This window comes from Robinsoniella sp. KNHs210 (assembly GCF_000686105.1).
Lineage (GTDB): Bacteria > Bacillota > Clostridia > Lachnospirales > Lachnospiraceae > Robinsoniella > Robinsoniella peoriensis.
In genome coordinates this window covers 3,344,387-3,459,729 of sequence record NZ_JMLZ01000002.1, presented here as the reverse complement: position 1 = coordinate 3,459,729, position 115,343 = coordinate 3,344,387, and the positions used below count along the sequence as shown (strand labels likewise).

General features: G+C 40.4%; 73 protein-coding genes (1 of these 73 cut by a window edge). 26 read left to right on the top strand and 47 right to left on the bottom strand.

Features of this window, described 5'->3' with window-relative positions:
- On the top strand, window positions 1-1,278 hold the 3' portion of the coding sequence (locus tag CD03_RS0121815; protein ID WP_027295454.1) for a bifunctional diguanylate cyclase/phosphodiesterase. The gene continues 975 nt to the left of window position 1, outside the view; 1,278 of the gene's 2,253 nt are visible here — the last part of the coding sequence; the start codon falls outside the window, past its left edge; it ends in the stop codon at window positions 1,276-1,278.
- A gap of 66 nt (window positions 1,279-1,344) precedes the next feature.
- Here CD03_RS0121815 and CD03_RS0121810 read toward each other — a convergent pair whose 3' ends face one another.
- A complete protein-coding gene (locus tag CD03_RS0121810; protein WP_027295453.1) occupies window positions 1,345-2,850 on the bottom strand; it encodes an L-fucose/L-arabinose isomerase family protein in 1,506 nt (501 codons plus the stop codon).
- A 179-nt stretch (window positions 2,851-3,029) separates the two neighbouring features.
- Between CD03_RS0121810 and CD03_RS0121805 the strand changes: the two genes are divergently transcribed.
- Complete coding sequence (locus CD03_RS0121805; protein ID WP_044289589.1) at window positions 3,030-3,914, top strand: AraC family transcriptional regulator; 885 nt, start codon at window positions 3,030-3,032, stop codon at window positions 3,912-3,914.
- Window positions 3,915-3,929: 15 nt separating this feature from the next.
- Here CD03_RS0121805 and CD03_RS0121800 read toward each other — a convergent pair whose 3' ends face one another.
- From CD03_RS0121800 to CD03_RS0121750, 11 genes are all read right to left on the bottom strand, one after another.
- Window positions 3,930-5,504, bottom strand: coding sequence for an ABC transporter substrate-binding protein (locus CD03_RS0121800; protein ID WP_027295451.1), 1,575 nt, complete (start codon window positions 5,502-5,504; stop codon window positions 3,930-3,932).
- Between the two features lie 29 nt (window positions 5,505-5,533).
- Entirely contained in the window at window positions 5,534-6,427 is an 894-nt protein-coding gene (locus tag CD03_RS0121795; RefSeq protein WP_242849136.1) for a carbohydrate ABC transporter permease, read from the bottom strand.
- A gap of 11 nt (window positions 6,428-6,438) precedes the next feature.
- A complete protein-coding gene (locus CD03_RS0121790) occupies window positions 6,439-7,377 on the bottom strand; it encodes an ABC transporter permease (RefSeq protein WP_377143172.1) in 939 nt (312 codons plus the stop codon).
- Window positions 7,378-7,474: 97 nt separating this feature from the next.
- Window positions 7,475-9,238 (bottom strand): cache domain-containing sensor histidine kinase, encoded by a 1,764-nt coding sequence (locus CD03_RS36355; RefSeq protein ID WP_052377913.1) that lies wholly within the window; start codon window positions 9,236-9,238, stop codon window positions 7,475-7,477.
- A 91-nt stretch (window positions 9,239-9,329) separates the two neighbouring features.
- On the bottom strand, window positions 9,330-10,958 hold the full coding sequence (locus tag CD03_RS36350; protein ID WP_027295448.1) for a response regulator: 1,629 nt from the start codon (window positions 10,956-10,958) through the stop codon (window positions 9,330-9,332).
- A 20-nt stretch (window positions 10,959-10,978) separates the two neighbouring features.
- Window positions 10,979-13,033, bottom strand: coding sequence for a beta-galactosidase (locus tag CD03_RS0121775; protein ID WP_027295447.1), 2,055 nt, complete (start codon window positions 13,031-13,033; stop codon window positions 10,979-10,981).
- 25 nt (window positions 13,034-13,058) lie between these two features.
- Window positions 13,059-15,659: a hypothetical protein gene (locus CD03_RS0121770; protein WP_044289588.1), complete on the bottom strand. Its 2,601-nt coding sequence runs from the start codon at window positions 15,657-15,659 to the stop codon at window positions 13,059-13,061.
- 26 nt (window positions 15,660-15,685) lie between these two features.
- On the bottom strand, window positions 15,686-18,301 hold the full coding sequence (locus tag CD03_RS34350; protein ID WP_052377912.1) for a family 78 glycoside hydrolase catalytic domain: 2,616 nt from the start codon (window positions 18,299-18,301) through the stop codon (window positions 15,686-15,688).
- Between the two features lie 156 nt (window positions 18,302-18,457).
- On the bottom strand, window positions 18,458-20,107 hold the full coding sequence (locus CD03_RS0121760) for an extracellular solute-binding protein (RefSeq protein WP_027295445.1): 1,650 nt from the start codon (window positions 20,105-20,107) through the stop codon (window positions 18,458-18,460).
- A gap of 44 nt (window positions 20,108-20,151) precedes the next feature.
- Window positions 20,152-21,039 (bottom strand): carbohydrate ABC transporter permease, encoded by an 888-nt coding sequence (locus tag CD03_RS0121755; protein ID WP_027295444.1) that lies wholly within the window; start codon window positions 21,037-21,039, stop codon window positions 20,152-20,154.
- Between the two features lie 63 nt (window positions 21,040-21,102).
- On the bottom strand, window positions 21,103-22,059 hold the full coding sequence (locus CD03_RS0121750; protein WP_242849135.1) for an ABC transporter permease: 957 nt from the start codon (window positions 22,057-22,059) through the stop codon (window positions 21,103-21,105).
- Window positions 22,060-22,410: 351 nt separating this feature from the next.
- Between CD03_RS0121750 and CD03_RS0121740 the strand changes: the two genes are divergently transcribed.
- From CD03_RS0121740 to CD03_RS34345, 5 genes are read left to right on the top strand one after another with little or no spacing between them, the layout of a single operon-like run.
- On the top strand, window positions 22,411-24,228 hold the full coding sequence (locus CD03_RS0121740) for a sensor histidine kinase (protein ID WP_027295442.1): 1,818 nt from the start codon (window positions 22,411-22,413) through the stop codon (window positions 24,226-24,228).
- A 5-nt stretch (window positions 24,229-24,233) separates the two neighbouring features.
- On the top strand, window positions 24,234-24,989 hold the full coding sequence (locus tag CD03_RS0121735; protein ID WP_027295441.1) for a response regulator transcription factor: 756 nt from the start codon (window positions 24,234-24,236) through the stop codon (window positions 24,987-24,989).
- 3 nt (window positions 24,990-24,992) lie between these two features.
- Window positions 24,993-26,636 carry an extracellular solute-binding protein gene (locus CD03_RS0121730; RefSeq protein ID WP_027295440.1) on the top strand — a complete coding sequence of 548 codons (1,644 nt, stop codon included), beginning with the start codon at window positions 24,993-24,995 and terminating at the stop codon, window positions 26,634-26,636.
- A 20-nt stretch (window positions 26,637-26,656) separates the two neighbouring features.
- A complete protein-coding gene (locus CD03_RS0121725) occupies window positions 26,657-28,093 on the top strand; it encodes a sialate O-acetylesterase (protein ID WP_027295439.1) in 1,437 nt (478 codons plus the stop codon).
- Window positions 28,078-29,508: an alpha-L-fucosidase gene (locus CD03_RS34345; protein WP_044289587.1), complete on the top strand. Its 1,431-nt coding sequence runs from the start codon at window positions 28,078-28,080 to the stop codon at window positions 29,506-29,508. Before CD03_RS0121725 ends, CD03_RS34345 begins: the two co-directional genes overlap by 16 nt.
- Before the next feature lie 137 nt (window positions 29,509-29,645).
- On the opposite strand, the gene CD03_RS40060 is transcribed toward CD03_RS34345, so the two are convergent.
- On the bottom strand, window positions 29,646-29,744 hold the full coding sequence (locus CD03_RS40060; protein WP_442969724.1) for a DUF6783 domain-containing protein: 99 nt from the start codon (window positions 29,742-29,744) through the stop codon (window positions 29,646-29,648).
- Between the two features lie 37 nt (window positions 29,745-29,781).
- On the opposite strand from CD03_RS40060, the gene CD03_RS0121715 reads away from it, so the two are divergent.
- Window positions 29,782-31,191 carry a glutamate decarboxylase gene (locus CD03_RS0121715; RefSeq protein WP_027295438.1) on the top strand — a complete coding sequence of 470 codons (1,410 nt, stop codon included), beginning with the start codon at window positions 29,782-29,784 and terminating at the stop codon, window positions 31,189-31,191.
- Between the two features lie 102 nt (window positions 31,192-31,293).
- Here the strand turns inward: CD03_RS0121715 and CD03_RS0121710 are convergent, their stop codons facing one another.
- Both CD03_RS0121710 and CD03_RS0121700 read right to left on the bottom strand, forming a co-directional pair.
- Complete coding sequence (locus tag CD03_RS0121710) at window positions 31,294-32,211, bottom strand: aldo/keto reductase (RefSeq protein WP_027295437.1); 918 nt, start codon at window positions 32,209-32,211, stop codon at window positions 31,294-31,296.
- Between the two features lie 589 nt (window positions 32,212-32,800).
- Complete coding sequence (locus CD03_RS0121700; protein ID WP_027295436.1) at window positions 32,801-33,655, bottom strand: helix-turn-helix domain-containing protein; 855 nt, start codon at window positions 33,653-33,655, stop codon at window positions 32,801-32,803.
- 250 nt (window positions 33,656-33,905) lie between these two features.
- Here CD03_RS0121700 and CD03_RS0121695 point away from each other — a divergent pair, with 250 nt between their 5' ends.
- The 4 genes from CD03_RS0121695 (at window position 33,906) to CD03_RS0121680 (ending at window position 39,081) form a co-directional block, all read left to right on the top strand.
- Entirely contained in the window at window positions 33,906-35,411 is a 1,506-nt protein-coding gene (locus CD03_RS0121695; protein WP_027295435.1) for a sugar ABC transporter ATP-binding protein, read from the top strand.
- A 3-nt stretch (window positions 35,412-35,414) separates the two neighbouring features.
- Window positions 35,415-36,419 (top strand): ABC transporter permease, encoded by a 1,005-nt coding sequence (locus CD03_RS0121690; RefSeq protein ID WP_027295434.1) that lies wholly within the window; start codon window positions 35,415-35,417, stop codon window positions 36,417-36,419.
- Complete coding sequence (locus CD03_RS0121685; RefSeq protein ID WP_027295433.1) at window positions 36,419-37,678, top strand: ABC transporter permease subunit; 1,260 nt, start codon at window positions 36,419-36,421, stop codon at window positions 37,676-37,678. The genes CD03_RS0121690 and CD03_RS0121685 overlap by 1 nt, the downstream gene beginning before the upstream one ends.
- Window positions 37,679-37,869: 191 nt before the next feature.
- On the top strand, window positions 37,870-39,081 hold the full coding sequence (locus tag CD03_RS0121680; protein WP_027295432.1) for a substrate-binding domain-containing protein: 1,212 nt from the start codon (window positions 37,870-37,872) through the stop codon (window positions 39,079-39,081).
- A 164-nt stretch (window positions 39,082-39,245) separates the two neighbouring features.
- Here the strand turns inward: CD03_RS0121680 and rhaM are convergent, their stop codons facing one another.
- The 5 genes from rhaM to CD03_RS0121655 form a co-directional block, all read right to left on the bottom strand.
- Window positions 39,246-39,557 (bottom strand): L-rhamnose mutarotase, encoded by a 312-nt coding sequence (rhaM, locus tag CD03_RS0121675; RefSeq protein ID WP_027295431.1) that lies wholly within the window; start codon window positions 39,555-39,557, stop codon window positions 39,246-39,248.
- Between the two features lie 159 nt (window positions 39,558-39,716).
- Window positions 39,717-40,895, bottom strand: coding sequence for a rhamnose ABC transporter substrate-binding protein (locus CD03_RS0121670; protein ID WP_027295430.1), 1,179 nt, complete (start codon window positions 40,893-40,895; stop codon window positions 39,717-39,719).
- Window positions 40,896-40,967: 72 nt separating this feature from the next.
- Entirely contained in the window at window positions 40,968-41,981 is a 1,014-nt protein-coding gene (locus tag CD03_RS0121665) for an ABC transporter permease (RefSeq protein ID WP_044289586.1), read from the bottom strand.
- A 2-nt stretch (window positions 41,982-41,983) separates the two neighbouring features.
- On the bottom strand, window positions 41,984-42,985 hold the full coding sequence (locus CD03_RS0121660; RefSeq protein WP_027295428.1) for an ABC transporter permease: 1,002 nt from the start codon (window positions 42,983-42,985) through the stop codon (window positions 41,984-41,986).
- Window positions 42,986-43,006: 21 nt separating this feature from the next.
- Window positions 43,007-44,539 carry a sugar ABC transporter ATP-binding protein gene (locus tag CD03_RS0121655; RefSeq protein ID WP_242849134.1) on the bottom strand — a complete coding sequence of 511 codons (1,533 nt, stop codon included), beginning with the start codon at window positions 44,537-44,539 and terminating at the stop codon, window positions 43,007-43,009.
- A 271-nt stretch (window positions 44,540-44,810) separates the two neighbouring features.
- On the opposite strand from CD03_RS0121655, the gene CD03_RS0121650 reads away from it, so the two are divergent.
- The 3 genes from CD03_RS0121650 to CD03_RS0121640 all read left to right on the top strand — a co-directional run bounded on the left by CD03_RS0121650 (window position 44,811) and on the right by CD03_RS0121640 (window position 49,715).
- A complete protein-coding gene (locus CD03_RS0121650; protein WP_027295426.1) occupies window positions 44,811-46,262 on the top strand; it encodes a response regulator in 1,452 nt (483 codons plus the stop codon).
- Between the two features lie 82 nt (window positions 46,263-46,344).
- Entirely contained in the window at window positions 46,345-47,895 is a 1,551-nt protein-coding gene (locus CD03_RS0121645; protein WP_027295425.1) for a response regulator transcription factor, read from the top strand.
- Window positions 47,892-49,715, top strand: a complete 1,824-nt coding sequence (locus CD03_RS0121640) for a sensor histidine kinase (protein WP_044289583.1) — start codon at window positions 47,892-47,894, stop codon at window positions 49,713-49,715. Before CD03_RS0121645 ends, CD03_RS0121640 begins: the two co-directional genes overlap by 4 nt.
- Before the next feature lie 245 nt (window positions 49,716-49,960).
- Here CD03_RS0121640 and CD03_RS36345 read toward each other — a convergent pair whose 3' ends face one another.
- The 7 genes from CD03_RS36345 to CD03_RS0121590 all read right to left on the bottom strand — a co-directional run bounded on the left by CD03_RS36345 (window position 49,961) and on the right by CD03_RS0121590 (window position 81,000).
- On the bottom strand, window positions 49,961-51,775 hold the full coding sequence (locus tag CD03_RS36345; RefSeq protein WP_052377910.1) for a C40 family peptidase: 1,815 nt from the start codon (window positions 51,773-51,775) through the stop codon (window positions 49,961-49,963).
- 174 nt (window positions 51,776-51,949) lie between these two features.
- The gene (locus tag CD03_RS36340; protein ID WP_052377909.1) at window positions 51,950-58,975 is read right to left on the bottom strand and encodes a family 78 glycoside hydrolase catalytic domain; all 7,026 of its coding nucleotides are present in this window, start codon (window positions 58,973-58,975) and stop codon (window positions 51,950-51,952) included.
- A gap of 131 nt (window positions 58,976-59,106) precedes the next feature.
- A complete protein-coding gene (locus CD03_RS34330; protein ID WP_044289581.1) occupies window positions 59,107-65,337 on the bottom strand; it encodes an Ig-like domain-containing protein in 6,231 nt (2,076 codons plus the stop codon).
- A gap of 97 nt (window positions 65,338-65,434) precedes the next feature.
- The gene (locus CD03_RS36335) at window positions 65,435-70,948 is read right to left on the bottom strand and encodes a family 78 glycoside hydrolase catalytic domain (protein ID WP_027295423.1); all 5,514 of its coding nucleotides are present in this window, start codon (window positions 70,946-70,948) and stop codon (window positions 65,435-65,437) included.
- 168 nt (window positions 70,949-71,116) lie between these two features.
- Complete coding sequence (locus CD03_RS0121610) at window positions 71,117-77,770, bottom strand: family 78 glycoside hydrolase catalytic domain (protein WP_027295422.1); 6,654 nt, start codon at window positions 77,768-77,770, stop codon at window positions 71,117-71,119.
- Between the two features lie 1,630 nt (window positions 77,771-79,400).
- Window positions 79,401-79,865 carry a heme-binding protein gene (locus CD03_RS0121595; RefSeq protein WP_027295421.1) on the bottom strand — a complete coding sequence of 155 codons (465 nt, stop codon included), beginning with the start codon at window positions 79,863-79,865 and terminating at the stop codon, window positions 79,401-79,403.
- A gap of 94 nt (window positions 79,866-79,959) precedes the next feature.
- Window positions 79,960-81,000, bottom strand: a complete 1,041-nt coding sequence (locus CD03_RS0121590) for a DUF4432 family protein (RefSeq protein WP_027295420.1) — start codon at window positions 80,998-81,000, stop codon at window positions 79,960-79,962.
- A 114-nt stretch (window positions 81,001-81,114) separates the two neighbouring features.
- Here CD03_RS0121590 and CD03_RS0121585 point away from each other — a divergent pair, with 114 nt between their 5' ends.
- Complete coding sequence (locus CD03_RS0121585; RefSeq protein ID WP_027295419.1) at window positions 81,115-82,287, top strand: ROK family protein; 1,173 nt, start codon at window positions 81,115-81,117, stop codon at window positions 82,285-82,287.
- Between the two features lie 118 nt (window positions 82,288-82,405).
- Here CD03_RS0121585 and CD03_RS0121580 read toward each other — a convergent pair whose 3' ends face one another.
- The 9 genes from CD03_RS0121580 to CD03_RS0121540 form a co-directional block, all read right to left on the bottom strand.
- Complete coding sequence (locus tag CD03_RS0121580) at window positions 82,406-83,500, bottom strand: Gfo/Idh/MocA family protein (RefSeq protein ID WP_052377908.1); 1,095 nt, start codon at window positions 83,498-83,500, stop codon at window positions 82,406-82,408.
- A 158-nt stretch (window positions 83,501-83,658) separates the two neighbouring features.
- Complete coding sequence (locus CD03_RS0121575) at window positions 83,659-84,711, bottom strand: sugar ABC transporter substrate-binding protein (protein WP_027295417.1); 1,053 nt, start codon at window positions 84,709-84,711, stop codon at window positions 83,659-83,661.
- A 96-nt stretch (window positions 84,712-84,807) separates the two neighbouring features.
- The gene (locus CD03_RS0121570) at window positions 84,808-86,286 is read right to left on the bottom strand and encodes a sugar ABC transporter ATP-binding protein (protein ID WP_027295416.1); all 1,479 of its coding nucleotides are present in this window, start codon (window positions 86,284-86,286) and stop codon (window positions 84,808-84,810) included.
- Window positions 86,287-86,310: 24 nt separating this feature from the next.
- On the bottom strand, window positions 86,311-87,288 hold the full coding sequence (locus CD03_RS0121565) for an ABC transporter permease (protein WP_052377907.1): 978 nt from the start codon (window positions 87,286-87,288) through the stop codon (window positions 86,311-86,313).
- 11 nt (window positions 87,289-87,299) lie between these two features.
- Window positions 87,300-88,256 carry a 6-phosphogluconolactonase gene (locus tag CD03_RS0121560; RefSeq protein WP_044289579.1) on the bottom strand — a complete coding sequence of 319 codons (957 nt, stop codon included), beginning with the start codon at window positions 88,254-88,256 and terminating at the stop codon, window positions 87,300-87,302.
- Window positions 88,257-88,316: 60 nt separating this feature from the next.
- Window positions 88,317-89,024, bottom strand: coding sequence for a PIG-L deacetylase family protein (locus tag CD03_RS0121555; RefSeq protein WP_027295413.1), 708 nt, complete (start codon window positions 89,022-89,024; stop codon window positions 88,317-88,319).
- A 405-nt stretch (window positions 89,025-89,429) separates the two neighbouring features.
- Complete coding sequence (locus CD03_RS0121550) at window positions 89,430-90,440, bottom strand: Gfo/Idh/MocA family protein (RefSeq protein ID WP_027295412.1); 1,011 nt, start codon at window positions 90,438-90,440, stop codon at window positions 89,430-89,432.
- Complete coding sequence (locus CD03_RS0121545; RefSeq protein ID WP_027295411.1) at window positions 90,433-91,452, bottom strand: Gfo/Idh/MocA family protein; 1,020 nt, start codon at window positions 91,450-91,452, stop codon at window positions 90,433-90,435. The genes CD03_RS0121550 and CD03_RS0121545 overlap by 8 nt, the downstream gene beginning before the upstream one ends.
- A gap of 3 nt (window positions 91,453-91,455) precedes the next feature.
- Window positions 91,456-92,295 (bottom strand): sugar phosphate isomerase/epimerase family protein, encoded by an 840-nt coding sequence (locus tag CD03_RS0121540; protein WP_027295410.1) that lies wholly within the window; start codon window positions 92,293-92,295, stop codon window positions 91,456-91,458.
- A 166-nt stretch (window positions 92,296-92,461) separates the two neighbouring features.
- Between CD03_RS0121540 and CD03_RS0121535 the strand changes: the two genes are divergently transcribed.
- Both CD03_RS0121535 and CD03_RS0121530 read left to right on the top strand, forming a co-directional pair.
- Window positions 92,462-93,346: an AraC family transcriptional regulator gene (locus CD03_RS0121535; RefSeq protein ID WP_027295409.1), complete on the top strand. Its 885-nt coding sequence runs from the start codon at window positions 92,462-92,464 to the stop codon at window positions 93,344-93,346.
- A 171-nt stretch (window positions 93,347-93,517) separates the two neighbouring features.
- Window positions 93,518-94,369: a sugar phosphate isomerase/epimerase family protein gene (locus CD03_RS0121530; protein ID WP_052377906.1), complete on the top strand. Its 852-nt coding sequence runs from the start codon at window positions 93,518-93,520 to the stop codon at window positions 94,367-94,369.
- Window positions 94,370-94,377: 8 nt separating this feature from the next.
- On the opposite strand, the gene CD03_RS0121525 is transcribed toward CD03_RS0121530, so the two are convergent.
- The 9 genes from CD03_RS0121525 to dnaA form a co-directional block, all read right to left on the bottom strand.
- Window positions 94,378-95,307, bottom strand: a complete 930-nt coding sequence (locus tag CD03_RS0121525) for a class II fructose-bisphosphate aldolase (RefSeq protein ID WP_027295407.1) — start codon at window positions 95,305-95,307, stop codon at window positions 94,378-94,380.
- 152 nt (window positions 95,308-95,459) lie between these two features.
- A complete protein-coding gene (locus tag CD03_RS0121520) occupies window positions 95,460-96,188 on the bottom strand; it encodes a type 1 glutamine amidotransferase (protein WP_027295406.1) in 729 nt (242 codons plus the stop codon).
- 43 nt (window positions 96,189-96,231) lie between these two features.
- Window positions 96,232-97,566 (bottom strand): MurT ligase domain-containing protein, encoded by a 1,335-nt coding sequence (locus CD03_RS0121515; protein ID WP_027295405.1) that lies wholly within the window; start codon window positions 97,564-97,566, stop codon window positions 96,232-96,234.
- Between the two features lie 35 nt (window positions 97,567-97,601).
- Window positions 97,602-100,283, bottom strand: coding sequence for a DNA gyrase subunit A (gene gyrA, locus CD03_RS34320; protein WP_044289577.1), 2,682 nt, complete (start codon window positions 100,281-100,283; stop codon window positions 97,602-97,604).
- Between the two features lie 13 nt (window positions 100,284-100,296).
- Window positions 100,297-102,222 carry a DNA topoisomerase (ATP-hydrolyzing) subunit B gene (gyrB, locus tag CD03_RS0121505; protein ID WP_027295404.1) on the bottom strand — a complete coding sequence of 642 codons (1,926 nt, stop codon included), beginning with the start codon at window positions 102,220-102,222 and terminating at the stop codon, window positions 100,297-100,299.
- 39 nt (window positions 102,223-102,261) lie between these two features.
- A complete protein-coding gene (recF, locus tag CD03_RS0121500) occupies window positions 102,262-103,341 on the bottom strand; it encodes a DNA replication/repair protein RecF (RefSeq protein WP_027295403.1) in 1,080 nt (359 codons plus the stop codon).
- Between the two features lie 11 nt (window positions 103,342-103,352).
- Window positions 103,353-103,562: an RNA-binding S4 domain-containing protein gene (locus tag CD03_RS0121495; RefSeq protein WP_027295402.1), complete on the bottom strand. Its 210-nt coding sequence runs from the start codon at window positions 103,560-103,562 to the stop codon at window positions 103,353-103,355.
- A 13-nt stretch (window positions 103,563-103,575) separates the two neighbouring features.
- Window positions 103,576-104,679 (bottom strand): DNA polymerase III subunit beta, encoded by a 1,104-nt coding sequence (dnaN, locus tag CD03_RS0121490; protein WP_027295401.1) that lies wholly within the window; start codon window positions 104,677-104,679, stop codon window positions 103,576-103,578.
- 391 nt (window positions 104,680-105,070) lie between these two features.
- A complete protein-coding gene (gene dnaA / locus CD03_RS0121485) occupies window positions 105,071-106,420 on the bottom strand; it encodes a chromosomal replication initiator protein DnaA (RefSeq protein ID WP_027295400.1) in 1,350 nt (449 codons plus the stop codon).
- A 600-nt stretch (window positions 106,421-107,020) separates the two neighbouring features.
- Here dnaA and rpmH point away from each other — a divergent pair.
- Genes rpmH through yidD form a run of 3 tightly spaced genes read left to right on the top strand, consistent with a single transcriptional unit; the run spans window position 107,021 to window position 107,771 of the window.
- A complete protein-coding gene (gene rpmH, locus CD03_RS0121480) occupies window positions 107,021-107,155 on the top strand; it encodes a 50S ribosomal protein L34 (RefSeq protein WP_027295399.1) in 135 nt (44 codons plus the stop codon).
- 53 nt (window positions 107,156-107,208) lie between these two features.
- Window positions 107,209-107,565 (top strand): ribonuclease P protein component, encoded by a 357-nt coding sequence (gene rnpA / locus CD03_RS0121475; protein ID WP_027295398.1) that lies wholly within the window; start codon window positions 107,209-107,211, stop codon window positions 107,563-107,565.
- Window positions 107,562-107,771, top strand: coding sequence for a membrane protein insertion efficiency factor YidD (gene yidD / locus CD03_RS37320; RefSeq protein WP_081820329.1), 210 nt, complete (start codon window positions 107,562-107,564; stop codon window positions 107,769-107,771). The genes rnpA and yidD overlap by 4 nt, the downstream gene beginning before the upstream one ends.
- Window positions 107,772-107,805: 34 nt before the next feature.
- Here yidD and CD03_RS39595 read toward each other — a convergent pair whose 3' ends face one another.
- Window positions 107,806-107,997, bottom strand: a complete 192-nt coding sequence (locus CD03_RS39595) for a DUF6783 domain-containing protein (RefSeq protein ID WP_334291679.1) — start codon at window positions 107,995-107,997, stop codon at window positions 107,806-107,808.
- On the opposite strand from CD03_RS39595, the gene CD03_RS0121470 reads away from it, so the two are divergent.
- From CD03_RS0121470 to rsmG, 5 genes are all read left to right on the top strand, one after another.
- A complete protein-coding gene (locus CD03_RS0121470; protein WP_044290210.1) occupies window positions 107,973-109,250 on the top strand; it encodes a YidC/Oxa1 family membrane protein insertase in 1,278 nt (425 codons plus the stop codon). The two genes, CD03_RS39595 and CD03_RS0121470, sit on opposite strands and share 25 nt — an antisense overlap.
- A 12-nt stretch (window positions 109,251-109,262) precedes the next feature.
- Window positions 109,263-110,081, top strand: a complete 819-nt coding sequence (gene jag, locus CD03_RS0121465) for an RNA-binding cell elongation regulator Jag/EloR (RefSeq protein ID WP_027295396.1) — start codon at window positions 109,263-109,265, stop codon at window positions 110,079-110,081.
- A gap of 273 nt (window positions 110,082-110,354) precedes the next feature.
- Entirely contained in the window at window positions 110,355-111,731 is a 1,377-nt protein-coding gene (mnmE, locus tag CD03_RS0121460) for a tRNA uridine-5-carboxymethylaminomethyl(34) synthesis GTPase MnmE (RefSeq protein ID WP_027295395.1), read from the top strand.
- A gap of 12 nt (window positions 111,732-111,743) precedes the next feature.
- Window positions 111,744-113,627: a tRNA uridine-5-carboxymethylaminomethyl(34) synthesis enzyme MnmG gene (gene mnmG / locus CD03_RS0121455; RefSeq protein WP_027295394.1), complete on the top strand. Its 1,884-nt coding sequence runs from the start codon at window positions 111,744-111,746 to the stop codon at window positions 113,625-113,627.
- Complete coding sequence (gene rsmG / locus CD03_RS0121450) at window positions 113,627-114,349, top strand: 16S rRNA (guanine(527)-N(7))-methyltransferase RsmG (protein ID WP_044289576.1); 723 nt, start codon at window positions 113,627-113,629, stop codon at window positions 114,347-114,349. Before mnmG ends, rsmG begins: the two co-directional genes overlap by 1 nt.
- Window positions 114,350-114,523: 174 nt before the next feature.
- Here the strand turns inward: rsmG and CD03_RS0121445 are convergent, their stop codons facing one another.
- Entirely contained in the window at window positions 114,524-115,117 is a 594-nt protein-coding gene (locus tag CD03_RS0121445; protein WP_027295392.1) for a TetR/AcrR family transcriptional regulator, read from the bottom strand.
- Between the last annotated feature and the right edge of the window lie 226 nt (window positions 115,118-115,343).

The window sequence follows — 115,343 nt, the reverse complement described above, 5'->3', positions numbered from 1 at the left end:
GGTTATTCCAGTTTTGTTAAATTTCTGCTGGATATCGGTTCTCCACATGATCATAGGCAGAATTCTAACTATGCTTTCTGGTATTGTGATATTAAAAGATTTAAATATTTTAATGATTTGTTTGGGTATGACGCAGGTGACGAAGTGTTAAAGTATTTTGCAAACCTGATATCCCGACATACTCTGAAAAATGAATTTTTCTGCCGGGTAAATGCAGATAATTTTACCGGACTTAAATACTACAATGACAAATCCGAACTTGTAGAATGGTTTCAGACTCTGAATGAGCAGATGAATCACTATATAACTTCAGAAAATCAGGAATATCACCTGGATTTAAGCATTGGTATCTACTGTGTGAATGATTTTAAAGATGACATCACTTTCAATGATATGATTAACCGGGCAAATATGGCGCAAAAAGCGATGAAACAATCCGGCAGTGACAATTATGCTTTTTATTCTCAGGACATTCGCAAACAGATTCTCATGGAAACTGAAATGGAATCCCGAATGCATCAGGCACTGGAAAATGAAGAATTTAAGATTTTTGTTCAGCCCAAAGTAGATATACAGCATGGGAACCGAATTGCCGGAGGCGAGGTGCTGGTCCGCTGGGTCAGTGGTCAGGGATCTTTGGTTGTGCCCGGTAAATTTATTCCTTTATTTGAAAAGAATGGCTTTATTATTCACCTGGACCGCTATATGTTTGAGGGTATCTGTAAATGGGCAAGAGGATATCTGGATGCAGGTAATCCTAAGATAAAGCTGGCGACAAATGTCTCCCGCCTGGGACTATTCCAGGATGATTTTCTTGATTTCTATATTAATACGAAAAATAAATATCACCTTCCGGACGGTATGCTTGAATTAGAATTTACAGAAAGTGTCGTTCTAAATAATAATGAACTGTTTAAAACTTTTGTTGAGGCTTTACAGGAAAATGGATTTGTCTGTTCATTAGATGACTTTGGATCAGGATACTCCTCTCTGAATGTGTTAAAAGAGCTTCCTATTCAGGTATTAAAGCTTGACATGATCTTCTTCCGAAAAGGGGCAAACACAGAACGAGAGCAAATTGTAATACGCAATATTATTACTATGGCGAAACAGTTGAAAATGAGGACAGTATCCGAAGGCGTGGAAATGAAAGAACAGGTTAATTTCTTAAGAGAAGTGGGCTGTGACATTGTACAGGGTTATGTTTTTGCAAAACCTATGCCGTTGCCACAATTTGAACAGCTTTTAAAAGATAAGACTGATGGATTTCAATTATAAATTTTAAAATAAAAAAAGAAACAGCGCTTTGAGATGCTGTTTCTTTTTTGCATTGCAGTTTTCTTACTATTTATCTAAGGTTACATAATTTACATCCAGAATATCTGCTATTTTTTCATACAGGGATGCATTATGTCCTACACTCATTGCAAAATGGTGGGTTGGAGCTTCTGCAAACCACTCATCCATATAACTGTCCGGATCTTTTTTGAATTTAACCGGAGTCTGGGTATTTCCTATGGTCATAATTGTTCCGTCTGTGGATTCAGCCTCAGTTAGGATGAACTTTAATCTTCCGTCTATAGTCTGGCTGCATCCCAGAGTGGTAATTGGTCCGGTTTTTACTTTTGCTTCAACGGATACCCCGGTTCCCTGTTTTCCATGATACAGGCCCATGCCGCGAAGGATTGGTTTTCCATTTGCGATTTCCAGATGAAATGGTCCGTCATGTCCCAAAAGGATGGTTCCTTCTTCATAATCCGTTACAACGATTTCGCAGAAGGATCCTCCTTTATTAACAATGTCACAGATTTTCATTGCAAGACAGGTCTTAAGATCTCCTTCTCCGGCACATGGTATCCCCTTAGCCGTCAGCAGAGAATGTCCTACGATAAAGCCTCCCTGAAGTTTTTCATACTCTCCGCCCGGTGCGCCATGATAATAATAAGTAAGGGCATCCAAATCGTATTCTTTTACTAATTTTTCCTGTGCCACTGCCACTTTAGCAGACCACTCTAATTGTTCTTCTGTAGGCTTTTTAGCCAGCGGGTCTGCTGCCGAATCTTCACTTATTCTAAAAAACTCTGCTATCTCTTCGCGTTTTTGAGCTACTTCGTCCGGTGTTACAGTCTCCATGGCACGATTTAAATCACACATTTCCAGTACTTCCAGATGTGCTCCTGTCTGCCCCTGAAACATGGTAAAATCACTGTACATATCCAGCATACCGCTGTATGTATTTCCAAGAAAGCCAAATCTTGCTCCGGAGAGTCCGCTTTTTACACTGGCAGCCAGTACCCACTCTTCGATCTTCTTCCATGCCTGAATGGCTTCCGGACGGTTGGCGGTATTTTCATCGGTCAATGAGATCTCAGGTGTATAGTCCAGTCCCAGCAGTCCATTTATCACACGGTATTTAATTCCCGCCCGGTTAAATGCATTGGAAATCTCCGGAACCGGACATGCTCCGCAGTGAGCAAGCCATTCACCTGTCGTTGTCTGTGCATAATTAATTTTAGCCGTAGGCTGAAGATTTAAAATTACAGTATGTGCCTTGCAGTCCTGATGTACCGGCAGTATAGATCCGCTGGTCACATAAGTTCCCGCATGGGCAAAGATCAGGTCTACATTATTTGCATTAAAATACTCTCCTGCTTTATGGCCTTCCTGCTCACAGTCTACCAATCCATAAAAGAAAACCTGTGCATTTCCCATTGCCGTAATTCTATCTGAGATAAACTGCCCATATTCTATCATTCTTTCGCGAAGTCCGGGAAACTGTCCCCAATAATGTTTCAACCCCATTGTATAAACACCAATACGCGCTTTTCTGGTTTCTTTTAACTTTGCCATTTTATTTCCTCCTGATTTTATTATTATATTATGTTGTTGTCCTGTTATCACTTTACAAATCCATTGTAATCATTTATCATGGAATTATCAATCAAGTTTATTGTGCAAAAATAACAGAATCTTGTCAATCATGCTAAGCAGGATTTTACCGGATTTCACCGGATTGGGAGGCTATCAATATGAAGATAAAAAATGATCAGAACTATGAAGAGCGTGCATCATACAGCTGGTCTGAGGACTCTGTCCGCTTAATTATTACAGCCAGTAATGTGGCAAAATCCATTTATTTTTACATCCAGGAAGCCGGATATTTTAAGACCAGCGATTCTTATTTTACAGAACGTAAAAATCTGAATTCTTTTTTGATCGTTTATACCATATCCGGCAAGGGATATTTAAAATATCAGGGCTGCAATTATTATCTTACTGCGGGTCAATGCTTTTATATTAACTGTACAGAGCATCATTACTATGAAACTGCCGGGAACAGCGACTGGGAATTCTTATGGATTCACTTTAATGGAAGCAGCGCCCTTGGATATTACGAGGAGTTTGTTAAAAATGGTTTTAAAACCGTCCAGGTTCAGGACACATTTTTTATGGAAAGCACCCTTCGCAGAATTCTGGCATTAAACCAGAAGCGAAATGCCTCTACCGAAGTCCTTACTTCTAACCTGATCACTAATATCCTGACGGAACTCCTTGTACAGACAATTACTTTTGATGCCCAGACTATATTCATGCCTTCCTACATAAAAAATGTATTGAAAGATATAGATCAGAACTTTAAGTCCCCTCTGTCACTGGATGAGTTGGCATCCCGCCACGGAGTCAGTAAATTTCATCTCTCGAAAGAGTTTAAAAAATATACCGGAACTACGGTAAATGAATACATCATTGCAAACAGACTTTCTTACGCAAAGGAACTGTTAAAGTATTCTAATGATTCCGTCAATGAAATTGCTTATAAAGTAGGCATGAATCATGTGAGTCATTTTATTAATCTGTTTAAAAACAGGGAAAATACAACACCCTTGGCATATCGCAAGGAATGGCAGATTTAAAGAAGACTTTATTCTCTATTTAGTCAGGTAAGCATCTACCTGTTTTAATAATTCTTCTTTCACTTTATTGATTCCTGCCGCTTCAGCCTGCTGGTTAAATTCTGCAAGCGTTTCTTCTGCATCTTCCACAAGTCCCAAATCCAGCAGAGGAACATACTTTGTTTTTACGTTATTGAGATTAGCAAGTTCATTCTTAATATTGTTATCATCCAGGATAAAACCTGCTAATAGAGTATTTTCCTGTGCTGCGGTCCACTTTTTAGTCAGATCAACCTCATCCGGAAATTTATCCTCACGGCTCTTTTCAAACTTGTTATTTTTAAATGCCCAGGAGAATGCTGATCCAAAAGGATATTCTTCCTGCTTTTCACCTGCTCTCCAAAATCCTTCTTCGCCTATCTCTTCTGTGGGATCAATCCAATGAATATCTTTTACCCCAAGCCGAACAAGGTTGTTGCATTCTTCGTCAAATTTCAAAAGGTCTATGAGCATAAACGCACGTTCCTGATTTTCAGATGACGCAAGAACGGCTGCTCCGTCACCGGTGTATGCCCCCAGTATTTTTTTGCTGTCAGGTATTAAGTCATATATTTCGGGTTTCCATTGAGGATGTTCCTTTTCAATCTGGTTTGCCACAGCCCCGCAGGTTCCAAGGTTCCAAACGAGTGACGCACTGGTTCCATTTGTAAAGGCATCTCTTGGATTGGTGTTATTTGCCACTGCATTCTTTGACCAAAAACCTTTGTCTGACCAGCTTTTCATCTTTTTTATCCACTCTTTATATTCCGGTGTGTCATAGAGCCAGAAAATATCTTTTGCATTTGTCTTTTCATTTACTTTATAGTAAAAAAACTGATCTACCCCATTTAATCCAACCATATTATAATTGTTGTTCAGCATTGCTATACGCATTTCATAATTGTTCTGGGATGCGGCATATGGAAAGATTCCCTTTTCATTTTCAATTACTTTATCATAATACTCTTCCAGGTCATCCAGTGTCTTTAATCTTTCCAGATTATATTTTTCTCTTAAATCACCTCTGATTACAACTGCATTTGTCAGAATAGTTGGGTTATTGGCGGGTACAAAGTATGTTTTTCCGCCGATCGATGCCTGTTCAAATGCCTCTTTTGGCTCTTGCTCTTTTGTTAAGGGCATATATTTCTCTAAAACATCTGTACTGACTTCAGCAAATGCCCCTTTTGTCGCTTCCTCTGCATACATTGCCCAGGTAGAGGTATAGATTAAATCAAACTTTTCTCCTGATGAAATTAAAAGAGAGTACTTCTGTGCATAGTCACTTAAAGACATGTGATTTACTGTAAGGGTTGCATTAATCTTCTCTTTTAACTTCTTATTTAATTCTTCCAGTACAACTTTCTCTCCCGCCGCTTCATCTCCAATTACATACATAACCAGATCTGCGGGCTGCGATACATCCTGTCCATTATACTCTTTTACACTCTGTGCACTTTCCGTTTCCTGTACCTTAGCTTCACTCCCGGTTGCTTCCCCACAGCCGCCAAGTATTGCTGCTCCCAGACAAATTGACACTAACAAAGCAAATCCTTTTTTCAATCCATTCATATTCTTATCCTCCATATCATATATTGCACCTACCCCTTTACTGCTCCTACCGTTAGACCTTTTACAAAATATTTCTGCACAAATGGATAAAGCAGTACTATTGGTCCGGTTACAACTACCGTAAGTGCCATTTTCATTGATTCTATCGGAACCGTCTCCATATTCATCCCTGTCTCATCCATAATTCTCCGCATTTCCTGAGCACTTCCTACCAGTTTATACAATAGGTACTGCAAGCTGTACATTTTTTCATTGTTTATGAAAAGCATACTGTTATACCAGTCATTCCAGTATGTCAGAGCCGTAAACAGACCAATTGTAGCAACTACCGGTTTCGAAAGAGGCAGTATCAGCCTCACAAAAATGGTGAAGTCACCGGCTCCGTCTATTTTACCGGATTCGGTAATTTCGTAGGGAACCCCCGCCATAAATCCTTTTACCAGCAGAATATTCCAGACGGATACGAGCGATGGGAGAAAAAGTGCAAATAAGGTATCATTCAAGTGTAAATATTTCACACATAATATGTACCACGGAACAATGCCGCCGCTGAACAACGTGGTAAAGAAAAAGTAAAATGATATTTTATTTCTCCACTGGAAGTCTTTTCTCTGCAGCACATATCCGGTCATTGTATTGATGAAAATTCCCAATGCTGTACCTGTTACGGTCACGATGGTAGTGACTCCGTATGCTCTTAAAATTTTTACCGGATTCTTAAATATTGCTGCGTAGCTTTGCAGCGTCAGATCTCCGGGTATCAGACTGTAACCATTTTGAATAATATACTGTTCACTTGAAAACGAAGATGCAATAATAATTAAAAAAGGAATCAGGCACAATGCTGCAAATAATGTTATGAGTAAGTATCCGACAGCTCTAAATATTTTTTCCTGAACGGACATGTTTTTCCAGACAATCATCGTATCCCCCCTTAAAACAGTGCATAATCTGCTTCTGCTCTTTTCACGATTTTATTCACTATGATAATCGTGACAAAGCATAAGACAGACTGATAAAGACCAACTGCTGCTGTTTTCCCTATATCCCCGGATTGAATCAGGGAACGGAATACATAAGTATCAATTACATCTGTAGCGTCAAAAAGCGCTCCGTTGTTTCCAATTAGCTGGTAAAACAAATCCAGGCTGCCTTTGAATATCTTTCCTACTGCCAGCAGCGTCATAGTAATTATAGTTGGTGTTATGCTTGGTATGGTAATGTAGCGAATTCTGTGAAATATGTTTGCTCCATCTATCTGTGCCGCCTCATGCAAAGAGGTATCCACTCCCGCTATTGAAGCCAGGTATACCACCATTCCATAACCGACTCCTTTCCAGGCCGAAAAAGCTACGATAATATATTTCCACCAGGATGGTTCAGCATAAATATTAACGGGCTGGATACCAATAGCAGAAAGAATTCCATTTAAAGTACCATTTTCAAAATTAAATAAACTATAGGCAATGGAACTGACGATAACCCAGGATATAAAATAGGGCAGAAAAATAATTGACTGAAGTGTCTTCTTTACAAACTTATTCACAATCTCACTTAAAACAATAGCAAATCCAACCTCCAGTACGGTATTGATCATGATAAATGCCAGATTATACAATACGGTATTCCTGGTAACATTCCATGCATCTCCGGATTGAAAAAAGAATTTAAAATTACTTAGTCCGACTGTATCACTTCCGAATATCCCCAGATCATACCGAAACTGTTTAAATGCCAGGATCAGACCTCCCATTGGAAGGTAGGCAAACACAAATGTCAACAGTGCTGCCGGCAGAAGCATTAGCAATAATGTACGGTTCTTTTTCACATCATAGAGAATTCCTCTTCTTTTATGGACTTTCAATACATACACCCTCTCTCTTTCTTATTATCGAAGTTTTCTTCATATATAGATTGTATCAAGAGACCGTATTTACCGAAATCGTAATATCTTTATATGGTGTAGTAAATTATTGTGTATATTTCAGATGTATCTCTACCGTTGTCCCCTCCCCCTCTTTGCTTTTATATACCAGTCCATATCCCTGACCGCAGAGTATTAATATGCGTTCATGTATATTTCTTACTCCATATCCGCTTCCTGTCTTTGACTGGATTTCCCGGGTCAGTATCTTATCTGCATTGTTTTTATCCATTCCAATTCCATCATCCTTTAGAGTTAACACCACGTGGTCTTTTAAAACACTACCCGTTAATGTTATGGTTCCCTCCGGGTCGTCCTTTTCCATAATCCCATGCAAAATGGCATTTTCAATCAATGGCTGCAGGGTTATTTTCGGAATAGGACATTTTAACAGATTCTCCGGAACGGCAAATTCTGCCTTTACCGCATTTTCAAATCTCATATTCTGAATTGCCAGATATGCCCTGGCGTGTTCTATTTCATCTTCTATTGTTACTATACTTTTCCCCTTATTCAGAGTCATCTTATAAAATTTGGCGGTCTGAGAAACAATCTCATTAATTTCTTCGGTTTTCTTTCCGTAGCTGTACCACTTAATCATATCCAGGGTATTATACAAAAAATGCGGATTAATCTGAGACTGAAGTGCCTGTAATTCTGCATTTTTAACATGTTTCCCCAGTTCGTACTTCTCGTTCATCAGATCATTTGTTTTATGGATCATAAAATCAAAATTCTGGTATAGGGCTCCAATTTCATCGCCCCCTCCCTCTCCGATCTCTACATCTGTTTCACCTTTTTGAACCTTTTTCATATGACACATTAAGCGTTCCACCCTGTCTGTTATGGACCTGCCGGTCAGATATATCATAAAGAACACAAATACGGATGAAATCAGCATAATTCCAAAGAATCTTATCTGCATACTGCTGATATCCCGCATAATTGTCTGATACGGAATTACCGTGAGCATTGTCCAGCCAGAATGATATAGATACTTTTGACACATCAGCATCTTTCTGCCATTTACCGCTATTTCTGTAAATCCATCATCTTCTTCTATAAATTTCCTTTCCGACTCTTCCGGGTCAATAATAACACGGGGTGTACTGCCATTGACAGAGCACGCGGTCTTCTCATTATCCTTATTTACAAGACAGGTCATACTGTCTTCTGTAATGTCAGCCCGTTTCAGAATGTTTTCAATATTTAATTTTCGGATATCTACCCGCATATAGCCAATAGTCTGGCGGTAATCCACAATACTTTTAATCCGGGAGGCAAAAGAAAGTACCGGATTGTCCGCAAATCCCAGAACCTGTTTCTGGCCATTCTCCATCTGTCTGATCCATGACGCTTCCTGAATATTTCCCATACCAAACATATTGATCTGGTCTTCGGCATATAAAATATTATCGTCCACATATATTCTGATCCTGGATACATCTTCCTGGTTTTCTAATTCCTGAAAGGTCTGTCTGATGCTTAGCATATTCCAATACTGCTGCTTAATATCTTTATTCACCATATCCCCTGTTATCATCTGCCTGATCTCCTCATTGTTAGACAACTGGTCTAATACGTCGGTGACTTTAGAAAATTTATAATCCAGAAAATCATATGTCTGGGAAAAACTTTGGTTAGCAGAATAAATCAGCTGTTCTTTCATACCTTCGGAGTATGTTTGAAACACAAAAAAAGACAGCATAACCAGCGGAACCAGAATTAAAAATCCATATACCCATAGCAGCTTCGTCTTTAACTTCATTTGATGAAAGAATTTTATTTTGAAAGTATTTTTCTTTTTCATATTTATCCTCCTGAATAGCGCAATCTGGCTTTCCCCCTCTGCATATCGGCTGCGACACTGCATTAATAAGAAGTGTGAAAGGGATTTTCTTTCACACTTCTGCTTCCTGTCTATGTATTCTTTTTCTGAATTCTGCCGGTGTTTCCCCTGTATACTTCTTGAAGACCTTTATAAAATAATTACAGTCAATATATCCGGTCATTAAGGCTATATCCTTGATTCTTCTGCTTTCTTCCGCCAAAAGCTTTTTTGCCCGGGTCATTCTATAATCAATAATATACGCTGTTAATGTCATATTGCATTCCTTTTTAAAAAGAATACATAAATAAGAACTGGTCAGGGAAAGCTTCTGTGCTATGGTTGAAAGAGAAAGATCCGGTTCACTGTAGTTACAAGACACAATATATTTTACTTTTTCAGATACTGCCTGCTTTCCACCGTCCTCATTTACATTGTGGTAATATAACTCCAGCTGTTCTATCATATATGCTTCCAGCTGGCTTAAAAACCGGTATTCCCAGACAGTTTCCCGGATGATGCCCCGGGGCTGCTCCATAAATTGGGCAATCTCCTTTTGACAGGCAGTATCGGACACTTGTATTAACATTCTAAAGAAAAATTCCTTTACGGAAAATATAAATTTATGAGGATGTTCCCTCAATCTCAATAGAATGGATTGTATAAATTCTACTGCCGATTCAAATGTACCGTATTTTATAATGTCTTTGAACTGCACCAGATATTCTTCCGATAATACAAATTCTTCATTTCGCCTGTCTTCATAATAAATGATTCTGCCGGTCTCATAATAAAAGCTCTGAAGCATCGCTGCTGCTGCATTATTATAGGACTCATAGATTTTATAAAGGTGCTCCACACGGCTTCCAACTGAGACAAAACTATAACATAAATCATCCAGCAGCTCTTTTATCCACATTGCTGTTCGTTCTGTCCTGCGCACCAGAAAGGATTCTGCTTCCTTCCCAAGATCTATATGCAGCAATACCAGATGCTCATCCTTGCTTCCAATTAATGCCTGCATACCTTTCTCTGTGAATTTACTTTCCAAAAATAATTTTACATTTGTCTGTATGCTCTGTTCCTCTTGTATGAAATGATTGCCGGTCTTAAAACTGCCTTCATTTTTAATTCCCACAAGATCTACAATGATTGTAATAAATGCATGATCCGGACATATCCCCGGATAAGCCATCTTTATGTCAGACGCACGCTTTCCATTCTGAAAGCTTTTCTTAGTCAGGTCCAAAACCAGCTGATTGCGAAGGGCTGCCATACTGACTTCCAGCTTTCCATCCATCTCGGCTTTCTTCTCTTCCCAGTTTTTTCTTTCCTCCTGCACATGTACAGCATCTCTGATTGCCTGAAAAAGTTCTTCCAGTTCTATTGGTTTTTCCACATAATTAATTGCGGACAGCTGTATTGCGGATTTGAGATATTCCTTATCCGAATATCCGCTCATGAAGATTATGCTGCAATGAGGCAGATGTTCCCGAATCGCAAATGCCATTTCAATTCCGTCCATTTTAGGCATTCTCACATCCGTGAGTATAATATCCGGTTCAAAGTCCAATGCTAATTCGAACCCGGCCTTTCCGTTTTTTGCCATCTCTATCTTATCTACATGAGCGGTTTTCCAATCAATCATAGACAATATGCCTTCTCTTACGTGATTTTCATCATCTACTAACAGCAGCTTCATCTTCATTCCTCCCAGAACATTTATCTCTTTTCCTGTTTTACCACATCCATGCCTAACCCTTTTAGTTTGAGTGTATCAAAAACAGGTTTCTGATACAACAGCGAAAATCCAATTCCATTATCTTCTAGCTGAATCTCCTTCTCCTCTGTCGTATAATTTAAATAAAACTCATACTGCACGCTGTCATGATACCGTATGTGCTTTTCCACACCAATTGGTAATTTTTTAAAAGTTATCCCCAATTCACACATTATTTTCCCCAGCAGCTGTTCCAGACCGGAATCTTCTACTCTTGCCCCCAGATACCATGCTTTTCCCTTCCCAAAACGATTTACGGTAATTACCGGTGTTCCCTGGTAGAAATCCCCCGTATAACATGCCAGAATCTGAGCAGTCACGGGCTTTATAATTTCACAGAAATCCCGAATTTGGCAGACTCCCTCCATACCGCTGTCTTCGGTAAAAGCGGCACCATTCCTTTCAGAAGGGTACAGGGAATCGATCTCCTCCGTATACAGCCCGAAAACATCTTTTAATGCACCTCCCGGAAAACCGCCCAGATAACAGAGCGTATTTTCATTTACATATCCGATAAGATAAGTTGCCACCAGTTGTCCGCCTTCTGTTACAAACTGACTGAACCGTTCTTCCGTCCCGGGCTTTAACAGATAAAGCATTGGTGCAAACACCACCTTATACGGGGTTAAATCTTCTTCCTGGGATATCACATCTGCCTCTATGCCATAACGGAATAGTATCTGATACAGTCTTCTGCATTCCTGCGGATAATTTTTCTGTACACTTAACCCCGCCATATCGTTGATTGCCCACCAGTTCTCCCAGTCGAAGATAATTGCTGCTGAAGCCTTTGGTACGCTGCCCTGTACTTCCTGCAGTAATTTTAAATTTTTGCCTGCTTCTTCTACTTCCCGAAATACCCTGGTATCTGACCGCCCTAAGTGGTCAATCACGGCTCCATGATGCTGCTCATATGACCCCCGGCTCTTTCTCCATTGAAAATACTGCACGGTATCGGAACCGCATGCTACCGCCTGCATACTAGACAGGTTATGAATACCTGGCCGCTTTAGCTTGTTTACAGGATGCCAGTTGACCTGGCTTGGAACACTTTCCATGAGCATAAATGGCTGATCTCTTTTAAAAGAGCGCATAATGCTGTGATCAAATGCCGTCAAAGCAGCGGTATCAATCAGTTCCCTTTTGTCTGTACTCCATTCCGGATAACTATCCCAGGAAATGATATCCAGTTCTTTGGCCATCTTATGGTAATCCAGTCCTTCGTACAATTGCATAAAATTTGTCGTAACCGGAATGTCCGGCGTCCATTTTTTAAAAACAGCAATTTCTTCTTTCATATAATCGGTCATATTCCAGGTTGTGAATCGTTTCCAGTCCAGGTTTAATCCATGGATACTGGTCTCGCCTCCCGGCATCGGCGGTTCTATCTGATGAAAGTTGTTATATCTATGGCTCCAGAACGTCGTCCACCATTCTTTATTCAATTCATCAATATTGTCATGATATCTTCGTTTCAGATATTCCTGAAATTGTTTTTTGCAAAGGCCGCAGTAACATGCACCGCCAAGTTCATTGGAAATATGCCATAGGATCAGTCCGGGATGGCTCCCATACCGTTTTGCCAGGATCGTATTGATTTCCCGGACCTTAGCCCGGTACAACGGTGAGGTCATGCAATGATTGTGCCGGACTCCATGGTGGTTTCGTACCCCCATATTATTAACCCGCATAGCCTGTGGATATGCCTGGTCCAGCCATGCCGGCCTTGCTCCGGATGGCGTTGCCAAGATGGTAAAAATGCCATTTTCCCAGAGCCTGTCCATAACTTCATCCAACCACTCAAAATGATACGCTCCTTCCGATGGTTCATAGACCGACCAGGAAAATACCCCCAGGGTGACTGTATTTACTCCTGCTTTCTTCATCAGCCGGATATCCTCTGCTAAAATGTCAGGGCGATCCAGCCATTGCTCAGGATTATAATCCCCACCGTGGAGAATTTCGTTTACCTTAGGAAATAATAGATTTCTATTCATTTTTTATTTCGCTCACTTTCTTCCGTTATCGGTATAAATGCAGTTCCGGCGGTGCTAATAATCCAGTAGGGGATAACTGCATATGGGTAGACTGTCCATCATGCAAGCTCCACACAAGGGTATTGGCTGTTTCAATTTTGAGATTGTTTTCTCCGTCTCTTAAATACGGCGTGATATCCACCTCATAGGGATTGCCAATCAGCATCCCCGCATTAAAATCATTGAGCCGCACATCTGCACAGTCTCCTACCGAGGGCAGGCATAGAATGTACCTCTCTGCCTTTCTGTCAGATACTGAAAAATCAAACTTTCCCTCATACAAAAATGTCCCAGAGAATCTTGGAAATCCATCTTTTCCATTCATATTCGGCAGCCTTTCCCCGGAAGGAATGTGCAATCTTTTTACGAAATCAGGGTAATCTCCCGTTTCCGCCAGGGAGACCTCCCAGTCAATGTCCAGTTTTATTACTTCTTCCAGAGTGGTTTTCTTTTGAACCGGTGTATCACTACTCCCCAGATATACAGCAGATTCTCCGGGCAGCAAGTGAAGTGTAAGGGCTTCCTCCCTGCTGCATCCCGGTTCTATTTTATTATTGATCCCATCGTAACGTACAATGTACTTTTGCTCTTCATTTAAAAACCTGACGGAAGTATCTACTGCATCAAAAGGACTTTCGTTAAAGAACATATAGATATTGGAATCTTTCTGCCTATAGCAGCATGCTCTGAGATCCTTATTATTTCCCGTAAAGAAAAAGGATGGTTTACCCGTTTCCCTTACTTTTTCGGCAAGTTCATCCAGGGAGACCACAATCACATGCTTTTCAAATTCCCGACTGACAGCACTTCCGTCTGTATAATAGCGGGGGCATTCTCCCACCATGAAAACAGGAATTCCATTTTCTGATGCATGGATTGCAAAATCTGCGGCAGCTTTTGGAATGCACTCACAGTAAGGAATAATAAATGATGTGTATTCTGCTGCATTGATCCTGATTCTTCCATCAGCGGCAGCCACTGCCTCTGACGTCAGCAAATCAGCCGGGACCACATCCAGGTCCAGCTGCCCTTCCAACAATTTACGGACAGGTTTTTGAAAAAGCATGGCCTGTTTTCCCGTCCACTCCGCTTCTGCATGATAGAGTACTGCCGCATCTGCTTTATGTACTCCCCCGTTCAGCAGATGACAGCATCTGTTCATGTACTTCATAAGCAGTGTAAAAAACCGGTACTGAGGATTGTTTCCCCTTGCATAAAAATGAGGAGGGCAGTCCCTGTCCGGAAAAGTCGGAGAAAATGCATGGGGCACAAAAACATTTATTCCTCTTACCAGCATATGATCTGTCAGCCACTTCATAAGGCTGATGCCCTCGCCCCATCCATAGGCACCATAGATTTCACATAAAGCCCTCCCTCTTTTTGCTGGATCCGTATGTGCAGAGGAACTGCCCAGCTTCGCCAGACCGTAGTGGAAGAATTCACCATCCCGGTCGGAGGCAATCCACTGATGATAGGTGCCCGTAAATCCCGGCATTATCTGCAGCAGAACTACATCGATTCCTGACATATCCTGCCCCTTTTGAGCACGGAAATAATGTCCGATGCTGCAGCCCAGCCGCCCATGGGCATTATCGTCCTCAATGATATGTCCAATATATTCTGCACCCCTGTCCCTGCACCAGTTTCCGATCTGTTGGCTGAAGCAGGTGCTGACCAGGGTGGAAACACAATTCATATAGCTGCTTCTGATCCCGGCAGTCTTTTGCCCCATATCATACCACAGGGCAGGCAGGTTCCCGTAGCAGTCTGCTCCCCACAGGTTCTCAAGCAAATGTTCAAGCTCACTGCTCCAGGGCAGTTTCACATCACTTTTTCCAAGCTTATCCTGAAAATCATATCCGGGTGTATTTCCTAATTCCGGCTCATCAGAAAAAAATCCGGCAAATGTTTTTCCAAAGTCATCTTTGTACCTCCGGTAATGGGGCTCATATACCGTATCCAGAAGAACTCTTACAGAAGCGCTGTCTATGAGATTCATGTAATTTTCTCTTCCGCCATTTTTTCTGGTCTTATAAATCACAAACACCCGGTAAAAACCTTCCGGCACGTCAAAATAAAGTACTCCGTCGTGCACCTGTCCGGTCAGATTCAGAATTCCATCCCCTTTAATATCCAGAGATTCCGTATCCGGTTTGGGGCAAGCCAGTACTGCCAGCAGTTCTCCCTCTTCGCCCAGAAACGGATCAATTACCACTGCACTGTCCTTCACAGGTCCTATTACATCCATATGCCGCTGTGCAAGATAGACCTTTGCCAGTCCGGGCTGCTGTTCAAATGCCCCATTTGCGTGTCCTGTAGGAAATTTATCATCGTCCAGAATCCAGATACGAAGCTCCCTTTTTCTTGCCTCTTCCATAATAAAATCTAAGTCTTCCCACCATCCGGGACCTGCAAAATCAGGATGGGGTCTGGACTCCAGGCAGATTTCCCGAATTCCGCACCCGCAGATTCTATCTATTTCTTCTTTTATAATTTCTTTTTCTTCGCCATGCATCCATAAAAATGGCAGTATATAATTACCACCCTTACCTTTTATCAAATCCTCTAAACGCTGTGGATAAGCCATATTGATTTCCTCCTGTTTTTGTTGGTTTAATCTGTTTCCTCTATGATAAATGTCTCTTTTCCATAGAAAACATAACCATCGGATGTTGGTTTTGGTTTAAAAACACCTTTTGTATTTGGCGGAACTTCAACTTCAACCCATATTTTCCCCTGATCCCTGGTCCAGCTGGAATACACCTTTCCGTAAGGATGACCAATGGATGACCTTACATTATTAATTTCAGGTGAAAAGTACGGGCTGATAACCAGTTCCTTTAAGACATTCCGGCTCCTTACTCCCGGTAAACCTGCCAGACCACAGTAAAACCATTCTTCCACACTCCCAAGCATGAGGTGGTTCTGGGATCCATGCGGCCTTTGCGGATCCGGTCCGTCCCATTCTTCCGTCAGCGTCGTTGCACCGCACCGGACCTGGTAGCCATATCCCGGCGCGTCCGTCACATTTGTCATTTTTTCTATAATATCAGACCTGCCATATGAAGTCAGTGCCGTCATAACAAAGGGATGACCGATATCTCCCGCAGTTGTGGCATAATTTCTTTTTTCGATATCCTGAATCAGATAATCCAGTATGCCTGCTTCATCTTCCGGTTCTGCAAGACCAACAGCAAGACTCATTGCCTGTGCTGTCTGGCTTCCTGTGGCATATCTGCAAGTGGCTTTATCATAAAACTGAAGGTTATACTCTTTCTTTACCTCCCTCCCAAGTAACCTGTAATACTCTGCTTCCTTTTCTTTTCCAAGCAGTGTGGAAACAGCTGCCATAATCGTAACATCATAATAATAGATCGCCGTAGCAACTACAGGAACGGGGGTATTCTGTGAATGCGGTGTATTGGGACCAATATCCAGCCAGTCTCCCAGACCATGGTGGAGCACATGATGGTGGGTCATCCGGGTTAGATGGCTGAGATAATCCTGCATTACCCGGTAAAACCTGTCTAATATGCTTCTGTCTGCATACCTTTTATAAAGATACCAGGGATTGATAATGCAGGCGCTTCCCCACTCCGGAGAATCCAGATACCCATAATGCCATTTTTCAAATCCTGTTACGTACTCCGGGCAGATATCGGGGATCAGTCCGTCTTCATGCTGGGCCTCCTCCATATCCTGTTCTATCTTTTCATAAAGGCTTCTTATATCGTAACCGCACATCATTGACGGTCCTATCAAATGTGTCTGTTCCAGCCACCCCAGTTTTTCCCGATGGGGACAGTCTGTCAGGATGGACTTCATATTGCTTCGTACAGCCTGATTTATGATCTGGTGAATTTTATTAAATAGTATATTTGAGCATTCAAAACTCCCTGTTATTTCAATATCCGGATAAATAAATTCTCCTGTTATTTCTTCAATTACGGGCTGATCAGGCTGACTTCCATCCGCGGCAAATGCTGCCGGAACAGCCCCACTCACCTGTACATACCGGAAACCATAATAGGTGAATTTGGGCCGGTAATACTGGCTTTCTTTTTCATTACAAATATATTTCCAGCAGTATCCTTCACCGGTCACATGCTGGTCGGGACTACCGTCCGAAGCAAGAATTTCAGCAGGCACCAAGGTAATGCAGGATCCCGCAATATTTCCATTTGTTCTGAGTTTCAAACTTACCCATCCCGAGAAATTCTTCCCCATATCATACATGTACACACCGTCCGAAGTTTCCCAAACCCTTACCGGTTCTAAGGACTCCATCACTTTTAGTGGATTTGTCCTTTCCGCACGCAGTTTTCCTTTTGGCGCTTCTACTACTGCTGCCTGCTGCCAGGAATCATCTTCGGTAAATTCAGGACGCGCAAATCCCTCCTGCTCCAATCTGGCATCATAATCCTCTCCGCCATAGATTCCGGAATAAGTTATGGGACTCTGAGCCATATGGAATTCTTTATCCGAAACAATTATGGTTTTACTCCCGTCCTGATATGTAACCTGAAGCTGCAGGAGGAATTTCATATTCCCATAAGTCCGTTCAAAGTAAACATATCTCTTTTTCCTTACATGAAACATGCCGTCACCCAAAAATAAACCAATACAGTTCCAGCCTTTCTGAACCTGTTTGGTTACATCGTATGTATTATACAGGCAGGACTTCTGATAATCTGTCCATCCCGGTGACAGCACACTGTCCCCTGCCTTCTTTCCATTGACCAGCAATTCATAATGCCCCAGCCCGCATATGTAAACTCTTGCCTCTTTTATGCCCTCTTTAAGATGAAATGGTTTCCGGAAAATATGGCTTACAAAATCCTTCTGCTCACCAATCCATTTCCCGCTCCATTCTCTGCCGCTTAAAAATGCCGTTTCAAAATAAGAAATACTGCTGTACGCAGAAATTTTCTCATTCTGATCCCATACCCGGACTTTCCAGTAATACCTGGTGCAGGAAAGCAGGGGGGCTCCCGCATATATAATCTGAGTCATCTCACTGCCCTTCTGCTTCCCACTGTCCCAGATATTCCCATCGTCATTCTCTAGGCTTTTTTCGTTGTCCGATACCAGTATCTGATATGCCGTCTGAAACCACTTCTTCCCATCAACCGCTGCATTAAGCTGAATATTCCATTCAAAATGCGGTTTTGTAATGTCTAGCCCAATTGGATTTTTCCGGTATTGGACCTTTTGGCATGTTATTTCCATATAATCACCTGTTCCTTTTATCTTTACAAATCAATCCAGTATCCATTTACAGTGTATAACTTGCAGGGGATTGGCTGCTTACAGCTTACCAATCCCCTGCCCACTCTTAAATAGTAAAATATTTATATTGCATAGCAAATTTTATCTGGTTTCATATTATTCTTTTACCGAATTCTCATTCAGCATCTGCAAAGTACCCTCAAAATCATCTACCGCATACTTTACGGAATCTACGTAAGAATCCCAGTCTTTTTCTAAATCCATCTTTCCAGTAATAAAATCAACGGCTTTTTCTTTTGCAACGGTCTCGCAGGCATTCATCAGCGTAGCTTTTTCGGTAGCCTGGTCGGGATCCAGATTCAGGATTGGAGCACGGTCATAAGGAGCAACTGACTCTTCCCCGCCGTATTTGGAACTTGCAAGCCAGTATTTATCCATATGGAAACCGTCCTCTTTGCTCCACCAGGGTTCTTCTTCCAGCTGTTCTATCTGGGGCTCAAATTCCTGCGGAGTAAATACTACACCTGTCCTGCATGCCGCTGAAGAAGTCACACCGTAGTTAGCAAGCTCCTGTACCGGGTTATCCGCACCGGTGATTTCTTCCGTAAATGTTTTGGAACCATCTTCATTTACCACATAAGTCTTACCTTCAATACCCCAGTTCTGCAGTTCGATCATCTCCGGTGAATACTGGTAATCTATCATTTTTACAATCCATTCCGGATACTCGGTATTTCCTGAAATGCCAACTCCAAATCCGGTACTGGCAAGGGACAGCCCTTCTTCCTTGGAGCCCCACTTCCACGGTGTTCCATATTTTTCATTTTCCGGTAAATAGGCAAGCCCAAAATTAATATCCTGATCTTCTTTGTTGCGGTTCCAGTGCGCTGCCATACCGGACCATACGGTAGGATAAATCAGTACCTTTCCGGTAGCTGCCTTCTTATTGCAGGCATCGGCATCATCCGTAGCAAATTCAGGATCAATATAACCTGCATCATAGAGGGTTTTCAGGTAGGAAAGCATGTCTTTGAAGTTATCATCAATCGGACCAAATGCCCATTTTGTCCCGTTCCAGTAAAGTGTATCGGAAGTATGGTAAATGCCCGCAAATCCTCTGTAGAATGCATAGTTCTTATCGCTGTTGGAAATCGGATAAGAATCCGGATAAAGTTCTTTTAACTTTTTGCATAAATCACTGAATTCATCTAAATTTGTCGCCGGGGTCAGATTGTTCTTCTCCAGCAGGTCAAACCGGTATGCAAATGCTGTAAATGACTGTGCACCTATGATATCGTTATTATTTACAAAACCGTCTTTAAAATAGTAAGAAGTTCCGTCTGCATTGTAAGCAAAATTCTCTCCGCCTCTTGTCTCTTCCACAAACTTGGAGTAATATGGCATGAACTGTTTGTATTTGGCAATGTCAAGCACCTGGCCATCCTGTCCATACTCGTTTATCGTGTCTCCCCAGGAATAGGTAAACACGTCCGGCATTTCACCGCTTGCCAGAATTACCTTCTCATTTTCCCGGTAATCAAGCCATGGTGTATAAGTCCATTTAATATCCAGCTTGCATCCCAGGTATTCTTCCATTCTCTTTTGCCACTCTTTTTGTACTTCCGTATTGCCCGGATCTGTGCCAAAAGTGGAAATAGATGCCGTTATGGAAAGGGTGTTGTCCGGCAGTTCCGTAGTTTCCCCTTTGGCCGTCGTTTCTGTACTTCCAACTTTTTGCCCGCATCCCGACAGTGATGCTGCAGCAAGCGCTGCTGCCAGCAATGCTGTTACCATTTTTTTCTTCATATTATAATCTCCCTTCTTTATTGGAACGTGCTTTTCAGACACGGTTATCCCTTAACTGCGCCTACCATCATTCCCTGTTCAAAATATTTCTGCAGGAACGGATAGACAATCATAATTGGTGCTATCGTTGCGATAATACATGCATATTGTATGTTTTTAGGGTTAACCAGCTGTTGATTCATCATCTCCTGAGCACCATTCATGCCGGCTGCACCGGAGGTAAATAATATCTGGCGGAGTATCATCTGAATGGGCTGCTTTGTGTCTGTTTTCAAATACAGCAGCGGCTCAAACCACATGTTCCAGTACGTAACCAGGGAAAACAAACCAAACGTTGCAAATAACGCCTTTGAAAGAGGCATATAGATGCTAAACAGGATTCTGGCTTCCCCTGCTCCGTCTACAAATGCCGCTTCCCGTATTTCCGGTGATATTCCTTTAAAAAAGGAGCGGTAAATAAATATGTTATAAGCAGAGACACACCCCGGAAGAATAACAGACCAGATACTGTCCATCAGCCCAAGATTCTGGATTAATATGTAACTTGGAACCATTCCTCCATTAAAAAACATTGTAATTGTTAAAAAAACGGTCATGGGTTTACGCAGCACGAATTCCTTTATCATCAGTGAATAGGAAATCATAGCAGTAAAGATAAGGTTTAATGCCGTTCCCAGGGTTGCATACAGAATGGTATTGCCATACGCACTCCAGATCTTGGGATCCCCGAATACCATTTTATATCCTTTCAGATTAAATCCCACCGGCAGCCAGTTTACCTTACCGGTTGTAATTGCACTGGGACTGCTTAAGGATATGGAAATGATATTGATAAACGGATACAAGATTGTCACCATCAGCAGACACATGATGACCATCAGGATGATATCCGCTGATTTACTTCCAATATGAATTTTATTTTTCTGGTTCAATTTACTTCTCCTTCCCGTTACCCGAACACAAATGAAAACATGATTTACTTAAAGTCATTTTTATTACCATAAGCTGTTTTCAGCATTAACCTTCTGGGTGATTTTATTTGTAATGATAACCAGACCAAACGCTACAACTGATAGCATCAGGTTCACTGCCGTCGTATATTCAAAGCGGGCACCTACGATACCTTCCCGGTAAACAAAGGATGAAATTACATCGATTGCACTGCGGTTGGTATCATTCTGCATTAACAATATTTTCTGGTAATCAGAATTGAGTACCGTGCCTACATTCATAATTAACATTATCGTGGTTGTTGGCAATATGGTAGGCCATGCAATATTCTTAATCTTCTGCCATCTGTTGGCACCGTCTATATTTGCCACATCATATAGGGTCGTATCAATATTCGACAAGGCAGACAGATATATAATGGAGCTCCAGCCAAAGGTCTGCCAGATTTGGGAACCTACATACATGGGCATAAAATACTTTGTTCCTTCATTCATATTCACAGCCGCCAGCCCAAACCATCCACGGATCGTATTAAAAATTCCATCTATGGACCCAAAGCTGTTCAACATTCCCACTACAACTACAATAGAAATAAAATGGGGTATATAGGAAACCGTCTGAACCGTCTTTTTAAACATTTTACCCTTTACTTCATTTAAAAGAATAGCGAATATGATCGGCGCCGGAAAAGAAAACAGCATGGTTATTACTCCAATGCGAATCGTATTCCATATAATCTGGCCTGAAGATGGATTTTTAAAAAACGTTATAAAGTTTTTATAAAAAGGATCCAGCCAGTCACTTCCCCATACCCCCTTCGATGTTTTATAATTTTTAAATGCAATGAGAATCCCATACATCGAGCCGTACTTGAAAATTATGGTTAGCATAAGTGCCGGCAAACACAGCAAAATCAGAGTTCTTTGCTTGCCCAGCATCTTAAAAATACTGACTTTCGGCACGTAAGCTGTCTGTGCCGGTTTCTTTCTCTTCTCTCTCACTTCCTGCTCCTTTCCCTCATTTCTGAGTATCGTTTTCTTACCTGTCTGATATTATCTATTCTACTGAAAAAGGAAATTTTTAAAATGTTTATAACTCTGCTCTTTATGCAATATTCTTATGATTTTGGAAATTTATTAAATCTTTTAAAGAAATTTACATATATTTCTAATATTTTTACATAAAACATTTAATAGAATAGGCTATAATTTTTATATCCTCTTCCTCTGGCAATGCCGTTAAAATGTTCCCATTTGAGTTTTTTACATAATTCCCTGACTTTTTTCCATACAAGTTATTGAAATTAAATTGTACTATCTTGGTAGACAACAACTTAAGAGGTTACTAAAAAAATGAAAATACAGTTAAAAAAATTTACACCACTGCCACTACGGCGCCAGATGATGGTTCTTTTAATGATTATGGCTGTTACCATGGCTGGAATCATGGCATTCAGTATGTTCTCCTATTATAAATTGCAGTACCAGTCTTTGAAGACGAACCAGGACGAAAAAGTAAATCAGGTGCTCCACGAGGTTGAATATAATTACACTTATTTTTCAAAACTCACAACCAGTCTTGCTTATAATGAGCTTGTACAGAGTTACCTCATTGAAAAAAATCAGGAATCAAAGTTTGATTATGTCCAGCGGGTTTCCAATCTGCTGATCAATACACAGAACCAGGAGCCTTCCATTATTGATATTGCTGTGATTGGAGACAACGGCAATTTCAGCAACGTAGCCGGGGATTCTTCGATTACCAGCCGGCTCTTAAAGGAACTTCCAAGAGACCAGCATGATGTATTTTTCTTCGACAGGCAGAACTACTTTATCCATTCTTTAAATACCGTCTGTATTGTTGCCGGGCGATTGATTTATCCGCTGGATTTAAGCAATGCCACTCCCTGCGGAGCCGTTTTCATAGCCATAGACCCTTCCAGGTTCCTGGGCGGCTCCTATTCTCTTGACAGTACAGACCAGAAGATGATTTTCCTGGATCAGAGCCAGAATCTTCTGTTAGGGGATGAGGAAATCTACCAGGCATACTTAAACAAACGGTCCGGGGATTCTGTTATTACCTATTCCAATACGGAATATACCTATGAATCCCATGGGATTCCCGATACGGGATATGAGTTAATCTCCATCATTCCAAAAGGCGCACTCTTCCAAAAGTTAATTAAAACCGTAGGCAGCCAGTATTTTATTACTCTGGTTATTTTTATTATAGTCTGTACTTTTTTAATTTACTTTATCTCCCGTTTTTTCAATACGATTGCTGAATTAACCGGAATAATGAACAAGATTACCTCAGGAAACAGACGGGCGCTGAAAGAACGTATCCATCTTGATGAGAAATCTTACGTCTGTCTGGAAGCCCAGACCATTGGAAATGCCTTTAACCAGATGCTGGATGAAGTGGATACCTTAAACCGTGACATTTTTAATACCTGCACGAAGATGTATGAAACAGAGATCTACGCCAAAAAAACAGAACTTGCTTTTTTAAGAAGCCAGATTAATCCCCACTTTTTGTATAATACCCTGGCTTTAATCTGCGGCATGTCCACAGAAGGAAGGTCTGATGATATTATTAATATTTCTCAGGCTCTGGCGCAAATTCTGCGTTACAGCATTAAAGGAAATGAATTTGTAACTTTTCGGGAAGAACTGGAAATTGTGAAGTCTTATCTGATGATTCAATCCACCCGTTTTGAGGGGCGATTTACCATAGAGTACAGTATTTCCGATGAAATAATGGATGCATGTATCCCGAAAATGATTTTGCAGCCCCTGGTGGAAAACTCCATTGTCCATGGTCTGGAGAAACTGCTGGAACCGGGGCATTTGCAGATAGGAGGAATGCATGATTCTTCCAATGATACACTAATTATCTGGGTTTATGATACCGGTGAGGGCATTTCCGTCCAAAGACTGTCCCAGATCCGTGAAAGTCTGAACCGCCCGAAGACAATGCCCTCTTCTATGGAAGAATCCCTCTTCGTAGATTCCCCCGGCGAGGAATCCGAGAGCCTTGGACTTTTAAATGTAAACAGCCGTATCCGCCTGTATTATGGGGAACCCTACCATTTAATAATCGAATCAAAAGAACATATCGAAACGAATATTCAGATTCGTATTCCATTTCAGCTGCAAAGAAAGGAGTAATCATAATGTACAGAGCAGTCATTATTGATGATGAAAAATGGGTGATTAAAAGTCTGCGGGCACTTCTGCTTAACCAGGAATACTTTGAAATTACCGGTGAAGCGTATAACGGGCTGACAGGACTTCAATTAATTCTGGATCAACGGCCGGACCTTGCATTTGTAGACATTAAAATGCCCGGACTCGGTGGGCTGGAACTGCTCCAGGCAGCAAATCTGGAAAAGGTTGATACCGTTTTTACCATCATAAGCGGACATGCAGAATTTGCCTATGTGCAAAAAGCAATGACGCAGAATGCAATCGGCTATTGCCTCAAGCCATTTTCTCCTACGGAAATCCAGGACAGTATCCTGCGGGCATATGAAAAAGTGGAATTCCTGCATTCAATGGAAAAGAAGAAGAAAGAACAAAAAGAAGAAGACCTCCCGATATTTCCGGTTAAAAACCGAATTGTCAGGTGTATGCTGTCTTATATTCATGAACACTGCAGTGAATGCATCTCGATTCAGCAGATTGCGGAACATTGCAGCGTTAATCCAAATTATGCCAGCCAGTTGTTTAACCAGGAAATGAATAAAACCTTTAGCTGCTATGTGACAGAACTCCGTATAGAACAGGCTGTAAAATTACTCCAGGACACCGATCTCCCCGTTTCCGAGATCGCACTGAAGACAGGTTACCGGGATTACTTTTATTTTGCCAAAGTATTCAAAAAGACTATGGGAATTACACCAACCGCCTACCGCAACAGGGAGGATTGAGTTATGAAAATAAAAATAATGATTTTATTAATAATGTCCGCTCTCTTTTGTTTTCTCTGGGGCTGTAAGAACGGCGGGCCCGGTGAAACTGAAAAGAAACTTCCGGAGTCCCTGCAGAATGCTGATTTGAGCCAGCATCTGGAGATCAGCATTGGATTCTGGAATATCCAGGCAATGGAAAACAGCAAGGAAAAGGATGGGGTGTGGCGTTATCTGGAAGAACTGTTTAATATAACGATAAAACCCGTTAACCTGAACTGGTCCGATTACAACGAGCGCTATCTGGTAATGGGTGTATCTGATTCCCTGCCTGATATCTTTGCCGCAACGACAATAACGGGTACCTCGGAAAATAATGCGCTTTCCCTTTCGGATATGATCTCGCGAAAAATGCTCTCGCCTCTGCCGGAAGATCTCTCAAAGTACCCGGAGGTTAAGAAAACAGTAGACTCCCTGCAGCATTCTTTAGAGCAGAAAGACGGGAAAATATATACGTTTCCCAGAAATTCCTTTGGCGATATGGATTTGTCATCTTCGGATGCTGGACTGCTCGTGCGCAAGGACTGGATGGAATCGCTGGGGATAACAGAACCTGAAAATCTGGATGCATTTATTGACATGACGGTAGCTTTTGCGGCAGAAGATCCGGACGGGAATCATATCGATGATACAATCGGATACAATGTGGGAAACCGCACGGCACTTGGCAAATGGCTGATTCTTGGTATTGCACCTGAGTGTAATGTATATACCTGGGTAAAAAAAGACGGACAGTTTCTTCCCTCTTATCTTCTGCCGGAATTTGAAGATGTGGTAAAGGCGTATCGAAAGTTGTACGTCAGCGGCGGCCTTGACCCGGAGTTTTATCTTAAGAAGACGGTAGACTCCGTCTATGATTTTGCAAGAGGAAAGCTGGGTGCCCTGGAATATAAGACTTCTCCGGCAGCCCTTTCTGAGATTAAAGCTTATTGGAACCACTACCACGATGAGTCGGAACCATTTGAAGATGCCGTAAGTATCTTAAATATTTTCCCCTGTTCGGATGGGAAACGATACAGCAACAGCAGTTCCCCTTTCTGGTCGGAATCTCTGTTTTCTTCCCATGTTGACGAAGAAAAGATGGAAAGAATTTTATATCTGTACGAATACCTGCTGTCGGAAGAAGGATGGTATCTCACTAGATTTGGCATAGAGGGGGAGGATTATGATTTCAAGGACGGGAAATACTCCTGTCTTCCGGATGCCTCCAGTGAAAATGTATCAGAGCTGCTTCTCAAAAAGTATCCCTCATTAAATTTATTTACCAGTCTTGCCTCTTGGGGCGGGTCCAATGATGATTTTGTATCCAGCGAACAGAATAATAAAAGGTATGGACGAAAGATTATGGAAATGTCCAACGGAGCCCTTCACTGGAATCAGGAAAACACCACGATGGTTGAACGGCCCTATGATTTTTTGCAAATGTCAAAAGAAGAGTCTGATATATTTTCAACTTCAACTATGATAGATGAGTTCACCAAAGTCATTATTGGCAATGAAGACCCTGTAAAGATGTGGAAAGAAGTCTTTAACCGCTGGAAGGAAGACGGTATACTGACTTACATAGATAATTTAAATAAACAGGCAGAAATGCTGAATATAAAATAAAGCTTAAAGGAGAGATTAGGATGACTGGAGTAATATTAACATCTGCCCCGGATGACTGGGCTATTATTCAAAAAGAGGGAGATTGTGGAAGTATATCCCTGAAAGGGCATTATTCTATACCGGATGCAGCCCTGAACGCGGGTGTAAAATACGCCATTCCGGTAGTGCGCATCATGCAGGAGGATAATAACTATCCGGTAGTTCCATGGACCCCTGCAGAATTTTCACTGTTAGATGAAGAACGGTTTACCGGCACATTTGAAATTACGCTTACACTGCCAAAAGGTGGATTATACCGGATTGAAACGGGAGTGGATTCAGCCAGTACTGACGGCACCTATACCTGGATGTTCCGTGGGGATGTGAGATTTCATATTGGGGTTGGAAATCTGTTTATAGTAGCCGGACAGTCAAATGCAGCCGGATTCGGACAGGATTGGGGCGGGGATGCCCCTGCTTTGGGTGTTCATGTACTGCGCAACAATAACCGCTGGGCTCTTGCCACCCACCCTTTGAACGAATCTACGGATGCCGGCGATGATAATGAAAACACTGAAATTCGTGTATCAGGCACTTCACCCTGGATATCGTTTGGGCGCCGCTTACAGCAGCTCTCCGGTTGTCCCGTAGGTCTGATTGTCTGTGCAAAAGGCGGATCCCCCATTGATCTGTGGGACAAAGACGGCACCGGGTCACTTTACCGGAATATGCTTCGCAAAATAAATATGACAAATCAGCACCCCATTGGAATCCTGTGGTATCAGGGCTGTGCTGATACCACAGATGGAAATTATGAGGTGTACGAAGAAAAATATCTGAATTTTATTTCCAATATAAGGCGTGATCTCGGGTATGAAATTCCATTTTTCACCTTCCAGCTGAACCGGGAAATCGGATCTCCTTACCAGAAAGGATGGGCAGTAATCCGGGAAGTCCAGCGAAGAGCCGCACATACTATGCAGAAGGTATATGTGCTCCCCACATTAAACTGTTCTTTGTCAGATAACGTGCATAATTCCTCCGTATCCAACACACTTCTGGGTGAAAGGATGGCGAAACTTTGCGGATATGTACTTTGCAATGCCCCTGCCTTTCTGGCGCCGGACATTTACAGTGCAGAATTAATCCAGAGGGATCAGATACTGTTACGGTTCTCCGGTGTTGTCCGGACTTTGTTTCTTTACAGCCAGAACCCTGCCGAATGCGGTTTCTTAATAGAAGACAGCCTGGGGGAAGTTCTCCCTTACTGCATTACTTTGGCACCTGGCATTTTGGACGGGCTGCTGATTACCCTGGACCGGGACCTTCAGGGAGACGCGCAGGTTTCCTTCTGCCATGAATCTGTCCCCAGTTTTGTTCCGCCTGTAGATGCCGTTACGTATCTTCCCTTGCTTTCATTTTATCAATTTCCTGTGGATGCTCGTCAGTTAGGAGGTTCATTATGTCATCAAATTTAAATTGGAAACCTTATGAACGCCAGGCTCCGGAATGGTTCCGGGACGCAAAATTCGGACTTTTTTTTCATTGGGGTCCGTACTGTGTACCGGCTTATGAAAATGAATGGTATTCCCGGAATATGTACGGCAAAGGCCTTGCCCAGAATATCCACCATGAAAAAACCTATGGTTCCCTCCATGACTTTGGGTACAAGGATTTTTACCCTATGTTCACCGGAGAAAAATTTGACCCGGAAGAATGGGCTGACCTGGTTGTGGCATCCGGAGCAAAGTACGCTGGACCTGTCACGGAACATGCAGACAATTTTTCCATGTGGGACAGTAAGGTAAATCCGGTTAACTCAGTCAATTATGGACCGAAAAGAGATATTACCGGTGAGTGTATTCAAGCATTTCGGAAAAGAGGCATCAAAATACTGAGCACATTTCATCATCAGTGGTTCTGGGGCTGGTTCATGTCCTCCGATACAGATGCCGATGTCTATGACCCTGCCAATGCGCAGTATTACTGGGATGCTTTACCTCTGGAGACGAACCGGTATCACCCATATCGGCTGCCGGACGATAAATTTAACCAAATGTGGCTGGATAAGGTAAATGAGGTAGTAGATCAATATCAGCCTGACCTGATCTATTTTGACAGCCGCTCTTTTATTATTGACGAAACGTACCGTTACAAAATGGTCAGTCATTATTATGAAACCTGCAGTGGCAAAGACATTGCCATCTCTTATAAACAAAAGGATTTTCCGGCTGGCATTGGAATCTATGATATTGAATGCGGACGTTTTTCCCATGCGAAAGACTTTCCCTGGCAGACCGATGACCGGCTGGAAGACAACATCACCTGGTGTATTGTTCAAAACCCAAAGTATAAATCTGCCTGCAGCATCATTCACCAGCTTTGTGATGTAACCGCAAAGAATGGAAATTTACTGTTAAATGTAGGACCAGATGCAGACGGTTCCTTTCATCCTGATGCCGTTGCCGTTCTGCATGAGATCGGCTCCTGGCTGAAAATAAACGGGGAGGCTATTTACAATACCCGCCCCTTTTCGGCAGCTGCAGAAGGGCCTACTGTTGTATCGGATGATAATTATAATATTGAAAAAATCAACAGCCAGGTGGAAGAAGGGCTGGCTTCGGATATTAAGAACCATACCTTTACCTGGGAAGATTTTCGTTTTACGCAGAATCAAACCGCCGTTTATGCAATCACCTTTGGATGGCCAGCAGACCGGAAGCTCTGTATTAAGACACTGAAAAAATGCAGTTCTTCCAAAACGGTTGCTCAAGTTCAACTGTTGGGAACAAACTGCTGCCTGGACTTTTATCAGTCAGCGGACTGCCTGGAAGTCACCCTTCCGGAACAACCGCCATGTGATCATGCTTACTCTCTAAAGATTATGTTTTAATGCTTGCTGCGGTTCATTAGAGCTTACCGGCTGCCCTGTAAACTTTAACTCAGATTTCCTTATTTATTCTCCAGGATTGTACTTCATTTTAAAATGTCATATAATAAACCTATCAAACCAGTAGTCAAGTTCAAGCTTTATGGACTACCAGAGCGTGTTTGGAAATTCATTACCGCTATCTGCACGCCCCACTTTGCAGGGGCTTTGCCCAGCTGTGAGAAAGCAATTTTCAACACGCTCTAATGAAATATAAACAGAACAGGAGTGAGCATAATGTTATATGACCAGTACAAGAAACGAGAAACGTTTAAAGATTCCTTTGATACCCCGCTATTCGGGACTTTAGAGGCAGATTCACCCATACCGAAAAATGTCATCGGTGAGCATCCTCTGGAACCTGCCCTTGCTTATCAGCTGATTAAAGATGAACTGATGAATGAGGGAAATGCAAGATTGAATCTGGCTACGTTCTGCCAGACTTATATGGAAGAGGAAGCAGTGAAACTTATGTCAGAAACCCTGGAGAAAAACGCCATTGACAAGACAGAGTATCCGCAGACTGCAGAAATCGAACACCGCTGCATAAATATGATCTCCCATCTGTGGAACTCTCCTGATGAAGCAGATACCATCGGTACCTCCACGGTAGGCTCCTCTGAGGCATGTATGCTGGCAGGTATGGCAATGAAATTCCGCTGGCGTAAAAGAGCTGCAGAATTTGGACTTGATCTATCGAAAAAGCCGAACCTTGTTATTTCCTCGGGTTATCAGGTGTGCTGGGAGAAGTTCTGTGTCTATTGGGATATTGAACTGCGGGAAGTGCCAATGAATGCGGACTGTATGTGCATAGACCCGGATACGGTACTTCAATATGTGGATGAATACACCATTGGCATCGTCGGTATCCTTGGAATCACTTATACAGGCAAGTTTGATGATATGCTGGCGATTGATCGCATACTGGAAACCTACAATGCATCTACCAGACATAAGGTTTATATTCATGTGGACGCAGCCTCCGGCGGACTTTTTGTTCCTTTTGTGAATCCGGATCTGCCATGGGATTTCCGTTTAAAAAATGTTATATCCATCAACTGTTCCGGTCATAAATACGGACTGGTATATCCCGGCATTGGGTGGGTTCTATGGAAACGCAAAGAATATCTTCCGGAGGAGTTAATTTTTGAAGTGGATTATCTGGGGGGCAAAATGCCCACAATAGCCCTGAACTTTTCCAGATCCGCAAGTCAGATTATTGGTCAGTACTATAATTTTATCCGTCTTGGAAAAGAAGGATATCAGCGAATCCAGCAAAAGACCCAGGACGTGGCTCATTACCTGGCTGAACAATTAGAAGAAACCGGCATTTTCCATATCTACCACGATGGAAGTGACCTTCCGGTTGTGTGCTATACGCTGAAAGAGGATGAAAAGCGGGAATGGACGCTCTATGACTTATCGGACCGTCTGCTCATGCGGGGATGGCAGGTTCCTACCTATCCATTGCCAAAGAACCTGGAAAACATTGTGATTCAAAGGATTGTGTGCCGTGCTGATTTAAATTATGACATGGCTGAATTGTTGATCCGTGATGTGAAAGAGGGCATACAGGAACTGAACCAGGCAGCTGTACTGGTTCATGGTAAAAAAGCAGAGCCGAAGGTTTATGGATTTACTCATTAATATCTTTAAGTAGAAGAACAAGGCAGCTGTTGTAATGATAAAGGACAGCTGTCCTGTTCTATATGTTTACTTTACTGTACAATATTTTTACTGCTAAAATCCTTACGGCAGCTGCCTTCCTGCTGCCATATACAACTCATACCACTCTTCCCTTGTAAGCGTAATATCCGACGCTTTGCAGATATCCGCCACCCTCTGTTTATTCGTACTTCCCACGATTGCCTGTATTCTGGCCGGATGCCGCAGTATCCATGCTATTGCAATGGCATTATTTGAAACCTGATATTTTTCAGCCAGGCGGTCAATTGTCTCATTTAGCAGCGGGAATTTTTCATTATTTAAGAAGACACCTTCAAACATTCCATATTGGAACGGTGACCACGCCTGAATGGTGATATCTTTTAATCTGCAATATTCTAATACCCCTCCGTCACGGTTTGTTCCAGCGTCATTATGAATATTTACATTAATACCGGCATCTATGATTCCACAATGAGCAATACTAAACTGCAGCTGGTTAATTAGAATTTTATTATCACAATATTTATTCAATAATTCCATTTGATATGGATTTTCATTGCTTACCCCGAAATAACGGACCTTTCCGGATTTCACCAGTTCCTGGAATGCACCGGCTACTTCCTCCGGTTCCATTAAGGTATCCGGGCGATGAAGCAGCAGGATATCCAGGTAATCCGTTTTTAATCGTTTCAGGCTGCCTTCTACCGAGTTGATTATATGTTCTTTAGAAAAATCAAAACAGCATCCCGGCCGTATCGCACACTTTGACTGAATCAGCATTCTGTTCCGAAGCCCCGCGTCTGTCACATCACCAAAAATCTCCTCGGCACTTCCTCCTGCGTAGATATCCGCATGATCAAAAAAATTAATTCCCTGATCCATAGCAGTATCAATCAATGACCTTACCGCTTCCTTTGTCTTTAATTCTGTGATTCTCATACATCCAAGTCCTATTTCCGGCACCTGGATTTTTCCATTTCCAATGTTGATATTTTTCATGTTCATTTCCTTTCTACTTTATTATTTTAACTTTATTATAGCAGATTTATAAGTTCTGTAGAAAGTTACCAGAATCAGGGAACAATTGTGGACATTTGCATACCTTACATGCAACCTCCTCAGCTTCCTGATATAGATGATATCATCACTAGATAAAATAAACTAATTATTATAATTACCATTATTTATCTTGAAATTTCTAATACTATATGCTATATTAAACACATAAAGAGCAACCGCCCACAAGGTGGGTTGACCTTAAATTAAAGGATAGAAAAACCACCCATTCGCTTGGTCAAAAGTTTCAGGGTGGTTTTTCTATGTTCATTAATGACAGATCATATAAATGAACGTCAGTAATCCTATAATAAACATTCCAAATGCCATTAAATCCTTGAAATCGAAATGTTTCATAGACATCACCTCCATTCTATGTAAAATGAAGGTCAGCATCACCCCGTAACACGATTGCTCTTACCGAGAAGTATAGCATATAGGACACTAATTGACAATATTTTTATCATTAAAATTTGCTATGTTTTTTATTTTTTAAATATGCATCTTATTATATATGATAAGATCTAATTTCTTAAAAATTCTTCCGATATTCACTTGGCGTCATATGCGTAAACCGCTCAAAACATCTGCTGTATGTCAGCGTATTCTTAAATCCCACAGACTTTGCTATTGCATTTATGGACAATTTTGAGTAAGTCAGTAGTTCTTTTGATTTATTAACCCGGTATTCGTTTACGTACTGGTGTATTGTCATTCCCATATGATCTTTAAACAGCTTGCAAAAATAATATTTTGAAAAGCTTACTTCGTTGCAGATCGTATCCACATCCAGATCATTTTTATAATTACCGGCTATATATTTCAGGGAAAGATTTACTACTGTCTCCTGTACGGGTGTTATCTTTTTGGTTTCTAAAATACTGTTGGATATTTTATACAATTCAAAAAAAATATTATGTATAATCAGGCTTGCCTGCATATCATCCAGAACTTCTTTCTTAAAGGTTATCTGGCTCATTTCTAAAAACAGGTCCAGAATGCTGCTCAGTCTGTCGGTTGGGATTATACTGGACTTATTTCTCACCAGATTGTAATATAGTTTTGCATGTGTACCCCGGATTATAATATAGAAATATTCCCAGTTTTTACTTGTACGGGTGAATGTAAGCGGCGTATTGCAGGAAGAAATTACGACATTATCCTGGTAGATATACTGGGTGCTTTGGTTTTTTGTGAACCGGACAACTCCCGAAACGGAATATAATAAAATATAATCATAATAGTTATTTGCATTTCCCAGAATAAATTTTTTTTCATTGCAGAATCCACATTCTTTTACATAGAATGGCAGGCTCTCTGTCTGGTGGGAAATTAGATTTGTTCTTTTTGTGTAATGATCCGGTAAATTTCTTTTAGGTAATATCACAATGAAGACCCTCCAATTAAAAACTGTATTGTTAACTTTTTTCGTCATGCGTTAACATTCATTTAAAAATTATATAATAAATCCTTTATTTTTTCAAAAATAATAGTAAGATAGTCCAAAATAACAATTTTTGATAGCAGAAAAACAATTTTTGATATTGAAAAACAAAAAAATCGGGGTAGTATATGCTTATCACAACGATCACAACACACAGTACCACAAAAAATTAATAAGGGAAAGGGGAATAATGATGAATGATTTTATCTTAGAGTTGAAAGACGTTGTAAAAACCTTCGGCGGAGTAACAGCATTGAATGGTGTTCACTTTCAACTTAAGAGAGGTGAAATACATGCTCTTATGGGTGAAAATGGAGCCGGTAAATCTACGTTTATTAAAGTCATAACCGGGGTTCATCAACCGGACAGCGGTATTATGCTTCTGGAGGGTGAAAAGATCACCCTGCGCTCCACTGCTGATTCCGCCAAGCTGGGAATTGCAGCTATCTACCAGCATGTAACTGCATTTCCTGATTTATCGGTGACTGAAAATATTTTTATGGGTCAGGAGCTCAAAAATAAAGTTGGTTTGTATAACTGGAAGCTAATGACCCAAAGAGCTAAAGAACTGATTCTGCCGCTCAGCGGAGAAATTGATGTCAGCAAACCTATGGGAGCTCTCAGTGTAGCCCAGCAGCAGCTGGTAGAAATAGCAAAGGCGCTGTCCAGAGATGCACGCATTCTGATTATGGATGAGCCTACGGCATCTTTAACCAGAACAGAATGCGAACAACTGTACCAGATTGCGGAACGTTTAAGAGATGAAGGCGTATCCATTATATTTATTACACATAAATTTGAAGACATGTATCGGTTGGCAAGCCGGGTTACGGTATTCCGGGATTCCAGGTACATAGGCAGCTGGGATGTGGAGAAAATCTCCAATCAGAAGCTGATAGCAGAAATGGTAGGGCGTGAACTAAGTCAGATGTACCCCACCAAAAACTCCAAAATCGAAGATGTTGTGCTGGAAGTAGAAAACCTGTCAAAAGAAGGTTACTTTAAAAATGTTTCCTTTCAGGTGCGAAAAGGGGAAATACTGGCAATTACAGGACTTGTTGGCGCTGGAAGGACAGAAGTATGTCAGAACATCTTTGGTATTATGAAACCAGATTCCGGTTCGATTAAACTGGAAGGAAAAGAAGTTAAAATCCGCACCCCCATTGATGCGTTGCAGTATGGAATTGGACTGCTTCCGGAGGACCGGCAGATACAGGGGCTTGTGAATGAACTTCCTATTTACCAAAATGTTTCCTCCGCCGTAATGAAAAAGTTTACAAAAGGCATTCTTTTACAGGAAGAGGATGAAATGAAAAATGCCATTTCTTTATGCCAGAAGATTCAGTTAAAAGCAAAAGATATCAGCGCGCCACCCTCCTCTTTATCCGGCGGTAATCAGCAAAAAGTAGTATTTGCAAAGTTACTGAGCTGTGATTTAAAGGTTCTGATCTTAGATGAGCCCACAAAGGGCATTGACGTGGGCGCTAAATATTCTATATATGAAATTATGAATGAGCTTGCAGCAAATGGATATGCCATTATCATGGTTTCTTCCGAAATGCCGGAAGTACTTGGAATGGCAGACCGTATTGTAGTTATGAAGTCCGGACGTGTCACCGGTCAGTTTGAGTCTGGCGGAACTACTCAGGAAATGATTCTGGAAGCTTCTTTAAAAAACAAAGACGGAAAGGAGGAGTAAGAGATGAAGTCGGATAAAAATACATTTATGGAAAAAATTACAGGCAACAGAAACTTTGGACTTTTGGTTGGATTTGCTGTACTGCTGGCCGCAGCTGCTTTTATCACACCTTCCATGTACTCCTTAACTTCAATACTGAACATGCTGCGAAACAATGCCGTATATGCACTTCTTGCAGTAGGGATGATGATGGTTATCATCACAGGAGGGATTGACTTATCTGTAGCATCTACATTAAGTTTAGCCGGAGTTATCTGCTCCTCTCTGATGAACAGCTATCAGAATATCCCGGGAATCGTCTGGGTTATTCTGGGTATTGCAGTCGGTATTTTATGTGGTGCTTTTAATGGATTTATCGTAGGTTATTTAAAAATGGTCCCCATGATTGCAACGCTAGGTACCATGTATATTTTCCGCGGACTGGCATTTCTCTGCAGCGGTGGCAACTGGTGGTTTCCTCACCAGTTTACAGATAATTATGTTACCTTTGCTTCCGGTCAGTTCCTTGGTATCTATAATATTTTATGGTTTGTAATCGTAATCTTTGTACTTGCCGGTATTTTTCTTGGCTATACCTCTTACGGCAGACGTATTTATGCCATTGGTACAAACCGGGAATCAGCTAAAGTTGCCGGTATCAAAGAAGCCAGGGTTACCTTTATGGCATTTACAATCTGTGGTGCACTTGCCGGACTGTCCGGAATGCTTTACACCGCAAATTACTCAATCTGCTATTATGGCATGGGTGAGGGTTATGAAATGCAGGCCATTGCCATTTGTATTCTGGGCGGTGTCAGCATCACCGGCGGAAGAGGTAAGATAGACGGTGTAATTATAGGATTTTTGATGATGAGCGTAATAACCTATTTCATCAGTTTACTCCCGGGACTTAGTGTGTGGCAAGATGCCATCCAGGGTGCAATCATAATTATTGCTGTAGCAATTAATTTATTTACACTGCGCTCCTCTGAAAAAAGAGTTTTAAAGGAAAGGGGTGCTTTGATATAATGAGCGGCGAACTTAAGATACCTGCCAGAGATCTGGCGGTGAAAGAAAAATTTAAATTATCCCGGTTTTTGGTTAAGTGGGAAATGATACTTGTCTATATTTTACTAGCAATTAATCTGGTGCTAATGGCTACCAGACCCGGACTTTACTTTTCCGCCGGTACCATTCAGTCCATTATTCAATCCGGTATGGATCTGTCCCCGCTTGTATTGGGTATGATCTTCGTACTTATGCTTGGAGACATTGATGTATCCGTTGCAGCAATCATGATTGTTGCTTCTATGGTTACCGGTTTAAGCATGGATGCCGGTATCCCAATGATCTTAAGTGTATTATTTGGAATTGCTGCCGGAGGTGTATGTGGTGCATTTAACGGATTTTTGATTGCTTACATAAAAATGCCTGCAGTTATTGTTACCATTTCTACCTCCATGCTCTTTCGCGGAATTGTAAAAATTATTCTGGATGTAAACGTTTTAAAGCATTTCCCAAAATTTTATACGGATATCGCATGGCTGAATATTGCTGGCATACCGGTTGCTCTATTACTGTTTTTACTGATGGCTGCAATTTTTGTACTGTTTCTTCACCGTTCATCCTTTGGGCGAAAGTTATACATTATCGGCAATAATGCTACGGTAGCCACCTATTCCGGTATTAGTGTAGAGCATACCAAAATGGTTATTTTTGTTTTAATGGGAGTTATGGCAGGAATTGCTTCCATATTTTTTGTGGGTCGTATGGGCGGCGGTGTAAGTTCCACCATGGGCACCGGTTATGAGTTAGATGCTATTGCAATTTGTGTACTTGGCGGTGTCTCAACGAACGGAGGAAAAGGCAAAGTATATGGACCTGTGATTGGTACGCTTATTATGGCTTTTCTCATTTATACACTGGGATTAATGGGTGTGGATGCCAACTCCCGCAAAATATTAACCGGTTTTATATTAATTATTGCCGTACTGATCCCTAACGTTAACAAACAGCTGATCGAAAACATCAAGCTGATGATACTTTATTCAAATAACAAAAATATTGAAGCAGTAAACTTAAAAGCGCTGGAAGAAGTGAAGACCATGAAAACATTAATTGCGCAGATTAAGAAGGACGAAAAATTAAGTGAACCGGAAAAAGCGGCAAAAATAAAAAAATATGAAGAAAAGATTGTAACTGTCCAGACAAAATGTAAAGAAACATCGGCATCCCTGAAATCAGAACTAAAAGAAGAAACAAAAAAGGCGAAGCAGCGCTTTTCCTGATGCAGAGAAAAAACTCTTGTGTTATAAACAATAGCAAGACCATCTGTCCTGATATTGCTTATATATAGTCAATAACCCAACACGAGGGGCAGAAGCTGACCCTCGCGGCAGTGCAGCCGCCAAATGAAACCATAAGCGCGGCCGTTTAGAGAACTGCCCGGGAAAATAAAATGAAAATGGAGGATAACAACATGAAAAAGGTAAGAAGATTTTTAGCACTTGGACTTTGCGTATCAATGGTATTAGGATCATTAGCAGGATGTAGTTCAACAAAACCAACAGCAAGCGGGTCTGAGGCAGGCGGAACAGCAGAAACACAGGCAGCAAAAGCAGATGGCAATACTTCCGGAGGCTCCTCCGATTCTCTGGAAGGTTCCCATGTATTCATGTTCAAAAGCACCGGAAACTCTTTTGGTGATCTGATGTTCGAAGGATTTGATGAGTATATGAAGGGTGAGGGACAGAATGCTGTTTATAAAAGCCCCGCCGAAACAACGGTAGCCGCACAGGTTCAGCTGCTGGATGAATTAATTACACAAAAAGTTGCTTCTATTACCATCTCCACAAATGGCGATACAGGATATGACGAAGTATTTAAAAAGGCAAAAGAAGCAGGAATTCCAATTACCTCCATTGATTCCGAAGCAAATCCGGAATACCGCGTTACCCACATTAACCAGGCTGAAGTTCAGGATATTGGATCTAACCTGGTACAGGCGGGCGTATTAATTACGCTGGGAGTCGACTATCCGGAAGACGGTGACATGAAGGCTGCAGTTACAAAAGCGCTTAGTGACTACTCCCAGGATGAAATAAAACTTGGTGTACTTTCCGCATCCATTGACACTCCGGTACAGAACAGCTGGATTGCCGCCATGGAAAAAGAATTGGCTGATCCGGTATATGCCGGAAAAGTAAGTCCGGACTTAGACAAAAAATACGGAAATGATGACCTGACTGAATCCACAACCCAGGCACAGGCATTTATTGCAGAAAATAAAGTAGACTGCATTATCTCCCCAACAACCGTAGGTATCGCAGCAGCGGGACAATCTTTAAAATCTGCAAACAGTAAAATTAAACTAACCGGTCTTGGACTTCCATCCGAAATGCAGTCTTTCATGCCTGCCAAGGCTGATGAAGATGCTTTCGCATATGTCTGCCCTTATATGATGCTCTGGGATGTAATTCATCTGGGCGCCGTAGCCGCAGCTTCTACATTGGCTTCCCTGGACAAATCTTTTGACGGAAAAGCCGGCTCTTCATTTACCATGAAGGCATTCCGCGACTATCCGGAAGAGAAATACGAAGCTTACCAAAGCGGTGACGGTACAGCCGTACTTGCCGGACAGCCTTATATCTTCTACAAAGAAAATATGGTTGAGTGGATTTCTAAATTATAATACAGCTTACAGCGCCGGAGTTTGGGTTATAGACAAGGATTGGCTGTAAATCTTTATAGGATTATTCAATTACCCAAAATTTTAGCCATGCGCCCCAGTACTTGCAGACGCATGGCTATTTAATTGACTTATTTAATTGACTTTTCCATTTGCATTGCCATCTTTTAATCTAAATGAAACACCGTCTTCAAATCAACAGATACCGGACTGTTATCCGGATTTGTCTCCATAATATCCGCCATAAAATCCCACCATTTGCGGTTGATTGCAGTATCTGCCCCTTTTGCCCAGAGTTCTTCATCCTCAATTTCAATATATCCAAATAAAGTCAGGGTCTCCTTGTCCAGGAAGATTGTATAGTTTTTGCCGCCGTACTGATGAATCATATCTATCATCTCAGGCCAGAGCTGATTGTGGCGGATTTCGTATTCTTCTTCCTTTCCTTCATACAACTTCATTTTAAATCCTTTTACCATTTGTGTTACCTCCTGTTTTTAATTTATTGTATCATACAAATTTCAGATTGAAACTATAATATTTAAAAGTCCTCCACCTGTATGGGGTACAGGCAGAAGACTTTTTTATAAGGAAAATATGATATGAAAAAGTTTATTATTGGCAGTTGTTACGTAATTTTAGTATACGGATTTCCAGTCATTGATGTTTGATGGATCAAATTTGAAAGGAGGTCCAACGATGATTTCTGTTCCGCCATCATCTGCTGCTGTGATTTCGTATTCGCCCATGTCGCCAGCTGTAAATTTCTCACCAGCTGCGCCTGTGATTTCACCGGATACTAATGCCATTGATGTATAAGCAGATAAACGTCCTACATCAATTGGATTCCATAAGTACATGTAAGGGCAGGAATGTGTATCATCATCACCGATATAATCAGCCATTTCAGAAGGAAGTCCAAGTCCTGTTAATTTAACTTTGCCTGCTACGCCCTGATCCTGAATAACTTTAGCTGCTGCCATGATACCTACAGTTGTAGGAGCGCAGATAACTTTAAGGTCTGGGTAGTTCTGTAATAATGCCTGTGTCTGGTCAACAGATTTCTGGTATTCATCATCGCCATATGCAACTTCTACTAATTCAAGTTTGGAGTATTTTTCATCTTCCATAACTTTTTTCATAGACTCAATCCAAGCGTTCTGGTTTGTAGCCTGGCTTGTTGCGGAAAGAATTGCCCACTGTCCTTCTCCACCGGAGATATCAAGTACTGCATCCATTAATGTCTGTCCGATCTGGTCAACACCAGCCTGGTTAACAAATGTTTTACGGCTGTCCGGATTTACGTTAGCATCTAAGGAAGATACCTGGATGCCTTTGTCCATAGCTGCTTTTAATGCTGGCTGAAGAGCATCAAAATCATTTCCTGCTATTGCAATAGACTGAACACCCTGAGCAACTAATTCGTTGATCATTGTGATCTGAGCTTCTGCTGTAGCACTTTCCGGATGTTTTACTACGCATTTTCCACCTACTGCATCAATTACTTCCTGGAATCCGGTAGCTTCTTTTTCATTGTAAGGATTTCCTGCTGCTTTTGTAACAATTGCATAAGTATTTCCACTTACATCAGCATTTCCTTCTGTTTTGGCAGCTTCTGTTTCTCCGCCTGCAGCTTCTGTTGTTGCTGCTTCAGATTTTGCTGCTTCTGTGTCGCCGCCTGCTTCTGTTGCAGCTTCTGTTTTCGCTGCCTCTGTTTTAGCTGCTTCTGTTGTCTTTGTTTCACTGCTTCCGCAGCCTGCCATCATTGTAGCAACCATGGACATACATAATAATGCACTAATTACTTTTTTCTTCATTCTTTATTTCCTCCCTTGGAATAAATAGTTTTATACATAACACCCTTTGGTGTAAGTACCGTTAATAGATTTTTAGTTTGCTGCTTCTTTTTTCTTTAAAAGTTTTCCAATATTTATATTTGGAATCATAACTGCTACTACCAGTAATGCTCCAATGATAACTAACATTACCTGAGATGGTACATTAATCAATCCTAATCCATATCTTAAGAAACCAATGATAAAAATCGCAATAACTGTTCCCGGAAAATTACCTTTACCGCCTGCGGTTGAGATACCTCCCAATACTACCATGGAGATCGCTTCCAGTTCATATCCCGCCGCTATATTGGAACGGGTACTTCCCATCCGGGCTGCCAGGAAAACTGCTGTTACTGCTGAAAATGTACCTGCGATCGTATATACGATCAGGCGAAGTTTCTGTACGTGGATACCTGCATATTCAGCTGCCAGACGGTTACTTCCGATTGCATAAATTCTTCTTCCGAAAGTGGTTTTATGTAATACCAGTCCAAAAGCTACTGCACAGATTACAAATACGATAAACATGTAAGGTACCGGTCCGATGGATCCCCAGTATAAATTACTGAACCATTCAACGCTAGTCAATCCTCCGGCTGCCTGGTCTCCTAAGAGAATTTCAGCAATACCTCTGAATAATATCTGAGTTCCTAATGTTACAATCATAGGTGCTAATTCTGTAAACTTCGTAAGAATCAGACCGTTTAAAAAACCACATGCAGTTCCAACCAATAAACAGATAATGATTGCAAGCCCCATTGGGACTCCTGCGTTATATGCCAGTGACATTAAAACCGCTGATAATGCTACAATAGAACCAACTGAGATGTCGATTTCACCCAGTACCAGGATATAAGCCATTGGCAAAGCAATGAATGCTTTTTCCAGGAAAGATGAGGTGGCCGTAAATAATCCTGATACACTTAAATAGTTGGGTGAAATGAAGGAGTTCATAACATTAACGGCAATAAACAAAATTATTAAAAATGTTTCCCATTTCAGAAGGGTCTGTTTCCATGATGATTTCTTTTCTGCTGATATTGTTCTTCCAGATTTTGTTGCCATGATTACATCTCCCTTCCTTTCAGATTATTCTTATCCATAACTCTCTGAGCCATAACATTCAGGATAACAGCAACTAATATAATAACACCTTTTATTGCGCTCTGCCAGAATTGGGATACTCCAATTAATGGAAGCGCTTTTCCTATAATAGCAATTGTAAGTGATCCTAAGAATACTCCGACCACGCTTCCGCGGCCTCCGGTTAAACTTACACCTCCAATTACACAGGCTGCGATAACATCCATTTCAATTCCGGTAGCCATATCTCCCTGAGCTGATGCATATACTGATACCCACATTGCACCTGCCAGACCACAAATGGCTCCCATCAGGGAATATACTAATAACTTAATGTTGTCGATTCTAATACCTGAAATCTCTGCTGCTTCCGGATTACTTCCGATTGCGTAGATCTTCCTTCCTGTTCTGGTCCATTTCATGACGATGAAGAAAATAATATAACAGATAATCATAATGGTAACCAGATTATTAACTAATCCAAATGTCAAATAATTGCTCTGAGCAAATGCCTTAAATTTCTCCGGTACCTGATATGCAGCTACCCATTGGCTGTTTGCAATCAGATATGTCAGACCTCTGTAAATATTCATAAAACCAAGTGTTGCAATAATCGGTAATACTTTTCCTTTTGAGATTACCAGACCGATTACAAGTCCGCATACCAATCCGATCAGAATTGACATTACAAAACCTAATAACGTATTTGAAAATACTCCATCTCTCATCATGAGAGCACTTCCCATACCGGATAATGCTATGGTGGATCCGATGGAAATATCAATTCCTCCGATCAGTAACACACACATCATACCAAGTGCAAGAATCATTGTTACGGAATAATTCTTTAACATTTCTACAATAACCGTACCCGTCAGGAAAGAGCTGTTTCGAAATTGTATAAAGATACAAAGTACGATAACTACCAGGAGCAAACTCATTTCACGAGAGCTGGTTAATTTTTTTAGACTGAATTTCTTTTCCATTTTGTTGTTTGCCTCTCCTTTCTAGTTTGCATCGCCGGAAGATTTGGCCATCGCATATTTTAAGATGCCCTCCTGGGTTGCTTCCTCACGGTTTAATTCTCCGGTTACTTTACCCTGACACATAACTACGATTCTATCACTCATACCCAGGATCTCAGGCATTTCAGAAGAAATCATTATTATCGCATAACCCTTCTTTGCCAGATCACCCATGATCTCATAAATTGCTGCTTTAGCTCCAACGTCAACACCCTTTGTCGGCTCATCCAGGATGATTACCTTAAGGTCTGAGGAAAGTAATTTTGCTACAACAACCTTCTGCTGATTTCCGCCGGACAGTGAACTTGCTTTATCAAATATGGTAACAGCCTTTGTATCCACTTCCTCTGCCAGCTTTTTCGCGGCTTCTCTTTCAGCTTTATCGTTGGTAATTCCATTTTTAGAATATTTGCTGAGTTCTGCAAGTGTAATATTTCTTCCGATTCCCCAGTCTAAGATCAGACCCTGATGCTGCCTGTCTTCCGGCAGAAGACCGATACCTAACTGCATGGCATCTGAAGGCTGTTTGATATGTACTTCTTTTCCTTCCAGGTAAACCTTGCCTGAATCAAACTTCTCCACTCCAAATATGGTCTGTACTACCTCGGTACGTCCGGCTCCTACCAGTCCGGTAAGTCCCAGGATTTCACCTTTTTTTACGCTAAAGGATACATTTTTGAAATATCCCTGGCGGCTTAATTTTTCTACTCTCAATACTTCCTGGCCAAGCTTAACATCCGGTTTCGGGAACAAATCATTAATTTCACGTCCAACCATGGCTTTAATCAGGTCTGCATTGGTGATTCCATCTACACCATATGTTCCGATATATTGGGAATCCCGGAATACGGTAACTTTACTTGCCAACCGATACATATCTTCAAATCTATGGGAGATGAAAATAATGGATGCTCCTTCGTCCCGAAGCTTTTCCGCTATTTTGTAAAGTTCTTCGGACTCTCTTTTGGTAAGCGCTGCCGTAGGCTCATCCATGATGATGATTCTGGCTTTCATAGACAGTGCTTTGGCAATTTCTACCATCTGCTGCTGCGCAACACTTAAGGATCCCATTTCTGCAGTTGCATCAAAATCTGCATTTAATTCTTTCAGGAGCTTATTTGCCTCTTCATTCATTTTCTTCCACTGGATCATGCCGTGTTTTACATCTTCATGACCCATGAAAATATTTTCGGTAACCGTAAGATGCGGATAGGAAGTAACATGCTGGTAAATTGCTGCGATTCCTACTTTCTGTGCATCCTTTGGACCTTTAAAATTTACAGGCTTGCCATCCAGGAACATCTCGCCCTCTTCTGCTTTATGTACACCTGTAATAACTTTTATAAACGTGGATTTTCCGGCGCCGTTTTCACCCATCAGTGCATGTATCTCGCCCTTTTTCAATTGAAAATGTACCTTGTCAAGAGCCTTTACACCTGGAAATATCTTTGTAATACCTTTTAATTCAAGAACATACTCAGACACCTTGTATTCTCCTCCCTTATCTTTTTTCATTTATCTTTGATCTATTAATATCCTATCATCTGGCTAATTTAATTTATACAGGAAAATAATTGGATTCAGGGTAAAATATTTTTGAATTTTGAATAAATTATGAACAATCTGTCCATATAATAGCTAAAAAGGTTTATTTATCCAGTATCTCTGAGTTTATGATTTGTTAACAGAAAATCTATGATATGACTGATACAATCATACATTTATCTGCTATAATGATCACAGAAAATAACATCGCACTATTATCTTATAAGGAGGATTCTCATAAATGAAAATATTAATTGCAGATGACGATAAAATGTCACGCCAGGGGCTCACCTGTATGATCCACAAAGAATATCCCGGACTTCATAGAATATTTGAAGCAAATAACATAAAGGAATTGGTAACGGTTTCAAAAGAAACGCACCCGGATCTCATATTCCTGGATATAAAAATGCCCTTAATGGACAGAATAGAAGGGTTTGAGGAAACAAAAAGACACTGTCCCAATGCCAATATTGTAATTCTCAGCGGATATTCAGACTTCCATTATGCCCAGAAAGCAATCCAACTGGGTGCAAAGGATTATCTGGTGAAGCCAATTACGTTAGAGGATATTAACAGAAGCCTGTTACAGGTCAGTAAAAAACTGGAAAAGTTAAAATGGGTCAGTTATAACAATTTTCCGCATCAGCTGATCCAGGATTACAATAGTTTCCAGTCTTATGGAGAGATTCCGGAGGACTATCCTGCCGAATACCAGGGATATGTACTGTATGCGGACTCCCCTGACTTTCATGAACAGTATTCCATGTATCAACAGATCCAGACCAGGATCCAGGATTATTTTTCAGCCAACTCATCAACTCCTGTATGCAATGGTTTTCTATATCTGGATGACGGTGCGCTTCTTATCCTATTAAAAGAAGACCCTATGCGCCGGGAGACCCTTACTTTTCTCCAGAACCTGACCAGGAAGAATCGCTCTCCGCTGAGCGTAATCTGCTTTTGCTGCAATACCTTACGGGAATGTTTTAAAACTGCTGAAAATATATCAGACCACGCAACCTTCCGGAGCCTCTGTGAATATGGCAATTTGATTCCCTATCACGATTTGGAGCAGTCTGTTGCTGAAGATGCCCTGCAAAAATTAAACAGGATGATTAATCTGATTATTTTAGGATTTTTGGAAAAAGAAGAATCTCTGCTTTATCAGGCGATAAACCCTTCTTTTCCTGTTTCCTCACTGGAAGGTGTTTTCGCCAGATGTGAAAAATACAATCTTTCGCTGTATCTGAAAGCGGTAACGGGAGATTTATTTCACACGGAATCATTTTCCTTCTTTATACAATCTGTACAGGAAAAAATACAGGATATACATGGAGCCTCCCCTGAATCTTCTGATTATGATTTGTCAGAAAAAATAAAACAGTATATCAGGGAAAATTATACCCATGACATAGAAGTACAAAACCTTGCCGAACTGTTTGGGCGTACCCCGGATTATCTCTTTCAGTTATTCCGTGAAAAGACCGGAATCCGTTATACAGAATATCTGGAAGAGATACGGATCGCAAATGCAAAACGGAAATTAAAGGAACAGCCGCAGCTTTCCATTAAAGAAATTGCTTCTTTAACAGGCTTTTGCAGCAGTCAGCAATTTACGAGAGTATTTACAAAATGCACAAATATGTCCCCTTCTGAATATCAAAGATGCATTAATAACGAGAATTTGTGAATAAACGGCGATTTCTATTGTAATCTTTTTATATTTTGTTAAAATGTAACTGTAGCTATCACAATCAGGGAGATTACAATAGATGAAATTACTAATAGTAGATGACGAACAATTAACAAGAGAGGGATTAATGTCTTCTGTGAACTGGAGATCCCTGGGTATATTTGACATTTTTCTGGCTGATGATGGAATTAATGGTCTTGAGACTGCAAAAAAGGAAAAACCGCAAATTGTACTGAGTGATGTAAGAATGCCCAGAATGGACGGTATTGCTATGGCAGAGAAGATAAAATTGATCCTGCCGGATGCATGCATTATATTCATGAGCGGATATTCAGATAAAGAGTATCTAAAGGCGGCTATCAAATTAAAGGCTATTAATTATGTAGAAAAACCTTTGGATCCTCTTGAAATTGAAGAAGCTGTACTGGAGGCAATTGAAGAGAACAAACAGTTGAACCGTACCAAACAGTCAGAGACATTACTTTCTCTGGAACGATCCTCCAGACTGGCACTGCTTTTAACCTATCCCTCCCAGGATGTGGAAGGAATAGACGATTTACTGCATGATTTTCAATATCCGCCCAGTTCCATCCTATACTTCACCACATTAATTGTGAAGTTAACCGACAACTTTAATGAAAACATGGGGAATTCCATCAATACCATACACAAACAGTTAGACTCATTCCTGCAGAAATACCATTTGCAGAGTATACACGTAAGTAAACACGAACAGCATATTGTATATCATATTTTCGGAACGGTAAAACCTTCTCCTGAAATTATACTGAAGTGTTCAGAATACCTGAAATCTCTGTATAGTGAGATAGGGACTTTTTTTATTGTCGTTGGCAATACGGTAAATGATATACATAAAGTTTACCATTCCTATAGCCAGGCTGTTATACTGCTGCAGAGCAGCTTTTTCTATGATTACAACAGCATCCTGACTGATGAGAATTCAACTACTTTATCTACTTCCGTGTTTACCGATCCTTCCTCTGCTTTTGCAGAAGCTCTGTCTGATAAAAATAAAGATGAGGCAGCCGGCATATTGAATCATATTTTTAATTATTTTAAAAATAACCGGTCTTATCTGCCGAATCAGGTACGGGATATATACTACAAACTGTTCATGATTGTTCAGAACAGCTGTAGATCCCAGCAGGTAACCGCCGGGACCGAGGCTCAAATTGAAAGTATCTTAGAATATATTGAGAAATTTCAGACTTTGGCAGAGCTGCATAAATCACTGCTCAGTAAGATAGACGATTATTTTGAGGCACTTAATAACCAGGTTTCGGAAAATTCTACCATTTTCATGATTAAAGAATTTATTCAGAAGAATTTTATGAATGATACGTTATCTGTGAAAGATATCAGCGAACATGTCTATCTCTCTACATCTTATGTCTGCACTTTGTTTAAAACAGAAACGCAGCAGACATTGAACCAGTATATTACGGATTACCGTATGGAGAAGGCAAAACAGCTCCTATCAGACCCCAGGTACAAGATTACCGATATTTCCTCTAAAGTAGGATATTCCGATGGTAATTATTTTAGCAAGAGTTTTAAAAAAATCGTTGGGCTCTCACCTTCTGAGTACAGGGAGAAGGTGCTGAAATGATAAAACCGCTACAGCCACTGAAAGATTTGTATTCTAATATGCGGCTGCAGTCCAAATTTATGATCACCCATCTGGTGCTGATCATTATTCCGACTATTGTAATTGCGTATTTTTTTTACGGTCAGATGTATGATACCATTGTATCCGAAACGATACGCCAGGAGCAGAACTTTTCCAAACACTCCTCCTCTACGATTAATGCGGCAATGGATCAGATCAATGTAGTAAGTGACTCCATTCTGGACAATGCTTATCTTACGGATATTTTAAATGAAAAAAATTCCTTTCGCTTACTACAGCTGCTCCGTTCTCCAAAAACTGAAGATTTTTATACTTTTACCAATTCCATGATTGATGGAAATCTTATTACGGATATAAAAATATATATGGATCTCCCCACGGAAGATTTTTATGATGATTATAATGGGCAGAAGTCTATATTTCTGCATTCCAGCGAGGTAAGGGGATCTTACTGGAGCGGCATATTTAACAGTACTCCCATTCCTTCCCTGTTCTGCCCGAAGTTCTACCTTTCTCCAAAAGAGGTAGAAAACTATGGATCAATGTCCTATGTACGTAAGATTAAGCAGCAGACCGCAGCTCCCGAGGATCCTTCTATTTATGTAGTGGTTTATTTTTCCCAGGAAAATATTGATCAGCTGCTTATGCAGGGAATATCAGAAAATAATACCGTCTCATATATAGTAAACGAACGAAATGCCCTTGTATCTTCTTCCGATAGTGCTTATGCAGGTACTTATCTGATGAACTACGATACGATTAAAGACTCGTTTATGCAGTCAAATAACTACATTACCAAAACTGTTCTCGGAAAAGAAGTATATGCCGGCTTTTATAATGTAACCCATACTTCCTGGTATATGGTTTCTATTTTACCTGCACAATCCCTGCAGAACAAAGGAAAACTTTTAATCGTACAGTTTGTTCTTTTTTACCTCTTCTTCCTGGGTGTGGCATTTATTATGGCTACCACCCTCTCCAGATCCATTACAAAACGTCTGGGTGCAGTTATTAACCAGATGAAGACGGTGCGGACAGGACGTCCTGTATCTATGGAAACGGCGCAGATTCATGATGAGGTAGGTGATCTGATTGATACGTATAATTATATGAGTACCGAGATGAATACACTGATGGATAATCAGGCTAAGTCAGCGGAAGATCTTAGAATTGCTGAATTTAAAGCCCTGCAGTCCCAGATAAATCCTCATTTTCTGTACAACACCCTGGATATGATTAACTGGCTCTCCCTAAGCCATCAGGAGGAAAAGGTGACGGAAGCTGTACAGGCACTGTCAAAATTCTACAAACTTACTCTGAATAAGGGAAATATAGCCATCTCCCTCAAAGAGGAGATTACCCAGGTTTCACTTTATGTAAAGCTGCAGAATATGCGTTATCAGGACAAAATAGAATTTATTATTGACGTCCCGGATGAAATGATGGATTACGAAATCCCCAAGCTGGTTCTTCAGCCTCTGGTGGAAAATGCCATTATGCATGGTATTTTTGAAAAAGAGGAAAAAATGGGAACGATCCTGATTACCGGTTGGCTGGAAGATGAAGTTTTAGTCTTAATTGTATCGGACGACGGTGTAGGAATCTCGGAAGATAAGCTAAAAATTATCCTCACCGGAGCCGGGGAAAGTATTTCAGGAAGTAATATCGGTATCTATAATACACATGAACGACTACAGCTTTTTTATAATAACACCGACTTTGGCCTTGCATACAGCAGCAATGAAGGAAACGGGACGGAAGTAGAGATCCGAATCCCCGCAAAGAAGATATCTGTTTAAAATATGCCTGGTTAAATTTATAAAGTCAAAAAATAATTATTTAATTTATTATTTACTTCCAAAAAATATCCAATACAACATTGACTAATCCTCAAAAAATGTTATCATATATTTGCGGGGATATGATGGTCTGGTATTCGTTCACTCATTTTTTGTAAATGGTGTCTGTTATCAGATCATTTTCCTTTTCTATGAAAAATGCAAAGAACCAGAGCAAATCCCTCCCTGATCTGCTCTGGTTCTTTTTAATTTGCAAGATATACATCTGCCTGCTGCCGTCCGAATACACAGGCATCCTGATGATTATTCATATAGATATCCACGTGTCCATAAGGAGTTCCCCTATCTTCCACGGTATAGACTTCACCATTAATAATCAATCTGGTTCCAAATGGGATACCTCCCATAGCAACTGTTTTGCCCTGTACCGGCATAGCTCCGCTGGCTGTTGGCCCTCCCGACCAGACACCGCAGCAGACCGGGCAGCTGCAATAAGCTGTTAAGGTAAAGTTCCCCAGATGCTGTCCATAATCCTGTTCCCGGGCAAGCTCTGTGTCACCCTGGACGCTGCTGTCATTTTCCGGTCCGTCATTGATCATAACGTCATCTTCAATAATGCGGACTGCCCATACAGCGCTGTCGTAGCTGACGCTGTTGGTGATAATACCTCTTGCACTGCTGTGCGCTTCAATATCCTGTCCGTCACCAATATACATGACTACATGATATACATATCCATTCCGTGCATAAAATATCAGATCTCCCGGTGCTGCATCAGCTGCCGGAATCTGCATGCCAAATCTCGCCTGGTCCTCGGCTACCCGCGGTATGGAATATCCAAATTCGCTGTAAATACTCTGGACAAAGCCTGAACAATCTGCTCCGTTTGTAAGGCTCGTGCCGCCCCAAACGTAGGAATTTCCTAAAAATTGCTTTGCAAAATCCACCATAGAATTGCGGAGTGCACTGGAAGCTGTAATTTCTCTTACGGTTGTCAGCGTATAATATAAGGATTTGTTTTCTTCCATAGGAATGAGTTCCCTGGCAAATTCATAATTTTCTTCCTTGTTCATTTTAACAAGTTCAACTGCCTTTTTGCCTTTGATCAGATTCTTACGCTGAACAAATCCACGCACATAACCGGATTCTACGTAAATCCATTTTTCATCCCCGTCAGCCAGCACATAGCAGAGCCCGCCTTCCGGTAAAACACCGATGACATTTGAATTTTCTTTTTTCCGTTCCTGGATACATACCCCATCCGTTTCTGCGATGGCATATACCTTTTTCACTACTGTTTTCTGTGCAGTTGTCTTTGTATAAGTCCAGGCTTTATTTTTTAACGAACTTACAAGGCAATCTGCTTTCGAAAGATTTTTTGCCTTTTTCTTTTTTACATAACTTTTCGCTTTTTTGCCCGTAAGAAGATTTTTTGTCTTAACAAATCCTCTTACATCTCCCGACTCTATATAAACCCAGCCTTTTTCATCTTCCTCTAAGATATAACACAGTCCGTTTTTTCCCAGTTCTCCCACCGGCCTGGATTTGACACTTTTTTCTTCGTAGATCTGCAGATTCTTCCTTTTGGACAGTGCATATACCTTCTCCACTGTTGTAATGCCAAAAGGTTTTTCGATCTCTTTTGGTTCTTCAATCTGCTGCTCTTCAATTAATGCAAGATTTGCATTGATTTCTTCCTGTGTCATCTCTGTTGCCGGTTCCATCTGTGGTTCCGTGCTTTCTTCTTCCCTCTTTTTGGTTTCCGATTCCGTCTCTTCTTCGGACTCCGTTTGTGTTTCTGTTTGTGTTTCCGTTTCTGTCAAGACTTCTGTCACTGTTTCAACAGGTGTTTCTGTGAGGACGGCTTCTGATTCTGTGAAATGCTCAGATTGTATAGGATGATCTGCCACAGGCTCCGTAACAGGCTCTGTCTGGGGTTTCACCTCTGTTGTCCGTTCCGTGGTCCTCTCCGTCTGAGGTGCTGCCATCGCTGTGGATGGAATAATTAAAGAAAATGCCAGCGCTAATGCTGCTGCTTTATGTACTAATTTCCATTTCATATATTATCCTGCTTTCCCCCTTGAGCTTCATTCAAAATGATCCATAGGATGTCTTGTCTAAATCATCTTATCATCTCTGACCTATTTCTGTCACATGATCTGGTGCCGCATTCATTTGCTGTCCGGGGAAGCTGTGAAAAGCCTCCCCCAGATAAATGTTTTATACTTATTTACTTATTTTACACGAATAATGATTGTATCTGATTCTCCATTATAAGTCTTTGCTTTAATTGTTGTTTTTCCCTTTTTCAAAGCTTTTACTTTACCGGAAGAACTAACAGTTGCCACATCTTCATTCGTGGATGTAAATGTTACTTTTCCTGCGCTTCCACTGGAACGTGTCACTTTTAATTTTAATGTTTTACCAGGTTTCAGGTTTTTAATTGAAGCACTGAGTTTTATTGATTTTGGTTTATTTTTTACCGTTATCTTACACTCTGCGGTTTTGCCGTTTGCGGTACGTACCGTGATTGTTGCCGTTCCTGTTTTCTTAGCTGTAATCTTACCTCTGGAATTAACTGATGCAACTTTCTTATTGCTGCTTGACCATGTAATCTTACTTGTTTTCGCATATTTTGGAACCAGCGTGCTCTTTAAGGTATATGTTTCCTGAACACCTAAAGTCTTTGTCTTTCTATTCAGTTTAATTTTATCAACTGACTGGGTAACGGTTACTTTACAGGATGCTTTCCTGCCATTTGCTGTTGTAACTGTTACCGTAGCTCTTCCTGATTTCTTAGCCGTCATCTTTCCGTTCTTATCAACGGTCAGGACCGATGTGCTGCTGCTCTTCCAGGTAAGCTTCTTATTTGTAGTATTCGAAGGTTCAATACTGGTCTTAAATGTATATTTTTTGCCTTTCTTAATAGAAAGTTCGGATTTATTCAGGGATACTTTTGCCGCTAATACTTCCTGTGGCGCTACTTTATCCTGGGTTGCTGCAGATAACGTTCCATTTAAATTCTCTGCTGATACAACCGCTGTAATCGGATAACCCACATCTAATTTCGTAAGCTTATAGCTTGTACCATTAGCCCCGTCAATCACCTGATTACCACGCATCCAACTGATTGACAGTTTGTCTGCATTCTGAACTCCTGTGATATCCAATGTAAGAGTTTGTCCTTCTTTTACGGTTCCCTTAATTACAATAACACCTCTTAAAGTATCCTTGTCTGTGGAAACCTCAAGTACTTTACCCGGCCTTCCTGCTTCATGTGTATCCGTAGCTGCAATTCTCTGATAGAAACAATAAACCGTATTCGGCTGTAAGCCTGTAAATACTGCTGAATTACCAAATACTAATTCCTGATCGCCGGTCTGCATTGCATACTCATATCCGGATATAGTCTTTAATGTAATACTGTCTGCTGTAACCTTTGCTGCTGCAGGCTTTAACGGGTAAATTTCACTGACCGTTATTGAAGTAACACTGGTATATTCTACCTCATTATATGTCAATTTAACGGTAATATTTGCCTTTCCTGCATTCCTTGCATTAATTATACCATTTTCATCCACTTTTGCAACATTTTCATCGTCAGATTCAACAAAAAATGTTTCATTCGTCAAATCAATGGTTTCTCCAGCCTCATCTTTCATTGAAATCCCCAGGATTCTGGATGTTTCATCCCAAAGCATATTGGTTTTTTCAAATACAACCTGAAGTCCGTTTTCATCTGGTACAAGTCGTAAGTCAGCCCATACAAGTAATCCTAAGGTGCTTGTTGTAAAGGTAACCTCTGTCTTGCTTCCATCTGTAAACGTAAACGGCTGCTCTGTTTTTACGCCATCCTCTGATACATAGTACAATGCAAGCTGATCTGCATCATAATATTCCGGTATTCTCATTACTGATTTTACTTCTTTTCCACCCAGAGATACCTCTCCATGGTCAGAAATTAATGAGATATCAAGTATTGTAAATTCTCTGGTGACATCTTTTAATGCTTCTGCTACCAGATCCTGTCTGCTTCCGCTTTCCACTCTTTCTACCTTAAGCTGTGTATCTCCCGGCCATGTTTCGGTCTCAGCTGTTAGAGTAACCCCGTTAGCTTCGTCAGTAAGAATCTGTGGCAATACAACCGGGGGTTCTTCCGGCTGCAGTTCTTCCATTGTTTTAAGTAGAACAGCGATGGCATCTGCAATTTCTTCCTCTGATGCATCTTCTTTCAGGAACATATCCTGTGCTGCCTTAAAAGCAATGTCAAAGGCATCTTTTGTTTCCTTGGAAGCTGTCTGATACTTGTCTGTTCCCATCATATCATTGGCTGCTTTCATTGTCTTTTCCAGCTCAGTCTTATCTGCCGGCTGTTCCTCTGCTGTCAGACCCTCTGCTGCTTTGGACAGAGCTTCTATTGCTTTGGTTATTTCCTCAGCAGTTGCTTTTCCATTTTTTAAAACTTTCTCTGCTGCTGCCAATGCGGTATCAAAGTCTTCCCGGGATTTCATTGTTGCATTTTTATATGTGTCTGTTTCTTTTAAATCTTTAGCATCCTGAATTACTTTCTTTAATTCTGTCTTGTCTGCTGCTTCTTTGTACGCGGTTTTAAACTCATAGGTTCCTGCCGTAATTTCAAATACTGCATTTCCTTCTACTGTATCCACATATTTAATGCCATCTTTTTCTTTCTCAAACTCATCTGCCGGAATGCCATTTACCGTAACTTCCATATCTTTTTCAACTGGAATATAAGCGGTTGCTGTAGTATTGGCAGGAATTGCTGCCGTATAGTTAAATCCATCTTCCGACCAATTCCATTCTGCGTCAATCATTCCATAAGCGGAATCATAAGATCCTTTTACCCAGGTAATCCGTTCCTGATTTGCAGGAATATCCTCGTCTGCTCTTCTGTCCGGCTGTGGTTTTAATATGATGTGCTTGAATCCCGGCTGATCTTCATCTGCTTTGATTCCCAGCATATCACTGTACATCCACTCTACAATAGCGCCATAAGAATAATGATTGAAGGAGTTCATATCAACCGGTCCGAATCCGTTTTCCTTTGTATAGGAATTCCAACGTTCCCAAATTGTTGTTGCTCCCTGATCAATACTGTACATCCAGGATGGATTGTCCCTCTGGAGTAACAGGGTGTATGCCATATCAACAGCACCAACTTCTGTAAGCGTCTGATTCAGCATAGCAGTACCAACAAATCCGGTACCAAGCTTATTTCCGTTAGCTTTAATCTTATTAACCAGAATATCTGTTGCTGCCTGCTTCTGGTCATCATCTTTAAACAGACCTACTTTTAAAGTGATTAAATATCCTGTCTGCGTATCTGCACCAGCTGCTAAAGTACCATCGTTATTAATATATTTTTCCTGGAAATGGTCTTTAATTTCATTAAATCTTGCTCTGTATGCCTCTGCTTTCTGTGTTTCTCCGATAGCATCTGACATTTCAGCCATTAACTGAGTATCATATGCGTAGTAAGCACATGCGATCAGATTTCTGATAATACCCTGGTTGTCCTGTTCATTTGGAGCCAGCCAGTCACAATAAGCAGTTCCTGCACCCTCAAAACCTCTGCTGTTAAGCCAGTTCATGTATTTTTCCATAGAATCGTACATCTGAGAGATGATCTGTGTATCCCCATACATCTTAAACATGGTATAAGGAACGATAATTCCGGCATCTCCCCAAGCTGCATTACCTGCACCTACTGCTGCAGATCTTGGAATTGTATCGGTATACTGTCCAACACTTGTCTGGCTGTCTCTTGCATCCTGTCCCCATTTATTAAAGAAACCTGCAACATTTGCATTGTAAGATGCCGCCCCGATAAATACCTGTGTATCACCTGACCATCCAAGACGTTCATCTCTCTGCGGGCAGTCTGTAGGCACACTTAAGTAGTTACTTCTCTGTCCCCAGAGTGTATTGCTGATTAACTGGTTTACGGATGAATTGCTTGTCTCCAGACTACCCGTTTCCGGAATAGCCGAACCCAGGACTTCTGCCCGGAAGCTGTCAATTGTAATATCAGCATCTGCCGAAATAGATACATAACGGAATCCATAAAAGCTGAATGTCGGACGATAGCTTTCTTTTTCGTCACCTTTCGCAATATAAATGGATGTGGATGCAGCTGATCTGTAGTTTGCCATATAAAGGCTTCCTTCCGGACCGTCATTTCCTCTGGAAGTTTTACCGCTGTCATTTAACATTTCTGCAAAATGCATGCTGATCTGTGCATCTTTTGGTGCTTTTACTGTGATATTTGGCCATCCTACCATATTCTGTCCTAAATCATATACTACTGTCTGGCCTTTTTTCAGTTCAATTACATCATCGGCATTGTAATCATCTTTGATTACATTTACAACACCGTAATCAGAACCATTGTCTTTGCTTCCCTGGTATACACTTGTAGTAACCGGGGTACGTTCCAGTTCTTTCCGAACCTGAATTGTCTGTCCTACCTGTGCAGAAATCACTCCGCCAAAGTTTGTGTCATAACTTACTTTGCTCCAGCTATCATCTTCTGTATAATCTGAAGTAGACATTAAAGCCGCACTTGGGTAATTTGCATCATAGGTTTCTCCATCCCAGATATCTGCTTCACGGATAACGCCTTCTTTACTTGTTTTCCAGGAACTGTCTGTGTTTAAGACTTTCTTTGTTCCATCGCTGTAAGTAATGATTGTCTTAGCCAGAAATGCCATATCCTTGGTTCCATAGGTATTGTAGGAAATTCTTCCTGTCCACCAACCGGTTCCTACCTGTGCCAGAATAACATTTTCCCCGCCCTTTTTCATTAAATCTGTAACGTCATGAGAGTAATATAATACTCTTTCATTATAATCTGTCCAGCCCGGCTTCATTTCATCATAGATCGTTTCACCGTTTTCATCCGGACGTCCTACTCTGGTTCCGTTCACATACAGATCATATACACCCAGTGAAGATGCATATACTTTTGCACTTACAATTTCTTGGTCCTCTGTTTTAAATGTTTTTCTGAACATTGGCATTCCCAGATTGGAATAATCTTTTGTCAGAAGTACACCTGCATTTCCTTTTACAACAAATTTGCCGTCTTTAAATGAACCTGAACTTGCCTGACCTGCACTTCCTCCAAATGGATTTATGCCATCATCAAAATCATAAGACAGTTTCAATATACCTTCTTCGGGTCCGCCTTCTTCAAAGACAGTCACTTTCAGATTGTCCGCCATAAATTTTTCTGTTGCTGTTCCTGAGCGGAAACCAACTCTTCCGTCAATAACTTTTCCCGGCGTTGCCGCAGTTACTTCGAAAGTATCTACCAGCTGGTCATTGATAAATGTCTTGATTTCCTGATTAGTTACTTCAATTTTTACATGAACTTCTTTGTTCAGAATTTCTGTATTATAATCAAAGAAACTGCTAATATCTTTTTCATACTTGTCATAATGTGGTGTACCATTCTCCCAGATATGAGGTCTTAAGTATAATTTTCCTTTATGGTCTGACCCGTTAATCTGCCACATGAACATATTGCTGCTGTCGGATGCTGAGAAGACAATGCCTGCAGAATCGCTGGTTACGGTGATATCGGATTCTACAGTGTAATGTACCGGTGCATCGGGTTCTGGTTCCGGCTCTGGTTTTCCGCTAAGTGCATTATTTATTAAAGCGGTAGTTTCGCCGGTAATGTGTAATCCTCCGTTTTCCACAGTCCCATTGTCAAAAATATTTTCCTGCGTACTGGAATCTGTGAATACTTTAGGCATTCCTGCAACTTTTACAATGATATTTTCATAAACTACATCATCACCTGCATCATTGTTAAAACCAAGCTTTCCATCAAACTGGAACTTATCTAGTTTGTCATGATATTTTGCTTCTACACCATCGATATAGATCCGCACTTCCTGTTTATTCGTACATGTGAGAGTGAAGTGATGTTTTTTATTCACCATATCTTCTTTGGATACATTTTTGATATCTCCATGATCAAATTCGTATTTTCTTCCATCTGCTTCTCTCATATGCTGTACAACTGCGGGACCTGTTTTATAATCCGGATTTAACTGTGAATAATAGTACTGGGTTCCTTCCACGTTTGATCCATAGATGATACCTGCTTTACCGGATTTAATGGTAAAATCAGTGTCAAAACGGTAGTACATTGAACTATCCCTGCTAAAAAATACTTTATCCCCCTGTCCATCACCATAGGTTAAATAAAGTTTGCCGTTTTCTACAACACCGCCATCAAACTGTGTATCATTTTCCAGGGAGAAATCCTGATAAAACATAATTGTTCCGTCATTTGCAGTTACCTTAATATCATCAGCCCATACCTGTTCTTTAAATCCGCCTGCCGGATTGGTAGCCTGACGGAAACCGATTTTACCATATGATAAATCTGCATCTTTACAGTCTAACGAATTTACTAATTCATTATTAACATAAGTTTCCACTATATGAGTAGTTGTATTTACTATCAGCTTAAGATTATAATCTGTATTATTTTTAAGTTCTTCTTTTAACTGATATCCGTTATAATCTTTAATGTTTTCGGGATTAAACGTTCCCCCAACGCCGTTCCATACATGAGGACGAAGCCAGCTTCCCTTAATACCCTGTTCCATATTATTATTTAACTGCCACATATAGAAATGGGAATTATCCTTTGCTGCAAATACTACACCCACTGCATCTTTAAATTGTAAATTTGTTTCAATTGTATAAACGCTTTTATCAATTTCAGGTTCCGGTGCATCCGGATCCGGATCGCCGTTTTTCGGCATACGAATCCAGTTTACATCGTTAAATGCATCTTCTTCCAACAGACCCATCTCGAAGGTAGCATTACCGGATGCTATATCGTTGTCGTCTTTATCCCATACGGTTACATGCCACTGGTAAGTTGCGGAGGATGTCAGCGGATTTCCTTCATAAATAATGTCCACTGCTTTATCACTCACTACTTTACCAGTATTCCATACCTGAGTTCCGCCAAGTTCAGATACTTCGATCTGATAAGCGGTCTGTACCTGTCCCTGTACCGTTGAATCCATCTTCCATGAAAATCTTGGTGCAGTATTATCAATCCCTACCGGGTTAACTACGTTATCTACCATCAGTTCTCTAATTGCGGTGTTGCCTTCTGCAGCCATTGCTGTCAATGCCGTCGCGGGCATTAAGGACGTGATAACCATTGCGATAGCTAATATAAGCGATATCCATTTATTCTTTTTCTTCATTTTTTTCTCCTTCTTTACTTATCTTCGTGAAATAAATTTATTTATGTGACTATCACCTCCTCTTCTTTTTGAATTTCAGTTGCGTAGTGGGACTGCGTTCCTTAAATTGCACAGCCAAACCCCGTTTCCTGTTATTTTACGGTTATCTTAATTTGTGCTGATTTGCCATTGTATAATTTAGCAGTAACGATTGTCTGACCTTTTTTTACTGCTTTAATTACACCCTTGGAATTGACCGTTGCAATTTTATGATTACTGCTTATATAGGTAATCTTGCCTGCACTTTTGCTGGAACGTTTTGCTTTTAATGCATATGTCCTGCCTGCCTTTAATGTTTTACTCTTTTCATTTAAGGTAAGCTTTACCGGTGCTTTTCTAACGGTTATCTTACAAATTGCCTTTTTACCATTGCTTGTTTTCACAGTTATGGTAGCGGTTCCTTCTTTCACTGCCGTTAATTTTCCCTTGGAGTTTACTTTTACAACCTTCTTATTACTGGATTTCCATGTGTATTTTTTATTGGAAGCATAGGAAGGTTTCAGCGTTGGTTTCAAGGTATAAGTTTCCTTTACACCCAGTATCTTGCTTGTTCTGTTTAATTTAACACCCGTTGGCCTTTGTGTTACCGTAACTTTACATACAGCCGTTTTTCCATTGGCACTTACCGCTGTAATAACAGCTGTTCCTGCCTTTTTCGCAGATACTTTACCGCTCTGGGACACCGTAACAACCGATGTCTTGCTGCTCTTAAAGGTCACTGCCTGATTGGTTGCATTGACTGGTACAACGGCTGCATTTAATACTGCACTCTTACCTTTTTCCAAAGTCATGCTTGTCTTATCCAAAGTGACTCCTGTTACTGTGACTTCTGCCGGTTTTACAGCTTCTGTTGTTGTCGCGTTAAAGATACCTGCCATAATCTCAGATGTTACAACTACAGAAATCTTTTGTCCTACATCTGACTTTGTAAGCTTATAGGATGTTCCGTTTGCACCCTGAATACCCTGGTCTCCGCGTTTCCATACATATACCAGGTTCTTTGGATTTTGGATACCTGATGTATTTACGGTAAGAGTTTCCCCTTCTTTTGCAGTACCTGAGAGGCTGATAGTACCAGTCATCATTTCTTTGTCTGTGGTAATGCTCAATGCTTCACTTAAATTTCCTGCTGTATGGTTTTCATTTGCAGCGATTCTCTGGTAGAAGATATATTCCGTTGCCGGATTTAATCCTGTAAATACGGGATTCTCTGTAAATACTAATCCTGTATTTCCTGTCCATAATGCATATTCGTAACCGTCTGCAGTCTGTAACGTTATACTGTCTTTGCCTGCTTCTGCTTTTACCGGATTTATGATCTGCGGTTCTGCTGAAGTTACTCTGACATAACCGGATGCCTGCATTTCATCTAAAGTAACATTTACAAAGATTTTTGCTGTTCCTGTATTTTTAGCTGTAATCAAACCAGTTTCATCTACATTGGCAACATTACCGTTGCTGGTATCATATGTAATGACTGCATTTGTCAAGTCTACAATCTGGCCTCTGGTGTCATATGCCATAATCTGGCTTACCTTTGTTGTTTCATCCCATAGCATTGAAGGCTTTAATGCAGAGGCTTTTATGGTACTCAGTGTAGCTAAATCGCCGCCTTCACCTGCTCCGTCTGCAAGCACATAGCTTCCAAGAAGATCTGCCTGGAACCGGATATCTGTTTTATTGCTGTCTGTATAGGTATAGGAAAGTTCTATCTTCTCCCCATCCCCGGATACATAGAATAATGCAAGTTTACCGGTGTCATAGCCAGCCGGTACCTTCATAGCGGCAGTGACGTGGTTTTCACCCAGGGTTAATTCCACGTTATCAGCCCATAGAGTAATATCAAATGCTGTAAATTCATCGGTAACATCCTTCATTGCCTCTGCTACGGTTTCATTCTTTTCATGTCCTGCTTCAATCAGGGCTGTTCTTAATTCCACATTATCCGGCAGTACTCCTGCTTCTGCATGGATAGAAATTCCGTTTACTTCATCCACAAGGGTAATTGGCTTCGGTGCAGGAATCAGTCCGTCAATTGCATTTCTCATTCCCTGTTCTGCCCCATTTACCTTATCTGCATCTGCATCTTCTTCTTCCAGTACCGCCTGAGCTGTATTGTATGCTTCATCAAATATTTCCTGTGTTGCAAGAGTTGCTTCTAAATATTTTTCTGTCTTTCTTACATCATCTGCTTCTTTTAATACGTTTATTAATGCATCTTTGGAAGGAAGTGTTACTTCCGGATTGCTGTACACTTCAATTTCTGCAAGCTGTACACGGAAATTATTCGGGCTTCCTTCATCGGTTGCCACATCCCCAAGTCTGGTTGTGGTAATCTTAATGTACCTCGCGTCATGGGATGCAAAACTGTAAACCTGCTCTTTAAAGCGCGGGTTTGGCTGATCCACTACAGATCTCACTAACTGCCAGTTTTTATTGTCTGTACTTACATAGATCTTAAAGCATTCCGGAAACGCACAGCTTAAATTATCTCCTGCAGCTGCATTTGTCCTTGGGAATAAAGCTACCTGATTTACAGATTTCACTTCCCCAAGATCCAGAACAATATTATGAGGATCTTTACTGATATCTTTTGTACTGTAAGTCTGCGAAGTAAATCCATTAGATTCATTTGTTGAAATACGCTGTCCATCCACTAAATTGCTCTTATCCCAGGAACCGCCGCCCTCTGGCTTATCTGCTACAGTGACGATTACCGGAGTAATTTTTTCCACTTTTTCTGTAAGTTCAAAGGAAACATCAACATCTTCCCTGCCAATTGTCACCGTTGTTGTGTTTCCATCTGTGGTACCGGTTTCTGTGCTCCAACCTGAAAATTCATAGTTTAACGGCAGCAGTACTTCTGCTTCAATAGTTACTTCCTGTCCTTCTTTAAAGGCCCCTGCAAATGGAATTCTCTTCTCTACACCGTTAATCTTAACATTCGCTGCATATTCCAAACCATTTGCATCAACGGTTAATACATGTCTTTCCTTTGGAATCTCTGTAAATACAGCTGTGAAATTTACATTCCGGTCTACTGTGATTTCCTTCGTATAAGGAACCTTGCTGTTTTCATCAGAAATAATTTCCGGATATGTACCTGTTATTTTCTGAATTACCCAGCCTTCTGCCGGTGCTGCAGTAACGGTTACTTTTTCACCTTTATTAACCTGGCTCTGGTACGGCACTGTAATATCTGCTCCATTTACCTGTATCGTTCCCTGTCCCACTACTTTTACATTTACATCGTACTGCTCTTTTTCTTCTCCTGTATATTCACTGCTTACAAATGAATACGTTCCGCTTTCTACTGTGAATGCTACATATTCATTGTCTTCATCCTTATAAGTAACTCCATCCGGTAAATCAAGAACAGATCCGTCAGCATAGATTGTCTGATCTCCTAACTGGATCATCGTCTGTTTGCCCTCTATTCTTGGAACATAGATATCAGCACTTTTCGAACCTTCCGGTACGGTTACTCCTAAAGTGGTATCTGTATCTGTTTCTTTCACTGTTACAGCAATATCTCCATTAGGTGATGGTATTTCTGCATTGATATCCTTTAATCCTGCTGTCTGTGGTCTTACCTGGAAGCTCTCATATGCCGGAGTTAATGGTGTAATACCTGCATTGAACATATACATCATGGTAAGGGGGCCGCCGGACCATGCATGATTTCTGGTACCTGCATTTTTATCCCAGAACTCCCATAAGGTAGGGAATTCATCCTCGATCATCTCTTTATAACGGGTTTTCGTTCTAGCCATAGCCTCGTCATCATAACCCATCATGTATAAAGCTTCTAAAACGTATTTTTCCATGTACGGGCTGGATTCCATCTGGGTTTCCAGTAATTTTTCAATATCTGCATAACGGCCTGCCGGTGCAAGTCCTGCATATACTGCTAAAGCATTGGCACGGTCATCTGCTTTTCCGCTTCCGGTACTTCTGTAATAAGCATTTTTCGATTTGTCCCAGAATGCTTTATCAAACTTAGACTTAATGCTGTACATACGATCTTCCAGGAACTCAATATCTGCTGCTGGTTTACCCAGGGTCTGGGCCATGTTTAATACACTTTGCGCAGCTATGTAATACCATTCCTGTTCTATAATTTTACCATCCGGATTATTTCCCCAGTCCATCCAGTCCCAGGTTCCGCCTCTGTGGGATACAAATCCATCCGATTCAAGGCTCCAAAGCTTCAGATAAGCCAATAAAGAATCGTATCCGTCAGTCATAGGCTGCGCATCACCGGAGTACATGTAGTACTGCCAGAAGGACATAACCCCTGCCAGTGCCTGCATTGGAAGTTCGGAAATAGCATCAATTCCATTTGGAGCTGTCGTAGGCAGCTGTCCTGCCGCATTCTTCCATCCAAGTACCTGGTTTAATGCTTTTTTGTAAAGAAGTCCTGCGTTGCTGTCCATAGCGTAGAATGCCATCTGCATTTCATTTACGGCATCTCCCCACCACTGTGCTCTTTCTCTGTCCGGGCAGTCCATGTAGTTGTCTCTCATGGTTACTAACAGGGTATCATAAGACTTTTTATACAATAAGTTTAAGTCCTCATCCTCGCTTGTGAAGCTGCCAACCGGTTCCGTATTATAAGTAGACGGGCGGAATCCTAATTCCAAAACTTCGACTGATTCCGGAATTTCGAAGTAAACATCATATCCGTTTACCCATCCCAGTGCTTCAAATTCCTGTTCTCCATCTTTTGTGATGTAGGCATGTCTCACTGAGTTTCCATTTCCTGCCGGCTCTTTCCAGGTATCGGTATACATATCGATACGTTTGCCGGCTGCTGATTTCACTTTGAGATAAGGTGTACCCTGAAGATTTGTTGCATTTCGGATGGTGTAGCGTTTTACACCTTCTCCAAGTTTTACCGTACCTGCCTGAATGATTGCATTTGTCTGAGATAAATATTTATCACCGTTTTCATCTGATTTAATCTCAGGATCAACAGCACCTGACAATTTTTTAAACTGAGTCATTCGTCTGCCAAGTTTGTCATTTTCAAAGTTATCCGTAAATAGCACAGTACTGTTATCTGCAGATTTTACTTCCAGACTATAGATACGTACTTTTTCCATATTGTCATTTCTAAAACCAATGGAACCGCCTTTAAGTGACGTTGTGTTTACTCTCTCCATAACTGCACCGTCTACAGTAGCATCAAATCCGTTTGCATCAACTTTTACGGTCATGGTATGCTTTGTATTGAAACGCTTATCTCCCGGTATTAGGCTGCTGATATCATAAGGTCCCTTTACATCCCACCCTCCATTGATACGAATATGGGGTTTATAATTAGCATAGTCCTTACTGTTCATACCATTTAAATCCGCCATACTTACCTGAGGCATATAAAAGTTATTATCATCTTTCATATTAACAGCAAGTCCCATGGAACCTGCAAATGGGGCATTTGACCCTGTTGTTGAAAGAGGATCTACCATAAATGTTAAAGATACGTTGTATTCATCCGGCAGTTCCAATGCTGTAAATACATCATTTGCGGAAGAATCTATATATTCTTCTTTCCAGGTACCTGTTCCATCTGTACCGTCTGCGGTGTATCTCACTACATCATCCACCTTCAGCTGGGGAATCGGACGTTCCCAAAGATCATTATAAGGAGCTTCTCCTGCTTTTGCCTGAATCACGGCATTTTCCCATTTGGAATCGTTAAACTCTGTTCCCTGCCAGCCTGTCAGTTCTGCATTGGCATCGTACATAATATTGGGTTCCGCCAGCCTGTAGTTGGAATCCATATCATGCTTTCCATAAGCAGGATCTTTCACTGCTTTCCAGCTGGTATCGCTGACAATTTTTGTTCCTTCTTTCAGTGCACCTTCTCCAAAGTCAGCGTCGAATAAGAAGCCCGGCTTACCGGAATCTTTGAATCCGTAACCGCTTTTACCAAAGTAGACAACCTGCACGGCAATCGTGTTCTTGCCTTCTTTCAGGAATTTGGCGATATCTTCTTTGTCATAATACATGTCTGATCTGTTCGGTCCGGTTTTTACCATACCTTCAAATACTGCCATTTCACCATTAATCCACAGCCAGTATTTAGAATCTGCCGCTATGTATGCCTCTACTTTTTCCGGCACTTTCTCCAAATCAAATGTTTTACGAAAACTCATCCACTGCCCGGCTTCCCTTGCATCATTGCTCCAGATCCAGTCAGCCGTAAACTCATGGCCCGGTGTTAAATTTTCCGCCGCTGTAACTGTCATTGGTAATATGCTCGTGATCATTAATACCATTGTCAGAATACCGGATATAAATCTTTTCCAACCTCTCATATTTTCCTCCTATGCCGCATTTTTTGCGATTTTAACCAGGTAAATGTGAATGTTTTACTTCCACATTCACCTGTATACTTGTGCCTCGAACAGAACCTTATTCTACTGTGATAATGCAGGAATCTTTCTTTCCTTGCGGTGTGGATACCGTAATGGTTGTACGTCCTTTTTTCAAAGCTGTAACAACTCCTTTTTGGGAAACTTTTGCTGCCTTTTTATTTGAGCTTTCCCATTTTAAAGTATCTGTACTATTCTTTGGCTTTACAGTTGCTTTAACCTGTAATGTTTTTCCTGTCTTTAATGTTTTCTTGTGAAGGTTCATCTTAACCTTCTTTGCCTTCACCTCCTTTACAGTGATTCTGCAGGTTATTTTCTTCTTACCGGATATCTTTGCAGTAATTGTCGCTGTCCCAGCTTTTTTGGCTTTTACAAGCCCGTTCCGGGATACGGTAGCAGCTTTCTTATTGGAACTGGTCCAGACCACTTTGTCTGTTGCATTTGACGGCTTTAAGGAAGACTTAAGCTGATAAGTTTTTCCCTTATAAATGGTTTTGCTTTTTTTGTTCAGGGAAATTTTCTTTGCCTTAACCGTAGTAACTGTGATCTTACAGGATGCCTCTTTTCCACCGTCCGCTGTCCTTACTGTGACTGTTGCTTTACCTGCTTTTTTAGCGGTTACTTTTCCGTTTGTATCTACTGAAATAACGGAATTGTTGGAAGATCTCCAGGAAACCTTCTTATTGGCTGCATTGCCGGGCAGAACTTCTGCTGTTAATCGTTTTGTTCCTTTACCTTTTATTGTGAGACTGTTGTAATTCAGTTTTACTGAGGATACAGCAGTTACCTGGATCTTATTCAGGGTTTTAAAGGTTACATTTGCGCCGCCGGAGACATTTCCTGCCTGATCATATGCATATACGGTAAGCGTATAGGTTGTATTTGGCGCCAGTCCCATAATTTCAGCTTTAGTACCATTTGTTACTGTTGATACTATGTTTTCTTTATTCTTTACCAGATATTTTTCCACACCGGTATTATCTGCCGATGCATTCCAGGTAATCGTAACGGAATTTTCTGTTATACCGGATGCTTTTACATTTCCCGGAATGGAAGGTGCCTGTAGATCCCCTGCCGGTGTAAGTCCTTTAATTGCTGACTGAAGATCTTTTACAGCCTCATCCGCTTCTGTCTGAATAGCATCTTTCTTTTCCAGTACCTGTAATGCTGCATCTAGATTTTGTTTTAAAATTTGAAAACTTTCTGCTGTATATTTGGATTCCTGGGACAAATATTTTTTTGCATCCTGAATGGTATTTTCCAGAGCAGTCTTGTCTGCTCTTTTTATCAGTCCACTTATTGCATTTCCTAATGACTGCGCTGCTGTATCAATCTCATTCTGCGTATTATTCTCATTATTTAATACATTTTCTGCAATTTTCAGTGCTTTGCTGAATATCTTCCAGCTGGAACTTGTGTAATCAGATTCTTTGCCTTCAAATGCCGCTGCCTGCTCCATTGCCTCTTTTAATTTTTGAGTCTGCAGCGAAGCCTGATTGTAAATTCCCATCTCTGCTAACTGAAAATAATGAATTTCACCAGCCGGTGGATTGCCAACTTTGGTTACTTGTATCCTTACTTTTCTGGCTGATACTGCTTCCTCCCATTTCAATACAGCCGGTTTTCCTGCAGGTGCCTGGTAATCAGTATAATCTCCTATGGTTGTATATTGGCTTTCTCCATCTTTACAAACCTGAATGCTGAAATCTTTTGGGAAGGACGGTGTTTTTCCATCTTTTGTGAATACATCGGTTCTTGGGTATAAATGAATTCTGTTAAAATTCATATTCTCCCCAAGATCGATTTCAACCCAGTGGTTTACATCCTCACCATCTGATCCATTTGTAGTGAATCCAAGGTTTCCCGCTACAGAAGCTAACTGTCCGTCATTAATATTCTGAAGTCCCCAGTCTCCATTGGAAATGGAAGTACTTGCCTCTGCTTTCTTTCCAATTGCCAGATTTTCCCTCTCAATATTACTGTTTTGAATGGCTATCTTTGTTTCTCCATTGATCTGTAAGGTAATTTCTGAACTGTCTTCTTCAAAGCCTTCACCATACCATTTTGAGAATTTATAATCCACATCATTTTCTGGTTTAGCACTTAAGGTAACCTCGTCCCCTGTATATACACTTTCAATAACCGGTAATTTCTGTGGTTCACCACCATTGATGCTTACCAGGCTTGCCTTGCTTGTATTTTCATCCACAATGTTTAAAACAACTTGTTGTCTGAGTACGGTTGTGAACTGATACTGCCCTGATCCTGCCTCGAATACTGCTTTGCCATCCTCCATTTTTACAAATGTAAGCCCCTCACTCTGAGCTGCCGGAATTCCATTTTCCAATACCTGATCCTTATTTTCAGCAGGAACATAAATGGTAGCCGTCGTATTTGCAGGAATGGTTACGTTCATACAGAAGCTGTCTTCTTCCCCGTAGCTCCAGCTGCTTTGGATATTTCCGTATACTGATTCAAAGGAACTGTCAATATAACTCAATCCGCCGCCGGGATATGGTTTTAAGTTAAAGTGCTTGTATCCGGGATTTTTCTCATCGTATGAGATACCTGCTACGTAATTGTAGAACCATTCGCCTACAGAGCCTAAAGAGTAGTGGTTAAATGAGTTCATACCTACATCCCCAAATTGTCCGGTCTCGTAATCATAGGAATTCCAGCGCTCCCAGATAGTGGTTGCACCGGCTCTTACACTGTATAGCCAGGATGGATAAGTATCCTGTAATAACAGGCGGTATGCCACATCTGCGTATCCCATCTCGGTCAGCATCGGACAAAGGTAAGCAACGCCCATGAAACCGGTTGATAAATGCCAGTTCTTATTCTTAATATCTTCTACAAGATATGCTGCAGCTTTTTTCCTTGCTGCATCGTCTTTTAATAAATTGAACTTTAGTGCCATAAGGTAACTGGTCTGTGTTCCATTACCTACATGTCCTTCTTCATCAACAAATGCCTTGTTAAATCCTTTTTTAATTTCTTCAAATAAATTGCGGTATATAGCGGCATCTTCTGTTTCTCCAATTGCCTCTGCCATCTTTGAAAACAAATCACAGCTGTACGCATAGTAACCGGTACAGATTAAGTCAATAGGGGTCTCTGCTCCCACCGATAACCAGTCTCCATAATTATTTCCGCAGCCCTCAACCAGATGATCTTTGGTCTCCAGATGCTGATAATACCGAATCCATCCTTTCATTCCTTCGTAGCTCTGCCGGATAATAGAGGTGTCTCCGTAAGTGGTATACATGGTCCACGGAATGATAATAACACCATCTCCCCAGCCGGAAGCTCCGAATGAACCGCTCAGTCCATCTCCGGGTGTAACATAATTAGGTGTCCAGTCAGCAATTGCTCCGTCTGCCCGCTGGTTCGTGGTGACATCCATCATGAATTTTTCAAAGAATGTCTGTACATCCTGATTCATCGCTGCAGTACGTACAAATACCTGTGAATCTCCTGTGTAACCCAGTCGTTCGTCTCTTTGGGGACAATCCGTAGGTACACTTATGAAGTTATCTAACTGCCCCCAGGTAATGTTACTCTGAAGCTGATTTATATCTTCATTTGATGTGGTAAAGCTTCCTGTGGTATCTTGCAGGGAACTGATTGCTACACCTGTAATATCATCCAGAGTAGGTACTCCCGGATATCCGGTCACCTCAATATAACGGAATCCATGGAACGTAAACCGTGGCTGCCATGTTTCTCCATTTGGATCACCCTTTAAGGTGTAATAATCTGTAGCTGCCGCACTTCTTAAATTTGCAGTATACAGACTCCCGTCATTTTGCAGCATCTCACCGAAACGCAGCTTAACTACCGTATCTGCGTCTCCGGTTACATTCATTCTTGCAAATCCGGAAATATTCTGTCCCAGATCAAAAATGTAGGTACCTTCTTCCTGTTCATTTACAGATATGGGCTTTATTTCTTTGATAACCTTTACCCCGGGTCCCATATGTGCCACAATATCTCCGTCATAACCGGACTCTTTGACCGGATTCCAGCTGCCCTGGAAATTAAAGTCCGCTTCTGACCAACCCGGCATCTCCCTGGTTGCGTCATAGGTTTCACCCATCTGGAAATCATCTGATACAATTGGTCCGTCTCCGCTGGCAACCCAGGCAGAATCTGAAGATATCTTTACTTTTTCTCCGTCCGCATACTCGATTTCTAACTGGCAGAGCAGTTTGGAATCTTTTCCATAACGTTCTTTTCCGCCAACAAACAGTTTTCCGGAATACCATCCGTGACCGGTTATGGCTCCAATTACATTGGTACCATCCTTCAGCATATCGGTCACATCAAATGCCTGGTACATGACATAATTCCGGTCATCCTGATTTAATTCATAATTGGTCCAGCCCGGGTTGAAGAAATCATCTCCTACCTTTTGTCCGTTCATTTCCAATTCATAGATTCCAAGTGCACTAGCGTACACAGTCGCCTTCTTAACCTGTTTTTCTACTTCAAAGTCTTTTCTGTACATTGGTGCTGCCGCTTTTGCATCATTTTGCAGTCCCAGCGCATTTGATACAACCAGTTCACCTGAATTAATACTTCCAATACTAAAATTGTTATTGATTCCGCTGTCAAAGTTATCCGAAAATAAAATATTCCCATCTCCGTCTCTCACAATGATATTGTCGTACGCTGCCTGTTCATCACAGTCTCCAGGAGCATATGACTGGCGAAAGCCCAATTTACCATAAGCTGCATAGTCGCTTGTTCTCTGGTCAATCTGGGTGTCATCGATAAACGTTGTAATCCGGTTACCGTCTACTTCAATCTTAATATGATGCTGTTCCTTCTGATCTTGCTCAGGAATAACATCTTCAATTGTAAATTCATCGATACATGCCGCTGCTCCTTTTACCCACTGATGCGGTCTGAAGCTGGTCACTCCTTTAAATTTCTTTTCAAAGGTGTTAATCTGCCACATGAGGAAATTTGAATTATCTTTTCCTGCAAATATTATTCCTGCATCATCATTGATAATTCGAAAATCCATTTCTACCGAATATTTATCCGGTGATGGTGCTGCACCCAGATCCAGCTCAATCCATTTTGCATCCCATGGAGTTCCCATCAGACCCATTTCCCAATAAGCTTCTTCTGTTGAAACCGCCGTGTTTCCTTTGTTGTCCGTAACCTGGACTTTCCAGAAATATCTGGTTCCCGGCTCTAATTCTTTACCCCCGTAGACAATATCCACTGACTGGTCACTCTCTACAACGGTGCTGTCCCAGACATCATAATTCCCGGTATCCAGATTCTCTCTGCTTGTTGCAGCCATAATCTGATATGACGTCTGCATAACACTTCTTTGTGACGATTCTAATTTCCAGCTAAGTCTGGGCGTACTTTTATCAATCCCCAGGGGATTTACTTCTGATTCACATTCTAATCCATATACTGTGAATGCTCCTTCAGCAGCCTCTGCCTCCACGCCGAGACCAGTAAACAACTGCATAACCAAACAAATTACTAATAACCATGCTGATAATTTCTTTTTCATCCTCTTTTTTTCCATACGTCTTCTCTCCTTCTGCTGGCAGCTAATGGCTGTCTGCAAAAATCAAATAACATCTGCATAACATAATATTGTATTTTCAATATAAATATTTGCAATAAATATGCAAAGCACAGTAGCAAAGTAACACAGGATATCTCTATCTCTGTGCACTTTGCTTGTTTTATATTACTTAACTGTAATGAGTACCTCTGCTGTTTTACCATTAAAAGTTTTTGCTATGATTTTCGCCTTCCCTTTTTTAATTGCTTTGATCTTCCCTGAAGAGCTTACAGTAGCCACTTTTTCTTTTTTAGAAATAAAGGTGACATTTCCTGCACTTCCGGCACTGCGGGTAACTTTTAATTTTAATGTTTTTCCTATCTTCAGATTCTTTTTCTTACCAACATTCAGCTTAATAGAAGAAGGTGCTTTCTTAACAGTAATATTACAGGTTGCTTTTTTACCATTTGCAGTTCTAACCGTAATAATTGCTGTTCCCTCTTTTAATGCCTTTACTCTTCCTTTCTTATCAACCGTTGCCACTTTTTTATTACTGCTTGTAAATATGATTTTGCTTGTCACTGCCGTTGATGGCACAAGGGTTGTTTTTAAAGTATAAGTTTCCTTTCTGCCTAATGTCTTTTTGTTAGTATTTAATTTTATTTTTGCAGGATCCGTAGTTACAGTTATCTTACAGCTTGCTGACTTACCATTAGAAGCAATTGCAGTAATTGTTGCTTTACCCGCTTTTTTTGCAGTCACTTTTCCATTTTTATCAACACTTGCAATGGAGGATTTGCTGCTCTTCCAGGTAATAGATTTATCTGCCGCATTAGATGGGGATACCTGTGCAGTCAGTTTTACTGTTTTCTTTATCTTAATACTAACACTGGACTTGTTCAGGGTTACTTTGTCTACATCAACCTTTGCAGGCGGTGGTGTTACTGCCGGGAGAACAGATAAAGCCGTCTCTGTTGTCAGTGATCCCTCCAGATTTTTTGCTGTTACCACAGCAGAAATCTTATATCCTACATCTGCTTTTGTAAGAGCATATGTGTTTCCGTTTTCACCCTTTACCTCCTGGTTTCCCCTTTTCCATGTAATACTTAAATCACCTGGTTTTTTATTCTTGATACCGGTAGTATCTAAGGTTAATTTTTCACCCTCTTTTGTATTTCCTTTTATTGTAATTGTACCCTGGATCTTTTCTTTATCCGTAGATACTTCCAAAACTTCACTTACACTTCCTGCATAATGTGTATCCGTAGCTGCAATTCTCTGATAAAACTTATAAGAGGTTCCCGGTTCTAATTCCTTAAACTCAGCCACATGGCTGAATGCAGCCTCTTCATTTTCTTTTTGAACTGCATATTCATAACCTTCTACGGTTTCCAGCGTAACACTGGTGGTTGTTTTAGATGCAAGTACCGGGCTAATTGCCGGTATTTCGGATACAGTTACTGCGAATTCTCCTGATTTTTCCATTTCACCTATAGTAATTGTTACGATAATTTTAGTACTTCCTGCATTTCTTGCAGAAACTTTTCCATTCTCATCAACAATCGCAATATTGGAATCCTCTGATCGATACACTATGCCGGCACCTGCCAGATTCATTTTATTTCCATCAGATCCAATTGCTGCAACACCTGTAATCTGTGTATCTTCATCCCAGAACAGTTCCGGATTTTCAATCTGTGCTTCTACAGATTCCAGTGCCGGTGAAATGGTAAAGCTTCCTGTCCACTGACCTGCGTATGCGGGATCCTCCGGTGTAACAGTTACCGTATAATTTCCTTCTTTTACGGGAGCACTTCCGTCTTCTGTATTGTAGGTAATAATGAATTCTCCGGTATATGCTTCTAACGTTTCTTTAATAACTGCACTTGGATTATCAAGTCCTGCATAAGGACTGCCGGTATAGATCACATTCCGGGCATTACTTGTAATTTCAAGCGGTATTTTTTCAGTCAGACTGACGCATACATTAACTGTTGTATCTTCGTAATTCTTCATCGTTACGGTAACCGGTATTACTGCAGTCTGCCCTGCCTCACCATTTGTGTTTACCGTAAAACTGAGATTACCCTTTTCGTCAATCGAAATTTTCGAATCAAGGATTCCAAATTCATCCGTAACATTTCCTACAGCAAACTTAACAAATGGCTGATATTTTTCCATAAGGTCTGCAATAGAAACCTGTCCTTCTCCGCCTGCTGCATACACAAAGTATTCTTCCTTGTCTTCTACAGCCGGAGCTGCCGCTTTTACGACTTCCGTTACATACGTATAAACTAACTTCTTACCATTATCTTCAACAGAAACTTTTGCTCCGTCAGCTGCTGTTCCGGCAAGCGTGTCTGAAAATGCATAAGTATTTGGAGCCTGGAAGGTTAATTTTACGTTATATTTTCCGGTTTCCGGATTTTTCTGAACATCAGCTGCTGTTTCATCCTGCATTTCAACTGACCACTTACCAGAGATATCCGTCTTTCCATTTATAGTTGCCTTAATATCTGCCATATCCACCAGCGGTTCTCCATAAGCTACAGCGGACTTTGGTGCTTCATAATCGGCTAATACAATCTCTTCTATTGTATTTTCACTGTGATATACTTCAAATTCACTAAGCTGTAAATAATAAAAATTATGATCATTTGCCTTAGGATTTAAATTCTTAGCAAATAATTTTACGTATTTTGCATTTGCTGAAGCAAAGGTAAAGCTGATCGGTTCATAGCTTGGTACCGGATAATTCTCTTTTGTAACTACCGTTGTCCAATCACTTCCATTTTCAGATACCTGAATTTCAAAGTTTTTTGGAAAACCATATCCGGAATTTTTGACTGCAGGATTTTTAACTGCAGGATAAATGGATACTGCATTAATATCCTGAACTTTTCCCAGGTCTATGCTAACCCATTCTTCATGGTCTTCGTTCTTAACATCGCCTGTATTACTGGAATATCCGGTGTACTCACCATCCTTATTCATATTTTTTCTGTCACCGTCATTTATAAGCTTGCTTCCCCATCCCCAGTAACCATCTTCATGTGAAGTGGAAAATGCTACATTACCATTTAATGCTAAGTTCTGGAATAGATGGCTGTTCATTTCTGTTTCTGCATTTGAAAGTTTTAGAACCAGCTGGTCCATCTCTTCATTTGTTAACTCAACATTAGTACATCCTGCTTTTGCTGCATCATATGCTTCCTGATAAGCATCTGCATATTTAATAGGTGCCGCCACCGGATTTACTTTTTCATCAGCATTTTTTACTGCTTCTTTTAAAGCTACCCTGCTTTGGTTTACATGAAGCTTTAACTCAGCTGCAGCATCCGTAAGCTTTTTGACCATAGCGTCTATTTCTTCTTGCGCTGCATCTGTATTTGCATCTAATTCTGACGCTTCATCCAAGACTGCCTTAAATACTGTCCATGCATCCATTTCATAATCCAGCTGCTTTAAGCTGCCGGCATCTAAGATTGCCTTTTTCAGCTTTATTTTTTCAACACTTGTTAATTTTACATTTGTTTCAAATTTGTAATTTCCTGATCCTGCTTCGATATGTACTTTTCCGTTTTCATTGCTTACTGCATGAATTCCATCCAGTGATTCACTTAAAGGCTGCCCGTTGCATGTGATCTGGTCCTTATTGTTAGTTGGGAGGATAATCTCTGCTGTTGTACCAACCGGAACCTGAATATCAAATACTCCCTGACCTTCATTTAATGTCCAGTCACTCTGCAGCTGTCCGCGAACTGTATTGACACCTGCTTTTGCGTAAGTCAGTGTTTCGTTTAATGAGGGCTCGATGGTAACTGTCTTATATCCGTCCTGCATATCCTTGATTCCGCCAATCCCTTTGTAAAACCATTCATCGTAGGTACCAAGGAAATAGTGTCCAAGAGAACGGGATGTTGTCTCCCACATTTCCCAGAGAGAAGTTCCTCTGTCAGCCATGAATCCCCAGCTTGGATAAGATTTCTGCTGAGCCACTTTATAAGCAACATCTGCATATCCATTATCTGTAAGTACCGGAAGAATAAATTTGGATCCCACACATCCTGTATCAAGGTGATAGTTTTTATCCTTAATATCATTTACCAGATTTGTTAAAACACCGTCTTTATATTCTTCCGGAACCAGCCCATATGCCAACGGCACTAACTGGGAGGTCTGGCGGTAACGGCTTCTGTTTGCCTGCTGTGACCAGGTTAATGTTCTGTAAATCTGGTTTTCTGCATCGTAGAATTTTTCATTAAATGCCGTATACATTTTTTCCATTGCTGCTCTGTATTCTGCTGCATCATCTGTTTTTCCCATTCGATCGGCGAGCTGAGCCATAACATCTAATAAATGATAAGCAAATGCAGTACCGCAGATACCGGAACCCTCACTGGGACTTTCGGAATACTGTAAATCCTGGTCAGCATCGCCCTGTCCCATAGGTGATACCCAGTCAGCTAACTGTCCGTCTGACCATGTCCATCCATTTTTTCTGCTCTCTTCCATATCCTTCAGCGCCAGTTTCCGCATTGCATCATACTGTTCATACAGATAACTTTCATTGCCGTAGGTATCAATCATCTGATCCACACCAAATACGAAGATTGAGTTCCATACTACTGTGTTATCATTTCCCCAGCCCTGTGTAGGTACCATGTTGGGTACATTATTAAACTCATTCTGACAATCTTCCATTGTTTCCACGAACTGTTTTAACATGTTCACAAAGCCAAAATTATAAGTCATGGTCTCAAGTGCAACGTTAGCGTCTCCAAGCCATCCGTTCTTTTCCCATACGGGAGTATCGGTTGGTTTACCCTGCATATTGTTCTTCATGGTTGTAATCATCATTTGATGCATCTTGTTAAACAGTTCATCAGAAGATTCAAAGGATCCGGTATCTTCCATGTCATTGCTTACCCGGTAACAGATTACATCATCTGCGGTGAGTTCCGACGGATATCCGTCAATCTGTACATACTGATAACCTTTATAACTAAACTTCGGCTCAAACGTTTCTACATCTTTTCCACCTTTACAGATATAATTATCCTGCTGGTTATAAGCACGCGGCCACCATCCTGAGTTCACACCATCTTTACCGCCAAGCTTTTGTACCTGACCATCATCATTTAATTTTTCTCCATAGGTAATGGTAACTTTATCTCCTGCATTAGCTCCTTTAATATCTAATTTAATCCATCCGGCCAGCATTTCCGGAATAGTTAATACATAAGAACCATTTTCCAGCTTTGTAATTTCAGACGGCTGCATTTCTTTGGTACGTCTGACCGGTTCCATGATCTGAGCTTTTAACTTTCCTTCAGGTGCATCCATTAACTGCACTGCACCCCAGTTTGTATCATCATAATCATTCAGGTCAAAACCATTCAGTTCTTTTCTGGCATCATAGGTTTCACCATAATAAATACTATTGGTAGTGATTGGACCTTCCTTCGTTGCTTTCCAGGAATCATCCGTTACCACAGATTCTTTTTCCCCGTTTTCATATTCAATTTCCAGCTCCATTCGCAGCTTGGGGGCATCTCTCCAACTGGCATCCTGCCAGTTCCATACCGAACAGGTCTCATTATAAAAACTGTTTCCAAGCTCTACGCCAATTGCATTCTTTCCTTCTTTTACTAATTCTGTTACATCAAATACCCGGTAAAGAGAAGTCTGGTTATACTGGGTATTTGCAGGATTCAATAAGGTATCGTCCGGTAATTGTCCATTTATTTTCAGTTCAAAAAATCCAAGTCCGGAAACATATGCTTTTGCATCTTTTATAGCACCTTTTTCCGTTTTAAACTCTTTACGAAGAACCGTTGCAGCAAATGCATTTTCTGCGTTAGGAGCAACACCACTGTTCCATGGGCTATTTCCGTAAGGTTCCGACTGATCCGGATTTGTCCACCCGGTATCGTTATAATTCTGATCACTCCAGCCTTCTTCTTTTGTTTTACTTAGTTTCCAGGAATTATCTGTAACATAGGTGTCTTTTGTCCCATCATTATACAGAACCTCTATCTTAGCCAGTAATCCGGCATATCCTCTGGAGGTATTATGTGCGGATGCGGCTATTACATTTTCTCCCTCTGCAGAAATCAAATTAGTAATATCGTATAATTTACCATTTTTCCAGGAATCTTCACCGCCGTTCTCTCCTGCTTTTTGTCCATTTACAAAAAGTTCATATTCATCATCAGCCGTGATTCCAATATTGACATTACTAATTGTTTTTGTCTTATCTATTTTAAAACCTTTTCGGAAATACTGAACCCCTTCCGGTGCTCCGCTAAAATCACTTCCATCTCTTCTCCAGATCCAATTGGCACCCTGGAAGTTCATATCTGTATTTTTAATACCTATCCATTCACCATTCCACTCATCTGTTGACATGATTCCGGTTTCAAAACTGGATACTTCGCTCCACCCGTTATCATTACCTTCCTCATCCCAGACCTGAACAGCCCAGTAATAAGGTGTACGGGATAGAAGCGGATTCCCCTGATAGGTAATATTATAGTTGTTTTGATTTTCATTTTTTCCTGAATCCCACACATCACCTTCGTGCCTCTCTGCACCTTCTCTGGTTGAGGATACAACAATACGATATGCGGATTGTCCTTTATCATACCCATCAGATGCTAAGATCCAGCTAAATACAGGCTGCGAATCATCAATACCTAATGGTTCACTTAAATAATTTACCTTTAAGCTGCCAATCTGCAAATCCCCCTGGGAAGCTGCTGCGGTAATCGGTGTGATTGATGTTACAGTCACTGCTGTAGCCAATAAACATGACAATAATCTTCTTCTTAGTTTCACGACTTCTACCTCCACTATTCAGTTTTATTAGGAAGTGAAACACTTTATGGGAAATAAAGGATGACAGAAATAAGCATGTACGAATGTACACATTATGAAAAACTTATTACTGTTTATTTAGAAAATGAGATCATATCTTTGCGGGGAATATGATGGTCTGAAGACTTTTTTTCGTTAACATAACGATTTTTAAGTCCTTCATTCATTTTCACTCATCATTTTTTTCACTTCCTAATTTCATGAACAAATTCATTTTTAAATTTTTCACAAATTGTTCACATTTAGAATAACAATGGATGTACAAATTTACTAGAGTAAAATATTTCGCTTTGAGGTAATATTTTTCTGTCCCTGCAAAAAAAGTAACTTTTTTTGCTGTTTGGGTAAGATTTCGTGTCAGAAAAGAAGGGTTTTTTACTTTTTTGGGACTTATAAAAGTAAATTTAATTTACATGATATATTTATTTGGTTCAAATCAAGTATTGCCGACACTAATTAACTATATGTTTGGCGCAAATGCTATGACTATAACAGCCAGATCACATACTATCTTTAATTTCCTTATTTACACTTTTTTTGAATTTGTAATTCAATGCATTTTTAATTTAATTGTTTTATACTTCACTTAGGCAGTCGTTCTGCAAGGGTGATTCCCACTTCCGATAGGAGGTGGTATAATGAGTACTTACGAAGAATTTATGATTATCATAAATGTAGCTTCTTTAATCGTTGCTATCCTTATTTACTCTAAACATAAAGATACAAAAAAATAATCACCCCTGCCATCCAAAGTAGTGGGTGATTATTTTTAATTAACCATAGTGGAAGTCACGCTTGTGAAAGCGACTGCCTTTGTATCTTTATCTTACACTCCATTTTCATTTTTGTCAACTTGTAATTTGCATTTATTTATAATCAATTTCAATTCATTTCTTATAAACAATTAATCTGCCTACGACAGTCAGATCACATACTATCTTTAATTTACTTATTTACACTTTTTTTGAATTTGTAATTCAATGCATTTTTAATTTAATTGTTTTATACTTTACTTAGGCAGTCGTTCTGCAAGGGTGATTCCCACTTCCGATAGGAGGTGGTATAATGAGTACTTACGAAGAATTTATGATTATCATAAATGTAGCTTCTTTAATCGTTGCTATCCTTATTTACTCTAAACATAAAGATACAAAAAAATAATCACCCCTGCCCTCCAAAGTAGTGGGTGATTATTTTTAATTAACCATAGTGGAAGTCACGCTTGTGAAAGCGACTGCCTTTGTATCTTTATCTTACACTCCATTTTAGTTTTTGTCAACTTTTACTTTGCATTTATTTGAAATTAATTCATTTCTTATAAACAATTGATCTGCCTACGACAGTCAGATCACATACTATCTTTCATTTACTTATTTACGCTTTTTTTGAATTTGTAATATCCTTATTTACTCTAAACATAAAGATACAAAAAAATAATCACCCCTGCCGCCAAAGTAGTGGGTGATTATTTTTAATTAACCATAGTGGAAGTCACGCTTGTGAAGGCGACTGCCTTTGTATCTTTATCTTATACTCCATTTTCATTTTTGTCAACTTTTACTTTGCATTTAATTGCATTTATAAAAAAAATCTAATTATCCAAGAATCTGCTTATCCCCTCTATTAAAATTGCATGATCTTCTAAATGAGGAAGCCCGGAAACGCAAATTGATCCTATTACGCTTCCTCCTTTTAAGCGTATTGGAAACCCTCCTCCGCAGGCAGCATAATCTTCTGGCTCTAAAAACCAGTCTTTAATCATATCTTCCTGGTTTTCTTCCAGCTGGGCATATGCTCTCAGAGTGCTCATCTCCATTACTTCCACCATATTACTTTTTCTTTTCAGCCACATTTCATGAAACTTTCCGGTTCCATCCGGTAGGTATTTAAAAACGCTTACCTGATTTATCTTTACTTCAATTGCTACTGTTTCTTTCTTTTCCTGGCTGACCTTTAGCAGCTCCATTCCCAAATTAAAAGCATTTTTATGAGAAAAAGATGTAAACTGATACAGTTTTTCCTCATCCATGCATCTTTCCATTAACGATTGTTCCATCCTTAATCCTCCTTAATAGCACAAACTGGCTTGCGCTATTTCTTAATCAGCAGTGTGAAAGTGGTTTTCTTCCAAACTGAAACCGCTCTTTCTTCTACGCTTCATCCGGTAATGTTACAAAAACCTGAAACCTCGTCTTTTTATTTGCAGAAGGTCCTATAGAGGGTGCTGTTTTCTGCCTTATTGCTTCACTTAGACCTCCGGGCAGGGAATTCCACATCTCTAATGCCAATGTATATGCATTTCCGTAGAATGGATAATCAAATCCTCCTCCATACATCTGCCATACCCATAAATGTGGAAATACATCCTTTTCCCATCTCATTCCAAATCCGATCTGCAGCCTGTTGTTTTTAACAATAAATTCCGCTTCTTCTAAATTTGACAAGGAAAACTCCCTGTATGTTTTACTTTCCTTTTTCTCTACTTTGCTTAAATCACAAGGATTACCTGACTGGTCCGTCACTACAGGCCAGATACCTTCCTGACCTGCTTCCAGGCAGCTTACCGAACCCAGGTCTGCCTGTACCCCCTTTACAGCCGGAGTACCTTTTACTATAATCTCACAGGTCTCATCCAGAAAATTACCTCCTATTGCAGGATGGTGCCCCCACTGGTATTGCATTGTCTGCACACCGCTGTTTATAATTTCTTCCTCCACATAAAGAACTGAATCATTTTCCAGAAGTGTCAGTGTCTTTTTCAGAATAAACGGAAAACGAAGGGTCGCTACCGATAACTCTACTGTAATCTTTTTCTCTGAATCCTCCAACACATCCATGTTCCAGGGGAGCAGAGCAACCTCTCCATGCATTCCCATTTCAGCCCCATTTACCCCTTCTCCACAGCTTATTCCCGGAAATAACTCCTGCCATCCGCCTTCATAATAATCCATAAAATTTCCTTTGCCGGACGCGATCCCAGGCACGATATCGCTGTCCATATGAGTTCCCCAACTGAACATAAACTCAATATCCTTTGGTTTATATAAAAATTCATAGATATCTGCCCCTTTATCCAACGCTATACCTATTTTTATCAGGTTATTTTCTAATGACATATGGCGATACCCATTGATTGTAAATTCTTTTATTCTGCATCCATAGTTTCTGCGATTAAAATAATCTCTTCCCATATTCCAATCCCTCCTCTTAAATACTGATTTGCTTTTTTTGTGGTTTACACACTTTGAAAAATAGGTTACAATATATATAATAAAATATTTTTATAAATTAAAGGATAAAACGTTATGAAAAAATCAGGATTAAACCTTATCGGCGTAAAAGAATATAACCGTGCTTTAATATTACAATTGATTGCCACTGGAAATGGTACCACACGAAACAGTCTTGCACAGCGCTCAAAGCTTACTTCCATGACGCTGACCAATATTACCTCTGAACTATTACAGCAGAATATTATTGTTGAATCAGAAGCTTCCTCTGACTCCAAAAATCTGGGAAGAACACCAAAAATCCTTACCATTTCTCCTACTTCTCCTGTTGTAGCTGGAATCTGGATTTCAAAAGACTTTCTCTTTGGAATCTTAAGTGATTTAAGTCTGAAGCTGGTAGCAGCAAAACAGGAAGACTTTGAGGAAAATGAAACTTCCGAATCCATATTGGAAAAGGCATATCGTCTGGCTGAATACCTCCTTCACCTGACAGAACGTCCGGTACTTGGTATCGGTATTTCCACGATCGGTGTTGTAGATACCATCCACGGTGTAATCAAAAATGTAACTAACTTTTTTAATATTAAAGAAATGGACATTAAAAGTTATATGTCCCCCAGATTTGATATTCCCGTGTATGTAAAAAATGATATGCAGGCAGCCGCTCTTTGCGAAATGTACTATGGCATTGGACAGCAAAAAGAAAACTTCCTGTATATTGGTATTACAAATGGAATAGCTTCCGCCATTGTTTCAAATAAGCAGCTGTTAAATAACCTTACCGGCTCCTGCGGAGAACTTGGACATACCACCATTGATTTTAAAGGTCCCAAATGCAATTGCGGCAACCGCGGATGCCTGGAACTGTATGCCAGTGCTCCTGTTATCATTCACAGAATCAATGAAGCCTGCGGCACCAGGCTGACCACCTTTAAAGAAACCATGGAATACTGCACTACTTCAGTGAAAGCATACTCCATTCTGCAAAACATATCTGATCAGCTTGCCTATGCTCTTAATAACCTGATTAATATAATTGATATTAGTACAGTGGTATTTGGTCACTCCGCCGTATATTTTCCGGATGAAATACTGGCTTCTATAGCCTATACCCTGAACCAGATCAGTATTTTTCGCAATAACCGCACTATAACTCTGCATAAGACAAAATTTGAGGAAAATAGTCCTCTTTACGGATCTGTCTGTGTTATATTAGACCAGTTATTTACCGGAAACCTGACGATATAATATGATCTGTCTGGTAGTCCATAAAGTTTGGAAAATAGACAAGAATTTATCGGGGATTTGAGCTTTATGGACTACTAGATATTAAGAAGGAAAAGCAAATTCCTTTTCCTTCTTAATTTTAAAGATAGATCACCCTTTCTTCTTTTGCTGACTCATATACAGCATCGATAATTTTCATCGTATCATAAGCGTCTTCCATCGTGGTTCTGGGTTCTTTTCCTGTAAGTATACATTCCGAAAACTCGCTCAGCTGCTTTGCATACATATTTACCTGCTCAAACTCCATGGTCACGGCTTCTGCCTGCTTATTCCTAACCTGGCTACTCTCATACCCCTTATCTTCCTGCTCGATGTATACTTTTATATCTCCGCAACCATCCTGTCCAATCGTGCCATTTGCAATAATACTTCCTTTTGTACCATAGATTTCCAGAAAGCATTTTGCAGCCTGATCCGGTATATTAAAATAGGCATCAATATAACAGGTCGCACCTTTTTTCATCTTCAGCATAAAGGAAGCAGAGTCTTCTACCGGATAAGAAAAACTTTTATTTTCAATTATTCCCACTGTTTTCTTAGCCCGGTCATCCATCAGATATTTCATAAGGTCTATACAATGGATTCCCATATCCATAAGTGCTCCACCACCGGAAATCGCCGGATTCTGACGCCAATTTCCCTCCATAGGCGGAAACCAGCAGGTTAACTGACCTCTGCAGGAAACAATTTCCCCCAGATCTTTGTGACCTATCATCTCTTTTATCTTCTGATGTCCATCATGAAAACGCATAACCATTGCCACACCGGCACAGACATTTTTTGTTTTGGCACACTCCATAATTTCTTTTGCGGCAGATGCATGAATTCCAAGCGGTTTTTCAATTAACAGATGTTTTCCTGCCTCTAAAATTTTAATTGCCTGTTCTTTATGAAATAGTACCGGAGACGCAATATATACCGCGTCTATATCTGCATTTCTCAGCATATCATCTATGTTGCCATATACATCCGGAATATCGTATTCCTTCATCAGATCAATCATTCCGTTGGTATTGGTATCCATGACTGCCTGAATGGATGCATTTGATATTTCATTAATAGCAGGAATCGTCCTTCTTCTTGCTATTCCACCCGCTCCTACAATCCCCCATCTTACAATATCTTTCATTTTTATACCCAATGCATATTGCCGGCTTACCTGCAATACCGCCACATTTAAAAGGTTGAAAAAATCAAATCGTGGCTTCCTTTCTATCTCATAATTTTCTCTCAACCCTATTACTTTCATCACTCACAGAGAGTCGCTCACTTTAACAATCAAATGCAAATAAGGCTCTTTAACCGGCGTACAGATAAAGAGCCTTACAAACACTATTTACTCAGATATTCATTGATGTTATCCGTAGTTACCAAATCCAGATCAATATTAACAACTTTCGGAATATCTGTCTTTCCTGCAAAATAGTCATCCATAACTTGATAAGTAGCCTTTACCAGTTTGCTTGGAGATACTGCTACTGTACCCTGATAATTCGAATCATTTGCTTTTAATGCATCAAATGGTTCTGTACCATAAGCACCCATAGAATAGCATTTTGTTGTAGTATTATTCAGTGCCTGCAATGCTGATACCGCTCCCCATGCGCCATTGTCCTGACCCGATACTACAAAGTCAATATTTTCTTTAATATTAGTAATAATATTTGCCGCTTTTTCACGGTTTCCTTCGTATTCCTGTTCTGCTACATAAGTAATATCCAGATCCTTTAAAGCATCCTTTACACCTTTTATTCTATCTGCAATGTTGACCGGACTTGCCATAGTTAAAACTGCAATGTTGGCTTTTCCGCCATGGTCCTTTTCGATTAATCCGTGGAGATATTCACCGATCAAAGTACCTGTTTCATAACTGTCCCAGGATACATAGGAGACAATGCCTTCATAAGTAGTTGCAGAATCAAATACTACAATAGGGATTCCCGCCTGTGTAGCCTTTTCCAATGCCGGAATAATACCTTCAGGACTTGCCGGATCAACTGCAATCAGGTCATACTGCTGGGTAATAAAATTCTCAATTTGTTTAACCTGTGTCTCATTATCCAGATTTCCATCCTGGATATTTACCTCATAACCGAAATCTGCTGCCTGCTTATTAAATTCCTGATCCACAGCTGCACACCATTCATCACCTTTATATACCAGGCTGATTCCAATTCTTTTCTTTTCCCCATTATCAGCAGCTTTTGCCGTCTCTTTCTGGGTTTCCGCTGTTGTCTCCCCGGCTGCAGCTGTGGTTTCTTTTGCTGCTCCTTCCGTAGCTTTCGTTGTCTGATTTTCATTTCCACTGCTGCATCCAGCCAGCATAGCAGCACTCATAGAAGCTGTACATAATAAAGCCATTACCTTCTTCATCATTTTACTCATATTTTTCCTCCTTGGTTTAAAACCCCTCCGACAGTTTTTAAATTCGTGATCTGTCCGGACCCTTTGATTGCCACTCTCCTTTACAATGGAAAACAGCTAAACACATAGTGACATAATTTTTTCCTGGGAAAGTTCTTCCCTTGACAGTTCTCCCACGAGCCTGCCCTCGTGAATAATGATTACCCTATCACTCATACCAATGATTTCCGGTAATTCTGAGGAAATCATAATCACGCTCTTTCCACTCTTCACAAGCTGGTTAATCAGCCTGTAAATCTCAGATTTGGCTCCTACATCAATTCCCCTTGTAGGTTCATCCAATATAATAATTTCACTGTCCTGCAGCAGCCATTTGGCAATTACCACCTTTTGCTGGTTTCCGCCACTGAGGTACTGAACCTCCGTGCTGATCTCCGGTGTAGACACATTAAGTTTTTTCACATATTCATGGGATATTTTTTTAACCAGTCTATTTCGGATCAAGCCCTTTTCAATGACACTTTTGCGATTTACCATACAGATATTTTCACTGACTGAGAAAATCTGTACCAGCCCCTGCTTTTTCCGATCCTCCGGCACAAGGCCAAACCCCCGCTGTATTGCATGTTTAAAGTTTTTGTTTACAATCTGTTTCCCTTTAAAAATTACCGTTCCAGAAGTAGTCTTATCGATTCCCAAAATTGCCTTCATAATTTCAGTTCTTCCTGATCCAACAAGACCTGATACTCCAAGTACTTCTCCTTTTTTAAGTTTAAAGGAAACATCTCTGAATACTCCCTCCCTGGTCAAATGCTCCACTTCCAGGATTGGTTCCCCAATTTTAATAATTTCTTTGGGATATTCCATTCCCATATCCCTGCCTACCATAAGACTGATTAATTCCTGCCTTTTCACCCCTTCTAAAGACATGGTTTTAATATGCTTTCCATCCCGCAAAACTGTTACATTCTGGCATATATTGAAGATTTCATCCATTTTATGAGAAATATAAATAATCGTAACGCCTTTCTTAACCAGTTTATCAATGATTTCAAATAGAATATCCAGCTCTTTATCGGTAAGTACTGCGGATGGCTCATCCATAACAAGCACTTTACAGTCATAATTCATAGCTTTGCAGATTTCTACAATCTGCTTTTTAGCGACGGATAAATTGTCTACTGTCTCATTCTCATCCAGATCTACACCAAGATCATCCAACATCTGTCTTGCACGTTTCTTCATGCCTGACCAGTCAACCATTCCCTTTGCCATCTTTAAGCGTCCAAGAAAAATGTTTTCTGCAACGGTTAATGTCTCTGCCAGTTTTAGTTCCTGATGGACTACACTGATTCCATACTCTTTTGCAGCATATGGATTTTTAACAGCAAACTTTTTACCTTCAAAAATCACTTCTCCCTGATAATGTACATTAATACCTGCCAATACTTTAATTAACGTAGATTTGCCGGCACCATTTTCACCTACCAGTGCATGTATTATACCGCGCTCAATTTCAAAACTGACATCATCCAGAGCTTTCACACCCGGAAACTCCTGCGTAATATGTTTTAATTCAAGTATGATATCTTTCAATGTAAACCCCCTCCTTTTGGCGTATTAATGCTTTCTCCTGTTACGGAATACATCCAGGCCGATTGCAATAATCAGTACGACGCCTTTTAATACGTCCTGCCAGAACGGATCTACATTCAACATTGTCATTCCATTAAAGAATGTAATCAGGAAAATAGAACCAAACATAGCCCCAATAATTTTTCCTTTTCCACCTGCCAGACTGACCCCTCCAATGGCAGCAGATATGTAAGCATCAAACTCATAAAGGTTTCCATTGGTAATTGCTGCGGAATTTAACCTGCTGGTAAGCACAACACCGGAGACAGCAGCCAAAAGCCCTGCTATTGCAAAAGATAAAAATATAACCATTTTCGTATTAATTCCCGAATAGAAAGCTGCTTCCGTTCCGCCTCCTACCGCATACACATTTCTTCCAAACTTTGTTTTCCGCATAATAAATGAAAATAATATGTACAAAAGAATCATTATGACAACACAAATAGGAATTGCTGCAATGTATCCTCTTCCAATAAAGGAAATTTCATTTGGCAGATTAGCAATAGGCGTAGCATTAGTGATAATTTTTGCCAGACCTTTACAAACATTCTGAAGACCCAGTGTGGCAATAAATGCCGGTAATTTACAATAAGCCACAAGTGCACCATTTGCCGCCCCAATTGCAAAACCTAAAATCAAAGCAACAACAATAGCAAGATAGGGATTAAAGCTTAAAAACTTCATTGTATACGCAAATACACAGCCTGTCAGACAGACATTATACCCCAGTGATAAATCCACCTGTCCCGTAATCATCAAAAGTGCCTGACCAATCGCTACAATTCCAACTGTAGAAGACTGCAGCAAAATATTTGCAAAGTTTGATCCGCTGAAGAAATAAGGCGAAGCAATGGAAAAGACAATTCCAATTAACAATATGGCAACCAGGGACATATAATCCTTTGAGAATTTTGCCAGAATTTCCATAATATTTTTTCCATGTGAATTACTTTTTGCACCCATATATCTCCTCCTTAATTACATTCTGCTACCAATGGCCCGGCCAATTCCTCCAGATAAAGGAGTGTTCCGGGAACTGTAGGAATATAAGAAGAAGTAACCCATCTTGAAGGTCCATAACGCAGAGTCATCCACAGAGACATTCCCTGCCATTGCATTCCTCTTGTAAATGCACCGTCTGCTCCTCCGATCATCCTGTCAGACTGAAGGAATAAACCGGGTCCAATGGTATTAGCCGTACATGGCACAAGGGATGTCCTGCTCTTAAAGCTGGTAATGGCATTCTGTTCAATTGTCAATGGATGAAGTAATGCACCTTTCCTGTAGCATTGTTCTTTCCAGTCATCATCTGTATCAAACTCCGCTGCAAAATGCGGTTCCCAGAATGCAATATGACACATCCTTCCAATACCGTAAACTGTTACAAGTCTTGCTCCCTGCTCTTTTAAACATTTGATTTTCTCAGGATATGCAGGCAGATTTTCCCGTGTTGCAAAATTCCTGTGGGATTCAGGTACGGTTAATTCTCCCAATGGATTATAAAATGCATGTTCCATTGCATACTGAAAGGAACCCGGATCCGTGCTGTCCAGCGTATTGCCTTCTTTATCAGCCCATTCGTCCATATTAAAACAATACAGATGGTCACAGGAGACATTCCATCTCTTTAGATAATAGACGATCCATTCATACATACCCATAGGCCCAACCGGTAAAATCAGTGCCAGTGTCTGTCCTTTTTCTTTTGACTCCCTAATCTCCAGGGCAATTTCATGTCCCAGTTTTACATTGAATTCTTCCACCGATTTACAAGCTGCGATATCAAAATCCGGATTCCAGAAATCCTGTCGTTCTGCAATGTCCTTCGGGCTATGGCTGCAGCACTCATCAATCTTCTCCATATCCCATCCCTTTGGATAAAATCCTTCTAATAAACTTCCCCCAACTGTTTCGTTAAAATTAATCTTCATAAGATCCTGTCCTTTCTTCCATTACATGGTTTTTGCTAATGTTTTTGCCGCTAACGTCTATTATGGCAGTAACTGTTTTGTGGTCATCCTTGGATAGACGGTACACGGCCGATACCCTTCTGCATATGCAACCCCGCACTGATACCCCCTGTATCTGGAGCAGGTCCTCACCATATCCAGAAAGTCAATTCCGTCATGTTCCAGCATCCATTTAATCTGTGATTCATGGCACTCCAGAGCTTTTAACTTTCTGTCTATCTGTTTGGTAACATCTACATAATGCGTAGGAATAAAATCTACCCCCGCCAGTGTATCCATAAAATAAATAGGCACAAATTCATTAAATGCCGCATATTGCACGGACTTATGTGCCAGTGTTGCAATAAAACTGCTGTTAAATGCAAGTCTGCTTGTCTCTATATGATCCTGCATATAATCCATATCATTATGAGTTATAATCACATCCGGTTTGACAAATCTAACAATATCTGCAAGCGCATCCACAGCTTCATAATCAAACCGGTTTACCAATATATCTCCAATATCCAGATTAAATACTTTTTTTACTCCCAGTACCTCTCCGGCACTTTCCGATTCCACCGCCCTCAGATTTGCTAATGGTTCCGGTAAAATTTCCACATGTCCCATATTTCCATTTGCTACATGGCACATATAAACATCTGCGCCCTGATCCACGTATTTTGCAAGTGTACCTCCACATGCAATTTCCAAATCATCCGGATGGCACCCCACCGCCAAAACATTCATCTTAGTTCCTCCTGTCTTATATTTATTAAATCATTTTTATTTATAATTCCTTTCCCTTATCTTATTTTTATATAATATTCTATATTTTATCTATTGTCAATACATTTTTAAAATAATTTTATAATATTATTCCGTCGTATCATCTAAAATATGCTTATTAATTTCCATATTTATACACATTTTAACCATGCGTAACACTGATTTCTATCCATATCTTCTGTTTTCGAGAAATCAATAGTGATTTAATAAATCATTTTTAATATATGTATTTATTCATCAAAAATAAAAAAAATAAGATAAACGTAAATTAAACAAACATAAAATCAGGATAAACAAAAATATAAAAGCAGCAAAAACAGTCAGGACCGATATCTGTCCTGTCTGTTTCCGCTGCTCCCCTACAACTTACATACTATCCCCTGCAACCTGCTCCTGTGCCCTTAGGCATACTTCAAAGCTTTCATATACCTCATCTATGGTAGGTACAGCATCACAACCGGTTTCAATCATTTTTACCAGATGGTCAAACTGAAGCCCCGTTGGCTTTCTCTGACATTGTACATTAATCATTTCATATACTTTTTCCGGATATTTATAATACTCAATTAAATCCCCTTCCTCCTGATGGGTCTGTCTGTCTTTTCTGTAAATAATGCGGATACTCCCCCTGGGACCTGAAAATTCTTTTAGATTATCGGCAGACAGCGTATTACTCCATCCTGCCTCATAGTACCCTGCGGACCCATCTTTTAATTCTATCATCATCATTCCATAGTTAAAGCTTCCCTCTGGGAGGTCCGGTTCTGTTCTGGCACCGGAGGCAGCTATTTTCTTTACGTCAGAACCGGTAAACCATTTTATAATATCTACATAATGCACACCGCAGTCCAAAAGGGGAGATGCTTCACCAAGCATCCTTTTATACTTTTCCCAATCCATTGTATGGTGGTTCTGCACCATTCGAAATGCAATCGGTTTTCCAACTGCCCCATTCTGAATCATCTGCGCCACTTTCTGATATGTGGCATTATGACGGAGGATATGCCCGATTAATACCTTGCATTCCGGGTGCTCCTTTACCTGACGCAGAAACTCTTTTCCCTCCACCCGGCTCCCTGCAATTGGTTTCTCACAGAGAACATGTTTATGATTTTTAAGACAGAGAGACAGCAGTTCTAAATGAGTGCTGGGGTAAGTCGCAATTATTACAATGTCCACTGCCTTATCCTCAATGCATTCCATAGGATTGCTGCTGGTCAGATGTGCTCCGTACTTTTTTTGAAACAGCTCTGCTTTTTTCCTGTCCAGGTCACAGACATATTCAATCCTCACATTTGTTTTATAATAAATATTGCTGATATGAGCCTCTCCCATATGTCCGCAGCCAATCAGGGCTACCCCATATGTTTTATCCATTGACAATCATCCCTCCGACTTCTTCAATTTCCTTTAACACCAGCTCCACTGATTTCACAGATTCTGCTAAAGTAGCAATAGTCAGCGGCTCTGAAGCTTTAATCCGATCCGTAAAATATTTAAGCTCATTGTAATATCCGCCAAGTGAGGATACATTTCCACCAATATCATTTTCACTTTCAAACTCTTTCTCAAGCTCCGGAACAATTCTTCCTCCATCCTTCGGGTAGACCACCAGGGAAGGGCTGGCAGCAGAAGAAAATACAGCCGTAGCTTCCTCAAATTTAATGCGGTAGTACATTTCAAACGGAAAAGCTTCCGGATAATCCCAGCATGCCTCAATAGTAACCGGAAGATTCCCATAATCATAAGATGCAAATATCTGCTGTATCATTCCTGTCCCATCTCTGGATACGCTTGCCTGCATTTTTTTTGGATCTCCCAGTAAGTATCTTACATAGTCTACATCGTGAATATGCATATCCATGGCTACCGTCCCACTGCATTCTGCTTTTTGCAGCCATCCTTCCCATGCCCAGGTTGGTGCAGGACTGACTCTCTTAAATACAGCAGAGCATACTTTTCCATAAACATTTTTACTCACGGTCTCTTTCAGCCATGCATACTCACTCCAGAGACGAATGCACTTTCCTACCATAACGGGAGCCTTTGTCTCCTCCTCCAGTTTTAATAAAAGATCCATTTCCTCTTTTTTCATACATACCGGTTTTTCAACAAACACAGCCTTTCCTTTTTTCATTGCGGCTGCTGCATATTCTGCATGCATGTACGTAGGGAGACAGATATCAATGGCATCCACATCCCCATCTGCAATTAATTCCATACCATCCCCATATACCTTTGCCTGAAATGCTTCTGCTGCCTTCACTGCATACTCCTGACGTATATCAGCAACTGCCGCAATCATTACCCCTTCTCCAACCAGAGCCTTATAACATGCTGCATGCATGCTTCCCATATATCCTGCTCCTATTAATCCGATTTTTAACATGACCTACTCCTTTCTGAATATGCGTTCCATCGACGCTGATGTATTATAGATAATCTGATCGCTATACTGGCTATAGGGAGGCAGCATTTCCGCAGTACACCATCCGTCATATCCTATTTTCTCAAATGCCTGCATAACCCCCTTCCAGTCTACATCCCCAGCCAACAGATCCACAAACCCGCAAAGTCCCCCGGCTTCTCTCCTGTAATCCTTAAAATGAACCTTTTTAATTCTGTCTCCCAGAATTTTTATCCAATGTTCCGGATATCCGTTAAATACTACATTTCCCACATCAAAATAAGATCCTACAAACGGGCTGTCTATCTGATCTATAAATGTTCTCATTTCAAGGGGGGATACTAAAAATTTATTCCATACATTTTCAATTCCAACTTGAATCTCATATTCTTCCGCTACTGCTTTCAGCTTTTGAAATGCTGCCAAAGCTCTCTCATAAGCAGTATCATAGGGTATTACCTCGCGTTCCTTCATAAAATCCACGCCTACGGCTCCCGGAATAATTAACACTGAATCAGCTCCAAGAATCTTGGCTGTCCTTATCTGGCAGACTGCAATCTCGTATGCCTTTTTCCTTTCATCTTCTACATTTGACGTAAAAGAATAATCCCAATAAAGTCCGCTTGCTACACTGTGAATCTGTATTCCACTGTCTGCTGCTTCTTTTTTGATTAACAGCAGCTGTTCTTCGGATGTATCCAATGCCACATCCCCGTTACTGTCAAGCGCCAGCTCAATCCCCTGAAATCCTGCCTTAAAAGCAAGATTGATACACTTTCGAACATCACTTTCCTGAAATGACCAGATACTAATAGATTTCTTCAAAATAATATTCTCCTTTCCTGAATCTCATATTTTCTGTTTACAACCTTGCAAAATCCATATATAATTCTTATAAACCTAATTATAAATCATTTTTAAAAATATACCTTACCATAATCGTCACTGTTTTTATACTATTAGCTCAGGCACTATAGAAAAGAGGGATTTGTTGGTACAATATAACAAATATGAGTTAAAAACCGTAGTATCCATTTCGGCGCTTATTAATATCTCTTACTACAAACTTCCGAAAAACTTTTTATTTTCAGGGGAAAGCCATGACTTCTGGGAATTTATTTATGCAGACCAGGGTGAACTTGTAATTACAGCCGGTGAAAGGCGTTATTTACTAAAGGCTGGTGAACTTGCTTTTCATCAGCCGGGAGAGTTTCATAAATTTCAGGAAACGGGACACGGGGGCTCAAATGTCATTGTAGTATCCTTTGTATGTGACAGCCCCTGCATGGAAAATTTCAGGCATAAAATTCTTTTTTTAAACCAAAGCGAAAAACAATGCCTTCATAATGTGGTTAATGAATCGGAACTTTCTTATGAATCATTTGAAAAAGCTCCTCCCAATATCAACATGAAAAAGAAAGCCAGTGCTCCTTTTGGCAGTGACCAGCTGTTAAAAACAAGCCTTGAACAGCTGATTATCTGTATCTACCGGCACGGCGACAGCATTGGGATACGGGAACGCTGTATCCGGTCAAATGAACTGCAAAATCATGCAGCAGCTGTAAAACAAATCAGTTCATTACTGGAAACAAAGTACCAGGAAAAATTAACATTGGAAAAACTGGCTGAAATTGCCGGAATCAGCATCTCCCAGTTAAAAAGAATTTTTAAAGAACAGACCGGATACTCCGTTATATCCTACCTGACCAGAATTCGGATTGGCGAAGCAAAAAGACTGATTCAGGAGAGTAATTATACCTTTACACAGATTGCAGAAAAAACAGGATTTGACAATATCTATTATTTTTCCAGACGCTTTAAAGAAATTACCGGAATTACACCCTCTGAATATGCACTGTCCTTAAAGAACTGGTAACTGCCTGTAAAATGTCACTACTTATTCTGTAATATATTCTGTAATACATTCCGTACACATTCAGATACAGATAATTTTGAAACAGGTTCATGTATTCCAGCAAACTGCATACCGCTATTCCTATTTTGAGGTATACAAGCTTCTGGAATCCAATCAGAAATGGAGGTTACTATGAATCAAATCGGCGTTATGCTGGAATCATTTCACACGGACATTTTATCAGCTATTGCACTTGCCGCAAAATGCGGGGCGGACGGAGTCCAGTTTTACGGAGGCACAGGAATATCAGACTGCGACAATTTAAGTACAGGAGAAAAACTAAACATTCGTAAACAGCTGCAAAAATCCGGGTTAACTGTCAGTGCTGTATGCGCTGACCTGGGGGGACACGGATTTGCAAACGAATCCGATAATCCGCAGCGTATCCAAAAGACCAAAAGAATTATGCAGTGGACAAAAGAACTGGACTGCTCCATAATTACCACACACTTAGGGGTGATTCCAAATGAAAAAAATAAGACCTGGCATACCCTTTCCGATGCCTGTAAGCGCCTGAATGAACTTGGGGAAGCCTGTGAGATCAGCGTTGCACTGGAAACGGGTTCCGAAACTGTCCCTGACTTAAAACAGTTCTTAACGGATATTAACTGTCCCCACATTGCAGTTAACTATGATCCTGCCAACCTGGTAATGGTTACGGGAGATGATCCCTGCATGGGTGTACTTCAATTACATGATAAAATCGTGCATGTTCATGTAAAAGACGGCATCATGCTGAAGAAAACAGATCCGGCATTTATTTACAACTATTTTGCAGAGGGTGGAATTGAGGACTTCCGGCTCAGCGATTATTTTTTAGAAACTCCTCTTGGAAAGGGTTCGGTTGATATACCAAAATGGATAAAAACATTGAAAAGTATTTCCTATAAGGGTTTTTACACCATAGAAAGAGAGACACATTTAGAGGATTGCTTTTTAGAAATCTCTTCCTGTGTCTCCCTTGTAAGATCTTTACTTAAATAATTAGGGATCTATTTTTTATACTGCGCCATTACTTCTTTCACTACCTGTTCAATCAGCGCATGAATATCTGCTTTATTACTATAGACCTGTCCCACAGACCCGAACAATTCCATTTTCTTTCGGACCTCCATCTTAACTGCCTGCACCGCTGCAGGCACCAGGTCTATAATCCCTTTTTCCATATACTCAAATGCCCGGAACTCTGCTTCTACAGCTGCAATATTAATGTCCGTAAATATATTAACCTTGCTGATTCCGCAATTAATTGCCTTCTTAAAATCTTCATCCTTCAGTCCCGAACCGCCATGCAGCACCAGGGGAACATCAATGGTATTCGCAATTGTTTTAATACGTTCAAAATCCAGTTTTGGAGGAAGCTTATAGGCACCATGCGCCGTTCCTACGGCAATTGCCAGAGCATCTACTCCTGTCTTATCTACAAAATCTTTAGCCTGTGCCGGATCTGTATAGAATTTACTCGGGTCCTCCATGTGGGAACTGCCTTCATGTGAGCCCTCATTATCTCCTACATGTCCCAGTTCACCTTCAATAGTAGCTCCGTAAGAGTGGGCAATATCCGCCATTTCTCTCACCTTCTCTACATTTTCATCATAACTGTCCGTAGAGCAGTCATACATAATCGATGAAAATCCCAGATCTAAAGCTTTCAGACAGGCATCTTTTGTCAGTCCATGATCAAAATGGATGACAACAGGCACTTTTGCCTTTTTAGCCATAGGAATTAAAAAATATGACAACTCTTCCATTGGACCATAAGGAAGCAGAACCTCTGCGGTCCCCATAATAACCGGAGATCCTGTCTCTTCAGCCGCTGCAATAATCCCCCTTGCCAACTCCAGCGTAACTGCATTGAACAAACCAACTGCATATTTGCCCTTTTTTGCCGGATACAATACATCATTTAAGTTTGCTAACATTTTACCCTCTCCTATTCCTGATGCGCATTACATCGTTATTGTAAAATCTTTTTATTAATTATAGATTAAAAACAACAGAAAGTCAAACAAAAAGTAACAAAACAAAGAAAAAACAGGACTGTTTTCATACAGTCCTGTCAAAATCCCAATTGTTAATTTCCTCTTTTTGCAAACCGGTTTACAATATACTGATTTGCTTCCATTTCCTGCGTATCATCCAACGGCTCCAACTCTACAATTTCCCCATATCTGCGTTCCAGTGCCCTGGAAATGAGGTAGTCACAAAGTTTGGGATTCTTGGGCAGCAGCGGACCATGCAGATAAGTGCCGATCACATTTTTATAAATCACGCCTTCGTATCCCGTCTCTCCGTTATTTCCGGATCCATAGAGTACTTTACCCAAAGGCTTGTTTTTATTAATAAATGTCCTGCCTCCATGATTTTCAAATCCCACAATCGGAGTATCGAACAATTCACTTTTAATAACAATATTCTGAATCAGGCGGTCCCTTCCCTGCTCTGTATGCAGGTCTACCAGTCCCAGCCCCTCTATATTCCCGGCATCCGTCATATAATAATTGCCCAGAAGCTGGTATCCGCCGCAGATTGCAATTACTACGCCGTTATCTTCTACATAATTCTTAAAATCGCTGCGGATCGTTTTCAGCTTTTCACATACCAGCATCTGCTCCCGGTCGGAACCTCCGCCCAGAAGGACAATATCCAGCCTGGAAAAATCGATCTCATCTTCAAGCTGATATTCAATTGTCTCTGCTTCAATTCCACGCCATTCACAGCGTTTCATCATGCATTGGATATTACCTCTGTCCCCGTAGAGATTCAACAAATCCGGATAAAGATGTCCAATAATGATCTTCATGCTTTCCTCCCAATGAATAGCGTAAGCAAGCTTGCACTATATTCTAACCTTGTTCCAGCTTCTTCAAAATATTGCGGGTACTGTAAAGCGCCGTATAGTTAACCAGCACATACAGATTGCCTGTCCCATTCTTTATGCGTTCCTGAATCGCTTTTTCTACATCCGGTTCCAGCGCAGATGGAATATCCACGTATTTCAGCCTCAGCCTCATATCCTGGCAGCGGATGCCGCTCACTGTAATGGAGTTGACATCTGTATCCTTAAACCGGTCAAAATCCACGTCCCAGAGCCATGAGATATCGATGCCATCCTGATCATTATCATTGATCAGAATAATCACATCTTTTTTTGTCTCATCTTCCATGACCGCTGAAATATTCTGATTAAACCCTGCCGGGTTCTTCGCCAGGTTCAGCATAATATGCGTTCCGTCAATCTCAAATTGCTCCATACGGCCATTTTGAGGGTTGAACCTATATAAGACATCATTGAAGTGTTTTAAATCCATTTCTGCGGTCCTGGCGGCCGTATACGCGGCTAAAATATTGTAGATGTTATAGAATCCTCTGTAGTTGGCTGTTATATGCCTGCCTTCCACATCAAAAGCCAGTTTTCCGCCTGCGTATATATTGGATGCATCAAAATCCGGATCCGGTCGTTTAAATCCACAGGATGGGCATTCATAATCTCCAAGCTGGCTGTAATGGTAAAAGTGGTAAACCAGCTTTTCTCCGCATTTTTTACAGAATCTTCCTTCCCTGATCTCATTGACACTGGATTCTTCGAAAACCTGTTCACTGATTCCGTAAGTCACATAAGCGTTACCGCTTTCCATAGCCAGGTATGCCGACAGGGCATCATCTGCATTTACGATAACAGTCATGTCCGGTGCCATATGCATGGCATCTTTCAGCAGATTCATGGTAATATCAATTTCTCCATACCGGTCCAGCTGATCCCGGAACAGGTTGGTAAGAACCATATAATCCGGTTTAAAGTGAGGTAAAATCCGCACGGTAGATGCTTCATCTATCTCAATGCAGGCATAGTCAGCATCCAGATGTCCGTTCATACCTGCCGAAAGTACAAAAGCCGAGACTACACCATTTAACATATTTGAGCCCGTATGATTGCAGACTACTTTTTTCTTTTCTGCCTCAATGGCAGAACACAGCAGATTATTTGTTGTTGTTTTCCCATTGGTTCCGCAGACAACAAATACTTTTTCCCTTACCTCACCTGCCAGCTCTGTCAAAATCTTAGGGTCCAGCTTCAGGGCTATCTGCCCTGCAAGCGTAACTCCCTGTTTTCCGGTTAACCTGCATGCAAATCCAATAAACTTTGCACTCCAGACTGCAAGCAATCTGCGTATATTCATAATGTGCCTCCAATTACTAAAAAGAGTACTGCTTATTACTCGTCCTGTCCATCCTGTAATTCTTCTTCAGAACCGTTCTCATGCGCTTCCTGCTCTTCTTTTTCCTTTTCTTCTAATGCACGCTCTACCAGACTGTCAATTGAAGAATCAGATGCTTCTGCCTCCTCTTCCGGAGCTGTATCACCTGCTGTTACAACTTCACCATCCAAAGATTCTTCTTCCAGCAATTCTTCTTCCAGCGATTTCAGCATATCTTCTTCTGTCTGGTTAGAACTTTCCCTTACCTTTGCAATGCTGGCAACCATAATGTCATTATCCACATCCATGTTAATCAGCTTCACGCCGGAAGTTACGCGTCCCAGAACAGAAATGTCACCGCACATCATACGGATTACAATACCTTCTGTACTGATTATCATAATCTCATTTTCTTTATTAACGGCCTTAACACCGATAACATTACCTGTTTTTTCCATGATCTTATAGCACTTCACACCTTTACCGCCTCTGTTCTGTGCCGTAAATTCATTCATATGGGTAAGCTTGCCCATACCTTTTTCAGAAACTATCATCAGGTATTCACCCTGGGTATTCAGCTGCATTCCAATTACTTCATCTCCGTGGGACAGGCTCATTCCGATAACACCCATAGAAGTTCTTCCGGTGCTTCTTACATCTGTCTCATGAAAACGGATACACTGTCCGTATTTCGTAACAAGAATAATATCTTTCTCGTTATTTGTAGTTTTAACCTCAATCAGTTCATCCTCTTCACGAAGACTGATCGCAGCAAGTCCTGTTTTTCTGACATTTGCATAATCCCTGATCGGTGTCTTTTTCACAATACCATTCTTAGTTGCCATAAACAGATATCTGCCCGCCTTATATTCCTTAATCGGGATCATAGCGGTAATCTTCTCTCCAGGCGCCAGCTGCAGTAGGTTAATAATAGCCGTACCTCTTGCGGTTCTGCTGGATTCCGGAATTTCATAAGCTTTCAGACGGTATACTTTTCCGGTATTCGTAAAGAACATCAGATAGTGATGGGTAGATGTCATCAGCAGATCCTCGATATAATCATCATCGATGGTCTGCATTCCCTTAATCCCTTTCCCGCCTCTGTTCTGGCTCTTAAAGTTATCGATGGTCATACGTTTAATATAACCCAATTTTGTCATTGCTATCACGACATTTGTTCTTGGAATAAGGTCTTCCATCGAGATATCAAATTCGTCAAAACCAATAGAAGTCCTTCTCTCATCCCCAAACTTATCGCGAATGATAATAATTTCCTCACGGATTACTCCAAGTAAGAGGTTTCTGTCAGCCAGGATAGACTTTAAGTAAGTAATACGTTCCATTAATTCCTTGAATTCATTTTCCAGCTTTTCTCTTTCCAGACCTGTCAGAGCACGCAGCCTCATATCTACGATAGCCTGCGCCTGCACATCTGATAAACCAAATCGCTCAATTAATCCTTCTTTTGCAATCTGAGCATTCTTTGATGCACGGATAATACGGATTACCTCATCAATATTGTCAAGAGCAATCAGTAATCCCTGTAAAATATGGGCACGTTCTTCTGCCTTATTCAGTTCATACTGGGTTCTTCTGGTAACGACTTCTTCCTGGTGCTGGATATAGTAGTGCAGCATCTGAAGGATGTTCATAACCTTTGGCTCATTATTTACAAGTGCAAGCATAATTACACCGAAAGTATCCTGCAGCTGTGTATGCTTGTATAATTGATTCAGAAGAACATTGGCATTCACATCACGGCGAAGCTCAATGTTAATACGCATACCTTCCCTGTTTGACTCATCGGTAATATTTGTAATACCGTCAACTTTTTTATCTCTGACCAGATCAGCAATTTTCTCAATTAATCTTGCTTTATTTACCATGTACGGTAATTCACTGACAATGATTCTGCTCTTACCATTTGGCATAGATTCGATATCGGTAACTGCACGGACGCGGATTTTTCCCCGTCCAGTCCGATAAGCTTCTTCTATCCCCTTTGTACCCAGAATCTGGGCTCCCGTAGGAAAGTCCGGACCTTTTACAATTTCCAGTATTTCATCAATTTCCGTATCGCGGCTCTCTTCAATGCGGTTGTCAATCATTTTGATTACTGCATTTACAATCTCTTTCAGATTGTGAGGCGGAATATTGGTAGCCATACCAACGGCGATACCTGAGGTTCCATTTACCAGAAGATTGGGATATCTGGCAGGAAGAACCGCCGGTTCTCTCTCCGTCTCGTCAAAGTTCGGTACAAAATCTACCGTATTTTTATTAATATCAGCCAACATTTCCATGGAAATCTTGCTGAGACGTGCTTCTGTATAACGCATGGCAGCTGCGCCGTCACCGTCCACGGAACCAAAGTTCCCATGACCGTCAACCAGCGGATAACGGGTGGACCATTCCTGTTCCATATTTACCAATGCGCCATAGATAGAGCTGTCACCATGAGGGTGATACTTACCCATGGTATCACCGACAATACGCGCACATTTTCTATGCGGCTTGTCAGGACCATTATTTAATTCGATCATAGAATACAGAACTCTACGCTGAACAGGCTTTAACCCGTCTCTTACATCAGGAAGTGCACGGGCGGCAATAACGCTCATGGCATAGTCGATGTAGGATTTCTCCATTGTTTTCTTTAGATCAACATCATGTACCTTATCAAAAATATTGTCTTCCAACGACTTTCTCCTCCTAAATGTCCAGATTTTCTACATATTTAGCATTTTCTTCAATAAATTCACGACGCGGCTCTACCTGGTCTCCCATTAAGGTCGTAAAGGTAATATCCAGTTCCGACGATGCTTCTTCATCCATCGTAACCCGAAGTAAAATCCTGCTCTCCGGATCCATAGTTGTCTCCCAGAGCTGTTCCGCATCCATTTCTCCAAGTCCTTTGTAACGCTGTATCTTATTACTCTGGTCTCTGCCGACTTCTGTCAGAATTGAATTTAATTCTTCATCGCTGTAAGCATACCACACTTTTTTGTTTTTCTCCAGCTTATAAAGTGGCGGCTGTGCCAGATACACATGTCCCTCTTTAATCAGATCAGGCATAAAACGATACATAAAGGTTAATAATAACGTACTAATATGGGCACCGTCAACATCGGCATCGGTCATAATAATAATTTTATGGTATCTCAGTTTCGATATATCAAAATCATCGTGGATACCTGTACCAAACGCTGTAATCATCGCTTTAATTTCAGCGTTTGCATAAATTTTATCCAGTCTTGCCTTTTCCACGTTCAGTATTTTTCCACGCAGGGGAAGAATTGCCTGGGTACTTCTGCTTCTTGCCGTTTTTGCAGAACCACCCGCGGAATCTCCCTCGACAATGTAGATTTCACAGTTTTTCGGATCCTTATCCGAGCAATCCGCCAGTTTACCCGGAAGAGACATTCCGTCAAGGGCTGATTTTCTTCTTGTTAAATCACGGGCTTTTCTTGCCGCATCCCTTGCCCTCTGAGCCATAATTGATTTTTCCAGAATCATCTTCGCGATCTGTGGATGCTGTTCCAGGTAAATCATAAGCTGTTCAGAAACCACATTATCTACAGCTCCTCTTGCTTCACTGTTTCCAAGTTTCTGTTTCGTCTGTCCTTCAAACTGCGGATCCCCAATCTTAATACTGATAATTGCCGTGATACCTTCTCTGATATCCTCACCAACCAAAGACTCACTGTCCTTAATCAGTTTATTGGTTCTTGCATAATCATTAAATGTTTTGGTAAGCGCACTCTTAAATCCAGTCAGATGGGTACCGCCTTCCGGAGTAGTAATGTTATTTACAAAACTGTATGCCCCTTCCGTATAACCGTCATTATGCTGCATCGCGACTTCTACATACACATCGTCCCTGGTGCCTTCACAATAAATTATATCCGGGTAGAGCGGATTTTTACCCTTGTTCAGATAAGAAACAAATTCCTTGATTCCGCCTTCGTAGTGGAAAATCTTCTCCACCGGCTCCTCGTTTCTCTCATCTCTTAAGATAATCCTGATATTCTTTGTCAGGAATGCCATTTCCCGAAGTCTCTGCTTCAGTGTATTAAAATCATAAACCGTTTCTTCGAAAATTTCTTTATCCGGAAGGAAGGTAACCATGGTTCCTGTCTTCTCCGGATCACATTCTCCGATCACTTTTAGTTTATATACAACTTTACCTCTTTCATAACGCTGTCTGTAGATCTTACCCTCACTGTAGATTGTAACCTCCAGATTTTCCGACAAAGCATTAACGACAGAAGCACCTACCCCGTGAAGACCACCGGATACTTTATAGCCGCCGCCGCCGAATTTACCACCTGCATGAAGAATCGTAAATACTACTTCTACTGCCGGAAGTCCTGATTTATGATTGATTCCTACCGGGATACCGCGGCCATTATCGATTACCGTTATGGAATTGTCTTTATTAATGGTCACCTGAATTGTGTCGCAGTATCCTGCAAGTGCTTCATCCACTGCATTATCTACAATTTCATATACCAGATGGTGAAGTCCGCGGATCGATGTACTTCCAATGTACATACCAGGTCTTTTCCGGACTGCTTCCAACCCCTCTAAAATTTGTATTTGATCTGCGCCATATTCTGAATTTAATTCTGTACCCATAAGAATCCTCCTGTTTTCGCTGCTGCGTATTTACACATGTTATTCATAGACGATACCGTCCACCACATGAAATACTTTATTAATCTTAAATTGATTCTCTATAAAATCATCGATACCCGTACAGGTGATCAATGTTTGAATATCATGAATGCTGTCTAACAGATAGTGTTGCCTGTTACTGTCCAGTTCAGACAAGACATCATCCAGCAATAAAATTGGTGTATCTTTGATTTCCTGCTTCACCAGCTCAATTTCAGCCAGCTTTAAAGATAAAGCAGCTGTTCTCTGCTGCCCCTGGGAGCCAAACCTGCGGATATCCACATCCTGGATTTTAAAACACAGATCATCTCTGTGGGGACCGGTCATGGTCATCCTCATCTTCAGATCTTTATCCCTGCCTCGTCTCAGCTGTTCTTCGAAAGATTCAGCCGGAACGTTTTTCTCATAATCCACAATTAAATCTTCCCTGTCTCCCGAAAGTTTTTTATGGATGCCTGCAATGATTCCATTCAGACGCTCTACAAATAACTGACGTTCCTCGATTACTTTGCAGCCGTACTGAACCATCTGCTGGTCCCAGATATCCAGGGTATCCAGGTATTCCGGATGAAAGGCAATATCTTTGAGCAGTTTATTTCTCTGATTCACTATTTTATTATAATTTGATAACTGAAACAAATATAATTTATTTAACTGACATAGCTCCATGTCAATAAAACGCCTTCTCTCAGAAGGACCGTTTTTAATAATATTAAGATCCTCCGGTGAGAAAAATACCAGGTTCACAATTCCAAAGAGTTCGCTGGCTTTCCGTATCGGTATACCGTTAATCGCAATTCCCTTTGTCCTGTTCTTCTTTAAATGCATGTCTATCTTATAAGCACTGCCGTTTTTATTCAGCCTCATACGAATATGAGATTCATCCTCATGAAACTGGATGATTTCACGATCCTTGCTTCCCTTGTGGGATTTGGTAGTCCCACAGAGATACACTGCTTCTAAAATATTCGTCTTACCCTGCGCATTATCACCATAGAAAATATTCGTACCACTATCAAACTTTAATTTTAAGGAATTATAATTTCTAAATTTCTCAAGTTTAATAGATTCAATAATCATGTCAGCACCAACTATTTTACAATTTTTATCGTTTCTCCATCGAAGTCCACTACATCATTCTCATGTAACTTTTTTCCCCGCTGGTATTCCACTTCGCCATTCACTTTCACAAGTCCGTCCTGGATTACTACTTTCGCAACCACTCCGGAATCTACCAGCCCGGCAGCCTTTAATGCCTGACCCAGTTTGATATAATCATCTCTTAACTTAATCGTTTCCATGATGCCCTTTCCTCTAAACCGTAAAATTAACCGGAAGAATCAAATAGATATATGTTTCTTTCTCGTCTTTAATAAAACAGGGTGCTTTCGGATTCACCAGATACAGGGTAACATTCTCATCGTCAATGACACGAAGTGAATCAATTAAGAATCTTGGGTTGAATCCAATCAGGATATCCTTCCCTTCTTTCGTAATATCAATTTCTTCATCCATCGAACCGATCTGGGAATTGATTTTCAGTTCCATAGCATCATCACTGATCTGGATGATAATCGGCTTCTTGTCACTTTCCTTTACAAGAAGAGTAGCACGATCGATACAATCAAGCAATTCTTTTTTATTTATTTCTACTTTTGTCTCATAATCACTGGAGAGCATCTGCTCTATCCGGAAGTACTCGCCTTCAATCAGACGGGATACAACGGTTGTCTGGTCAAACTCAAATACAATATGATTATTTGTAAAGAACAGACGTACTTCATCTTCCACTTCTCCTGATAAAATCTTGCTCACTTCCGTGAGTGTCTTTCCAGGAACGACAACCTTCTTATGGCCGTAGGTATCCTTTAATTCGATTTTCCGAATCGATATTCGATGACCATCTAATGATACAACTTTCAGTTCATTTTCATTAATTTCAAATAATTCCCCGGTCATCATTTTATTATTTTCATTCGCTGCAATGGAAAAAATCGTCTGACGAATTACTTCCTTCAAAGTGAACTGGGACAGGGCAATGGAATCATTTTTTTCTACATAAGGTAAATAAGAAAAATCTTCACCCGATTTTCCGGAGATATTAAACTTAGCTTTTTCACAGGTAATCGTTGCCTGTAATTTTGCATCTGTTTCAATAACAATATCATTTTCCGGTAATTTTCGAATAATTTCAGAAAAAATCTTTGCATCCAGTGCAATAATACCCTTTTCTAAGATATCACCGGTCACTTTTGTTTCAATTCCAAGTTCCATATCATTAGAAGTTAATTTAATTTCATTGGCTGATGCATCTATTAAGATACATTCCAGTATTGGCATCGTTGTTTTAGAAGGAACAGCTTTCATAACGATGTTAACGCTTTTTAGTAAATCTGATTTTGAGCAGACAATCTTCATAATGTGGGTAACTCCTTTCGAGCCCGCTATATAATAAATTATTAAGAGAATCAGTAGTCTTAACCTTAGGGGCTGTTAGTTTGTGAATAAGTCTGAAGAGGCCGTGTGCATAAGCCTCCCGTAAATTAATAAGTATGTGAAAAAGTCTCTGAAATTAAAGTATAAAAATCAGGTTATCAACAGAGCCCCTTAAAAATGATTATTATACACACATTCAATGCTGGTTTTCAACAAAATCGTGTGGATTGTTTGTTAAGGGAAAAATCTTCTGCCAATACCCATATTTTTTTATTATTTAAATCCCGGTGTAAGGTATTCATATTGATAGCTCCTGCATATTGCAGGCCTGCCTTAATAAGTAGTGTAAAGCGATTTTATTTCACACTTATCCTCAATTGGGATTAATTTTTTTCTTTATGATTTCCACCGTATTACGGACATTTTCCGATTTTGCCATTTCATTGTTAATATTCTTGCAGCCGTGAATGATGGTAGTATGATCCTTCTTGCCCATAATATTTCCAATGGTTTTTAATGGAGTATCTGTCATTTCGCGGCAGAGGAACATAGCAATCTGGCGTGGAAATACAATTTCCGAGTTACGTTTGTTGCCTTTTAGATCTTCAGGCCTTAGATGAAAATGCTCCGCAACGATATCTATGATCAATTCCGGGGTAATTTCCCTGTTTTCATCCGGTGAAATAATATCTTTTAAGGCTTCTTCTGCCAATCCCACTGTAATTTCGCGTTTTTCGAGATTGCTGAAAGCCATCAATTTGTTCAATGCTCCTTCCAGCTCACGGATATTGGACTTGATGTTTGTGGCAATATATTTGATTACGTCATCATCGATCTGATAACCGTCCAGCTCCTCTTTTTTTCGAAGAATAGCCATTCTTGTTTCATAATCCGGCGAGGAAATATCAGCGATCAGGCCCCATTCAAACCGGGATCTAAGCCTTCCTTCCAAAGTCTGGATTTCTTTTGGCGGTTTATCGGAGGAGATGATAATCTGTTTTTTGGATCCGTGAAGATCATTAAACGTATGGAAAAATTCTTCCTGGGTAGATTCTTTTCCTATAATAAACTGGATATCGTCGATGAGCAGTACGTCGATATTCCGGTATTTTTCACGAAATTTTGTCATTGCAGTATTATTTCCGTTACGAATCGCTTCAATCAATTCGTTTGTAAAGGACTCACTTGTTACGTATAATACCTTGGACAGCGGATTTCTTTCTAATATAAAGTGGGCAATAGAGTGCATTAAATGGGTTTTTCCAAGTCCAACACCTCCATATATAAAGAGGGGGTTGTACATTTCGCCGGGTGATTCCGCAACAGCCAGTGATGCAGCATGGGCAAAATTGTTGTTTCCACCAACTACAAAAGTGTCGAAAGTATATTTAGGATTCAAATTGGCTTTTTCCAGATTTTCATTTAAAGTAGAGGCAGGCGGCATTGATTTCTCTATCGTTTTCGCTTGTTCAGGTAAAATAAATTCTATATTATAATCCAGTCCCGTGATTTCGGCGACCGCTACTTTAATAGGAAGTGTATACTTCTTACTTATATAATTAAGCCCCATCTGCTCTGATGGAACCAAGATTATAATCGTGCTGTTTTCTATACTGTGGACCTTTAATGGTTTTATCCAGGTATTAAAGGAAACATCCGATAATTCGTGTTCTAGTTTTACTGTATACAGTATTTCATCCCATTTTTCTATTATGATGTCCATGTTAACGACTCCTTAAATATATTCTTCCGTTTTTCGCATTGGTAAAAATCCGCTTATTTCCTGGTGTTTATCCAAAAACAATACAAATTTGTACTATGTGGATGAGCCTCCAGAAAAACACAACAATAAATGATTGCAGCTAAATGTTATCCACAACCATTTATTTAAAGATAGATTTCCTTATCTAATTCTAAACTAAATTAATCAATTTAGCAATCAAAAATTTTGGAAATAACATTTTGTGAACATATTTATCCACTTTCATCCAAAAATTTCGACATCGTTGTGAATAACCAAATCCACAAATCCACATAGAATACAGGCTTTATTTACGGGGGATGTCCTGAAAAATCAAAGTTTTTCACATTTATGGAAAAAGTTATACACAAGTTATCCCCAATTTGTGGATAACTTTATGTAAACCGTGGAAAATAAGTGTGGAAAAGTTAAAAGAGGGTAAAGAATATAAAAAAATAAAGGAATAGCTTGACTTACGGCATATTTATGAATATAATTGAAATGATGTTTTTAAGCATGTAAAATATAATTTACCAATTATGCTAATAGATATTTGGTTAGATAGAAGGAGGTGCCAGACTCATGAAAATGACATTCCAACCGAAAAAGAGATCCAGAGCTAAGGTTCACGGATTCAGAGCTAGAATGAGCACAGTAGGCGGAAGAAAAGTTATCGCTGCTAGAAGAGCAAAAGGAAGAAAAAAATTATCAGCATAGGCCGCAGATTTGTGGCCTTTTCTTCTCTTTAAATGATTGGTAAAGGATGGCCTATGATATTTTCAGAATCATTGAAAAAGAATAAAGATTTTCAATATGTATATAGGAAAGGAAAATCTTTTGCGAACAGATATTTAGTAATGTATGTCTTAGAAAATCAGTTATCCGGGAACCGCCTGGGTATTTCAGTCAGTAAAAAAGTTGGCAATAGCGTAGTGAGGCATGGGTTAACCAGATTACTAAGAGAGAGTTATCGGCTGAATGAATCCGGTTTTTTGCCAGGATATGATATTGTTGTAGTTGCGAGAGTGAGTGCAAAGGAAAAAGGTTTTGCAGAGATAGAGAGCGCACTTTTGCATTTAGGGAAACTTCATAACATATTTCATATAGAAAAGATTGATGATAAATGAAAAAATTATTAATCGGTTTGATTAAATTATATAGAAAATATTTATCGCCATTAAAAAGCACTCGTTGTCCTTATATACCTACGTGTTCACAGTACGGGTTAGAGGCAATTGAAAAATATGGTGCTGTTAAGGGAACCATCTTGACCTGCTGGAGGATATTGAGATGTAATCCTTTTTCTAAGGGCGGATATGATCCGGTCCCTTGAGCATGTCTGAAAATTGCTTTCTGACAGCTGCGCGTCACAGTTTGTGGGAGATTTGTCCCCGAATGAAGGGCGCGTAGCGGGCTACGTAACCTGAATTCGGGGCAAATATGCCGCAAAGTGGGGCGTGCTGATGGCGGGAATGAATTTTCAGACACGCTCTGGAGTGTGTGACTAATTTAGGAGGAAAAAGTCTTGTCAAAAATGTTGTTAACAAAAAGTACAACATTCATTATTGGACCTGTTGCGGTTGCTTTAGGTTTTATCATGAATGCAATTTACTTGTTTTTGAATAATCTGTTCAATATTCAAAACATTGGTCTTTGTATTATTTTATTTACTATTGTTATTTATATGTTATTAATGCCGCTTACGATCAAACAGCAAAAGTTTTCAAAGCTTTCAGCACAGATGAACCCTGAACTTCAGGCAATTCAGAAAAAGTATAAAGGTAAACAGGATCAGGCTTCTATGATGAAGATGAATGAAGAAACAAAAACTGTTTACTCAAAATATGGAGTTTCTCCTATGGGAAGTTGTTTGCAGCTTCTTATCCAGATGCCGATTTTATTTGCTTTGTATAAGGTAATCTGGAATATTCCGGCATATGTAGGCGGAATTAAAGATGCATTCATGCCTTTAGTGGACAAGTTACTGAATAACTCCGCTGCACAGACATTTTTAACTGATATCGCTTCTAAGAATCAGATTAATTTTGAAAGTGCCGGATATAAAGCAGAAACAATTGTAGATACCTTATATAAATTCAAACCGGATGACTGGACAAACCTGGCTGGTAAATTTCCGGATTTAAGCAGCCTTATCACCGGAACCCAGGATAAGGTAGACCATTTTAATAATTTCCTTGGATTAAATATAGCAGATGCTCCCATGAGTATGCTTCAGGCTGGAATTAAAACCGGAGCAATCCTGGTTATTATAGGAGCAATTGCAATTCCTGTTCTGGCTGGTTTAACACAGTGGTTTAACACCAAACTGATGCCGCAGCCGGATGCAAACGGACAGGGTGGTACCATGGCAAGCTCCATGAAGACCATGAATATGATCATGCCGATCATGTCAGCAGTATTCTGTCTGACACTGCCGGCAGGTATGGGACTCTACTGGATCGCCGGTGCTGTAATAAGAAGTGTTCAGCAGATTATTGTTAACAAACATATGGACAGCGTAGATGTGGAAGCACTGATCTCCAAAAACCTGGAGAAGCAAAATAAGAAACGTGAAAAGATGGGCCTGCCTCCTCAGAAGATATCTAATCAGGCAAAATTGAATGTGAAGAATATTAATGAACCGGTTTCACATCCTTCCACACGTGCGAAGGCTAATGTGAAAAAAGAAATGTCAGAAGAAGATATTAAGAAATCTACAGAATATTATAATCAAACCGCAAATGCAAAACCTGGAAGTATTGCTTCCAAAGCCAGAATGGTTCAGCAATACAATGAGAAGAATAAGAAATAGGAGGGTTTTCTTATGGATTACATTAAAGTGTCTGCAAAAACAGTTTCGGATGCTATCATTGAAGCATCGATTCAATTGGAAACATCCAGTGACAATATTGAATATGAAGTACTTGAGAATGGAAGCTCGGGATTTTTGGGGTTTGGAAGTAAACCGGCTGTCATTCGTGCAAGAAAGAAAGAATCTGTAGAAGATATTTTAGATACTCCTTTATTTACCACGCAGGAAAGCAAGGTGAAAAAGGAAGAAAAGCCTGTAAAGAAAGAACCCGTTCGAAAAGAAAGCATTAAAAAAGAAAGTTTCAAAAAAGAACCTGTTTTTAAAGAAGTCTCAGAAGAAGTAAAAGAAGTAGTAAAGGTTTCCAGGATACCTGCAAATAAAGAAGAAGTTGAACAATCCGCATATGAATTTTTACAGGGCGTGTTTAAAGCAATGGAAATGAATGTAGAAATTAAAGCAGAATTTTCAGATGACACGCTGAGTGTAGATTTAAATGGAGATGACATGGGAGTCCTGATTGGCAAAAGAGGACAAACCCTGGATTCGCTGCAGTATCTTACAAGCCTTGTTGTAAACAAAGGAAAAGCATCTTATACCCGTGTGAAGCTGGATACGGAAAATTACAGAAACAGAAGAAAAGAGACATTGGAGAACCTGGCAAGAAACATTGCATTTAAGGTGAAGAAGACAAAAAGACCGGTATTTTTAGAGCCAATGAATCCTTATGAGAGAAGAATTATTCACTCAGCACTTCAGAATGATCCATATGTTACTACACACAGCGAAGGGGAAGAGCCTTACCGTAAAGTAGTTGTTACATTAAAAAAATAAAGATTTTATTATAAGGGGGTGTCGTGCAATTCCTCAGTGTATCCAAATATGGATAGGGTTTATCAGCTGGGAGATTGCAAGGCACTCTTTTGTGTATCGTCAAGTTAAAGCCGCAGTAGATGCGGCGTAAGGAGGCAAGAGTGAAAGAAGATCACTTTCACACCATTTATAATAGCCGCAGTAAATGCGGCGTAAGGAGGTAGGAGTGAAAGAAGATCACTTTCACACCATTTATAATAGCCGCAGTAAATGCGGCATAAGGAGGTAGGAAACATGAAAACAGATACCATAGCAGCCATTTCAACAGCAATGACGGCATCCGGAATTGGAATTGTCAGAATGAGCGGCAGCGAGGTTTTTACCATTATAGATCGTGTTTATCAGTCAAAAGGAAAGAAAAAAAAGTTGTCAGAGGTACCAACCCATACAATTCATTACGGATATATCATGGATGGGGATGAGATGATAGATGAAGTACTGGTAATGGTTATGAGAGCACCCCGAAGTTTTACATCGGAAGATACAATTGAGATCAACTGCCATGGCGGGGTTTATGCCATGAAACGTATTTTGGAGACTGTTATTAAAAACGGAGCCAGACCTGCAGAGCCTGGGGAGTTTACAAAGAGAGCATTTCTGAACGGAAGAATGGATCTGTCCCAGGCGGAAGCGGTAATTGATGTAATTAATGCTAAGAATGAATATGCGCTGAAAAGTTCCGTAAGCCAGTTAAGAGGTTCGGTAATGCAGGCAATTAAGGAGATTCGCGAGCAGATTATTTATCATATAGCATTTATTGAATCAGCTTTAGATGATCCGGAGCATATCAGCCTGGAGGGATATGGCGGAGAGCTTCAGCAGGTAAATAATAAATTAATTGGTAAATTAGAGAAGTTGATTGCATCGTCAGAAGATGGTAAGATGATGAAGGAAGGAATTCGGACTGTAATTGTAGGTAAGCCTAATGCAGGAAAATCGTCTCTGTTAAATGTACTGGTTGGAGAGGACAGAGCTATTGTAACGGATATAGCGGGGACAACCAGGGATATTTTAGAGGAGACCATACAGATTCATGGAATCAGCCTGAATATCATTGATACGGCGGGAATACGCAGTACAGAGGATGTTGTGGAGAAGATCGGGGTATCCAGGGCAAAAGATTATGCAAAAGATGCAGATCTGATAATTTATGTGGTGGATTCTTCTACAGAGCTGGATGAAAATGACAGTGAAATAATAGAGATGCTGAGGAGTAAAAAAGCAATTATATTGTTAAATAAGACAGATCTTCAGATGATTACTTCAGAAGAAATGTTAAAAGAGAGAATAGATAAGCCGGTCATTCCTGTTTCAGCAAAAGAAAATAAAGGAATTGATTTACTGGAACTTACCTTAAAAGAAATGTTTTTCCATGGGGAAATTTCATTTAATGATGAGGTCTATATAACAAATATACGCCATAAGACAGCACTTGCTGATGCGCTTTCCAGCTTAAGGCAGGTAAGGGAAAGTATTGAAATGGGTATGCCGGAGGATTTTTATTCCATTGATTTGATGAGTGCATACGAGGAACTGGGTGGAATTATCGGTGAATCCGTGGGAGAAGATCTGGTAAATGAAATTTTCAGTAAGTTTTGTATGGGAAAATAGAAAGGATATAACATGAATACCATAGAAGAAAATGTTGACGTTGTTGTAGTTGGGGCCGGACACGCCGGATGTGAAGCGGCTCTGGCAAGTGCCAGACTTGGACTGGAGACAATTGTGTTTACGGTAAGTGTAGACAGTATTGCCCTGATGCCCTGTAATCCAAACATAGGAGGCAGCTCCAAAGGACATCTGGTGCGTGAAATAGATGCTCTTGGCGGAGAAATGGGCAAGAATATAGATAAAACCTTTATACAGTCTAAGATGTTAAATAAATCAAAAGGTCCGGCAGTTCATTCTCTGAGAGCCCAGGCGGACAAGGCGGACTATAGCCGCGAGATGAGGAAAATACTTGAAAATACAGACCATCTGTCTGTGAAGCAGGCAGAAGTAACGGAAATTATAGTAGAAGACGGCAAAATCAGCGGCGTGAAAACCTTCTCCGGAGCAGTATATCACTGTAAGGCTTGTGTATTGTGCACCGGAACTTATCTGAAGTCCCGGTGCATTTACGGGGATATCAGTAATTATACGGGTCCAAACGGGCTTCAGGCTGCAAATTATCTGACGGATTCCCTAAAGGAAAATGGAATAGAAATGTTTCGTTTTAAAACAGGAACACCTGCCAGAATTGATAAACGGTCTATAGATTTTAATAAAATGGAAGAACAATTTGGAGATGAAACAGTAGTTCCATTTTCCTTTTCCACAAATCCGGAGGATGTACAGATTGAACAGGCATCCTGCTGGCTTACCTATACGAATGAAAATACCCATGAGATCATAAAGAAAAACCTGGATCGTTCCCCATTATATTCTGGTATGATTGAAGGAACCGGGCCCAGATACTGCCCGTCTATTGAAGATAAAGTAGTTAAATTTTCTGATAAAAACAGGCATCAGGTATTTATTGAACCGGAAGGTCTGCATACAAATGAAATGTATGTTGGCGGGATGTCCAGTTCCCTGCCGGAAGATGTACAGACAGCGATGTACCGAACAGTGCCGGGGTTAGAAAATGCTAAAATTGTAAGAAATGCCTATGCGATTGAATATGACTGTATCAATCCGAGACAGCTGAATGCCGCGCTGGAGTTTAAAAATATTAAAGGGCTTTTCAGCGGTGGCCAGTTTAATGGAAGCTCCGGATATGAAGAGGCAGCAGCCCAGGGGTTGGTAGCAGGTATTAATGCAGCACAGAAGGTATTGGGAAGAGATCTTTTGATACTGGATCGTTCGGAATCTTATATAGGTGTATTGATTGATGATCTGGTAACAAAAGAGAATCATGAGCCTTATCGTATGATGACATCCCGCTCGGAGTATCGCCTGTTGCTCAGACAGGATAATGCTGATCTGCGTCTGACTAAAAAAGGATACGAGGCAGGTTTAATTTCCGAAGAGGTTTATCAGGCACTTTTAGAAAAAGAAAAACAAATAGCAGAAGAGACGAAAAGAGTGGATCATACAAATATAGGTGCTTCAAAGGAGATTCAGAGATTCCTGGAAGCACATAACAGCACCATTTTAAAAACCGGAACTACCCTTGGTGAGTTAATAAGAAGGCCGGAGCTGACTTATGAAATGCTTGGTGATATTGATGAAGGACGTCCTCAGTTATCAACAGGAGTTCAGGAACAGGTTAATATTAATATTAAGTATGAGGGGTATATCAAACGCCAGTTAAAACAGGTATCCCAGTTTAAAAAGCTGGAAAGCAAAAAAATACCGGAAAATATTGATTACGAAGATATCAGTGGGCTTCGTATCGAAGCAAAACAGAAATTAAAACTATATATGCCTATGTCAATTGGACAGGCGTCCAGAATATCAGGAGTAACACCGGCGGATATTTCTGTACTTTTAATATATATGGAACAATACGGCAGGAGGTCATAATGGAGGAAAAGAACAACGTACTGATTCAGGGATGTCTGGAGCTTGGAATACACCTGACAGATACCCAGGTAAATCAGTTTGAGACATATTATGAGTTATTAGTAGAATGGAATAAGGTAATGAACCTTACGGGGATTACAGAATATGACGAAGTCATGCAAAAACACTTCGTAGACAGCTTATCTATCGTTAAGGCTGCAGATCTTGGGCAATGTAAAAAAGTCCTGGATATGGGCACAGGAGCGGGCTTCCCGGGCATTCCAATTAAGATCGTATACCCTCATTTAGAAGTTGTACTGCTGGATTCATTAAATAAGCGGATTAAGTTTTTAAATGAAGTAATCGGGAAATTAGGTTTGTCAGGGATAACAGCCATACATGGCAGGGCAGAAGATTATGCAAAGCAGAAAGAATACAGGGAGATGTTTGATCTCTGCGTTTCAAGGGCAGTGGCAAATCTGGCATCACTGTCTGAATATTGTATACCATATACAATGTTACATGGAAACTTTATTTCTTATAAATCCGGCAGTATAGAGGATGAGTTACAGAATGCAAAAAATGCAGTTTTTCTGCTTGGTGGAAAAATCAAAGATACAGTAAAATTTACACTTCCGGGAAGCGATATTGAGCGGTCTCTTGTTGTAATAGAAAAGGTAAAGAAGACTCCGGGAAAATATCCCAGAAAGGCAGGACTGCCTGCAAAAGAACCGATAGCCTGACTTAATTGTCAGGCTATTAGTGTGGAGATTTTGATACCTCTATGCAGGATTGTCCATAGAAACAGTTCCAGTTTTACCATTTACGGTTAAATTGGCCTGGTCTGAATGATATACAGTCTGCCCTTTTCCAGGGCCCACTCAATATCCATTGGCAAGTAATTTATAAAATCCCCCCTAAATAATAATTCCGTGTAGAAAAATATCTAGTGTCATATTTAGCATATCCTCCGGACTATTGGAAGATCTTGTAGTATATACAATGGATAGCATGGAGTTAATAAGTAATCTGGTTGCAAGAGAAGAATCTGTATTGCGAAAGAAACCGTCAGAAATGCCTCTCTCAATAACGGATTGAAACATATCCTGATAGTCATAATGCAGCTTTTTTAATCGCTTTTGATACGCAGCAGCTAAAAATCTTTCTTCTGATTTTACCCACAAAAGAAGTCCGCTGTTTTCTTTTGTATATGTAAGATTCATCTCCATAAGCTTCTTTAAACAACTTGTGGGAGATAAGTTTAATGTTATTATATTTCTTGTATCCTGCAGTAGGTTTTTCATCTTTTCTTCAACAATAAAAACAACAATTTCATCTTTTGCTGTAAAAAAGTCATACAGGCTGGATTTACCCATTGCGGCAGCTTCAGCAATCTCCCGCATGGAAGTTTTCTGAAATCCTTTTTTATTAAAAAAGCTAAGAGCTATAGAGGCTATTTCGTTTTGACGTTGCAGTATCTGTTCTTTTGTAAGTGTTAATCCTTTAGCCATAGTATATTCTCCTTATACTAGCGACCAATGGTCGCTTTATGAATTTTATTATAAACGTCCGGTGGTCGTTTGCCAATAATGTAAAAAATATTTTATTAATACTATTTATATATATTTGTTTATTGTCAGTTTGATAATATAAGTAAGTTTGGATCAAAAAAATGTTTTATGATATTAAGATTATAATAATTAAACAATATAAAAAGTTAATCACTCATATTTAACA

Bases quoted from the DNA above. Each gene is read 5' to 3' on its own strand.
- CD03_RS0121810 (WP_027295453.1), bottom strand. From the start codon at position 2,850: ATGGCAAAGTTAAAAGAAACCAGAAAAGCGCGTATTGGTGTTTATACA.
- CD03_RS0121805 (WP_044289589.1), top strand. From the start codon at position 3,030: ATGAAGATAAAAAATGATCAGAACTATGAAGAGCGTGCATCATACAGC.
- CD03_RS0121800 (WP_027295451.1), bottom strand. From the start codon at position 5,504: ATGAATGGATTGAAAAAAGGATTTGCTTTGTTAGTGTCAATTTGTCTG.
- CD03_RS0121795 (WP_242849136.1), bottom strand. From the start codon at position 6,427: ATGATTGTCTGGAAAAACATGTCCGTTCAGGAAAAAATATTTAGAGCT.
- CD03_RS36355 (WP_052377913.1), bottom strand. From the start codon at position 9,238: ATGAAAAAGAAAAATACTTTCAAAATAAAATTCTTTCATCAAATGAAG.
- CD03_RS36350 (WP_027295448.1), bottom strand. From the start codon at position 10,958: ATGAAGCTGCTGTTAGTAGATGATGAAAATCACGTAAGAGAAGGCATA.
- CD03_RS0121775 (WP_027295447.1), bottom strand. From the start codon at position 13,033: ATGAATAGAAATCTATTATTTCCTAAGGTAAACGAAATTCTCCACGGT.
- CD03_RS0121770 (WP_044289588.1), bottom strand. From the start codon at position 15,659: ATGGCTTATCCACAGCGTTTAGAGGATTTGATAAAAGGTAAGGGTGGT.
- CD03_RS34350 (WP_052377912.1), bottom strand. From the start codon at position 18,301: ATGGAAATAACATGCCAAAAGGTCCAATACCGGAAAAATCCAATTGGG.
- CD03_RS0121760 (WP_027295445.1), bottom strand. From the start codon at position 20,107: ATGAAGAAAAAAATGGTAACAGCATTGCTGGCAGCAGCGCTTGCTGCA.
- CD03_RS0121740 (WP_027295442.1), top strand. From the start codon at position 22,411: ATGAAAATACAGTTAAAAAAATTTACACCACTGCCACTACGGCGCCAG.
- CD03_RS0121735 (WP_027295441.1), top strand. From the start codon at position 24,234: ATGTACAGAGCAGTCATTATTGATGATGAAAAATGGGTGATTAAAAGT.
- CD03_RS0121730 (WP_027295440.1), top strand. From the start codon at position 24,993: ATGAAAATAAAAATAATGATTTTATTAATAATGTCCGCTCTCTTTTGT.
- CD03_RS0121725 (WP_027295439.1), top strand. From the start codon at position 26,657: ATGACTGGAGTAATATTAACATCTGCCCCGGATGACTGGGCTATTATT.
- CD03_RS34345 (WP_044289587.1), top strand. From the start codon at position 28,078: ATGTCATCAAATTTAAATTGGAAACCTTATGAACGCCAGGCTCCGGAA.
- CD03_RS0121715 (WP_027295438.1), top strand. From the start codon at position 29,782: ATGTTATATGACCAGTACAAGAAACGAGAAACGTTTAAAGATTCCTTT.
- CD03_RS0121710 (WP_027295437.1), bottom strand. From the start codon at position 32,211: ATGAAAAATATCAACATTGGAAATGGAAAAATCCAGGTGCCGGAAATA.
- CD03_RS0121695 (WP_027295435.1), top strand. From the start codon at position 33,906: ATGAATGATTTTATCTTAGAGTTGAAAGACGTTGTAAAAACCTTCGGC.
- CD03_RS0121690 (WP_027295434.1), top strand. From the start codon at position 35,415: ATGAAGTCGGATAAAAATACATTTATGGAAAAAATTACAGGCAACAGA.
- CD03_RS0121685 (WP_027295433.1), top strand. From the start codon at position 36,419: ATGAGCGGCGAACTTAAGATACCTGCCAGAGATCTGGCGGTGAAAGAA.
- CD03_RS0121680 (WP_027295432.1), top strand. From the start codon at position 37,870: ATGAAAAAGGTAAGAAGATTTTTAGCACTTGGACTTTGCGTATCAATG.
- rhaM (WP_027295431.1), bottom strand. From the start codon at position 39,557: ATGGTAAAAGGATTTAAAATGAAGTTGTATGAAGGAAAGGAAGAAGAA.
- CD03_RS0121670 (WP_027295430.1), bottom strand. From the start codon at position 40,895: ATGAAGAAAAAAGTAATTAGTGCATTATTATGTATGTCCATGGTTGCT.
- CD03_RS0121665 (WP_044289586.1), bottom strand. From the start codon at position 41,981: ATGGCAACAAAATCTGGAAGAACAATATCAGCAGAAAAGAAATCATCA.
- CD03_RS0121660 (WP_027295428.1), bottom strand. From the start codon at position 42,985: ATGGAAAAGAAATTCAGTCTAAAAAAATTAACCAGCTCTCGTGAAATG.
- CD03_RS0121655 (WP_242849134.1), bottom strand. From the start codon at position 44,539: ATGAAAAAAGATAAGGGAGGAGAATACAAGGTGTCTGAGTATGTTCTT.
- CD03_RS0121650 (WP_027295426.1), top strand. From the start codon at position 44,811: ATGAAAATATTAATTGCAGATGACGATAAAATGTCACGCCAGGGGCTC.
- CD03_RS0121645 (WP_027295425.1), top strand. From the start codon at position 46,345: ATGAAATTACTAATAGTAGATGACGAACAATTAACAAGAGAGGGATTA.
- CD03_RS0121640 (WP_044289583.1), top strand. From the start codon at position 47,892: ATGATAAAACCGCTACAGCCACTGAAAGATTTGTATTCTAATATGCGG.
- CD03_RS36345 (WP_052377910.1), bottom strand. From the start codon at position 51,775: ATGAAATGGAAATTAGTACATAAAGCAGCAGCATTAGCGCTGGCATTT.
- CD03_RS36340 (WP_052377909.1), bottom strand. From the start codon at position 58,975: ATGAAGAAAAAGAATAAATGGATATCGCTTATATTAGCTATCGCAATG.
- CD03_RS34330 (WP_044289581.1), bottom strand. From the start codon at position 65,337: ATGAGAGGTTGGAAAAGATTTATATCCGGTATTCTGACAATGGTATTA.
- CD03_RS36335 (WP_027295423.1), bottom strand. From the start codon at position 70,948: ATGGAAAAAAAGAGGATGAAAAAGAAATTATCAGCATGGTTATTAGTA.
- CD03_RS0121595 (WP_027295421.1), bottom strand. From the start codon at position 79,865: ATGGAACAATCGTTAATGGAAAGATGCATGGATGAGGAAAAACTGTAT.
- CD03_RS0121590 (WP_027295420.1), bottom strand. From the start codon at position 81,000: ATGGGAAGAGATTATTTTAATCGCAGAAACTATGGATGCAGAATAAAA.
- CD03_RS0121585 (WP_027295419.1), top strand. From the start codon at position 81,115: ATGAAAAAATCAGGATTAAACCTTATCGGCGTAAAAGAATATAACCGT.
- CD03_RS0121575 (WP_027295417.1), bottom strand. From the start codon at position 84,711: ATGAGTAAAATGATGAAGAAGGTAATGGCTTTATTATGTACAGCTTCT.
- CD03_RS0121565 (WP_052377907.1), bottom strand. From the start codon at position 87,288: ATGGGTGCAAAAAGTAATTCACATGGAAAAAATATTATGGAAATTCTG.
- CD03_RS0121560 (WP_044289579.1), bottom strand. From the start codon at position 88,256: ATGAAGATTAATTTTAACGAAACAGTTGGGGGAAGTTTATTAGAAGGA.
- CD03_RS0121555 (WP_027295413.1), bottom strand. From the start codon at position 89,024: ATGAATGTTTTGGCGGTGGGGTGCCATCCGGATGATTTGGAAATTGCA.
- CD03_RS0121550 (WP_027295412.1), bottom strand. From the start codon at position 90,440: ATGGATAAAACATATGGGGTAGCCCTGATTGGCTGCGGACATATGGGA.
- CD03_RS0121545 (WP_027295411.1), bottom strand. From the start codon at position 91,452: ATGTTAAAAATCGGATTAATAGGAGCAGGATATATGGGAAGCATGCAT.
- CD03_RS0121530 (WP_052377906.1), top strand. From the start codon at position 93,518: ATGAATCAAATCGGCGTTATGCTGGAATCATTTCACACGGACATTTTA.
- CD03_RS0121525 (WP_027295407.1), bottom strand. From the start codon at position 95,307: ATGTTAGCAAACTTAAATGATGTATTGTATCCGGCAAAAAAGGGCAAA.
- CD03_RS0121520 (WP_027295406.1), bottom strand. From the start codon at position 96,188: ATGAAGATCATTATTGGACATCTTTATCCGGATTTGTTGAATCTCTAC.
- CD03_RS0121515 (WP_027295405.1), bottom strand. From the start codon at position 97,566: ATGAATATACGCAGATTGCTTGCAGTCTGGAGTGCAAAGTTTATTGGA.
- gyrB (WP_027295404.1), bottom strand. From the start codon at position 102,222: ATGGGTACAGAATTAAATTCAGAATATGGCGCAGATCAAATACAAATT.
- recF (WP_027295403.1), bottom strand. From the start codon at position 103,341: ATGATTATTGAATCTATTAAACTTGAGAAATTTAGAAATTATAATTCC.
- CD03_RS0121495 (WP_027295402.1), bottom strand. From the start codon at position 103,562: ATGGAAACGATTAAGTTAAGAGATGATTATATCAAACTGGGTCAGGCA.
- dnaN (WP_027295401.1), bottom strand. From the start codon at position 104,679: ATGAAGATTGTCTGCTCAAAATCAGATTTACTAAAAAGCGTTAACATC.
- dnaA (WP_027295400.1), bottom strand. From the start codon at position 106,420: ATGGACATCATAATAGAAAAATGGGATGAAATACTGTATACAGTAAAA.
- rpmH (WP_027295399.1), top strand. From the start codon at position 107,021: ATGAAAATGACATTCCAACCGAAAAAGAGATCCAGAGCTAAGGTTCAC.
- rnpA (WP_027295398.1), top strand. From the start codon at position 107,209: ATGATATTTTCAGAATCATTGAAAAAGAATAAAGATTTTCAATATGTA.
- yidD (WP_081820329.1), top strand. From the start codon at position 107,562: ATGAAAAAATTATTAATCGGTTTGATTAAATTATATAGAAAATATTTA.
- CD03_RS0121470 (WP_044290210.1), top strand. From the start codon at position 107,973: ATGTTGTTAACAAAAAGTACAACATTCATTATTGGACCTGTTGCGGTT.
- CD03_RS39595 (WP_334291679.1), bottom strand. From the start codon at position 107,997: ATGTTGTACTTTTTGTTAACAACATTTTTGACAAGACTTTTTCCTCCT.
- jag (WP_027295396.1), top strand. From the start codon at position 109,263: ATGGATTACATTAAAGTGTCTGCAAAAACAGTTTCGGATGCTATCATT.
- mnmE (WP_027295395.1), top strand. From the start codon at position 110,355: ATGAAAACAGATACCATAGCAGCCATTTCAACAGCAATGACGGCATCC.
- mnmG (WP_027295394.1), top strand. From the start codon at position 111,744: ATGAATACCATAGAAGAAAATGTTGACGTTGTTGTAGTTGGGGCCGGA.
- rsmG (WP_044289576.1), top strand. From the start codon at position 113,627: ATGGAGGAAAAGAACAACGTACTGATTCAGGGATGTCTGGAGCTTGGA.
- CD03_RS0121445 (WP_027295392.1), bottom strand. From the start codon at position 115,117: ATGGCTAAAGGATTAACACTTACAAAAGAACAGATACTGCAACGTCAA.